Below are 113,855 nucleotides of genomic sequence, written 5' to 3'. Positions count from 1 at the left end.
ATCCGGGTCACCAGGAACACCTGATAGTCCATGGCGAGTCCGAACACGATGCCCACCAACATGATCGGCAGGAACGACACCAGCGGCTGCGGGTTGTCGACGATCCCCAGGGCGCCGTCGGTGAAGAGGGCGACGGTCACACCGAAGGTCGCGGCGACGCTGAGCAGGAAGCCGAGCGCCGCGGTCAGCGGCACGAGGATCGAGCGGAACACGATGATCAGCAGGATGAAGGCCAGACCCACCACGACCAGGAGGTAGGGGATCAGCGAACTCGACAGTCGGTCGGAGATGTCGAGTTCGATCGCGGTCTGCCCGGTCACCCCGTATGAGATACCCGTCGTGCCCTGCACCCGGGACTCCATCTCGCGGAGCGATTCCACGAGTGCGGGCGTCGCCTCGTCGGCCGGCGCGGTCGACGGGATGATGGTGATCTTCGCGGTGTCCTGGGCCTCGTTGAGCCCGCCGGCACCGATCTGCGCCACCTCGACGTTGTCGACGCGACCCAGGTCGTCGACGAGTGAGTCGAAGGCGCGCAGGCGCTCCCCGGTGTCCTGGATCTCGCGACCGTCCGCGACGACGACCAGCGGTCCGTTCACGCCGGGTCCGTACCCCTCGGCGACCATGTCGTAGGCCCGGCGCTGCGTCTCCGACGGCTCGGCGGTCCCGTCGTTGGGTAGCGCGAGCTTGAGCCCGGCCATCGGGATCGCGAGGACGACGAGGATGCCGACGATCGCGACCGTCACGGTGCGCGGCCGGGCCACGATGCGCTGGACCCAGCGCTGGCCGTTGTGCATCCGCTCCGCATCGTGCGGTCCGACATCCGGAGCGTTGAGGCGCGGTACGCGTCCGGCGAACGCCTTGCCGCCGAACAGGCCGAGGATGGCCGGCAGGAGGGTGAGCGCGACCAGCACGGCAGCCACCACGGTGCCCGCGGCGGCGATACCCATCGCGGTGAGGAACGGGATGTTCACGATGGCCAGTGCGGCCAGAGCGATGACGACGGTGCTGCCGGCGAAGACGACCGCCGAACCCGCGGTGCCGACCGCCCGGCCCGCCGCGTCGGCGCGGTTCGCCGACCGATGGATCTCGTGGCGGTAGCGGGACACGATGAACAGCGCGTAGTCGATGCCGACCGCGAGGCCGATCATCGTCGCGAGAATCGGTGTCTCGTTGCTGAGGTCGAAGAAGTGGGTGCCCATCTGCACGCCGAGCATGCCGATCGCGACGCCGACGATCGCGGTGATGATCGGCATGCCCCACGCGACCAGGGAGGCGAAGGTCAGGATGAGGATCAGCGCACCGACCCCGATGCCGATCAGCTCAGAGGTGATCCCGAGCTCGAATTGCTGTGTGGCCGAACCCTTCATCTCGACGGTGAGGCCGGCAGCCCGGGCGTCGTCGGCGATGGCGTCCATCTGTTCGCGCATGGTCTCGGTGACGTCCGAGGATGCCTCGACGTCGAAGGAGGCGCCGAGTTGCGCAACGGTGCCCGTCGCGTTGATCGGCGAAGTGGCCTGCGCGTCGGCGGCGGCCTCGTCCGCACTCTTGCCGAAGGTCTCCCGCTGGAAGGTCGCCGAGAGCTCACGAAGCTGACCGGGGGATTGCTCGGTGCCGTACGAGACGAACGGGTTGGCGATCGAATCGGGGCTTTTCACGTTCTCGACGGTCTTGAGGCCGGCCACCATCGAGTCGATGGCGCTCTGGAACCGGGGCTCGGTCAGCGTCGAACCCTCCGGTGCGCGGACGACATACGTGACACCGATGTCGGAACCGAACGTCGCTTCCCCGGGGAAGCGTTCGATCATCAGGTCCTGGGCGCGCTCCGACGGGATGCCCGGGACCGAGAACGACTCCGAGGTCGGTTTGGCCAGCAGGCTCGCGCCGATGCCCAGCCCGATCAGGACCAGAACCCAGATCGCGATGGTCTTGAGGCGGTTCTCGTACGCCCATCGCCCTAGTCGGTACAGGTGTGTTGCCACGTCAGTGCTCCTCGGGGGATGGTTCGGCGAGACCGTTCTCGGGTCCGTCGGCGTTCAGGGGTCGGATGGGATGTGCCAGTCCGGAGGCCAGCTGGTCGAAGGCGGACTCCAGCACGGTGGCCAGGTCGGCAGCGGTGCCCGGGGTGTCGTCGTGATGGGTCACCCAGAATTCGAGGGCGACGCGGATGGTGGTGATCGCGTTGTGCAGGACGAGGCGCGGATACAGGGTGTGTGCCGGCTGTCCGCGCTGCGCGCACAGTTCGGCGAGACGCGTTTCGACGGTGTCGCCCAGCTCCATGTCGCGGGACCTGGCCGTCAGCCCCGGATCCGTGTCGAGAAGGCGAAGGAGCGCGACGATCTCCGCGGGTTCACCGACGTCGGGCGAGGTGGCGGCCTCGATGAGAGCGGTCCGGACCGAGCAGAAGAAGCTCTCGTCCGTCGGCCGGGCCTCGATCCGTTCCACGATCGTGTCGAACAGCGACGACACGAAGTGCAGCAGCGCATCCTCTTTGCCGCTGAAGTAGTTGTGGAACGTGCGGACCGAGACGTTCGCCTCGGCCGCGACGGCGTCGATCGTCACGTGATCGATGCCGTCGCGGGTGGACAACCGCAGCACGGCGCGGGCGAGCGCCGAGCGGGTCGCTGCCTTCTTCGCCTCGCGGAGTCTGGGGGAGTTCACTTCACCCACGGTACGGAACTTGCAGAAGCCTGCAAACTTGCAGGACTACACAAGATTTAGGAGAGTCCTCACACCGTCTACCCGTCGATGGCGTGCGTCACACCATCAGCCCAGTGTCGACGCGCGGGCGACCAGCTCGGGCTGGAACACCAGGTTCGACGGGACGTGGCGTTCGGCGGGATCGTCGGCCGCGCTCATCAGCAGGTCGACGGCGGTGACTCCGATGCGGGAGGTCGGCTGACGGATCGACGACAACGGGACGACGGCCGAGCGGGCGAAATCGATGTCGTCGTAACCGATGAGCGCGATGTCGTCGGGAACGCGGACGTCGCCGCCGAGCATCGTCAACGCCTGCAGGACCCCGATCGCGAGGAGATCGTTGGCGCAGAACACCGCATCCGGTCGGTCGCGGGGGGCCCTGGTCAGCAGGGCCTTTCCCGCCTCACGTCCGGCGAGCACACTCAGGTTCGCCGTCTGCACGACGTCGAGCGTGGCGCCGTCGACGGCGTCGACCGCCTCCTGCGCGCCCCGCCGGCGGTCCGCGACCTGCCGCAGGCCGGGCGGTCCGCCCACGAAGACGATCCGGCGACGACCGGTCTCGCACAGATGCGACACCGCCAGCCGCCCGCCCGCGATGTCGTCGACCGCGACGGAATCGAAGGGCGAGCCGCCGGCGTCCCGGTCGACGAGGATCACCGGGGTGCCGCGACGGCGCAGCGAGTCGAACCGCCGCAGATCGTCGCCGATCGGCGAGACGAGCAGACCGAACACCCGCTGCTCGTCGAAGGTGTCGAGATAGGCCTGTTCGCGCGATTCGTCGTCGTCGGAGGTCCCGAGCAGCACCGTGAGGTCGTGGTCGCCTGCCCGTTGTTCGGCGGCGCGGGCGATGTCGGTGAAGAAGGGGTTGCCCACGTCGAGCACCACCATGCCGACGCAACGCGATCGGCCCGCACGGAGTTGGCGCGCGGCGTCGTTGCGCACGAAACCCAGCTGGTCGATCGCCGCCTGGACCCGCGCGACGGTCGCGGGCGAGACCTTTCCGGGCGAGTTGAGCACGTTCGAGACCGTGCCCACCGACACCGAGGCCGCCGCCGCGACGTCCCGCATGCTCACACCCATGTGTCCATCTCACCAGATGCGATGCCGGTACCCGCGTTTCGCGGACTCGGGAGGGTCGCCCATCTCGCGAGCTGATTGACTACGAACACCCGCGGTACCCCCTGTAGGAAAGGCGCTTCATGTCGACTCCGGCCAGCCCGTTCTCCGCGGACTACGAACCCGATCCGCGACGCTGGAAGGCGCTCGCGGTGTGCCTGGTGGTCGGTTTCATGACCCTTCTCGACGTCTCGATCGTCAACGTCGCGCTCCCGTCCATCGAATCCGGACTCGGCGCGGACTCGGCCGACCTGTCGTGGGTCGTGTCCGGCTACGCCCTCGCCTTCGGACTCGTCCTGGTCCCGGCCGGCCGGGTCGGGGACGCACGCGGCCGCAAGGTGACCTTCCTCATCGGGCTGTCCCTGTTCGTGCTGGCGTCGGCGGCATGTGGGTTCGCCCAGGGTCCGACGCAACTCGTCGTCTTCCGCCTGATCCAGGGCGTCGCGGGCGGCATTCTCGCGCCGCAGCTCTCCGGGCTCATCCAGCTGCTGTTCCGCGGGGCCGAGCGTGGCCGGGCCTTCGGCATGTTCGCCGCGACCATCGGTATCTCGACCGCGGTCGGGCCGCTGCTCGGTGGGGTCCTCATCCAGCTGGGCGGGTCCGCCGACGGGTGGCGCTGGATCTTTTTCGTGAACGTGCCGATCGGCATCGCGGCCTTCGTCGCCGCGATCCGGTTGATCCCGGCTCGGCCCGAGGAACTCAAACAACCGCTGCGGGGGAGCTTCGATCCCGTCGGCGTCGTGCTGCTGGGTACCGGGGTGTTCGCGCTGATGCTGCCGATGGTCCAGGAACAGGAATGGCCCGGGGGGCGGAAATGGCTGCTGCTCGTCGTCGCGGCCGTGCTGATCGGCGCGTTCGTCGTGTGGGAACGCCGGCAGGGCCGCATCGGCCGCCAGCAACTCGTCGACCTGTCGTTGTTCTCCATGCGGTCGTACACGCTCGGATGCATCATCGCGATGGTGTACTTCGCCGGGTTCACCACGGTGTTCTTCATCTACACGCTGTTCGTCCAGCAGGGCCTGGGCTATTCGGCACTGCAGGCCGGTCTGGCGGTGACCCCGTTCGCGCTCGGCTCGGCGGTGTCGGCCAGTGTCGGCGGCAACATCGTCAATCGGGTCGGGCGCTCGCTGGTGTTGCTGGGTCTGGGCCTGGTGGTCGTGGGGATGATCGCGACGATCGTCGCCGTCGCGCTCGTGTCTGGTCCCGGTGTCGGGTACGCCGCCGCGCTGCCGCTGCTGGTGGCGGGTATCGGTTCCGGTCTCGTGATCTCGCCCAACCTCACGCTCAGCCTCGACCAGGTGCCGGTGACCAAGGCGGGCATCGCCGGCGGCGTCCTGCAGACCGGTCAGCGCATCGGGGCCGCCGCGGGGATCGCGCTCGTCGGTGCGGTGTTCTTCGCCCAGGTGGCGAACACCGGAGGCGACTGGGCGCGGGCGTTCCAGATCGGGCTGGCGACCGCCGCGGTCCTGGTGCTGATCGCGCTGGTGGTGGGCCTCGTGGATCACTTCGCCCACCGCCGCGAGGACGCGGAGGTCGCGTAGGCGGCCGGTCTGATGCCCACGCGACCTCGGCAGTCGAGCCTCAGGAACGCGCCCGGGGCACCAGCCGCTCGAGCTGGGTCACGTGCGCGGGTGTCAGCTCGTCCAGCGAGGCGACACCGAGCAGCCGCATCGTACGTGCGATCTGCTCGCCGAGGATCTCGATCATCCGGTCCACCCCGGCCTCCCCGCCGGCCATCAGGCCGTACAGGTAGGCCCGGCCGACGAGCGTGAACCGCGCGCCGAGGGCGACCGACGCCACGATGTCGGCACCGCTCATGATGCCGGTGTCGAGCATGACATCGGTGTCCGCGCCGACCTCGCGGGCCACCTCGGGCAGGAGGTGGAACGGGATCGGTGCGCGGTCGAGTTGGCGCCCTCCGTGATTCGACAACACGATGCCGTCGGCGCCGAGGGCCGTGACGGCCTTGGCGTCGTCGACGGTCTGAATGCCCTTGACCACCAGCTTGCCCGGCCACTGCGACTTGATCCACGCCAGATCGTCGAAGGTGACGGTGGGGTCGAACATCGTGTCCAGCAGTTCGGCCACCGTTCCGGACCATCGATCGAGCGAGGCGAACGCCAGGGGCTCGGTGGTGAGGAAGTCGATCCACCACTGCGGGCGCGGGATGGCGTTGAGCACGGTCTTGGCGGTCAGCGCCGGCGGGATCGACATGCCGTTGCGCTTGTCGCGCAGACGAGCCCCGGCGACCGGCACGTCGACGGTCACCAGCAGGGTGTCGTATCCGGCCTTCGCCGCGCGGTCGACCAGGGCCATCGAGCGCTCCCGGTCCTTCCACATGTACAGCTGGAACCAGTTGCGGCCGTGCGGATTCGCATCCCGGACGTCCTCGATCGACGCCGTACCCATCGTCGACAGCGAGAAGGGGATCCCGGCCCGGCCGGCGGCGCGCGCACCAGCGTATTCGCCCTCGGTCTGCATCATCCGGGTGAACCCGGTGGGTGCGATGCCGAACGGCAGTTCCGAACGCCCGCCGAGGATCGTGCACGAGGTGTCGACCTTGGACACGTCACGCAGGATGGCCGGGTGGAACTCGATGTCGGCGAACGCCTGTCGCGCGCGTTCGATGGACAGCTCGGCCTCGGCCGATCCGTCGGTGTAGTCGAAGGCCGCCTTCGGGGTGCGGCGCTTGGCGATCGCGCGCAGGTCCTCGATGGTGAGGGCGGCGTCGAGACGGCGCTTCTTCGCGTCGAACTGGGGCTTCTTGAACTGCATCAGCGGCGCGAGGTCGCGCGGTTTGGGAACTCGACGCTTCATGGGAGAACTGCCTTGCATGGTCATGCCTTTCCTGTCCCCACCGCGGTCCGGGAGCGCGTGCCGCGGGAGTGTCGGGGTGCGTAGTGTTGCGGCGGGAACCTATCGGCGACGATAGACCTCATCGCCTCGAGGTCGCCATCGATCAGGCCGTGGGCGCGGGCGGTGATCAGCACGTTGCCCAGCGCGGTCGCTTCCACCGGACCGGCCTGCACCGGCAGACCCAGCCGGTCGGCGGTGAGTTGGCACAGCAGCCGGTTCTGCGAGCCGCCGCCGACGAGATGGACGGTCTCCACCGTCGTGCCGGACAGTTCGGCCGCTCGCGCCACCCCGTCGGCGAAGGCCGCCGCGAGGCTCTCGACGATCGCGCGCACCATCTCGGCGCGCGTCATCGGCGGACGCATGCCGCGCTCGTCGTACCAGTCGCGAATGCGTCCGGGCATGTCTCCCGGTGGGAGGAACCGGGCGTCGTCGGTGTCGAAGATCTCGACCGTCGCCGGCGCCTCGGCGGCCTGCGCGAGCAGTTCACCGAGATCGGCGCGATACCCTTCGCGCTGGTACTGGCGGACCGTCTCGCTGAGCAGCCACAGGCCCATCACGTTGTGCAGGTAGCGGATACGGCCGTCGGCGCCGACCTCGTTGGTGAAGTTGGCCTTCCACCCGTCGCGGGAGACGACCGGCTGCTCGAGTTCGACGCCGACCAGACCCCAGGTCCCGCACGAGATGTACGCCGACCGCGACGGGTCCATCGGGATGGCGGCGACCGCCGACGCGGTGTCGTGGGACGCGACCGCGGTGACGCGGGTCGACGTCGACAGTCCGAGGCGCTCGGCGACGTCGCCGAGCAACGGGCCCTGGTCGGTGCCGGTCTCCACGAGGTCGGGGAACAAGCCGACGGGCAATCCGAGACGCTCCATCATCGCGGTGTCCCACCGCCCGTTGATGCCGAGCAGTCCGGTGGTCGAGGCGTTGGTGCGTTCGGTGCCGCGCCGGCCCGTGAGCCAGTACGTGATGAGGTCGGGGATCAGCAGGGCGGTGTCGGCCTGATCGAGCAACCCGTCGGCCTTCTCGGTGGCCAATTGGTACACGGTGGTGAACGGCAGGAACTGTAAACCGTTGCGCACGTACAGGTCCGCGGGACCGAGTTCGGCGTGCACGGCGTCCACCCCAGCCGCGCTCCGGGTGTCCCGGTAGTGGTGCGGCAACCCGAGCATGCGGCCCTCCCGCAGGAGCGCGTAGTCCACCGCCCAGGAGTCCACCCCGATCCCGACCAGATCGTCGGACTGCCTGCCCGCCTCGGCGAGGCCGGCCGACGCGGCGCGGAACAGCGCCGGGACTTCCCAGTGCAGAGCGGACCTGCGCCCGTTCCAGATGTGGACCGGGTCGTTGGTGAACCGGGCGACCTGTTCGAGCTCGAGTCGTCCGCGCGAGACGTCGGCCAGCATGACCCGGCCGCTGGTCGCGCCCAGGTCGATCGCGGCGACCTGGGCGGACCGGGTGGATCGGCTCATCGCAGGAACGCGGCGGCGACGCCCGCGTCCACCGGCACGTGCAGGCCGGTGGTGTGCGAGAAGTCGGACGTGCAGAGTGCGAACGCGGCGTTGGCGATGTTCTCCGGCAGCACCTCGCGCTTGAGCAGGGTGCGCTGCGCGTAGAACTTGCCGAGATCCTTCTCCTCGACGCCGTAGACGGCAGCGCGCTTGGCGCCCCAGCCGCCGGCGAAGATCCCCGAACCACGCACCACGCCATCGGGATTGATGCCGTTGACCTTGACCCCGTGCTCGCCGAGCTCGGCGGCCAGGAGACGGACCTGATGGGCCTGGTCGGCCTTCGTCGCCGAGTAGGCGATGTTGTTCGGCCCGGCGAAGACCGAGTTCTTCGACGAGATGTACAGGATGTCGCCGCCGAGCTTCTGATCGATGAGGGCGCGTGCGGCGGCCTTGCTCACCAGGAACGAACCGCGGGCCATCACGTCGTGCTGGAGGTCCCAGTCGGCGGCGGTGGTGTCCAGCAACGACTTCGACAGCGACAGGCCGGCGTTGTTCACGACGAGGTCGATGCCGCCGAAGGCGAGCACCGTTGCGTCGATCGCGGACTGTACGGCCGCTTCGTCGGTGACGTCGGCGGCCACCCCGATGGCGACATCGGTCGAACCGATCTCCTCGGCGGCCGCCCGTGCCTTCTCGGCGTCGAGGTCGGCGATCACCACGCATGCACCTTCGGCGGCCAGACGCGTCGCGATGGCCTTGCCGATGCCGGATGCCGCCCCGGTGACCAGGGCGATGCGGGTCGCGAGCGGCTTGGGCTTCGGCATGCGGGCGAGCTTGGCCTCCTCGAGCAACCAGTACTCGATCCGGAACTTCTCCGACTCGTCGATCGGTGCGTAGGTCGAGATGGCCTCGGCGCCGCGCATCACGTTGATGGCGTTCAGGTAGAACTCGCCGGCGACACGTGCGGTCTGCTTGTCCTTGCCGAAGCTGAACATTCCGACGCCCGGGATCAGCACGATGGCCGGGTCGGCGCCGCGCATCGCGGGGCTGTCCGCGGTGGCGTGACGGTCGTAGTACGCGCGGTAGTCCTCGCGGTAGGCCTCGTGCAGTGCCGTGAGGCGCTCCTTGCACTCCTCGACGCTCGCGTCGGCCGGGAGGTCGAGGACCAGCGGCTTGACCTTGGTGCGCAGGAAGTGGTCCGGGCAACTGGTGCCGAGTGCGGCCAGGCGCGGATGCTCCTCTGCCGCCAGGAATTCGAGGACCGGGTCGACGTCGGTGAAGTGACCGACCTGCGGCTTGTCCATCGAGGCGAGGCCGCGGATGAACGCGGCGAGCGCCGCGGCCTTGGCCCGGCGTTCCTCGGCGGGCAATGCGCCGTAGCCGTCGATCGGGCCGCCGAAGGGTTGCGGCCGACCGTTGGCGGCGATGTACTCCTCGGCGGTGCGGATGATCTCCAGCGAATGTGCCTGCGCCTCATCGGAGGTGTCGCCCCAGGCGGTGATCCCGTGGCCGCCGAGGATGCAACCGATGGCCTGCGGGTTGTCCTTCTTGATCGCCGAGATGTCCAGCCCGAGCTGGAAACCCGGACGACGCCACGGCACCCACACGACGCGGTCACCGAAGATCTTGTGCGTCAAGACCTCGCCGTCGGCCGCGGTCGCGATGGCGATACCGGAGTCCGGGTGCAGGTGGTCGACGTGCGCGGCGTCGACGAGGCCGTGCATCGCGGTGTCGATCGACGGTGCGGCACCGCCCTTTCCGTGCAGGCAGTAATCGAAGGCGGCGACCATCTCGTCCTCACGGTCGAGGCCGGGATAGACGTCGACGAGCGCACGCATGCGATCGAGCCGGAGCACGGCCAGGCCCTTCTCGGTGAGGGTGCCGAGATCACCGCCGGAGCCCTTCACCCAGAGCAGTTCGACGTCTTCACCGGTGACCGGGTCGGTGTCGGAGCCCTTGGCGGAGGTGTTGCCGCCGGCGTAGTTGGTGTTCTTCGGATCCGATCCGAGTCGGTTGGACCGCTCGATGAGGGCGGCGACTGCGGGATTGGTCATTAGGGGTGATCTCCTCGGGAGTTCAGGGAACTGGGGCTGGGGGAGGGCTCAGGCGCCCCAGGACGACTGGGTACCGCCGACACGCTCGGCGACGATGCGCTCGTGGTATCCGGAGTCGACGTATGCGGCCATCGGGTCTGCGGGCAGGCCGCGACGGACACGACGCTCGGCGAGCATCGGACGGACGTCGGTGTAGAACGCGTCCATCACGATCGCGTTCGCGCCCAACACGTCTCCGGCGGCCTGTGCCTCGGTCAGCGCATCGGTGTCGACGAGTAGTGCGCGGGCCGTCATCTCCTCGACGTTCAGCACCGAACGGAGCTGGCCGGGGATCTTCTCCTCGACGTTGTGGCATTGATCGAGCATGAGAGCGACCGGCGACCCGGCGTCGAGCCCGCCGCCGCGGATCACCTCGAACAGGATCCGGAAGAGCTGGAACGGATCCGCGGCACCGACGATGAGGTCGTCATCGGCGTAGAAGCGCGAGTTGAAGTCGAAGGAACCCAGCTTTCCGAGGCGAAGCAGCTGCGCGACGATGAACTCGATGTTGGTTCCCGGCGCGTGATGGCCGGTGTCGAGGCAGACCATCGCCCGCTCGCCGAGCGCGGTCACATGGGCGTAGGAGGTGCCCCAGTCGGGGACGTCGGTGACATACGTCGCGGGCTCGAAGAACTTGTACTCCAACACGAGTCGCTGGTCGTCGCCGATGTGCTGGTAGATGGTCGCGAGCGACTCGGCGAGCCGGTCCTGGCGTCCGCGGATGTCGCCCTGTCCGGGGTAGTTGGTGCCGTCGGCCAGCCAGATCTTCAAATCGCGCGAACCGGTCGCGTTCATCACCTCGATGCAGGCGAGGTGATGGTCGATGGCCATCTGCCGCACCGTCTTGTCGGTGTGGGTCAGGCTGCCGAACTTGTAGGCGTCGTCCTGGAAGGTGTTGGAGTTGACGGTGCCCAGGCCGACGCCGAGATCCTTCGCGTAAGCGGCCAGGGCGGTGTAGTCGTCGACGGTGTCCCACGGGACGTGCAGGGCGACGGTGGGTGCCAGCCCGGTCAGCTCGTCGACCTTCGCGGCGTCGGCGATCTTCTCGTGGATGGTGCGGGGGGTGCCCGGGGTGCCGAACACCTTGAACCGGGTGCCGGAGTTGCCGAACGCCCAGGAGGGGAGCTCGATCTCGAGGTTGTCGAGGATCGTCTCGTCAAAGGTGGCCATGAAATTTCTTTCGGTTGGGATTCCCCGCCGCCGGCGTCGGGGTCAGCCGGCGGCGGGGAGGTCTGAGTGGAACATTCGAACTGGTGGAACGTTTCAATCGCGCACCGCGCGATCAGGCCGTGGTGTCAGGCCGGGGCCCGGTGTCCCGACTCCGCGGCCGGGTTGGTGCCCGGGGTCGGGTGCGCGGCGGATGCCGGTGTCTCGATGAGCTCGGGTGACAGCGGAGCGCCGTAGCGCTCGACCTCGATCTGCTGCAGCGTCTTGCCCTGGGTGTCCGGAGCCGCGATGGCGCCGATGATCAGCGCGACGGTGAGCAGTGCGACCAGCAGGATGCCGACCGTGGTGAGTCCGGTCGCCGCGAGCATGGTGGGGAAGAAGTAGCTCAACAGACCGGTTGCGGTGCGGACGGCGAAGAACATGACGCCCTGGGCGCTGGCCCGATAGGGCGTCGCGAACATCTCGCTGGCCCAGAGGCTGTAGAACGCTTGCGCGCCGATGCCCGAGGAGATGCCCCACAGGACCGCGAAGACGAGCATCGTGGCGACACCGCTGTCGGTGAAGGCGACCAGCACGATCCAGGCGACGATGCCCAATGCGGCGCCGAAGACGTACAGGGCGCGCTGGGAGACCCGGTCGGCATATCGCACGAAGCCGAAGTAGGTCGCGAGGACGGTGCATCCCCAGACCAGCACCTGCAGCAGGTTCTGCTGGACCGCGCTCTCGACGCCCGCGGTCTCGTAGACACGCGGCATGAAGATGCCGGCCTGTCCGGCCACGGTGTTCCAGAAGAGGTAGATGCCACCGAGCAGGAGTAGTGCGGTGATGTTGACCTTCTTGGAGAACAGGCCCTTGATTCCCCGGGCGCCGACGGAAGCGGTGAGCTCACGGGTCTCGTTGACCGCCTCGTCGGACCAGATCTTGGACTCCGCGAGCCCTTGGCGAATCCACCAGACGACCGCGGCGACGACGAAGAGGTGCAGGAAGATGATCCGCGAGCCGAGTAGGCCCATCGGGGCGAGCGCGGCCGCCAGTGCGAAGCCGATCAGGGGTCCGACCGACCAGGCGAGCTGGGCGGTGCCGACGTGTTTGGCGCGTTCGACCGATGGCGCCTCTTCGGCGATGTAGGTCCAGGACGCGGGTACGCCCGCGCCGACCGCGAGGCCGGTGATGATGAACGCCGCCAGCAGCATGGTGAAGTTGAGCGCGAAGGCGGCGAGCAACACGCCGGCCATGTAGACCAGCAGGTCGTAGGTGTAGATCGCCTTGCGGCCGTAGCGGTCGCACAGCGGTCCGCCGATGGCGGCGCCGACCGCCGCGCCGAACGCGTTGGCGCTCAGTGCGGCCAGCAGGCCGACGGCGAAGTTGCTGATGCCGAACTCGTCCTGCCAGAAGGTCAGGCTGGTGGCGATCGCGATGATCGAGCCGGCTTCGATGTAGTTCGACATGGCAACCGAGATGGTCGCCCGCCAGCCGGTGGTGGAGCGCGCTCCTACTTTCATGGGATTCCTAGCGTCGGAGATCAGTAGAGAGGGTCGGGATCGGAGGGGTCAAGCCGGGTTCGCTGATGTCGGTGTGCCCGTCAGTACGCGTCGTGTGTTCGATGTCGGTCAGTCGAGGTGGAAGTACTCGAGGAGTTCGGTACGGATGGTGTCGGGATTGGCGCCGTCGGCGTCTCCGCCGGTGGCCGGGAGGAAGTACTCGGACATGTGCGCCTGCCACCGGGCGTTGACGTCCGTTGCCTCCATGGCGGCGGCGGTCGTCGCGAAGTCGTCGGTCTCGAGGTAACCCACGACCATGCCGTCGTCCTTGCGGAGGAACAACGAGTAGTTGCGCCATCCGGTCTCGCGCAGGGCGTCGAGCATCTCCGGCCACACCTCCGTGTGGGCGTCGAGGTAGTCCTCGACGCGCTCCGGGCGGAGCTGGAGCACGAAGCAGACGCGCTGGGTATCGGGCATGGCTGCTCCTGACAAACGACGTGATGGGAAACGCAGACCGTCGAGAGAGGATCAACCCGGCGAATTAAAACGTTTCAATTTGTGATGGCAGCAACACTAAGAGCGGCCTGTGAGGATGTCAAGACCCGGTTCGCACAAAGCGCACCCCGCCGGAACGGGATCGGTCATGCTCTGTTCGTGCTGGAATTCGGGAAGACGCGCGGAGCAGATGTCGGGGGCAGGATCGCGATCGTGACCGGGGGCGGGTCCGGTATCGGGGCCGCGCTCACGCGCGCGCTGGTGACCCGGGGAGCCCACGTCACCTGCGCGGACATCGCCCTACCCGCGGCGCAGCGGGTGACGGACTCCTTGTCCGGTGGGCCGGGCACCGCACGGGCGGTGCAACTGGATGTGACGGATGCTGCCGCTGTGCAGCGGGTGGTCGACGAGGTCGTCGCCGAGTGGGGGCGCCTGGATCTGATGTTCAACAACGCAGGGATCACCTGGGGTGGTCCGACCGAGATGCTGACGCCGGAACAATGGGACGCGATCATCGACGTCAACATCCGGGGCGTCGTGCACGGGGTCGCGGCCGCGTACCCGGTGATGATCGAGCAGCGTTCCGGACACATCGTCAACACGGCGTCGATGGCCGGGCTCGTCGCCGCCGGACTGATCACGAGCTACGTGATGACCAAACATGCGGTCGTGGGGCTGTCGCTCGCACTACGGACCGAGGCTGCGGGCCGCGGGGTGAACGTGCTGGCGGTGTGTCCCTCGGCAGTGGAGACCCCGATCCTGGACAAGGGATCGGTCGGCGGATTCGTCGGTCGCTCTTATTATCTGGCGAGTCAGGGTTCGTCGACCGCGTACGACGCCGACCGCCTTGCCCGGGACACGCTCGCCGCCATCGAGCGGAATCAACCACTGCTGGTCGTCCCGCGTCGATCCCGGATCACCTGGCGCGTCCAGCGATTGGCGCCCGGCCTCACGAATCGGCTTGCCGCGCAATTCATCGATCGGCAACGCGCGGAGTTGCGGCCGGAGGGTTAACCGCCGGCGGTGCTGCTCAGGATGGCGATGATGACACCTGCCACGGTCAGTACACCGACGACCCAGGCCATCGTGATCGCGACCCGTCTGCGTCCGAACCGGGCCGCGTTGATTGCGATCCCGAGGCACACCAGGACCGCGATCGAGTACACCGAGATACCGAGGGTGAGCAGGGCGACGGAGGAGTCGGCGAGCAGGACAACCCGAGTGGACATGACACCGAGTACATCATCAGCGGGCTCGGGGGATGCACGCGGATCGAGACAGCCCAGTGGCGTGCCGGCTTTCCGTGACACTTCGTCTCGTGCTTTCGACGCAACGCGTTTGCAACGACGCAGGTAGCGGGATCAGGCGCAGAGGTCTGGCGGTGTTCTTGACGTGCTCCCGCGCAATTGGGATGTCGCCGTTGCGCACTGCGGAGTGAGTCGGGATGGGCGATCTGGCTATCGGTTCGGAACAAGCTCCCAACGACCTTGCTCCCAGGTGTAAGAATCCCTGATCCCTGAGTAATCGAAGGGCAGGGTGACAAAATCCTCGCCATTGTCGCGCCTCAGGTCATAGCGCACAGTTTTGCCGTTGACGATGAAGCGCAGCCGCAGGAACCACATGGTGGGTCGACTGGTGGTGTACGCGTGTACTCGGAAGACTTCGGTCGAACCTTGTGGTATTTCGAAGCGAAATGGCACGCGTGGGGCACTTGGGTCGTCACCGCGATGGCATACAAGTGTTTCGTCATCGAGTGACACGAGGAGATAGTTACCCTCTAATGGCCCGCCCGCGGGCGGAGGGAGAATCGCTATGCCATCGACACTGCCGAAGCCGGGCCGCAAGACGGGTTTACCGCCCGTCAGGGCAACGGTCGCATTTTGAGCTTGTACTTCGAACTCGAACACGGTGTGCCCCAGCTCGATTCCCCTGTTCTCATTGATCCAATCAAAGGGCTTACTGTAGCTGGTCCGAGAACCTAGATCCCGCAGCTCGGTCAACTCGTCCGGCGTCCCTACGGGGAAGAAGAAGCGTTTGACCCTCATGTCACCGAAGGTGTCATAGTCCTCGTCGACGCTAACTGTGACTCGGGATCGACGCAGATAGGCCTGCGCCGCTTGTCCTGCCAATGCCGCTCCTGCTACCGGGTCCATTCACATATCCTCTCACTCCCGGCGTTTCTGCCGAGCCAAAATGTTGGCGTCCGAGTTCGGGTTGCGCCGACACTCGGCGACTGCGGGCCAGGCGTAGGTGTCGTCCGCCGCACGATTTTCCCTGCGGTAGCGGGCGGCCGCGAAAGGCGAACGGCATCGCTAAGCCTGCGCCACACGTTCGCGGAGATGCAACTTATGGAGGGGAGCACTTCATGTGGTCAGCCGGTGGATGGGTCGCAGCACCTTCACCCCACACACTCGACGCCTACGGTGACTGGATTCCTGAGGAAGGCGGCGGCGCACTGAACGATTTGCCCGATCCCTCCCAGCTGATTCCGCATGAGGCCCCCGAGTCGTCGGATGACGTTCCTCTATTCGGACGGTGAAGGTAAATGGGCGTAGTTGCTCGCGTACGTCAAGACACGTGGCGCGAGTAAAATGTAGGGCGGAACCGGAACCTTCCGTGTGAACCCTAGACCGGACTGCAACGCGTAAAGACCCTCTTTTCCTTCGAAACGGTCGACAAGGTCTTTCACAGTCGCGACATCGTCAGCGATATCGGGATACAGAATCGCATCCAGTTGGTCTTGTAGTTCAGCAATCTGAGGTTGGGCGGCCTTGATCATGTCCAAGACGCTAGGATCGTAGTCGATGGCCTCGAGTTCGGTGATCTTGATCCATTTTTCTCGTGCAGCCCTGTTGGATTTGATCATGTAATCACGGTCCATAAACACGTTCGCGGTGCTCTCGCCTTCTAGGCGAGCATTGAGTTCAATCTTGAAAGCATTAATGTCGCCATGAAGCAGGGCGTCACGCATTTTGATTAACCATCGGTAATCAAACGATGACACGAGCAGATCATCAAACAGATCGAGAGCTTGTTTCTCCTCTACGGTCTTGCGGCCGAACTGCTCGCGAACTGCGCGGATGGACTGATCTCTATGACTGTGGAGCGCGCTAGTGAAAGATATGAGCGCTGAACGGATTCGCCTTCGGCGCTCGTCGAAAGCATCTTGATCGGACAGTGAAATTCGCCGACTAGTGACATCGGAAATTACTGCAATAAGCAAATCGCAGAATCTCTCATTTTCATCAGAAATGTGCCGGAGGAGTTCGCTGTCAATCATGCGGCGGAGGCGCTCGTGTGCCGTGCGATACTCTGCGTCTTCATCTGCAGTGAATGAGCAGAGCTTTTTGAAGATGATAGCAGCATCGATACCCGGATCGGAATATCCCAACATTGCTCCGTACGGGTCGGAGGCGGCAGCTGCGTCGTCGTCAGCGTCCTGTTTTATCTGTTGCTCTCCCTGTTCCTGTATCTTATTGAACACCGACAGAGAATTGGTGATTATTTCGCGAATCTCATCTTCTGTCGGGAGCTTTGTAGATAGCCAGTTGCGAGCGCGCTGAGCGACTTCTTGTAGTGCGGTGCGCATTGAGTTCTGGACGTCGTTTCTCGTCATTCGGTCGCGGGCGTCTGGTGTGTTCGCGTAGTCCATTGCCGCGGAGGCCAAGACCTCCGCTTGAGCCCGCATTGTCTCCAGCACAATGACCATGGCCGCGCTCTGAGGCGGTGGCGCGGTTTCCCTGGAGATTAGGTCCCGCCACGCGTCCATGAAGTGTTCGCAGAAGTCAAATGGGCTGTCGCCGTCGAATTCGTCTAACTTGGCGATCAGTCCGTCTAACTTTCGTATCCAGTCTTCCAAACTGGTCTTGGCTTCATCGTCTTCCGGTGGCACACTTCGACTCCTGTCATGCTCGAACTTCGCGGCCTCGTCGTGGACAGCCTGTAAGCATCGCACGTACGCAACTCATTGCGTCTGACATCTGATCCCGCGTGTCGCGCTGATGCGGCAGCTTAGGTAGCACGGGGGTGGCACTGTAATCGTTCGGATGACGCGAGGGAACGGCAATAGTCAATCTACCTGCGGCGATGCGGTGCCCCCAGTCGGACTCGAACCGACACTGTGCCGATTTTAAGTCGGCTGCCTCTGCCAATTGGGCTATGGGGGCGAAGGGTCCGCTCGACGACGGTCCCCACGGTGAGCATAGTCAGCCGCGGCAGCGTGTCCGAATTCGTCCGGCGTTGCCACCGACAGACGTCAACTCGACCGCCAGACCTCGATCGAGGTCTGGCAGTCGAGTCGACGTCTGGGAGTCAGCCGTCCTTGACCGGCCCAGTCGCCGGGGTGATCATGGGGCATGGACGCGGCAGCGGTGACCGGGGCACGCAATTGGGAGGCCGTCCGAGAACGGCATCCCGCCATCGTCGAGCGCCTCGAGGCGGGTCTGACGCAGGGTGATCCGCTCGCCGACACGGTGATCGTCGAGGCCAGAGAACGCGGAATCTCTTTCTCCACACTGGTCGCGCTCTTGGAAGAGCACACCTCCGCCGAGGAGGAGACCGATGTCGAACACCTCGAGATGCCCGCCTCGATGACGCATCTGTTGCAGGTCGCGAGCGCCCCACCTCCGTGGTTCGACCCGGCCTGGGCGGAGGCCGGCGCCCGCGCCTGGTGGCGGTTCGGCACGTTGCAGTCGTCGACGCTGTATCAGTCGCTGATCTACGGGTTCAAGGCGCAGGGATTCGTCCGTCCGCTGGTGGCCACCGGCCGGCTGGGATCGGGGACACGTGATCGAGTCGAGTCGACGGCCCGCTGGGTCGCCGAGGCGACCACGCCCGGATCGATGCTCCCGGGCCGTCCCGGTTGGGTTGCAACGCTTCGTATTCGGCTGCTACATGCCTACATCCGCGACGTCCTGCGGCACCCGCCCGGCGGCGATCCGACGGACGACGCCGGGGCCTGGGACGAAGGGGAGTGGGGCGCACCCATCAACCAGACGTATGCCGTGATGACCATCTCGTGCGGCTTCCTGGCTCTACCTCTCGTCGTCGCACGGGATTTCGGGATCCACTACAGCAGTGCGGAATGTGAGGCGATCACGCATCTGTGGCGCTGGATCGGCTGGGTCATCGGGGTCGACGACGACCTCCTGCCGCCGAGTTACGAGCGTCGAGCGAATTGTTCCGTATCGCAGGCGAATTCGAGCTGCAGCCCGACGATTCGTCGAAGGTGCTGATCAAGGCGCTGCTTCGCGAGGGGTACGACCTTCCGCGCGTCGTGCACGGGGCCGCGCCGATTCCGGTGCCGGGGTTGCTGGTCTCCGCGGTGGATGCGATCACCAGACCCCTGCTCATGTCGTCGTTCTCGGCCATCAGCACCAGATGGGTCGAGCGCCCGGTCGCCCGGCGGATGGGTCTGCGCCGGACGCCGTTGCACCATCTCGTCGACGTCGCACGGCCCGCCGTCAGGCTGCGCGAGATCGCGCGGGCGACCGGACTGCTCGGATCGGAGTCGACGGTGATCGAGCGCGAACTGCGAACGGTCCGACGCGGACTCGGCATGCCGCACGTCCCTGAATCGTCCTTGACCGCCTAAATTACTGCTGATAACTTAACGCCGTAAAGTCGACCGACGCGACAGGGGTCCGCATGCTGGTCAGATTGACACGGCTGGTCATATCCATGCCCAAACGAGTGCTGCTGGGTGCACTCATCCTGCTGGTGGTGTGCGGCGCGTACGGCGCCACCGCGGCCGAACATCTGCTGGCCGGAGGGTACAGCGATCCGAACTCGGGGTCGGCGCGGGCGGAGAGAACGCTCGACGAGACGTTCAACCGCGGCGGGGTCCAGGTCGTGCTCAAACTGGACGGTCCCGACGGAGTCGACGTCTCCCGCGACCCGACGGCCCGGGCGGTCGGTGAGGACATCGTCGCCGACCTGAATCGCAATCAGTACGTGCAGGACCAGATTTTGTCGGTGTGGGCCAATCCGGCGCTCGACTCCGCGCTCGTCAGTCGCGACCGGACGTCGACGCTGATCATCGCCTCGCTCGACGGTGGCGAGGATTCGGCGCCGGGGCACGCCGAGGAGATCGCCGCGGCCCTGGCCGGTGACCGCGACGGGATCACCGTGCAGGTCGGCGGTCAAGGAATGGTCTTCGCACAGGTCAACGATCAGACCGCGTCCGATCTCCTCGTCGCCGAGGCCATCGCGATCCCGATCACGTTCATCGTGTTGATCTTCATCTTCGGCGGATTGCTCGCCGCGGCCGTCCCGGTCGGCATCGGCATCGTCTCGATCATCCTCACCTTCGCGCTGCTCCGGGCGATCGGATCGGTCACCGACGTCTCGGTCTTCGCGCTCAACCTCACCACCGCACTGGGTCTCGCGCTCGCGATCGACTACACGCTGCTGATCCTGACGCGCTACCGGGAAGAGGTCGGACACGGTCTGAGCCGGCCCGACGCGATCGTCCGGACCCTGGCCACGGCCGGGCGGACGGTCGCCTTCTCCGCGGTGACCGTCGCCCTGTCGCTCAGCGCGCTCGTGCTGTTCCCGCAGTACTTCCTGCGCAGCTTCGCCTTCGCGGGTCTCGGCGTCGTGGTCGTGGCCGCGGTGTCGGCGCTCGTGCTCACGCCGGCCGTGCTCATGCTCCTCGGTGATCGCATCGACGCGTTCGATGCCCGGAAGCCACTCCGGCGCCTGCTTCGGCTGCCGCCGGCGCGGCCCGTCGAACCCGAGGACACCTGGTGGTACCGGCTCGTCCAGTGGGTGCTGCGCCACGCCTTGCCGGTCGCCGCGGTCGTCACGGTTTTCCTACTGGTACTCGGTGCGCCGTTCCTGTCGATGAAACTGGGGTTCCCCGACGACCGGGTGCTCCCCGAGTCGGCGAGCGCCCACGCGATCCAGCAGGAGATCCGAGACGACTACGAGGACGACCTGTCCGCAGCGGTCACCGTCGTCGTGCGGGGGCCGGTGGACGATGCGGCCCTGGCCGACTACACCCGCGCCCTGTCGACGGTCGGAGATGTCAACTCCGTAGGGTCGTCGGCCGGGACGTTCGTCCGGGGTGCGCCGGCCGCACCGGGCAGCCCGGACGACACCCGGGGCGACGTACACGTCCTGCAGGTGTCGACCGACCGCGACCCGATGAGCGAGTCGGGGATCGCCCAGCTCGACGAGCTGCGGGCGGTGCCGCCGCCGGCGGGAACGGAGACCCTGTTCAGCGGGCTCGCCGCCGCCACCGACGACACCGTCGGGTCGATCTACGCGCATCTGCCGTGGGTGCTCGGACTGATCGCGATCGCGACGTTCGTGCTGCTGTTCCTGTTCACCGGGAGCGTCGTGTTGCCGCTGAAGGCGCTCGTCCTCAACATCCTGTCGCTGTCGGCGACGTTTGGCGCGATGGTCTGGTTCTTCCAGGAAGGGCACCTCGGAGGTTTGGGGACCACCGCGACGGGCACCCTCAGCGCGACCATGCCGGTGCTGCTGTTCTGCGTGGCGTTCGGCCTGTCGATGGACTACGAGGTGTTCCTGTTGGGACGGATCCGCGAGGAGTGGTTGCGATCGGACCGGACGCGGGGGGCCACCGACCATGCCGTGGCCCTGGGCTTGGCCCGGACCGGCCGGGTCATCACGGCCGCGGCACTGCTGATGAGCATCGTCTTCGCCGCCATCGCGGCGTCGGAGGTCTCGTTCATGCGGATGTTCGGGGTCGGTCTCACCCTGGCGGTCCTGATGGACGCGACGATCATCCGCATGTTCCTCGTCCCCGCCTTCATGCGGCTGGCCGGGCGGGCGAACTGGTGGGCGCCGGGTCCGCTGCGACGGCTACATGATCGGATCGGGTTGTCCGAGGAGGCCCCGGAGGTCGGGCGTCCCGAGAAAGCGGCGCCGGACACCGCGCCGACGAGGGTCTGACACCGAATACGTCATGGCGACGGATGAACGGCGGCGGGACAGGTGCAGGAGTGCAGTGACGACACGTAGACGAGCGAGATCACCGCGCGGGTCCGGAGAGAACCTCGCGGAGGAGATCATCGAGGCGGCCGGCGAGCTGCTGGTGGAGAACGGTGACGACACCGCGATGTCGATCCGTGCGGTCGCCAACCGGGTCGGTGTCACACCGCCGTCGATCTACCTGCACTTCGCCGACAAGGAAGCCCTGCTCGACGCCGTGTGCGCGCGCTACTTCGAGCGTCTCGACGACGAGATGGCGGCCGCGTCGGAGGGCGTCGACGACGCCTTCCGGCGCGCACTCAACCAGGGGATGGCCTACGTACGCTTCGCCGTCGCCACCCCGGTGCTCTACCGGGTGGCGTTCGGCAAGCCCACCTCCGCGGGGCATCCGTCGAAGGTCGACGAGGTACTCGCCGCCAGTGCGTACTCGCGGTTCGCCGGAACCGTCACCGAGCTGGCCGACGAAGGGGTGTTCGATCACGCCGAGATCGCCGACATCGTTCTCGAGTTCTGGGCCGCCGCCCACGGGATCGCGTCGCTGATGCTCGCCAAACCGGGTCTCGCCTGGGGGGACGACTTCGCGCGTGCGGAAGCCATGCTCACCGCCATGTGCCTGGGCCGGGCCTCGCTCGCGACCGACGGCGGTATCGATCAGACCGCAGTGGGCCGCCGGTTGAGGTCGCTGCGCGACCGGGTGAACTGACCCGGTGGCGGGTGTCTGACGACAGAAGGGTCAAGAGTCGGTAAAGTCGACGTCGACTCGGTCGTTGCGAGCTCTCGTCAGGGAACTCTCAGAAACGGCCCGACGTTGAGACGGCAGACATCCGTACCGATGAAGGAGCGCTTCGTGCGAGAAAGCAGCAATCCGGTGATGCGCGGCGTGGTCCGCGACAATCAATCCGGATACGCGGGTTTCGGGGCCGGCATGGCCGGCGCCGGCGCCGCGGCCAACCAGTTCGGTCAGGCCACTGACCCCTACACCCAGCCGGCACCGCCGGCCACTCGTCAGCTCACGATCGACGACGTCGTCACCAAGACCGCGATCACGCTCGGAGTGCTGACGCTGGCCGCCGCTGCCACGTACTTCGCGATCAGCAGCCGCGCCACCGAGGCCGCCCAGGCGGCTCTCGCCACGCCGCTGATGCTGGTCGGCGCCATCGCCGGTCTCGTTCTCGTCCTCGTGGCGAGCTTCGGTCGCAAGCAGGACAACCCGGCCATCGTGCTGGCCTACGCCGCGTTCGAGGGCCTCTTCGTCGGTGCCATCTCGTTCGTGTTCGCGAACTGGGCGGTCGCCGGTGACACCTCGGCCGGTGCGCTGATCGGACAGGCAGTCCTCGGCACCTTCGGTGTGTTCTTCGGCATGCTGTTCGTGTACAAGGTCGGCGCCATCCGCGTGACGCCGCGATTCACCCGCATGCTGTTCGCTGGCATGATCGGTGTCCTGGTCCTGATGCTCGGCAACCTGGTCATCGGTCTGTTCACCGGTGAGGCCGGAGTCCTGCGCGACGGTGGCCCGATCGCCATCATCTTCTCGCTGGTCTGCATCGTCCTCGCCGCGTTCAGCTTCCTGCTGGACTTCGACGCCGCGGATCGCCTGATCCGCGCCGGCGCACCCGACCGGGCCGCCTGGGGCGTGGCACTCGGCCTGACCGTCACCCTGGTCTGGCTGTACGTCGAGATCCTGCGTCTGCTGACCTACTTCAACTCCGACTAGTCAGTCATGTGACAGTGGCCCCGCACCTCGGCAGGTGCGGGGCCACTGTCGCGTCAGGGTCGGTTGGCGACAAAGTGTGCCACCCGGTGCGTTTGCGGGAACAACCCAATCACCGCGGTTCTACCGTGCGGACATGGTGTTCTTTCTGATCCAGCTGGCGCTGATGATCATCGGCGCCGTCGTACACATACTGGTGGACCGATCGACGCGACGACGCACCGTCGGCCGCGCAGCCGAACTCGTGCTGCTCTGGATACTCGTCCCCGGCGGCGCATTCGGCATCCTCGCCGGGGTCGGCCACGTCGGCCCGAACGCCCCCGAGATCGCCGAGGGCATCGGGCCGGACTTCATCCCGTCCATGTTCCAGTGGGAGCTGGGGTGGAACGACATCGCCGTGGGCGTGCTCGGCGTGCTCTGCTACCGGGTGCGCAATCGTGGCGGATGGCTCGACGCCGCCGTGTGGGCACTGGCGATCAGCTACGGGGGAGACCTCGCCGGTCACATCTCGCAGTACTACATCCACGACAACACCGCGACGAACAACGTCTGGGCGATCCCCGCCGAGATCTACATCGTCGGTGCCGTCGTCATCGCCTGGTTCGTGTACCGGCGAACGACCCCCCGCAGCGTCGCGGTCCTGGGACCGAACGCGGCGAGGGATGTCGACGAGACGGAGACGGCCTCGCTCAGCTGAGGCGCTCCAGCACTGATCAGCTGAGGCGCTCGAGGACCATGGCCATGCCCTGACCGCCACCCACGCACATCGACTCGATGCCGAAGGTCTTGTCGCGGGTCTGCAGGTTGTTGAGCAGGGTGGTGGTGATGCGGGCGCCGGTCATCCCGAACGGGTGACCCAGGGCGATGGCGCCGCCGGACACGTTGAGCTTGTCGTGGTCGATGCCGAGATCACGGGCCGAACCGAGGACCTGCACGGCGAAGGCCTCGTTGATCTCGACGAGGTCGATGTCCGACAGCGACATCCCCGAGACCCGCAGCACCTTTCGGATCGCCTCGATCGGACCGAGCCCCATGATCTCCGGCGACAGGCCGGTGGCCGCGGTGGCGACAACGCGCGCCAGCGGGGTGAGGCCCAGTTCCTTCGCCTTGGTGTCGCTCATGATGACCAGCGCCGCGGCGCCGTCGTTGAGCGGGCATGCGTTACCCGCGGTGATCGTGCCGTCCGGGCGGAAGACCGGCTTGAGCTGCGAGATCTTCTCGTAGGTCGTGCCCGCGCGGGGGCCGTCGTCGGCGGTGACGAGCGTGCCGTCGGGCAGGGTGACCGGGTCGATCTCCCGCTCGAAGAAACCGGACTTGATGGCTTCCTCGGCGCGGTTCTGGCTCAGGACGCCCCACTTGTCCTGGTCCTCGCGCGAGATGCCGGTGAACGAGGCGACGTTCTCGGCGGTCTGGCCCATCGCGATGTACACGTCCGGGATGACCCCGTCCTTGCGCGGATCGTGCCAGATGCCCGCGTCACCGGCGGCCGCCTTCTCCGTGCGGGCCATCGCGTCGTCGAACAGCGGGTTCTTTGAATTCGGTGCGCCGTCGGCGCCGCCGGAGATGCCGAAGCTCGACACGCTCTCGACGCCACCGGAGATGAGGACGTCGGCCTCGCCGGCCTTGATGGCATGCAGCGCCATCCGGGTGGTCTGCAACGACGACGAGCAGTAGCGGTTCACCGTGACGCCCGGGATGTGGTCATGACCCAGCTCGACCGCGATGACCCGGGCGATGTTGTAACCGCCCTGTCCGCCGGGCTGGCCGATGCCCCAGTGGATGTCCTCGATCAGCGCCGGGTCGAGCTCCGGCACCTTGGCGAGCGCGGCTTCGACCATCTGACGGGACAGTTCGTCGGGTCGGATGTCTTTGAGGGATCCCTTGGCGGCGCGGCCGATCGGGGAACGGGCGTGGGCGACGATGACGGCTTCAGGCATACCTCGAAACTACCGCACCAAGCATCTGCTTGGTCGCGAGGCCGGTCAGCCCGGGTCGTGGCTGGTCACCGACGTGTCAGGCGTCTCCTGAGACGTGTGACGAACCGTGTTTCTTCGACGGCCTCGGACACCTTCGGCGGTTCGGGCAGCGGCGTCGGACCCCACTCGCCGATCGAGGCGAGCACCTCGGGCACCAGGATGTCGGCGGCGAGCTCATACCCCGCGGCCGACGGGTGGAATCGATCGGGCGACAGCATGTGCTCGGGGCGCGCGAGGAACTCCTCGGTCAGCAGGTCGGCCAATGGGACCGGCCGCCCCCCGGCGGCCCGGACCGCCGATCGCTGCGCCGCCGCCAGCGTGAGTCCCCAGCGTCGCAACACCATTCGCAGGGGCTGGGGGATCGCGGTCACCACGCCGAAATCCGGGCAGGTGCCGACGACGACCTTCGCGCCTTCGTCGACGAGTGCGTGGACGGCATCTCCGAGCCGGCGCGCCGACGGGAGCGGACTGTTGCGGGCGGTGACGTCGTTGGCGCCGACGAGGATGACGGCCACGTCGGGTCGCTCGTGATGGACGAACATCGCCTCGATCTGGGCCGCGAGCCCCTTCGACGTCGCGCCGACGATGGCCTTGTTGGCGTAGCGGACCACCCGATCGGTCTCCGCGGCCACGCGGCGGGCGATCTGGACTCCTGGCGTCTCGTCCGCGGTCTCGGCACCCAGTCCGGCCGCGGTCGAGTCCCCGAACACCACGAGATACAGGTCGTACACGGTGTCCCGGGTGAAACGTGCGCTGGTGCCGTCGGGGCGGTACACGCCGTCGCCGTCCGGGGCGTTGTCGGTACGGTGCGGGATCACCACGCGGGCCTCGGCGGCCTGACTGTTCAACAGGTTGTAGGCGGCCCAGCCGGCGCCGGCCGCGCCCGCGGTCGCAACCGCTGTCGCGCCGACGTCGCGCACGATCCTGGCGGGGACGATTCCTCGACGACTCGAACCGGACACGAGTGCCAGTTTAGGCGTTCAGCGGGATCTGCTGACTGGGGCAGCGGCCGGGTGTCGCTGTTCGCGGTGGCTCTGGGACCATGGACACATGCGCATCGCCAATCACGTCGTCGACCTGGTGGGCAACACCCCGCTGGTCAAGCTGAACTCGGTGACCTCACCCGGATCGGGCCTGGTCGCCGCCAAGGTCGAGTACCTCAATCCCGGTGGCAGCAGCAAGGACCGCATCGCCGTGCGGATGATCGACGCGGCGGAGGCCTCGGGTGAGCTGAAGCCGGGCGGGACCATCGTGGAACCGACGTCGGGAAACACCGGCGTCGGCCTGGCGCTCGTCGCCCAGCAGCGCGGCTACAAGTGCGTGTTCGTGTGCCCGGACAAGGTCGGTGAGGACAAGCGCAACGTCCTGCGCGCCTACGGTGCCGAGGTCGTCGTCTGCCCGACCGCGGTGGAGCCGTCCCACCCGGACAGCTACTACAGCGTCTCCGACCGCCTGGTCACCGAGATCGACGGTGCGTGGAAGCCCAACCAGTACGCGAACCCGGCCGGTCCGCAGAGTCACTACGAGACCACCGGTCCCGAGATCTGGGCCGACACCGACGGCAAGGTGACGCACTTCGTGGCCGGCGTCGGCACCGGCGGCACCATCACCGGCACCGGCCGGTACCTCAAGGAGGTGTCCGGCGGCTCGGTGAAGATCGTCGGCGTCGACCCTGAGGGGTCGGTGTACTCCGGCGGGACCGGGCGCCCCTACCTCGTCGAGGGTGTCGGGGAGGACTTCTGGCCGTCGGCCTACGACCCGGACATCCCCGACGAGATCATCGCGGTCTCCGACGCCGACTCGTTCGACATGACCCGGCGTCTCGCCCGCGAGGAAGGGCTGCTCGTCGGCGGCTCGTGCGGGATGGCGGTGGTCGCGGCCCTGCAGGTCGCCGAACGCGAGGGACCCGACGCCGTCGTCGTCGTACTGCTGCCCGACGGTGGCCGCGGCTACATGGCCAAGATCTTCAACGACCAGTGGATGAGCAGCTACGGCTTCCTGCGGACGCCGCTGGACGCCACCACCAAGGAATCCCTCGTCGGAGATGTGTTGCGCGGCAAGACCGGCGCCCTGCCCGACCTCGTGCACACCCACCCGCAGGAGACCCTGCGCGACGCGATCGAGATCCTGCGCGAGTACGGCGTCTCGCAGATGCCGGTCGTCGGCGCCGAGCCACCGGTGATGGCCGGCGAGGTCGCGGGTGCGGTCACCGAGCGCGACCTGCTCAGCGCGGTCTTCGAAGGTCGTGCCAGCCTCGCCGACCCGGTGTCGGCGCACATGGGAGAGCCGTTCCCGCTCATCGGTTCCGGCGAACCGGTGTCGGCGGCCACCAAGGCGCTCGGCGACTGCGACGCGCTGATGGTCGTCGAGGACGGCAAGCCCATCGGCGTGATCACGCGCCACGACCTGCTCGCCTTCGTGTCGAGCCACCCGATCGTCGGATAGGAGCATCACCGTGAGTGAACGACGCAGTGCCGCGGATTCGGTTCGCTGGCAAGGCTTCTCGACCCGCGCCATCCACGCCGGCTACGATCCGGATCCGCAGACCGGGGCGGTGAACGTCCCGATCTACGCCAGTTCGACCTTCGCCCAGGACGGCGTCGGCGGACTGCGCGACGGCTTCGAGTACGCGCGCACCGGCAACCCGACCCGACGCGCCCTCGAAGCCAATCTCGCTGCGCTCGAGAGCGGCACCTACGGACGGGCTTTCGCTTCCGGTATGGCCGCCACCGACTGCGTTCTGCGTTCGACGCTGCGGCCGGGCGATCATCTGGTGATCCCCAACGACGCCTACGGCGGCACCTTCCGGCTCATCGACAAGGTGTTCAGCCAGTGGGGCATCACCTACTCGGTGGCCCCGGTGTCCGACGTCGCCGCGGTGCGCGACGCCATCCGGCCGGAGACCAAGCTGGTCTGGACCGAGACGCCGACCAACCCGCTGCTCAACGTCGGCGACATCGAGACCCTCGCCGCCGTCGCGCACGAGGCCGGCGCGAAGCTCGTGGTCGACAACACCTTCGCCTCGCCGTACCTGCAGCAGCCGCTCGTCCTGGGCGCCGACGTGGTGCTCCACTCCACGACCAAATACCTGGGCGGGCACTCGGATGTCGTCGGCGGCGCACTGGTCACCGACAGCGAGGAGCTCGACGAGGCGTTCGCGTTCCTGCAGAACGGCGCCGGGGCGGTCCCCGGACCGTTCGACGGGTTCCTCACCCTGCGCGGCATCAAGACCCTCGGCGTCCGGATGGACCGGCACTGCGACAACGCGGAGAAGGTCGTCGACTATCTGAGCGGCCACGACAAGATCGACGCCGTCCTGTACCCGGGCTTGGAGAACCATCCGGGCCACGAGGTCGCGGGCAAACAGATGAAGCGCTACGGCGGCATGGTGTCGGTGCTGGTCAAGGGCGGGCTCGACGCCGCCAAGGAGTTCTGCGCCCGCACCGAGGTGTTCACGCTCGCCGAATCGCTCGGCGGCATCGAGTCGCTGATCGAACACCCCGGTGCGATGACGCACGCCTCGACGGCCGGATCGCTCCTCGAGGTCCCCGCCAACCTCGTCCGGCTCTCGGTCGGTATCGAGGACATCGACGACCTCCTCGGGGACCTGGAGAACGCGCTGCGCTGAGGAGTCGGGTGGGCGTCAGACCCGCGCCTCGAGGAGCAGGTTCGACGCAGTGGTCGCCGCGACACGCGCCGAGGTCAGACCGGCCGCCCGGAAGGTGTCGAGCAGTCGAGTGGGGCCGGCCTGGGCGCCCAGCGAGGTCGTGCCGTCGGCGATGCTGTGCGGTACGCAGAGGTATGAGCTACCCGAATAGAACAGCAGTGCAACGGGATTGGTCAGATTCTCGGCCAGTGTGTCGTGCGCCAGCGGTTCGACGGCGATCACCTGACCGCCGGGACGCAGTGACGACCGTGCGTGTGCGAGCGCACCCACCGGATCGCCGAAGTCGTGCAGGGCGTCGAAGATCATGATCGCGTCGTGGTCGCCGGCGTACGACTGGGCCGTGGCCACCTCGAAGCGGACCCGGTCGTCGACCCCGGCCGCATGGGCGGCTGCGGTGGCGCGCCGGACGGACTCCTCGTGGCTGTCTACGCCGACGAACGTGGAGTTCGGGAAGGCCTCGGCGAGCAGGATCGTGGGGACCCCGTACCCGCACCCGACGTCGAGAACGCGGATGCCGTCGGTGAGGCGCTGTCCGAGGCCGTCGATCGCCGGAACCCACTCGCTGAGCAACGACGCGCGGTAGATCGTGCCGTAGAACCGTTCGACGCCGGAGAACAGCCGGGAATCGTGGGCGTGCCAGGGCACGCCGTCGCCGGTCGCGTACGCATGCGCGAGCTGGTCGACCGAGGACCACACCGCGGCAGCGACCTCGAAGCCGGCCACGATCGCCGCCGGACTGTTGTCCTCGGCGAGCACCATCGCGTGCTCGGCGGGGAACACGAACACCTCTGGGCCATTCGCGGCGTCATCGCCGGCGTCGTGGAGCAGGACGTATCCGGCCGCGGCCTGCACGCACAACCATTCGTGCACATACCGTTCGGCGAGTCCCGAGCGTTCGGCGAGCTCGGCGCTCGTCGCCGAACCGAGTTGCGCCAGAGCCCGCCACAGTCCCAGGCGGTCGCCGAGGTAGGTGCTGATCGAGTGATAGGCATGGGTGAGATCGGCGCTCACCTGGCCGGCGAAGGCCTCGACCCGAGCGAAGTCGGTCGCGGTGCCGGAACCGGCGGCGTGTGTGGTGGTCATGGGATGAACCTCTCGTGTGCGATGTCGTAACCACGCCGGGCGGCGTGTGCACCGAGCGTGCGCCGGCGTCCTGTCGCGGCGCTGTCATGACCGGACCGTGACCCGCTGGGCGGTGAGCCGATGGTGACAGCCCCGTGACAGCGGGCTCGGAGACCGTCGACGCATGAGAACAACACAGATCAGCGACCTGGGCACCGTGATGTCCATCTGGGCTCACCCCGATGACGAGACCTACCTCGCCGGCGGCGTGATGGCCGCCGTCCGCGACGCGGGTGGGCGCGTGGTGTGCGTGACCGCGACCCGCGGCGAAGCGGCCGACGAGAATGCCACCGCCGCAGAGCGTTCGGAGCTCGCCCTGGTCCGGACCGGCGAGCTTGAGAAGGCTTTTATCGAGCTCGGCATCCAGGAGCACCACTGGTTGGACCTACCCGACGGTTCACTGGCGGCGATCGACGAGAGCGGCCCGGTCGGACGCATCACCGCCCTCCTCGACGACGTGTCACCCGACACCGTCCTGACCTTCGGTCCCGACGGCGTGACCGGGCACCCCGACCACCGCACCGTCAACCGGTGGGTCCGCCTCGCCGTCGACCGTTCGTCGACCTGCCCGCGAATCCTTCACCCGGTGGGCACCGGGCGGGGGATCGAGTTCGACCTCGCCCGTGAGTTCGACATGTGGGCGCTGGGCGGGCCGCGCCAGTGTCCGAAGGAGATGGTCGCGTTGCGAATCGATCTCGACGGGGCCGAACTGGACCGTAAGGTGCGAGCCCTGCTGGCTCAGCGCTCGCAGACCGCGGACCTGGCCGCGGCGATCGGCCTCGAGCGATATCGAACATGGGTGTCGGTGGAGACCTACGCTCATCCTGCATAGGCCGTCGGAGAACAGAGAGCGACGATCGGGATGGTGGTGCGCGAAACCGAAGACGGGCACGTGTCGCCCGCGGTCGAGGTCGGCCTGCTGGGTGCACTGAGGTTGCGGGTCGACGGTGCCGAGGTCGCGGTCCCCGGGGAACGACGACGCGCCCTGCTCGCGCTGTTGACCGTCGCCGGCCGGCACGGCATGGGTATCGGGCGGCTCGTCGACGCGCTGTGGGGCGACGATCTGCCGCGGGAACCGATTGCCGCACTGCACAATCTGGTGTCCCGGCTGCGACGCCATCTCGGCCGACACGCCGATCTGTTGGAACGACGCCCCGACGGCTACCGGCTCCGGGTGTCCGTCGTCGATGTGACGATCGTGCGCGACCTGCTCGCATCCGCCGCCGACACGCCCGATCCCGCCGAGCGTCTCCGTCTGACCGTCCGGGCCCGCGAACTCTGGCGCGGCGAGCCGCTCGGCGAGTTCGCCGGCATCCCGGACCTGGACACCGAACGCGTTGCGTTGGAGGACCTCCACAATCGGCTCGCCGACACCCACGTCGAAGCGCTGGTGGAGTGCCGCGACCCGAGCGCGACCGCGACAGCGAGGGCCGGTGTCGCGTCCGCGCCGCTCCGCGAGAGTTCGGCACGACTGCTCATCCGCGCACTCGCCGCCGACGGGCGTGTCGGCGACGCGATGGCGGTCGCGATGGAGTTCCGCGACCGGTTGCGCGAGCGGACGGGTCTCGATCCGAGCCCGGCCCTCGCGTCGCTCGAGCAGCGGGTGGCGGCGGGCTCCGAATACGGGCAGGCCGAGACGAATCCGGGGCCCGGCGTGACGTCGCGGCGTCGACCTGCTGCGCCGGCCGGGCCTCTGGTGGGGAGGGAGCGAGAACGCGCCGAGATCATCCGGCTGTTGTCGGCGCATCGGGTCGTGACCCTGACCGGTACGGGCGGCGTCGGCAAGACCAGTCTCGCGCTCGACGTCGCCGCCGACCCCGCGGTGTTCCCCGGGTACGGCGTTGCCGTCGTCAACCTCGCCGCGGTCGCGCGAGCCGACCGCGTCCTCCCGTCGGTGGTGTCCACCCTGGGTCTCGAGGTCGGGGTGGGTGCTTCCGTGGACGCGATCGCGCGCGCCGTCGACGGGTCGCTCCTGCTCGTCCTCGACAACTGCGAACATGTGTTGTCGTCCTGCCGCGAATTGGTCGCGGCGATCGTCGAACTGGCTCCTGCAGTGCGGATCCTGGCCACCTCCCGAGTCGTGCTCTCACTCTCCGCCGAGTACGTCCTGCGTCTGCAGCCCCTGACCTTTCCCACCCGCGTCGACGACGTCGACGCGGTCGTTCGGCAGCCTGCAGTGCGCGCGTTCGTCGAGCACGCGCTGCGACGCAATCCGACCTTCGCGGTGTCGAGTCGTGAGCTCACGGACCTCGTCGACGTCGTGCGCCGTGTCGACGGGCTCCCGCTCGGCATCGAGCTGGCGGCGCGTCAGGCCGCCGTGATGCCGATGTCGGCCGTGGCCCGAATGCTCGATGGTGCACTCGATCTCGCGACGGGAACCGGAGCCGACGACCAGCGGCGGCTGACGCTCCGCAGCAGCATCGACATGTCATTCCGACGGCTGAGCGTGGTCGATCAAGCCGTACTCGCCGCCCTCGCACCGTTTCCCGGCGGTGTGTCGCTGCGCACGTTCGAATCCGTCGCACTGAGCGTCGAAGCGGAGGTCGTCGGCGCAGCGGGCATCGGCACGCGAGGTGACGGCGGGCTCGACCCGGTGGAGACCCTGCACCGTCTGATCGACAGCTCGTTGCTCGTCGCCGACGCGTCGGGCGGCAGATACCGTCTCGTGCATCTCATCCGCACCCATCTGCTTGATCACCTCGACCGTGCGGGCGTGCTCGCCGCGGCCGAGGACCGGTTCCTCGACGAATGTGTCGCAACGGTGCGGGACATCGGCGACGAGTGGCTCGGCGTCGCGGAGTTCGAGGCGAATGAGCGTCTCCATGCCGAGATGGACAACCTGCGGTCGGCGCGGGACCTGGCACTGGCGCGCGGACGCGTCGACGTACTCGTGGCGATCACGACATCGCTGTCGCTGATCAGCACATGGCGCAACCTCAACGAATTGTGGACGTGGGCCGTCGAATCGGCGCGTTCGGCGTGGCTCGATGGTCATCCCGATCGCGCCGAGATGCTGTCCGCGGCGGCCGAGGCCGCGCGGCTCGTCGGCGAGTTCGACCTCGCCGTCGACTTCGCGACCTCCGCCCTACGTCCCGATGCCTCCGGGGCACCACCGGATCCGGATGCGCCCGCGTTGGTCGGCGCGCGGGCGGCCAGGGCGGCGGTCGCGCACTTCCGTGGCGACTTCGCGGTGGCGGTACGGGAATGGACCCGCTGCGGCACACACCCGTCCCTGGGGTCGGCGTTCCTCGCGTCTGCGGCGCTCGCCGCGTCGTACTCCGGTGACTCGAGCGGGGCTGCCCGGCTGTTGGCCGAGGCCCGGTCGACGCTGGACCCGTCGGCGGGGCCGTCGCAGCACGCCTTCCTCGACTACGTCCACGGCGAGCTGCTGTCCGCGCACGACCCGTCCAGCGCGCTCGCCCTCTACGAACGCGCCCACGAACGGGCCGCCGGCGTCGGGGCGACGTTCATCGTCGGGGTCGCTCGTGTCGGCGCGGCGGCGTGTCTCGTCCGCGTCGGCGATGTAGCGCGTGCCGCGGAGGCCTACGTCGTCCTGCTCGGGGCATGGCGCGACAGCGGTCAGCCGACGCAGCTGTGGACCACGGCGCGCGACGCCGCCGCACTGCTGCGCGTCCGGGGCCGGATCGACGTGGCCGACCTGCTCGTCGAGTGTGCCGATCTCGACCCCGCCGCGGCCTTCGACACACGCAGAGGTGCCGCGGACCGTGCTTTCGGGGACCTGGTGCACGCCGACAACACGGTCCACGCCGACACCGAAGTCGTGCTCGACCGGGCGATGCGCGAACTCCGAGAGATCAGGGAGTCGACGTCATCGGACGACCGCGGGAGCTCGGCGGCGCGATGACGTCTCCTCGGGTGGCTCCTGCAGGGCGGAGATGGCCGATACTGGTCGCATGCTGCTGACTGCCGACGACGTCGACCGCGCGACCGACGAGCTTGCGTCCGTGATCCGGCGGACCCCGACGATCGCGTCGCGGGTGGTGTCCGAGCGGAGCGGTGCGCAGGTGTGGCTCAAGTGCGAGAACCTGCAACGCACCGGATCTTTCAAGCCACGCGGCGCGTACCTGCGTATCTCGCGGTTGTCGGCGGGGGAACGTGCCCGTGGGGTCGTCGCGGCCAGTGCGGGCAATCATGCGCAGGGAGTCGCCTGGGCGGCATCGGAACTGGGGATCGCCTCACGGGTCTACATGCCGGTCGGAGCCGCGCTGCCGAAGATCGCCGCGACGAAAGCCTATGGCGCAGAGGTGGTGCTCGCCGGATCGACCGTCGACGAGGCGCTCGTCGAGGCGCAGCGTCATGCCGGTACGACGGGCGCGGCTCTGATCCACCCGTTCGATCATCTCGACATCGTTGCCGGACAGTCGACGGTCGGCGTCGAGATCCTGGAGCAGATCCCGGACGTGTCAACGATTCTCGTGCCACTCGGCGGCGGTGGGCTGCTCGCCGGCGTCGCCGCGGCGGCGCGTCTGCGACGACCGGAGGTCGAGGTGATCGGCGTGCAGGCGGCGCAGGCCGCGGCCTGGCCGACATCACTCGCCGAGGAGCGACCGACGCCGGTCGCGGCGATGAACACCATGGCCGACGGCATCGCCGTCGCGACACCCGGGAAGGTCCCGTTCGCGCACGTCTCCGAGTTCGTCGACCGGATCGTCACGGTCAGCGAGGAAGAGTTGAGCACCGCGCTGCTGCTCATGCTGGAGCGGGCGAAGCTGGTGGTCGAGCCTGCCGGGGCCGCGGCGGTGGCGGCGGCGGTGAGCGGTCGGCTCGCGCTGTCCGGGACCGTGTGCGTCGTGTTGTCCGGCGGCAACATCGACCCGCTGCTGCTGCGCCATGTGACGACCCACGGCCTGACCGCCGCCGGACGATTCCTGACCGTGACCGCGACCGTCTCCGACCGGCCCGGTGGACTGGTCGCACTGCTGGAACTGCTCCGCGACCTCGGCGCGAGTGTGCTCGACGTCGTCCATTCCCGCGTCGCCGACGATTTGTATCTCGGCGAGGTGCAGGTGACCGTCAGTGTCGAGACCCGCGGACACGACCACCAGCACGACGTCCGGCGGGCCCTCGCCGACGCGGGGTTCCTGCGGGACTGAGGGCGAACGTCGGCGCTAACCTGTCTGGGTGGCTGCCGACGGACCCGCCCTGATCGGTGTGCTGGGCCCGATCGCGGTCGGCGCGTGCCCGGTGGGCGCCGAGAGCCCCGATCGGCTCGTCGCGGTGCCGGGGCTGCGGGCCCGACGCCTGCTCGTGTCGCTCGCCCTCGCCGACGGGCGCGTGATCTCGGCGGACCGCCTCATCGACCACGTCTGGGCCGACGATCCGCCGCGTTCGCCGCACAGTGCGTTGCACACCCAGGTGTCCCGGCTGCGCAAGCTCCTGCCCGAGGGGGTTCTGGAGGGCACCGAGAACGGTTATCGACTGCGCAACAGCCGCACCGACCTCGACGTGGTCGACACGCTGCTCGCCGAAGGCGGCCGGGATGCCCACGACCGGGCCCGGCAGTGGTGGCGCGGCGTGCCCGGAGACGATCTCGGGGACGGGTCCCCGGTGACGGCGACACTGTCCGCACGCATTCGACGTACCCAGGACGCGCTCGACGGTGCGCAGCTGACGGCCGCGCTCGCCGAAGGTGACTTCGCGACCGCGCGATCCATCGCCGAACAGCGCTGCGCGCGAGACCCGTTCGACGAACCGGCACACACCGCCCTGATGCGGGCGCTCGGCGGAGAAGGCCGCGCCGCCGACGCGCTCGTGGTGTTCGACCGGCTCCGACGGCGACTGTCGACCGAGCTGGGGACGGACCCGGGTGGCCGGGGAGTGGTTGTCGTTGTCATGCCGACAACTGTGCGCCGTAGCCTGTCGTCGGGCTTGCGTCGGCTTACGTGGTGCTGTCGTTGAGGCGGAGTGTTCCGCAGAACGCTCCCGAGGAACGTCCACGGGCGACCGACGTGTATTCGACGCGGCTGACACGAGGAGTTCTGTGGATGAGCGTCTGTGCTGTGGATTCTCGGTGCGGCTGCGAGGGCAGGGCGGATTACGTTGCCTGCCATGGGACGACGCACACACTCCGCAGAGGCGGCCTGGACACCACGGATTGCTCACCGCGTCCGTCACGAGCTCATGGATGACGTTCACGAGCAACGACGGAAGGCCTACCGGCGGCTGGACGAACTCGAGGCCGAAGCGAGTCTGCTGGCCGAAGATCTCAATGATGCGGACGAGGGCTCGCTGCATCTCGATCCGGACGAGTACGCCGACCGGGAGGCCGTCCTCGAGAAGGCGGACGGACTCCTCAGCCTCATCAACTGGTGGTCTTCGTCGCTCGCGGTGACGGTGTTGAATCTCGCCGACGCGCCGGTGCACTGGGTCACTGCCCCGGCAGTCGAGCTGATCACAGGCGTGCGGAACGAGGAAGCCACCGCCGGGGGTGGCGGTGTGGACACCCGCGTCCTACCAACATTGGGTAGCGCCGGTCTCGCCTTGTTCGAGAGGTCCGCCGGACGCCATCGACCATCGAAGAGATGTCCGGGTCTCGACAATCGCGACGTCGGGATCGACGGCTTGTGCTGGTGGCGAACAACACTCGGTGGGGAGAATTCGCCGCCCGTCGTGGACATGATCAGGCTGCACGTGCTGACCCGCGACCGGAAGCTCTGCCGCTCCGCAGAGATCGACGGGCGACGCCCGGCGGTCGTCGACGTGGACGTGTTCACCGTGGCGATCGAGCCTGCGTGGACGGGGAGCACACAAGCGTCTCCATCGGTTCGCGTGCTGATGCGTCTCGCCGATGACCTGGGCCGGGGCACGCTGACTGCCTCGCCTGTGCCGACGACGGGTCGAACGTCGGCGGCGGTCGCGGTGGTGGCCTGACAACCGGCCGGCGGCTCACTTCGCAGGTTCGAGGTTCGCGAAATGCTTGAGGGTGTCGGCCTCGATGGTCTTGTAGACCGTCGACGACGCGGGACCGGAGAACGCGGTGACCACACGGGACGAGGTGGGCAACTCGAGCGCGAAGGTCCACCTGAGTCGGCAGCCCACGTCGGCGGGCAGGATCTCGGTCGCCTCACCGAAGCGTCGGATGCCGGGTACGTTCGCCCTCAGGACCCGGAAACCGTTGCGGTAGTGACCGTTCGCCGGGTCCTCGGTCCAGTCGAAGAAGTCCTCGTCGAGGGTCACGTAGCCGGGACCGAGGACCGCGCGGCGTTGCGTTCCCACACCGTACGGCGGCGGTGAGACGAACTCGATCTTCTTGATCGCGCGGCACCAGTCCAGCGTGTGCTGACGGGTGAACTCGGCCCACGCGCGCTCCGGCGTGACCGGCAGGCGCACGTCGATGACGTGCCGCACCGGCGCATCGTCGAAGAAGTCGAGATCGAAGGACTCCAGCTCATGGGAACGTGCCATGGGTCACATTGAAGCACGGTCTTCCGGGTCGAGCCTCGGGCGAGCGTGGTCGAAACAGGGTCGGCCTCCTGTTCAGGTCTACCGGTGCACTTCAACTCGACTCCTGGACTTCGATCGAAGTCCAGGAGTCGAGTCGAGGTTCGCCGGTCGTGGGGTGCACGACCCTCGCAAAATGGATCCGCCAGCGGCCCTGGTGCGTCCTAGTGTCATGACCTCTTTCCCCACCGACAGGTACGGGCTGATTCGCCGCACGGCAACGCTGCGACTCGGCATCAACGACGACGCTGTGACAGCCGCCGTACGGCGCGGCGAACTGATTCGTCTTGCCCCGGGGGTCTGCGCACTGGCGGCCGACGAGGCGTCCGCCGAGGACCCGGGTGACCGTCTGTACCGACTCAGATCGATCGCGGTCGCGACGTCTGTTCGAGACTGTGACGCGTCGATCCTGAGTCACGACTCGGCGGCAGCCGTTCACCAGCTGCCGCTGCTGCACCCGGAACGCGAGGTCGTGCATCTGACGAAGAAGTCGAAGGTGGGCGGGTTCGGGCACGGGTTACGGATCGTCCATGCCGGGCCGGTGGCGCCCGACGAGGTGGTCGACATCGGCGGAATCAGGGTCACGTCTCGTGAGCGAACCGCTGTAGATGTTGCGATGTCCGGTGACTTCGCCCAAGCGCTGGTCGTGTTCGATCGCGCGCTGGCGTCCGGCGCCGACATCGCCACGGTGACCCGTATCCTCGCGTCGCGGAACCGTTGGCGCGGTGCGGGGACCGCGCGTCGTGCCCTTGCGCATGCGGACGGTGCGTCGGAGAGTGTCGGGGAGTCGTGGAGCCGGGCGCAGATGATCGAGGCCGGGTTGCCGACTCCGCGACTGCAGCACACGTTTGAGACGGGCGCCGGAGACGCGCGGACCGACTTCGACTGGGACGGAACACTTGTCGGTGAGTTCGACGGACTACAGAAGTACGGCCGACTGTTGCGCCAGGTTGAGAGCCCGCGCGATGCACTCATCCGGGAGAAGCGTCGGGAGGATGCGCTGCGCGCACAGGGGATCATGGTGATCCGGTGGACGTGGGGAACGCTCCAACGCGGCGAGCTCGCCGATATGCTCCGGCCGTGGTTGGACAAGCTGACCGCGGCTTGACCGATGAACCCCAACTCGACTCCTGGACTTCGATCGAAGTCCAGGAGTCGAGTCGAGGTTCGCCGGTCGCGCGACCGGCGGTAGTTCACGGGCACCCTGAAAACACGAAACCCGGGACGGTCATGCCGTCCCGGGTTGTGTTCGTCGTCCGATCAGCCGTGGTAGGGCTCCGCGCTGACCAGGGTCACCTTGATGGTGGCACCGCTGGGCACGGAGTACTCGCGGGTCTCGCCGACCTTGGCGTCGATGAGGGCGGCACCGAGCGGGGAGCTCGGGGAGTAGGTCTCCAGGCCGCCCTGGCCGCTCTCCTCGCGGGTGGCGATGAGGAACGTCTCGGTGTCCTTCTCGTCACCGTCGTAGTAGACGGTCACGACGGAACCGGGCAGTGCGACGCCGGACTGGGTCGGCGCCTCGCCGACCTTCGCGTTGTTCAGCAGTTCCTGCAGCTGGCGGATACGCGCTTCCTGCTGGCCCTGCTCCTCGCGAGCGGCGTGGTAGCCACCGTTCTCCTTGAGGTCGCCTTCTTCGCGACGCTCGTTGATCTCGGCGGCGATGACCGGACGGTTGGCGATCAACGAATCGAGCTCGCTCTTGAGGCGGTCATGCGACTCTTGGGTCAGCCAGGTCACCTGGGTGTCGGTCATCGGTCACTCCTTTGTGTTGTCCGCGCCCCGGGCGACCGTTTACACCAGGGGCATATGGACTGCTGAAAATGCAGCAACACGACCCCTCGCGGAGCCGTGTATCCGTTCAGGGTACCAGGTGGTGAGACCTATGGCACATCGGTACTGCCGCGCGACAGCGCGCCGAGAGCGTCCTGATACGTCGGTTCCATCCGTTTCAGCCATCCCACAACGAAATACGTCACAGGCATGAGGATGACCTCAACAAGTGTTTTCCAGACGAATCCGACGATCGTGTAATTGACGAAATCTCCCCAGGTCGAGATACCCAGGGCGGTGGCGGCGATCGAACAGAAGACGATGGTGTCGGCCAACTGGCCGACAATCGTCGAACCCAGCAGGCGCGCCCAGAGACGATTTTCCCCGGCGCGTTCCTTCATTTTGACCAGGACGAAGGAATTGAGGAATTCGCCCACGACATAACCGGCCAATCCGGCTAGCAGGAATTGTGGGACGACTCCGGCAACCGTCTCGAAAGCCGCCTGGCCTTCATAGAATTCAGCGGCCGGGAGGTGAATGGTCAACCAGAAACACAACGACGCGAGAATCAGGACCGCGAACCCGGCGAGGATCGTCCGGCGCATGGCACGGAACCCGTAGACCTCGCTGATCACGTCGCCCAGCACGTACGCGAGCGGGAACAGGAAGAAGGCGCCGTCGGTCACCAGGCCGTCCATCTGGATCGGCCCGAGATCGACCTGCAGCCATTCGTCGAACAGGACGACGCCCTTGGTGCCGGTGACGTTGCTGATGAGCATGACGCCGACGAAGACGGCGACCAGAAGGGGGAAGTAGCGGCTGCCGATGGAGGCGAAGGCGGCGCGCGGCGACGGCAGCTCGCTGCCGGTGGACGCGGCGGTCACGAGGCCGACGGCTTCAGGTAGGCCGGCACGTCAAGGGTGCACCCGAAGACCTCGCCGATGACCGGTGGTTTCGACGTCGTGACCTCGGTGCGGACGCCGATCCGTTCTGCGGAGTCCGCGGGGATCAGGATCTCGCGACGCCCGGTCTCGCCGCCGTCGCGGGAGCGGCCGCGCACCACACAGGCAGCCGCCCGGCTCGGATCGGAACGCTCGACGGTGAACTGCACCGCGACGGTCGAGCCGTCGATGATCTCGTAGCCGGTGGCCTCACCGGTCACGTCCGCCGACGAGAACTTGCTGTAGCCGATGACGGCGAGGGTCACGCCGGCCGCGACGACCAGGATCGACAGGGCGATGAACCAGCGACGACGCCCAGAGGCGGTCTCCGAACGCTCCGGATAGGTGGCGCGCGGACCGCTGTGCGGTCGCAAGGTGTCGGGTGTCGCGCGCGGCGCGTCACCGGCGTCTGCGGCGCCCCCGTCCGAACTGTTCACGCGTCAATACCTACCATGGGAGGAGTAGCGATCCGAAGGTGAGGAACTGTGACCGAATCCCACGTCGGCGACCCCAAGTCGGGTGTGTTCCGGCTGATGGCGGTGCACGCGCACCCAGACGACGAGTCGAGCAAGGGTGCCGCCACGACCGCGAAGTATGCGGCCGAGGGCAACGAAGTGCTCGTCGTCACACTCACCGGCGGTGAGCGTGGCGACATCCTGAATCCGGCGATGGACCGCCCGGGCATCAAAGAGCGGATGACCGAGGTCCGTCGCGAGGAGATGGCCAAGGCCGCCGAGGCGCTCGGCGTCCGACAGACATGGCTCGGCTTCGTCGACTCGGGCCTCCCCGAGGGCGACCCGCTCCCGCCTGTTCCGGAGGGTTCCTTCGCCTCGGTGCCGCTCGACGAGGCCACCGAGGCCTTGGTGCGCGTGGTCCGCGAGTTCCGCCCGCACGTGATCGTCACCTACGACGAGCACGGCGGATATCCGCATCCCGATCACATCCGCTGCCATGAGGTGTCGGTCGCGGCGTACGAGCAGTCCGGCGATCCGGACGCGTTCCCGGACGCCGGCGAACCGTGGACGGTGTCGAAGCTCTACTACACCCACGGGTTCATCCGGGACCGGATGGTCCTGTTCTCCGACGAGTTCGCGCGGCACGGCCAGGAGAGTCCGTTCGCCGAGTGGCTCAGCAAGTGGGACCCGAGCCGTGGCGATCTGATGGGACGTGTGACGACCCAGGTCGAGTGCTCCAAGTACTTCCCGCAGCGTGACGACGCGCTGCGCGCCCACGCCACGCAGATCGATCCGAACGGGGTGTTCTTCGCGGTGCCGCTGGAGTGGCAACAACGCCTGTGGCCGACGGAGGAGTTCGAGCTCGCCCGGACCCGGGTCAAGACCGCGTTGCCGGAGACCGATCTCTTCGCCGGGATCGAGGCGTGATGGGCACCAGCACAGTCGTGAACGACACCCTGATGGTCCTGGCGCAGGAACCCCAGGGGCCGGAGTTCGGCAAGGCCTCACCGCTGGGCCTGCTCGTGATCCTGTTGCTGCTCGTCGGGACCGCGTTCCTCATCTGGTCGATGAACCGGCAGCTGAAGAAGCTGCCCGCGTCCTTCGACGCCGAACACCCGGAGGCCGACCAGGCCTTCGACGAGGGAACCGATTCGCCGGGCCCGGCCGGTTCGGACGCGGTCGCACCGAACCCGCCCGGGACCCCGGGTGCCACCAGTGCCGCGGGCACCGACGACCGGCGGCCCGCCGACACCTGAGTCGAGGCGTAGAAGTGGAGTCATGCGCATCTCCACTCTGATCGGGACGTCACTCGCGACCGCTGCGGCGGCAGCCATCGGCAGTGTGGTCACCAAGCCGGCGGTCGAGACCTGGTATCCGAAGCTGGCGAAACCGTCCTTCGTACCACCGAACTGGGCGTTCCCGCTCGCCTGGACCTCGCTCTACGCCGACCTCGCGGTGACCTCGGCAGTCACCCTCGACGACCTGGCCGACGACGGCGACCACGAACAACGTCAGCGGTATCTCGCGGCGCTCGGCGCCAACCTCGTGCTCAACGGCGGGTGGAGCTGGATCTACTTCGGCCGGGGCGCCCTCGGAACCGCGTCGGTCGCGGCGGCGGCGCTCACCGTGAGCAGCGCCGACCTCGCCCGGCGCACCGCACGGACGAACCGGACGGCAGGTGCCGCGCTCGCCGCCTACCCGGCGTGGTGCGCGTTCGCCACCGTGCTCTCGACGAGCGCCTGGTGGCTCAATCGTGGTCGGCGGTCACCGGCGCCTGCCTGAGCGTCGCGGCGAATCGGTCCATCGCCCAGTCGATCTCGGATTCCGTGACCACGAGCGGTGGTGCGAGTCGCAGCGTCGAGCCGTGGGTGTCCTTGGCGAGGACATTGCGTTCGGACAGCCGCAGACAGAAGTCCTTGCCGGTGCCGAGCGCGGGGTCGAGATCGATCCCTGCCCACAGGCCGAGGCCGCGCACCGCCACCACCCCGTTCCCGACGAAGTCGCGCAGTCGGGCGTGCAGATGATCGCCCAGTTCCGCCGCCCGTCGTTGCCAGGTCCCGTCGGCGAGCATGTCGACGACGGTGTGACCGACGGCTGCGGCGAGCGGGTTACCGCCGAAGGTCGATCCGTGCTGACCGGGATGCAGCACGCCGAGGACGTCGTGGTCGGCAACCACCGCCGACACCGGTAGGAGCCCGCCGCCGAGTGCCTTCCCCAGCAGGTAGACGTCGGGTTCGACGCCCCAGTGCTCTACTGCGAAGGTCCTACCGGTGCGGCCCAGACCGGACTGGATCTCGTCGGCGATGAACAGCACGCCGCGTTCGGAGCAGAGGGCCCGCGTGCCGGGCAGGTAATCGTCGGGAGGCACGACGACGCCGGCTTCGCCTTGGACGGGTTCGAGCAGGACGGCCACCGTGTTCTCGTCGATCGCGGCATCGAGGGCAGCCAGGTCGCCGAACGGGACACGAACGAATCCCGGTGTGTAGGGGCCGAATCCGGCGCGCGCCTCGGGGTCGTCGCTGAACGAGACGATCGTCGTCGTGCGGCCGTGGAAGTTCCCGGAGGCCACCACGATCGTGGCGCGGCCGTCGGGTACGCCTTTGACGTCGTCACCCCACTTGCGGGCGACCTTGATCCCGGATTCGACCGCCTCCGCACCTGTGTTCATCGGCAGGACCATGTCCTTGCCGCACAGGGAAGCCAGTGCGGCGCAGAACGGTTCGAGTCGATCGGACCGAAATGCGCGGCTGGTGAGGGTGACCCGCGCCAGCTGATCGAGTGCGGCGGCGACGATGCGTGGATGGCGGTGGCCGAAATTGACCGCGGAATAGGCCCCGAGACAGTCGAGGTGTCGACGGCCGTCGATGTCGGTGATCCAGGCCCCCTCGGCGGTGGCCGCGGTCACCGGGATCGGCGAATAGTTGTGCGCCACATGAGGTTCGACGACGCCGAGCGGTGCGCCCGCGCTGGTGTGGGTGCCGGTGCCGGGGCTCGTCATCGTCATGAATCGAGGGTATCGTCGAGGTCTGGTGCAAACAATCGACGTCGATTGCGTCTGAACGCAACGGATCGCCGGTATGGAAGCAAAGGGGAGCGGTCTGTTGCGGACACTGGACGACCTCGACGAGAGGGTGCTCGCGCACCTCACCCGGGACGCCCGGGCGACCTACCAGCAGATCGGGCAGCAGGTGGGGTTGTCGGCCCCCGCGGTGAAACGACGCGTCGACCGCCTGGTCGCCGACGGCGTCATCCGGGGTTTCACCGCGGTCGTCGACCCGCACGCGATGCAGTGGACCACCGAGGCATACGTGTTGGTGTACTGCCGGGGCAACATCTCGCCCGACGAGTTGAAGGCGGCGTGGGAGCCCATACCGGAGGTGGTGGGTGCGGCGACGGTCACAGGTCAGGCCGACGCCGTCCTGCGCGTGATGGCCCGCGACGTACGGCACCTCGAGCAGGCGCTCGAACGCATCCGGCGGGCCGGCCCGGTGGATCGATCAGAGTCGATCCTCGTGCTCAGCGAGCTGATCGACCGGGGGCACCCGTGAGAATCGGGGTGTCGAAACCGTTGTGCTAGTGTGGTCGCCGTGATCAGCACCGTGCGCGCGTATTGGCGCTTTATCGAGGCTCCGGGTGGGGCCACGATGATGCGTTGACCTGACGCGCGCACGACACACCCGGAGCCCGAGCAGCGACCCCACGGTCGCTGCTCTTGTCATTTGAGCGGGGCTCCGACCACACCCAGGGCATGCCTCGTCACCACAACGACACGGGCATGACCTCGAAAGGCACACAACGTGACCACCTTGCCGGACCTCCCGATCCGATCCGACGACAACGCCGAATCGACCTCCGACCGCCGCATCCGGGCGTTCCGTCCGATCCCGTCGCCCGACACCGTGCGCAGCGAATTGCCCCTCTCGGCACGACGAGCCGTCGCCGTCCAGCGCGACCGGGACGAGATCGCCGACATCCTCGCCGGCCGCGATGACCGGCTGCTCGTCATCGTCGGGCCCTGTTCGGTCCACGATCCGATCGCCGCCATCGACTACGCCCGGCGCCTCGCGCCGCTGGCCGATGCCTACTCCGAGCGACTCAAGATCGTGATGCGCGTCTACTTCGAGAAGCCGCGCACCACCGTGGGGTGGAAGGGCCTGATCAACGACCCCGGGATGGACAACACCTTCGATGTCGAGCGTGGCCTGCGCACCGCCCGGTCGTTGCTGCTCGACATCATCGACCTCGGTCTGCCCGTCGGATGTGAGTTCCTCGAACCGACCAGCCCGCAGTACATCGCCGACGCGGTCGCGTGGGGTGCCATCGGCGCCCGCACCACCGAGTCCCAGGTCCACCGGCAGCTGGCGTCGGGCCTGTCGATGCCGATCGGCTTCAAGAACGGCACCGACGGCAACGTCCAGGTCGCCATCGACGGCGTGAAAGCCGCTGCGGCCGAACACGTCTTCTTCGGAGTCGACGACTTCGGCAACGGTGCCGTGGTGGAGACCGCGGGCAACGAGGACTGCCACATCATCCTGCGCGGCGGCACGCGCGGCCCGAACTTCGACGCGGAGTCGGTGTCGGCGGCCGCCGAGGCGCTCGCCGCGGCCGGCCTGCCCGCCCGGGTCATGATCGACTGTTCGCACGCCAATTCGGGCAAGGATCATGTCCGTCAGGCGGAGGTCGCCACCGAGATCGCGACGCGACTCCGGGCGGCGCGCGAGGCCGGTGAGCCCTCGAACGTCAGCGGCGTGATGCTGGAGAGCTTCCTCGAGCCCGGCGCGCAGTCGACCGAGGCCACCCCGCTGGTGTACGGCAAGTCCGTCACCGACAAGTGCATGGGCTGGGAGGCCAGCGCCCAGGTCCTGGCGGCGCTCGCGCGGGGCTGACCCTTCCCTCGCCTCAGTATCTGCGGCTCGGCGGCCGTCGTGGACCATGAAAGAACACTCGTGAGCGTCCGAATCTCATGCTCCCTGAGGTGCGAGCGAAGCGAGCCACGAAGGGTGTAGCAACGTGTCTCACCAGGCCCTTCGTGGCTCGTCGCTTGCGCTCCTCGCACCTCAGGGATCAGTGGGTTGTGTGCTTCTTTCGGACCGGGGAACGATGGGAGACGCTTCGCTCGGGTCAGACGACGTCGACCTCAGACGTCGAGTCCGGGATCGTGATCAGTGCTCGACGACGCAGTGTTCCGCGGGGCGACCGTACCGACGGCGCCACGCGGAACTCGGCCTCCCACCGATCGGAGTGGATCCGGTTGAGCAGGTAGCCGCGTTGCGAGTTGCCGAACCGGACGTGGGGTGACGCTTCCTTGAGGCGGCGGTCGCCGTCGTCGCTGTCCTCCCCGTCCCCGCCGGAGGTGATCGACGTCGCGGCCAATTCGACGCCGCGCGTGAGCGATTCATCGGTGTAGGAGGTCCGGAGGTCGGCGACCACGCTGCGATGGATGTCGCCGGCGAGGGACACCAGATTGCGCACGCCCCGGTCGGCGGCGCCGCCGAGGATGCGGGAGCGCGAGGCCTCGTAGCCGCTCCACCCGTCCATGCTGACCGCCCGGGTCGAGCCGACGGTTCGGGCGAGGTCGGCCATCGGTACCTGCTGGGCGAGGACGTTCCACCGGTGCCGGGACGAGGCGAAACCGTCGAGCACCCATCGTTCCTGTTCGGCGCCGAGGATGGTGCGGGAGACGTCCGCGGTGCGCGCGTTCTGCCCGGTGTCGTTGTCCCCGTTGGCCTGATCGCTGCGGTGACTGCGGGTGTCGAGGAGGGTGAGGTCGACGAGATCGCCGAAACCGAGCCGCCGATGCGCGCGGATGACGGTTCCGTTCGGTCGGGCCGCCACCCGCACCGGCGTGTTCTCCCACCAGGCGCGCAGCGCGCGGGCGCGACGCAGCGCGAACGCGGTGAGTGGGGTGTGGTCCTCGGGAATCGCTGCGGCCCAGTTGTTGTCGACCTCATGATCGTCGAAGGTGATCACGAACGGTGCCATCGCGTGGGCGAGTTGGAGGTCGGGGTCGGACTTGTACAGCGCGTAGCGCTCGCGGTAGTCGTCGAGGTCGACTGCTTCCCGTGTTGCCGAGAGAGGAAGCACCGCATCGGGTCTCGCACCACCATGAACCGGGATCGGCTTCTCGTAGATGTAGTCACCGAGGTGGAGCACCACGTCGGGTGCATGCGCCGCCAGGTCGGCGTACGCATGGTAGTAGCCGTCGGACCAGTTCTGGCAGGACGCGACGGCGACCGTCATCTTCTCGACGCGTGCGAAAGGTGCTGGTGCCGTTCGGGTCCGGCCGACCGTCGAGACCTCGCCGAGTGCCCGGAACCGATAGAAGTAGTCGGCGGCGGGCGCGAGACCGCGGACATCGACGTGCACGCTGTGCCCCCATTCCGCGGTGGCGTGGACCGTACCCCGACGCACGATGCGGGTCATGGATTCGTTGGCGGCGATCTCCCAGTCGACTCGCACCGGGCGTGGTCCCATGCCGCCACCGGGCGCGAACGGGTTGCGCGACAATCGCGTCCACAGCACAACGCCGTCGGGGAGGGGGTCACCGGACGCCACCCCGAGTCCGAACACGCCGGCGGGGTGAGCCGGTGTGGGTAGGGCCGGCGAGGTGCCGCCGAGGAGGCCGGGCGTGAACGCGAGACCGGCGACGAGTGCCGACCAGGTGAGGAAGCGGCGTCGGGAAGTGCCGCCGCGGAGCGTGAGGTCGGGATGACAACGGATGGTCGACGGTGTGAGAAGGGCCGGTGATGCGTCGGCCGGGTTTCCCCGCATGGCCTCAGCCGACCAGGATCACCTGACCTGGGCTCCACCTGCAGACGGCGGGGACATGATGCGGAGGTGAAGTCTCCGACCTCCACGCGTACGTCCCCGCCGCCTGCCCGACGGGCTACCGCGAGTCGATCAACCCGCTCGACTCGCTCTCGGCGTCGGTCACGACGCCGACTCGCTTGCGACGGGCGCGGATTCCGAGTGCGGCGTCGACCACGAGGAACCCGAGCAGGCTGAGTCCGAGCAACGGCACGAACCAGCCCACCACCGCGGCCACCACCACGATCGCGACCGCGCCGGCCACCGGCACCCGACGCAGTGCACCCCGTGCCGGCGGGCGACCCACCGCGACCGCGCCGCCACGCTTCGGCCGCCGTTGCCACCACATCTGATAGCCGCGGACGATCAACACCACGAGCGCGATCGCCAGGAGCAGGAGAACCAGCTGGCTCACCCAGCCGAACAGGATGCCCATGTGCAGTGCGATGCCCCAGGTCGTGAGTTTCGCGGCGAGCGGCCAGTCGGCGAACCGCAGTTCGTCGACAACGGCACCGGTCGCGCCGTTCACGGTGACGGTGTCCTGGGCGAACTGCCAGGGCTGCCTGGTCTCGGCGATGGTGAAGGCGGTGTCCGCATCGGTCGGGATCGAGACCTCCACCTGGCCGTCCACACCGGCGGCCCGAGCGGTGCCCAGCACCCGGTCGAGCTGCGCGATCGTCTGCCCGGACGCTTCCGGAACGTGCTGCTCGTGACCCGCGCCGCCGTGATCGCCGTGCCCGCTGTGATCACCCAGCCCGTCCGATCCGGACGTCGATCCGGACAGCGAGGTGTCGACCGTCGGGGTCGTCCAGCTCAGCGCCGTGCGCACATCGGAGACGTGCTCACCGGCGTACTTCGACCAAGTCAGACCGGTGGCCGACAAGAACACCAACCCCACCGCGATCCAGACGCCGATCACGCCGTGCCGGTTGCGGGTGCGGTTGCGTCCGGTCGCCGATCGGTCGAAGGCGACCAGGTCGGCGGCGCGTCGTTTTCGGCGCGCGCGATACGCGGAGATCCACAGCGTGAGGCCGGCCACGGCGATGACCCACAGCCAGGAGGCGGCGAGCTCGCTGTAGATCCGGCCGGGCTCGCCGAGATGGAGGTGACGGTGCAGTTCGCTGATCCAGGTGCGCATCGGCAACGCCGCGCTGCTGCCGTAGGACACCAGCTCTCCGGTCGATTCCAGGGTCACCGGATCGATGAACACGGCCTGGCGCTTCGACGCCCCGAGGGAGGGATCGTCGAACAGGACGCGGGTCGTGTCGCCGGCCTCGGCGGCCGGGCGCACCGCGGACAGGGTGAGGTCCGGGCGGAGCCGGGCCGCCGCCTCGACCTGTTCGGAGATCGGACGTGCGTCGCCGGTGCTGTCGGTGGAGAGTTGATCGCGGTAGACGACCTGTTCCAGCGACGGGGAGATCGCGTAGAGCCCGCCACTGACCGCCGCAACGATCAGGAACGGCGCGATGAAGATGCCTGCGTAGAAGTGCAAGCGGCGCAGCAGAGGTTGCCAGCTGTTCGGGGTCACCCGCCGGTCTGGTGCGGCGGCTGGTGGAGTGGGGTTGTCGTCGGATGTTTTGGGACGGGGGTCGGGCGGCCCGGTGGGTTCACCGGGGCGGGACAGGTTCGACAGGGACACGGTGGGCCTCTCATGCGGAAGACGGCGCGCGGCATCGACCGCGGTCAGGCGGGATGGCAGACGCGCACCGACCGGCCCGTCGGGTGACGGGTCGGCGGAGTAGGGAATCAGCGCGTGAGGGCCGGGGGTCCGCGGGTGTCGAGAGCGGCGATGGCGCGCAGGCGGGGCCGCGCGTCGTCGTGGGTCGCCCGCGGGGCGCGCAGGATCGCGTCGTCAGCGGGCGGGTCGAGGACGGCCCGGATGAGAGCGACGACCGCGGTCAGGACGCTGAGCAGGGCGGGTTCGACGACGTGGATGGCGGCGGCGGTGAGCAGAGTCGCCACCGCGTGGACGAACAGCATGGTCCCGCTCGGCGCGTGTGCAAGCGCACTCACACCGGCGTGGTGCGCCGACGAGGCATCGAGCGCGGTGAGGGACACGTGTGCGAGCACCTGTCCGGCCGCGAGGAGCCCGATCGTGCCGAGCCACCCGGGACGACGACGGGCCGTCGCGCCGATCGTCCAGCCGAGTACGGTGCACGCCGCGATCATGAACACCAGAGATGAGGTGGCGGGGAGAGAACCGGCCGCGAGCCCGTGCGCGGCCACCGCGGTGCTCGCCGACAGCGCGCCGACGACCCCACCGCGAAGGCGGTGGAGGGCGCGCACGTCCGGGTTCACGGAAGGAGCATAGCGACGGCGGTCATGCCCGAACCGCGCGCGGTCAGCGAACGGGCAGGTCAGCCCAACACCAGGAGCCAGGCGGCGACGTAGTGCAGCAGGGCCGCGACTGCGGTGCATGCATGGAACACCTCGTGATGACCGAAGGTCTCCGGCCAGGGGTCGGGCCAGCGTGCCGCATAGAGGACGCCACCGACGCTGTAGAAGACACCGCCGAGCGCGAGCAGGATCAGAACGGGCAGACCGGTCTCGCCGACGAGCGCCGGGGCGACGGCCACGATCACCCAGCCCAGCACGATGTAGAGGGTGACCCCGAGCCAGCGGGGTGCGCCGGGCCACGCGATCTTGAGGGTCGCACCGGCGGCTGCGCCGGCCCAGACGATGCCGAGGACCCACCAACTGGTCGGCGAGGGAAGCCCGAGGGCGCAGAACGGCGTGTAGGTGACGGCGATGAACAGGAAGATCATCGCGTGGTCGGCACGTTTCATCCGGGTCCGCGCGCGGGCGGTCTTCCACGGAATCCGGTGGTAGCCGGCGCTGATCGCGAAGAGTCCGAGCACGGTGACCGCGTAGACGGCACACGGGACGACGGCGACGGGGTCGCCGACCGTGGCCGCGCCGATCACCAGGGCCAGCCCCGCGACCGCGGCCACATAGGCGGAGTAGTGGTGGATGACCCCGCGCAGTCGTGGGCGGACGTCAGCCGGCGGGTTCAGCAACGTGCTCACCGAACCTACGGTACCGTAACTTCGCGCGTCCACAGCGTCACCGGCAAGGCGCGATGCGACGCGTAAGGTGTCCTGCGTGACACGAGGCCGACACGACGCGGGAACGACGCGAGGATGAAGCTCCTGCCGGACCGGCTTCGACGACCCGTTCTCTCCGTCTACGAACGGCGGCTCATCCAGCTCCTCGACACCGAGCGCCTGCCGCGTCACGTGGCGATCATCTGCGACGGCAACCGGCGGTGGGCGCGTGAGGCTGGTTTCGAGGACGTCAGCCACGGACATCGCGTGGGTGCCCAGCGCATCGCGGACATGCTCGGCTGGTGCGCCGGCCTGGGCATCGAAGCCGTCACGATCTACCTGTTGTCGGCCGAGAACCTCAACCGGTCGTCGGACGAGCTCGACGCACTCCTCGAGATCGTGCCGGACATCGTCGACGAGATCTCCGCGTCCGAGGGCGAGTGGCGGATCCGCATCGTCGGCACCCTCGACGCACTGCCCGAGCCGGTGGCCGGACGTCTGCGGGCGGCCGCCGACCGCACCGCCGAACGGCAGGGGATGAACGTCAACGTCGCCGTCGGATACGGCGGGCGCCAGGAGATCGTGGACGCGGTTCGCGCACTCCTGGAGGAGAAGGTGACCGCCGGGGCGACTGCGGCCGAGATGGTGGATGCGGTCACCGTGGAGGCGATCGACGCCAATCTCTACACCAAGGGTCAGCCCGACCCGGATCTCGTGATCCGGACCTCCGGAGAGCAGCGGCTGTCGGGATTCCTGTTGTGGCAGAGCGCCTATTCGGAGATCTGGTTCACCGACGCCTACTGGCCGGAGTTCCGTCGGGTGGACTTCCTGCGCGCCTTGCGCGACTACTCCGCGCGGAGCCGGCGGTTCGGCAAGTGACTCCGCCGGTGTCGATCCGCGCCGGGTTCAGCGTGCGGCGGAGTCGGCCAGGAGCCCGGTCAATGCGGTGAGATCGGCGCCGAAGGTCGACGCCGCGGGAGTGCCGAAGCCGACGCCGATCCCGCCGGAGGGCAGCGGGTCGGCGTCGGGATGCCGGAACAGGGACTGTCCGGTCACCGCGATTCCGCGTTCGTAGGCCCGGTGGACGATGGTTCCCTCGTCGGCATGGTCGACGGGGATCAACGCGTGCAGTCCGGCGGCGATGCCGGGGAGTTCCAGTCCGATCCCGGCCAGGGCCGCCACCAACGCGTCGCGTCGGGTCCGGTAGGCCTGACGGCTGCGCCGGATGTGCCGGTCGTAGGCTCCGGAACCGATCAGCTCGGCCAGCGTGAGCTGGTCGACGATGCTCGCGTCGGCCTCACGGAACCCCTTGCCGCGCAACACCGGTTCGACCAGATGGGCGGGAGTGGCCAGCCAGCCCGCGCGTACCGCCGGCGACAGGCTCTTGCTCAACGAACCGGTGTGGACGACGACGTCGGGACCGAGCGCCTGCAACGCGCCGACCGGTTCGCGATCGTAGCGGAACTCGCCGTCGTAGTCGTCCTCCACGATGACCGCGCCGGTCCGCCGCGCCCAGTCGACGACCTGCATCCGGCGCGCCGGCGAAAGGGCGACACCCGTGGGGAACTGGTGGCTGGGGGTCAGCACGACCGAGGCCGCCCCGGTGCGTTCGAGCTCGTCGATGACCATGCCGTCGGCGTCGATGCGCACCGGTACGACCCGCGCGCCGCCGCGCTCGAGGGCATGCCGGTGGAAGGGCAGACCGTGGCTCTCGACCGCGACGACACCACCGATCACCGTGCGCGCCAACAACTCCAGTGCCGACAGCACCGACGTCCCGAGAACGATCAGGTCCGGTGCGGTGCGGACACCCCGCGTGCGGGCCAGGTAACCGGTGAGGGCGTTCCGCAGCTCGAGGCGCCCGCGGGGGTGCGCCGGTCCGAAGGCGTCGTCGGGGGTCTCGGTCAGGGCGCGTCGGGTGGCGCGTATCCAGTCGTTGCGCGGGAACATCCCGGCGCAGGGTCGTCCCAGCGAGAAGTCGTGACGCAGGGCCGGCAAGGCGGTGGACGCACCGGGATCGTCGATGGCCGGTGGCCGTGCCGCACCGTCGGCGACCCGGGTGGCCGAGCCCTGGCGCGCGGTCAGCCACCCTTCCGCGATCAGTTCGGAGTAGACCGCCGACACGGTGCCGCGAGCGAGACCGAGGTCCGCGGCGAGGGATCGGTACGGCGGCAATGCGGTGCCCGCGGGCAGCCGGTTGTCGAGGATGGCCGAGCGCAGCGCCTCGGTGAGGGCCCGGCGCAGGGTGGCACCGCGCCCGCGGGCACCCGCGCCCGGATCGGGCTGCAGATCGAGGAAAAGGTCCGCGCCCAGCCGCTCGGCCACTTCGGCCCAGGGATCCGCCGTCGAATTGACCCGCTTTTCTGCCATTGGATTGGACCACTTTCTTGAGCTAATTGCGGCATAGCCTAAACCCACAACACAGAGCTGTCCGTCCTTGAGGAGGAACGAGATGAAGATCGTGGTCGTGGGTGCCAGCGGTGCGCTGGGAAGTCGGGTCGCCGACCTGCTCGTCGAGCGGGGCCACGAGGTGGTGCGCGCCAGCCGGGCGACCGGCGTCGACGCCTACACCGGAACGGGTCTGGCGGCGGCGTTCGACGGTGCCGACGCCGTCGTCGACTGCCTCAGTCTCCAGACGCTGAAGGCGAAGGAGGCGATCGACTTCTTCGAGACCACGGCGACCAAGATCGGCCGCACCGCGACGACGGCGGGCGTCGCGCACGTCGTCGTGGTGTCGATCGTCAACGCCGGCGATCCGGCGGTCAACGCCAAATTCGGTTACTACCAGGGCAAAGCGGCACAGGAGGCCGCCTACGGCGAGGTCGTCGACCCCGCGGCACTCACCATCCTGGCGTCGGTGCAGTGGTTCGAGCTCGCCGAGCAGATGATGTCGTCGATGGGGTTCGGTCCGATCGCCGCGGTGCCCAGGATGCGGTGCGCCCCGGCCGCTGTCGCCGACGTGGCCGTGGCGGTCGCCGACGTGGTGACCGCGGGGCCGACCGAAAAGCGGACGATCGAGGTGAGCGGACCGGTGGAGATGGACCTGGTCGATGTGGCGAAAGCGGTTGCTGCGCAGACCGGCTCACCACGATGGATATTCGGCGTCCGGTTCGGGGGGCCGGCGATCCGCGGGGGCGGACTCGTGCCCGCCGATCCCGACGTCGTCACGTCGACGACGCTCGACGGGTGGCTGGCCGGTCGCGAGAGTACGAATGCCGGGGAACGGCGATGAGCGCCGCCGCCCGGCCCGCGACGAGAATGTGGATACCGCAGGACAATCCGTCCGTGTACAAGGCCCTCGTGGCGCTGCAGCGGGCATCGTCGGCCGGCGTTGACCCAGAACTCGCCGAACTGATCGTCATCCGGGCCTCGCAACTCAACGGGTGCGCCTACTGCCTGCACATGCACACCTCCGATGCCCTCGCCAAGGACATCGACCCTCACAAACTGATGCTGATCGCCGCGTGGCGGGAGGCCGGATCGGCGTTCACCCCGGCCGAACGGGCGGCGCTGGCTCTCACCGAGAGCGTCACGCTGATCGGCGAGAACGGTGTCCCCGACGACGTGTTCGATTCCGCACGAGCCCATTTCGACGCCGCCGCGATGGGTCAGCTGGTCGCGTCGATCGTGATGATCAACGCGTGGAACCGCATCGCGCTGGCCGGCGGGTACCCGGCCGGACTCGACGAACGCCGGGCCGCGTCGTCGGTCAGAGCTTCCGCAGGCGCACCCGGTTGATGGAGTGGTCGTAGTCCTTGCGCAGCACCAGTGACGCCCGCGGCCGGGTGGGCAGGATGTTCTCGATCAGATTCGGACGGTTGATCGAGGTCCACAGATCCCGGGCCGCGGCGGTCGCCTGATCGTCGGTCAGCGACGCGTACGCGTGGAAGTGCGAGTCCGGGTTGGCGAACGAGGTGGTCCGCATCTGCAGGAAGCGCGAGATGTACCAGGATTCGATGTCGTCGATCTTGGCGTCGACGTAGATGGAGAAGTCGAACAGGTCCGAGACCATCAGCGTCGCTCCGGTCTGGAGCACGTTGAGGCCCTCGAGGATGAGGATGTCGGGCTGGCGCACATAGTGATAGACGTCGGGCACGATGTCGTAGGCGAGGTGCGAGTAGACCGGCGCGGCGACCTCCCGCGCACCCGACTTCACCTCGGTGACGAAGCGCAGCAGTGCCCGGCGGTCGTACGACTCGGGAAATCCCTTGCGGTGCAGAATGCCCCGACGCTGCATCTCCGCGGTGCGCAGCAGAAAACCGTCGGTGGTGATCAGGTCCACCTTCGGGTGGGACTCCCAGCGGGCGAGCAGGGCGGCGAGCACGCGGGCCGTCGTCGACTTCCCGACCGCCACACTGCCCGCGATCCCGATGACGAAGGGCACCTGCCGATTGGTCTGCCGCTCACCGAGGAAGGTCGAGGTCGCGGCGAACAACCGTTGCCGCGCAGCGACTTGCAGGTGGATCAGACGAGACAGCGGCAGATAGACGTCGGCGACCTCGTCGAGGTCGATCTGCTCGCCGAGGCCGACGAGCTCGGCCAGTTCGTCCTCGTTGAGGACCAGGGGCATCGACTCGCGGAGTTCGCGCCACTGCCTCCGGTCGAGTTCCAGGTACAGACTGGGATCCCGATCGGTGGCGTTGCGGGCCATCAGGGCAGCTCCGCCGATGTCGGTTCCGCTGCTCCCGGAGTGATCATGCGTACAGCTTAGGGCGGCGTGTGACAGCGTCGATCGGTAGCCTGCCGGTATGCCGTCCCCGACCGTCGCCGACACCGACCACGCCTCGGACCCGTTGGTGGCCGAGTACCTCCGCCTCGGCCTCGCCTTCGATCGCCTCGAACGGGGCTTCGTCGATGCCTACACCGGCGATCCTGCGCTGAAGGCGGAGGTCGAGAACGCGCCCGCACCCGATCCCGCCCGGCTCGCAGACCGGGCTCGTGGCCTGCTCGCCGACCTGCCCGGCGCGCTCGACGCGCAGCGCGCCGAGTTCGTCGGCGCCCACCTGCGCGCGCTGGAGTGCTCGGCGCGCAAGTTCGCCGGCGACGACGTCGGATTCGTCGACGAGGTCCGCGCCTACTTCGACGTCGACATCGCGATGGCCGACCCCGACCGGTATCGGCAGGCGCACGCCGACCTGGCGGAGGCCCTCGGCGTCCCGGGCGCCACCGGCGACGAGCTCCGGGACATCTACGCCGCGCACCGGCGTGCCGACGAGATCCCGCCCGAGCGGGTCGACGAGTGTGTCCGCGCCTTCAGCAGCGCGCTCCGCGAACGAGTTCGGTCCGCATATCCGTTGCCGGACAACGAGATCGTGGAGTTCGAGGTCGTCACCGACAAGCCGTGGTCGGGATTCAACTACTACCTCGGCAACTATCGCTCACGCGTCGCCATCAATGCCGATCTCACGCAGTACACGTCCTCGTTGCCCGCGCTCATCGCGCACGAGGCCTACCCCGGACACCACACCGAGCACTGCCGAAAAGAGCAGGTGCTCGTCGGCGCCGGGCACGACGAGCAGTCGATCTTCCTGGTCAACACCCCGCAGTGCCTGATGGCCGAGGGCCTCGCCGACCACGCGCTGGCCGCGATCGTCGGTCCCGAGTGGGGAACGTGGGCACAGGAGATCTACGCCGACCTCGGACTCCGCTTCGATGCCGGGCGGGCGATGGGCGTCGGACGCGCCACAGCCGGGCTCCTCGGCGTTCGTCAGGACGCCGCGCTGCTGCTGCACGACCGCCATGCCGACGCCGACACCGTCGCCGAACATCTCCGGCGCTGGCTTCTCGCACCCGAGGAACGGGCCCGGCAGATGCTGCGATTCCTCACCTCGCCGCTCTGGCGCGCGTACATCAGCACCTACGTCGAGGGATACCGATTGCTCGAGGCGTGGCTCGACACGGCCGACGACCGCGCCGCCGCGTTCGGGCGTCTGCTCGACGAGCCGCTCATCCCGGCGAGTCTGCGGCGCGAACTGGCACACCCTTCGTGACGCCCCTCCGCAGGCTCCGGGACTCCTCAGGGAGCGGGCGGCGAGTCTGCGGCGCGAACTCGGTGCCTAGAATCGGGGCATGACCGCGAACCCGTCATCCCTGAACTCGATGTCCCTGGCCGAGCTCGACCCCGACGTCGCCGCCGCCATGAACGGTGAACTCAGCCGCCAGCGGGACACCCTCGAGATGATCGCCTCGGAGAACTTCGTGCCGCGTGCGGTGCTGCAGGCCCAGGGCAGCGTGCTGACCAACAAGTACGCCGAGGGTTACCCGGGACGTCGCTACTACGGCGGGTGCGAGTACGTCGACGTCGTCGAGGACATCGCCCGCAACCGGGCGAAGGAGCTGTTCGGTGCCGATTTCGCGAACGTGCAACCGCATTCGGGTGCCCAGGCCAACGCCGCGGTGCTGCAGGCCCTGATGGAGCCGGGGGAGACCATGCTCGGTCTCGACCTCGCGCACGGCGGTCATCTCACCCACGGCATGCGCCTGAACTTCTCCGGCAAGCTCTACGAGAACGCCTTCTACGGCGTGAGCAAAGAGGACTTCCGCATCGACATGGACGAGGTGCGCAAGATCGCCCTCGACGTCAAACCGAAGGTCATCGTCGCCGGGTGGTCGGCCTACCCGCGCACGCTCGACTTCGAGGCGTTCCGCTCCGTCGCCGACGAGGTCGGCGCACACCTCTGGGTCGACATGGCCCACTTCGCCGGTCTCGTCGCCGCCGGCCTACATCCGTCGCCGGTCCCGCATGCCGACGTCGTGTCCTCGACCGTGCACAAGACCCTCGGCGGCCCGCGTTCGGGGATCATCCTGGCCAAGCAGGAGTGGGCCAAGAAGCTGAACTCGGCGGTGTTCCCCGGTCAGCAGGGCGGGCCGCTCATGCACGCGATCGCCGGTAAGGCGGTGGCCCTGAAGATCGCCGCCACCGACGAATTCGCCGAGCGCCAGCGGCGCACCCTGTCCGGGGCGCGGCTTCTCGCCGAACGCCTCAACGGCTCGGATGTGGCCGCGGCCGGCGTCTCGGTCCTGACCGGCGGTACCGACGTCCACCTCGTGCTCGTCGATCTGCGGAACAGCGCCCTCGACGGCCAACAGGCCGAGGACCTGCTGCATCAGGTCGGCATCACCGTCAATCGCAATGCGGTGCCGTTCGATCCGCGACCGCCGATGGTCACCTCGGGTCTGCGCATCGGCACCCCGGCGCTGGCCACCCGCGGCTTCGGCGACGAACAGTTCACCGAGGTCGCCGACATCATCGCCACCGCGCTCGCGGCCGGCGACGCCGCCGACGTCTCGGCCTTGCGTGGTCGCGTGTCCAAGCTCGCGCTCGACTTCCCGCTCTACGACGGTCTCGAGGAGTGGGGCCTGATGAGCCGGATCTGACCTGGATTGCCTGTTCCGGCGGCGCGTCCGTATCCTTTCAGCGATGAACGCCCTCACTGAAGACGACCTGATCATCGCGCTCGAGAAGGCTCTTCCCGAGATCGCCGAAGACCACCAGTCGGCCGCGGCTCCGTGGAATCCGCACGACTGGGTGCCGTGGGACGACGGACGCAACTTCGGGTTCCTCGGCGGAGCGGATTTCGATCCGTCGGAGGCCTTCCTGTCCGATGAGGCACGTGCGGGACTGCTCGCCCTCCTGCTGACGAAGGACAACCTGCCGTCGTACCACCGGGTGCTGGCCAAACACTTCCCGGCCTTCTCCGACTGGCGGCAGCTCGTGGGCGTGTGGACCGCCGAGGACAACCGCCACGCGATCGTCCTGCGCGACTACCTCGTCGTCCGGCGCGCGATCGATCCGGTGGACGCCGAGGAGCGTCGTCGCATCCACGTCACGCAGGGGTATCGGCAGACGCCGGAGCAGGTCGAGCCACTCGGTCCGCTCGACGTGCTCGCGCTGATGGCGGTACACGAGAATCAGTGCGTCCACTTCATCAAGCGCCTGTCGGCGGTCGCCGGCGACGAGGCGCTCGTGGAGATCCTGACGAGGATCTCCAACGACGACCAGGGCCAGGCCACCACCTTCGGGGCGTTCCTCAACGCCGGCATTGTCGCCGACCAGGACGCCACCGTTCTCGCCATCGACCGGGCGCTGGCCCTCGACGAGCCGATCGGCCACGACATCGCCGACTTCGACGCCGAGCGCGCGCTCATCGCCGACTACGAGAACGCCGAGGTGAAGGCGGCCATCGCGGCGGCCCTGGCCGACGCGGTCAAGCTCGACACCGTCTCCGGTCTCGGCGAGGAGGCGGAGGCCGCGCGCACCCGCATCCTCGCTCGCACCGGCCGCTGACGACTCGCGCCCCAGTACGAACACGGCGCCACCGGGACGACGAAAGTCCTGGTGGCGCCGTGTTGCGTCTCCGGTGGAAACGATACGGCGGTTTACCCACAATTCACGCCGACACACCGGATTCCGGCGCGCCGCCACCGATTTCCGCGCGTACGTTGGCGAGTGACGGACCGCGGGGAAGCGGTTCGTTCGGGAGGTTCAATTCGTGGTTTGTGCGAGCAACGCGAGGGGACCGGCCCCGGTCCTCGTCCACCTCGGCTGACGCCGGGACAACGGACAACTGGACCGGCCGGTCGACCAACACTGGTTTGTGCGGGAGCCGCACGAACGTAGGAGCCCCACGTGACCACACGCACCTACGTCCTCGATACCTCCGTGCTGCTGTCCGATCCCTGGGCGGTCATGCGTTTCGCCGAACACCACGTCGTGCTGCCACTGGTGGTCATCAGCGAACTCGAGGGCAAACGTCACCACCACGAACTCGGCTGGTTCGCGCGTGAGGCGTTGCGCATGCTCGACGACATGCGACTCGAACACGGCCGGCTCGACCTGCCGCTCGAGATCGGCGACGAGGGAGGCACCCTCCAGGTGGAGCTCAACCACACCGACCCCGCAGTGCTGCCCGCCGGCTTCCGCACCGACTCGAACGACTCCCGCATCCTCGCCTGTGCGCTGAACCTGCGCGCCGAGGGCAAGGACGTGACCCTCGTGTCCAAGGACACGCCGCTGCGCGTGAAGGCCGGCGCGGTGGGCCTGGCCGCCGACGAATACCACGCGCAGGATGTCGTGGTCTCGGGGTGGTCGGGCATGACCGAACTCGATGTCGCCACCGCCACGGTCGACACGTTGTTCGCCGAGGGCGTCGTCGACCTCGACGAGGCACGCGAACTGCCGTGTCACACCGGTGTTCGGCTGCTCAGCGCCACGTCGAGTGCCCTGGGCCGGGTGAACGCGGACAAGCGGGTGCAACTGGTCCGCGGCGACCGCGAGGCCTTCGGACTGCACGGACGGTCGGCCGAGCAGCGGGTCGCCCTCGACCTGCTCCTCGACGAAAGCGTGGGGATCGTCTCGCTCGGCGGCAAGGCCGGTACCGGAAAATCGGCGCTCGCGCTCTGTGCGGGCCTGGAAGCGGTCCTGGAACGGCGTACCCAGCGGAAGGTCGTCGTGTTCCGGCCGCTGTACGCCGTCGGCGGACAACAGCTCGGCTATCTGCCCGGCAGCGAGTCCGACAAGATGGGTCCGTGGGCACAGGCGGTCTTCGACACGCTGGAGGGGCTCGCGTCGCCGGAGGTCATCGACGAGGTCTTGAGCCGCGGCATGCTGGAGGTGCTGCCACTGACGCACATCCGCGGGCGGTCGCTGCACGATTCGTTCGTCATCGTCGACGAGGCGCAGTCGCTGGAACGCAACGTGTTGCTCACCGTTCTCTCCCGCCTGGGGTCGGGATCTCGCGTGGTGCTGACCCACGACGTCGCGCAACGTGACAATCTTCGGGTGGGCCGCCACGACGGCGTCGCCGCGGTCATCGAAAAGCTGAAGGGACACCCGCTCTTCGCGCACATCACGCTCACCCGCAGCGAGCGGTCGCCGATCGCCGCACTCGTGACCGAGATGCTCGAGGAGTTCGCGCCGTAGGGCCGAGCGCCGACCTCTGGGTTCCAGTTGCTCGGTGGCCGTGGGGATTTCGCCGCCCGCTACACGAAGGCCGCGTCGACTCCGGAAAGGAGTCGACGCGGCCCTCGCGTGTCAGATCAGGCGGTCGGCGGTTCGATCGGGGTGAAGTCGCGGAGCGAATTCAAGAGGTCGACGATGGCGGTGAGCAGTTCGACGTTCTCCAAGGATGTCATTGTTCTCCCTTAATCGAATGGCTATCCGTTTCCGACGGCCGCCTCTATTCGACGCCGTCGTTCGCAACAGTAATGATCTGATAACAAACGCGCAAACAAAGTCCATGAGAATTCGACCTATTTCTCAGATGAAATTGCCGAATGTGTTTTTGTACTGCATCTCGAATCATGGCAATTCTGTGTTTTCGTATCGAGAAATCGACCTCGAGCGCGTGAATCCGGCTTCTGTCCATACGCCGACCGGCGCGTCGCCGACACCCGATCCGAACCGCACCGTGACCAGGACGTGACTCATCATCTCTTGCGCACTGTCAGACTGGCATGGTGCAGAAGTTACTGATGAGGCGAATGAGACTGTTGGGACTGCTGGTGATCGCGGTGCTCGCCGCGGTTGTCGGCGGCGCCGGGCAGTCGGTCGCCGCCCCAGAGACAACTACACCCGAGACATCCACGCCGGGGACGTCCACCACACCGAGTCCGGGAACGACGCCCGGGTCGGGCATGCCGCTGCTCGACGGCATTCTCGACCAGCTCGCCGGTGGGACCGGGTCGGACGACGGCACCGGCGGTGCCGGTGTACCCGGGGCGGGTGGGCCGACGAGCCAGATGATCGTGGTGACCGCGCCGAAGGCGTCCGACACCACCGCCGCCCTGACGGCCTTCGACCGGGGCGCCGACGGCAGTTGGAAACCCGTCATCGGCCCGACGAAGGCCTACCTCGGTTCGCTGGGCATGGGCGAGCCGAAGGACAACGTCCACCGGACCCCGCAGGGCACCTTCCCGCTCGACCAGGCTTTCGGCCGTGCGGAGAATCCCGGGACCAAGATGCCGTATCGCAAGGTCGACCAGCAGGACTGGTGGGACTCGAATATGACGTCGCCGACCTACAACACTCACGTGCGTCAGCCGCAGAGCCCCGGCGGGGACAGTGAGAACCTCTACAACTCCGGACCGGTCTACGACTACGCGGTCAACATCGCGCACAACCCGCAACGCACCCCGGGTCGGGCGTCGGCGATGTTCCTCCACGTGACGAACGGTGAACCGACGATGGGCTGCGTCGCGATCGAACGCGAGCTGATGAAACAGATCCTCGTGTGGCTCGATCCGGCCAAGAACCCGAAGATCACCATCGGTGTCAACCAGGGTGCACCCGCGGGCGACGCGCCCGGAGCAACCCCTCAAACCGCTCCGGGCACGACGCCGGGGACGACGCCTCCCACCACCTCGGGTGTTCCGGGTGCCGACGTCCTGACCGGTCTGCTCTCGCAGCTCGTCGGCGTGGTTCCGGCCCTCTTCGGGCTCGGCGGTCAGGCGGGCTGATCGGTCCGGCCGGGCCGGGCGCGAACGTCGGACAAACTCATCCGGGCACATCGGCAGCCGGGGCACCACGTGGCCTCGGTGCCGATGTGCCACCCGTTGACCCGGGCGAGATCGTCCAGGTCGGACTGGCGGAGCGGCGTACGGATCGCGAACGCGCGTCCGCAACTGCCGCAGTGCCGGTCGGAGGGGGAAGTTCCGGTTTCCACGAAAGCGGAAACAACTGTCATCTCGATGGATCTCTCTGTCACGGTTCGGGCGTCGGGCCGCACTCGTCCGAGAGCCCTCCCAGTCGGACGAGCGACCATTTCAGTGTCAGCTTATGTGATGTAGATCTCAAGAGTCGAATGACACATCGTTCGATCGACCCCTCCGCGTGGCCCCCCGCGCGGCGCTTCAGCGTCGTCGGTCGCGGTTCGCGGTCTTCGCCGCGTACACCGCCGCCTGGGTCCGGCGCTCCATGCCGAGCCTGCCGAGCAGTCGCGAGACATAGTTCTTGACGGTCTTCTCGGCGAGATGCATCCGCGCGGCGATCTGCCGGTTGGTCAGGCCCTCGCCGAGGAGGGCCAGCAGCGTCCGATCCTGCTCGCTGAGTCCGTCGTCTGTCGGTTCCGCGGCGTCCTGCCGGGCGCGTAGCCGATCCATCAACGCCGCCGCGGCGCGATTGTCGAGCAGAGACCGGCCGGCGCCCACCTCGGCGATCGCCCGCGCCAGTTCCATCCCGGTGATGTCCTTGATGACGTATCCGCTGGCCCCGGCCAGGATGGCGTCCATCATCGCCTCGTCGTCGGTCAGTGAGGTCAGCATGAGGCAACGCAGGCCGTCCACTCTGCTGAGAAGCTCACGGCACAATTCGATGCCGTTGCCGTCCGGAAGCCGGACGTCGAGCACGGCGACATCCGGAGACACCGCGGGAATGCGCGCGAGCGCCTGCGCGACGGTGGCGGCCTCGCCGACGACCTCCACCTCGGAAACGGAGTCGAGCAACTCGACGAGTCCCCGTCGGACGATTTCGTGGTCGTCCACCAGGAAAACCCTGATCATGCCGTCTCCCTCCGGATCGGACACCTGAATCGGATTGTAGGACGGGCCGGACGAATTCGACGAATGTGTGCAGGTCTAACCAAATGTCATCGCTCGTGTCCCAACCCGAGCGAAACCGCGTTCGAACCCGAAGCGCAGCACCCGGAAATGAACCTGACTATGATCCGGTACATGGTTTCCGAATTCTCGGAACTGGATCCGAGATCGCTCGAATTGCAGAAAGCGCTGTCGCAGATGCGTTTGCGCGAACTGCTCGACGAGGTCTCCGAACGGATCAGCCAGATCGCCGACGTACGCGATCAGACCGACGGGCTCCTGCAGGCGATGCTGGTCGTCAGTTCCGGACTCGATCTGGAAACCACTCTCGAATCGATCGTGGCGTCGGCGATCCGTCTCGTCGACGCCGAGTACGGGGCGCTGGGCGTGCTCGGGAGCGGGCATCACCTGTCCGCGTTCCTCTCCCAGGGCATCGACGCCGAGACCCGGGTACTCATCGGCGACCTGCCCACCGGTGGCGGCGTCCTCGGTCAGCTCATCGACCAGCCCGAGCTCCTGCGGTTGTCCGACCTGTCCAAGCACCCCGAATCAGTGGGTTTCCCCGCCAACCACCCGCCGATGACGAGTTTCCTGGGCACGCCGATCCGGGTCCGCGACGAGGTCTTCGGCAATCTCTATCTGACCGAGAAGAGGAACGGCGGCGTCTTCACCGAGGACGACGAGGTGGTCATCCAGGCACTGGCCTCGGCTGCCGGGATCGCGATCGACAACGCCCGGCTCTACGCGCAGGCGCAGAACCAGCTGGCCTGGATCGAGGCCAACCGCGACGTGATGACCGAGTTGCTGACCGGCGCCGATCATCAAGACGTCCTCGAGCAGATCGCGCGGAAGGTGCTGACCCTGGCCGATGCCGACCTGGTCTTCATCGCCGAGCCCCACGACACCGAAGAATCCGTGGAACTGATCGACGAACTGGTGATCACGGTCGCCGAGGGAGAAGACGGACACGTCTTCCGCGGCCAGAGCATCCCCATCGCCGGGTCGACGTCGGGGACGGCCTTCGTGCAGCGCCGGCCCGTGCTCCGAAATCACCTGGAGTACGAGGTCGGCGATTCGACGCGCTACGGGCCGGTCATGGCCGCCCCGCTGCGCACCGTCGAATCCACGAGGGGCGTGTTGATCGCCATGCGGGCCGACGGGCGGGAGCCGTTCGCCCGGGATCTCCTCGGACTGAGCGCCGACTTCGCCGACCAGGCCGCACTCGCGATGCAACTGGCCACCGCGACGTTGCAGGCCCACCACATGCGCGTGCTCGAAGACCGGGAGCGCATCGCGCGCGACCTCCACGATCACGTGATCCAGCGGATCTTCGCCGAGGGCCTCAGCCTGCAGGCGACGCTGCAGCGCACCCACTCACCCGATATCCGCTCGCGGCTCACCCGATCGATCAACAACCTCCAGGACATCGTCCAGGAGGTGCGCTCGACCATCTTCGACCTCCAGACCGAGGACATGACGGTCACGAGGTTGCGCCAGCGTGTGCAGGAGGTCATCGACCAGCAGATCGACGACCTGCCGATCCAGATGCACGTGCGGACCTCGGGTCCGCTGTCGGTGGTCGATCGCCCGTTGGCCGAGAATGTCGTCGCGGTGATACGCGAGGCGGTCAGCAACGTCGTGAAGCACGCCCGGGCCACGACGGTGACGGTGTCGATCACGGTCGCCGACGAGCTGGTCGTCGAGGTCATCGACAACGGCATCGGGCTGCCGGCGGACGTGACTCCGAGCGGTCTGGCCAACCTCGCGCTCCGGGCCGAGAAGGCCGGCGGGACGTTCACGACGACCCCGCCGCCGGGCGGCGGTCTCGCGCTGCGGTGGTCGGCGCAGCTCTAGTGACACACCACTAGGGGGCGTCCGCCTCGGCCGGTAGTCGCCATGCCGACATGCGTTCGGTCAGCCAGGCGACCGTTTGGAGTCCGGTGAGCACGCCGAAGAGCACGAGCAGCCACACGGACAATCCGATGATCGCGCAGACGGCGAATGCGGCGAGGAAAGCGACGAGAACGGCCGTGAGAGTGATGACGGTCCCCCTGGGAGAGCTTGCTCCGACTGTGTGCGGAGAAATTGACCCTCACACCATCCACCGACGGCGCGCCCGCCGGGAGGGGCCGAAGGTCACCGATCCGAGGGGCCAAGGAAACGTCGGGACGTCGCCGCTGCCGCCGCAGCCGCTGCTGATGCGCGGCGGGTCGTGCCGGCTCAGGCGGGCCGACCCCGTTTGAGCTCGAAGCCGGTCACATGACGGGCATCGCCGTCTCGCGGCGCGGTCGCCATCTCGATCTGCGCCCGCGCCTGGTCGAGGACCGGGGTGTCCGGATCGAGGACGGAGAGGTAGCGGTCGTGGGCGGCGAGTGCTCGAACGGCCGCGTCGAGTTGCTCCTCGACCTCGACGCCGTGTGTCGCCGCCGGACCGTTCTCGAACAACCACGACGGCGGGGCTTCCAGGGCGTCGTAGGCCTCGAGGACCGCCGCGGCGAACTCCATGTGGTCGCGCTGATTGGGCATGCCCGGCGCCCACTCGGGTCCACCGAAGAGCGAGACGATCACCTGCGGCCGCACGCGTTCGACGGTCTCGGTGATCTTGTCCCGCAACTCCGGCACGTTGCGGATGTCGCTGTCGGGGAACCCCCAGAACTCCACCTCGTCCACGCCGACGATCGACGCGGACGCGCGCTGCTCCGCTTCCCGCAGGGGGCCGCACTCGGCGGGCGGCAGACCTTCGATGCCCCGCTCGCCGCTGGAGGCCAGCGCGTAGACGACGCGGCGGCCCTCGCCGGTCCAGCGGGCGACGGCCGCCGCCATCCCGTACTCGGGGTCGTCGGGGTGGGCGACGAGCACGAGCGCGGTCTGCCAGTCGGTGGGGAAGGGGAGCAACTGCGCCGTCACGGTTCTCAGCGCTCCCGATCGAGATTGGCCATCTTCAGCACGTCGAGCCGGGCGTCCAGTTCGTCCTCGGTCAGCTTGTCGCCGACCAGGCCGCGGTCGAGGACGGTCTCGCGGATGGTCTTGCCCTCCCTCAGCGCCTGCTTGGCGACGGCCGCTGCCTCCTCGTAGCCGATGGCGCTGTTGAGGGGGGTGACGATCGACGGCGAACTCTCCGCGAGCGTGCGCAACCGCTCGGTGTTGGCCTGGAGACCGGAGATACAGCGGTCGGCGAACAGCCGCGAGACGTTCGCGAGCAGCTTGAGGGACTCGAGGACGTTGCGCGCCATCATCGGGATGTAGACGTTGAGTTCGAAGGCGCCGTTGCCGCCGCCCCAGGTGACTGCGGCGTCGTTGCCGATGACCTGCGCCGCCACCTGCGTGACAGCTTCGGGCAGAACGGGATTGACCTTGCCCGGCATGATGGAACTGCCCGGCTGCAGGTCGGGGAGCAGGATCTCGCCGAGCCCGGTGAGCGGACCCGAGCCCATCCAGCGGACGTCGTTGGCGATCTTGGTCAGCGACACCGCGATCGTCTTCAACTGGCCGGAGAGTTCGACGAGCCCGTCACGGGCCGCCTGCGCCTCGAAGTTGTCCTTCGCGAGGGTGAGTGACTCGACGCCGGTGAGCGACACGAGTTCGGCGACCACCTTGGTGCCGAAGCCATCTGGCGCATTGAGGCCGGTGCCGACCGCGGTACCGCCGATGGGCAGTTCGCCGACGCGCGGGAGGGCGGCGGTGATGCGCTCGATGCCGGCCTCGACCTGACGCGCGTAACCGCCGAACTCCTGTCCGAGCGTGACCGGTACCGCGTCCATCAGATGCGTGCGCCCGCTCTTCACGACCTCACGCCATTCGGTTGCCTTGTCCGCCAACGTCTTCTGCAGATGTTCGAGCGCCGGGATCAGGTCGGTGACGGCGGCCTCGGTGGCGGCGACGTGCGTCGCCGTCGGGAAGGTGTCGTTGGACGACTGGGACATGTTGACGTGGTCGTTCGGATGCACCTCGACGCCGTTGGACTTGGCGATCGACGCGATGACCTCGTTGGTGTTCATGTTCGAGCTGGTGCCCGAACCGGTCTGGAACACGTCGATCGGGAATTGGTGGTCGTGGCGTCCGTCCGCGATCTCGGTGGCCGCGGCGACGATCGCGTCGGCCTTCTCCTTGTCGAGGAGACCGAGGTCGGCGTTGACGGTGGCGCAGGCCGCCTTCAGCAGTCCCATCGACCGGATCTGCGTCCGTTCGAGGGGGCGTCCGCTGATCGGGAAGTTCTCCACGGCACGCTGCGTCTGTGCCCGCCACAGGGCGTCGACGGGTACCCGGACCTCGCCCATGGTGTCGTGCTCGATGCGGTACTGCTCGCCCTGCGCGTCGGTCTGTGTGTCCTCGGTCATCGGCGTGCCTACTCCTTCGATCGAATCCTTATGCCGCTCAGCGGGACGTTGACGGCCCCACTCGGGTCGGTGAAAAAGTCGTTGCCCTTGTCGTCAACGACGATGAAGGCGGGAAAATTCTCCACCTCGATCTTCCAGACGGCCTCCATGCCGAGTTCGGGATACTCGATGATCTCCTGGCTCTTGATGCAGTCGAGCGCGAGACGTGCCGCGGGCCCGCCGATGGAGCCGAGGTAGAAACCGCCGTGCGCGCCGCACGCCTCGGTGACCTGCTTGGATCGATTCCCCTTGGCCAGCATGACCATCGAGCCCCCGGCGGCCTGGAACTGTTCGACATAGCTGTCCATCCGGCCGGCCGTCGTCGGACCGAACGATCCGGAGGCCATGCCCTCGGGGGTCTTCGCCGGCCCCGCGTAGTAGACCGGATGATCGCGCAGGTAGTCGGGCATCGGCTCGCCGGCGTCGAGGCGTTCCTTGATCTTGGCGTGGGCGATGTCGCGCGCGACGACCAGCGGTCCGGTCAGCGACAGGCGCGTCTTGACCGGATACTGCGAGAGTTGTGCGAGGATCTCCGGCATGGGTCGGTTGAGGTCGACCTCGACCACCTCGCCACCCGAGATGTCCTCGGCCACACCGGCTGCGGGCATGTAGCGGGCCGGATCGGTCTCGAGCTGCTCGAGGAAGACGCCGTCGGCGGTGATCTTGCCGAGGGCCTGACGGTCGGCCGAGCAGGAGACCGCGATCGCCACCGGGCACGACGCACCGTGGCGGGGCAGCCGGACCACGCGCACGTCGTGGCAGAAGTACTTGCCGCCGAACTGCGCTCCGATGCCGAACGACTGGGTGAGCCGAAAGACCTCGTCCTCGAGCTCGAGATCGCGGAAACCGTGCGCCGACATCGATCCCTGCGTGGGCAGGTTGTCGAGGTAGTGCGCCGACGCGTACTTGGCGGTCTTGAGTGCGAATTCGGCTGAGGTGCCGCCGATCACGACGGCCAGGTGGTACGGCGGGCAGGCCGCGGTGCCCAGCGAGCGGATCTTCTCGTCGAGGAACTTCAGGATGCTCGTCGGGTTCAGGATCGCCTTGGTCTCCTGGAACAGGAACGACTTGTTGGCGCTGCCACCGCCCTTGGCCATGAACAGGAACTTGTACTCCGGACCCTTGGGCCCCTGCTCGGTGGCGTAGATCTCGATCTGGGCGGGCAGGTTCGAGCCGGTGTTCTTCTCCTCGTAGGTCGTCAGCGGGGCGAGCTGCGAGTAGCGCAGGTTGAGCTGCGTGTAGGCGTCGTAGACACCGCGGGAGATGGCCTCGGCGTCGTCGGTGCCGGTCAGGACCCCTTCGCTTTTCTTGCCCATCACGATGGCGGTGCCGGTGTCCTGACACATCGGCAGCACGCCACCGGCGGAGATGTTGACGTTCTTCAGCAGGTCGAGGGCGACGAACCGGTCGTTGCCCGAGGCCTCCGGGTCGTCGATGATCTTGCGCAACTGCGCGAGATGAGCCGGGCGCAGATAGTGGCTGATGTCGTGCATGGCCTCCGCGGTGAGCCTCCGGATGGCCTCCGGGTCGACCTTCAGGAAGGTCTGACCGTCGACGGAGATCGTGGACACACCCTCGGTCGTGATCAACCGGTACGGGGTCTCGTCGGCGCCGGTCGGGAGCAGATCGGAGTAGAGAAACTCGGGGGCTGAGGCTGGTTTACTCACGGACCGCATCGTATCGCCCACGACATCGGCCCCACGCCAGAGGTTGACTCGTGAAGTCACCGGTGTTGGTGTGGGGCCGATGTCGTGTCTCAGAGGTCGATGCGGGAATAGCCGCGGAGCTTGGCCGGCTTGTGGACGGCCTCGATGCGGCGGACGGTGCCGGACTTCGAGCGCATCACCAGCGACCGGGTCGTCGCGCCATTGGGCCGGTAGGTGACGCCGCGCAACATGTCGCCGTTGGTGACCCCGGTGGCGCAGAAGAAGGCGTTCTCGCCGCTGACCAGGATGTCGTTGGTCAGCACCCGGTCCAGGTCGTGGCCGGCATCGATGGCCTTCTGGCGCTCTTCGTCGTTGCGCGGCCACAGCTTGCCCTGGATCTCGCCGCCCATGCACTTCATCGCGACGGCGGTGATGATGCCCTCGGGAGTGCCACCGACGCCCATCAGCATGTCGACGGTGGAGTAGTCGTCGGCGGCGGCGACCGCACCGGCGACGTCGCCGTCGGAGATGAGGCGGATCTTGGCGCCGGCCTGCCGGATCTCACCGATGAGATCGGCATGACGAGGACGGTCGAGGACGATCACGGTCAGATCGGCGACGTCGATGCCCTTCGCCTTCGCGACCGAGTTGATGTTCCACTCGACGGACTCGTTGATGTTGATGGCGCCCTTGGCCTCGGGCCCGACGGCGATCTTGTCCATGTAGAAGACCGCCGACGGGTCGTACATCGTGCCGCGCTCGCTGACCGCGATCACCGAGATCGAGTTGGGGCGGCCCTCCGCCATCAGCGTGGTGCCGTCGATGGGATCCACGGCGACGTCACAGTCGGGGCCTTCGCCGTTGCCCACCTCTTCGCCGTTGTAGAGCATCGGCGCCTCGTCCTTCTCGCCCTCACCGATGACCACGACGCCGCGCATCGACACCGACGACAACAGTTCGCGCATCGCGTCGACCGCCGCGCCGTCGCCGCCGTTCTTGTCGCCACGACCGACCCAACGACCGGCCGCGAGTGCAGCCGACTCGGTCACGCGGACCAACTCCATCGCGAGGTTGCGGTCCGGGGCCTGATGGGTGCTGACGGTCATGGGCAATCGACTCCTCTGTTCGGCGCGGGTCGACTCCAGCGGCGCCGAGTGATGGTGGCGGTGGTCTCGAGCACCATCCTTGCATGTCACACCGGGCATTCGGTCAGTGACCCTGCTGGTGGGATACTCGGCGCCATGGCAGACAAACCCCGCATTCTGAACAACGGCAAGGACATGTTCTGGTCGTTGGTCCCGTTGCTCGCGTTGTGTGCGCTGGTGGCGATCGCGTCGGGGAACTGCTCGATCGGGGCCTCCAAGGACGTGGCCGACAGCAAGCTGCCGCCGTTCGACGTGGTCAGCGCATTGAACGCGGACGCCGCCCAGCTCCCGTTCCCGATCCGCCGTCCGCCGACGCCGGAGGGCTGGCGGCCCAACTCCGGTTCGTCGGACGCGATCGAGGGGCACCGGGTCAGCACGGTGGGATGGCTCAGCAGCGACGGCGCCTACGTCCAGCTCAGTCAGTCCGATGCGCCCGAGGACGTGTTCGTCCCCTACCTGGGCGGCGGCAGCGGGGGTGATTTCGCCGACATCACCGGTACCGGTACGCGCCAGGCGGGCGGGCGGCAGTGGGTGACCTACGAGACGTCGGAGGGCAAGCGGTTCTGGATCACCGACCTGGGCAAGGTACGCATCGCGGTCCTGTCACGCGGCAGCGACGCCGACATCGAGACGATCGCGTCGTCGGTCGTCGCCCAGCAGCCGCTGCAATTGGGGTAGCGCACTACTCGTGAGAACCCGGCCCGCGGTTCCTAGCGTCTTCGGCAGGAGGCGCTCATGGATGGGGGATCGGGGTTCGGCTTGCACCTCGTGTGGGCCAGGCTCGTGCTCGTCGCGGTCCTCGTGCTGCTCGTGGTGACCGTTCCGGTGCAACAGGCGGGCGCCATCGATGCGCCGACCGACCCGCGATCCGGGGCCGCGACTGCATCCGGTCTTCCGTACATCGTCGGGCCGCCTCCGGATTCCGCTGTGGGGCGGCCGCTTTCCTCCTCATCGAGGGGTGGGGAGGATCGTCGGCCGGTCCTCGCGCGGGCCGGTGCGCGACCGACCGCCGAGCACACGCGCATCAGTGTTCTCGACCGCGAGGCGCTCACCCGGTTCGACTGATCGGTCTCAGTCGTCCTCGGGGTCGTCGGGATCGGAGCCGGTGCTGATGACCGCCTCGATGCGCTCGCGGGCACCGCGCAGGTGCTCCTCGCAGCGGGTCGCGAGGGCCTCGCCACGCTCCCAGAGCGCCAGCGAGGCGTCGAGGTCGAGTCCGCCGTGCTCGAGGGCGGTGACGATCTCGGCGAGTTCGTCGCGTGCTTCCTCGTATCCGAGTTCCTCGATCGGAGTGGATGATTCGTCGGTGCTCACGCATTTCCTCCGTGTTCCGGCATGGTCGTGGGTTCGTCGACCCGGGCGGTTGCGGCGCCGTCGGCGACCCGGATGCGCAGGGGTGCACCCGGCGGCAGGTCCGCGAGCGTGCCGACCACATGGGGTGGGTCGGTGTCGGTGCGCTGTACCACCGCGTAGCCGCGGGCCAGGGTCTGCGCGGGACCGAGTGTTGACAGGCGCGCACCGAGATGGTCGGTACGTCGTTCCTCGGAGTCGATGTGGCGCAACACATCTCGGCGCAGGGCGCGGACCAGCTCAGCCACCTGCCCGGCTTCGGAGTCCACGAGCACCCCGGGACGGGCGAGCACCGGCCGCGCCCGCAACGCGGCGACGACGCCGGACTCGCGGCGCACCCAGTTGCGCAGGGCCTGCGCGCTGCGTCGCCGCAGATCCGCGATGCCCGCGAGTTCGGCCTCGACGTCGGGAACGACCCGCTTCGCCGCATCCGTCGGAGTGGCGGCGCGCAGATCCGCGACGAGATCGAGCAGTGGATTGTCCGGTTCGTGCCCGATCGCGCTGACGACCGGGGTCCGGCACCGCGACACCGCGCGCAGCAACGCCTCGTCGGAGAACGGGAGCAGGTCTTCGACGCTGCCCCCGCCGCGCGCGATGATGATGACCTCGACATCGGGGTGGGCATCGAGATCGGCGAGGTGGGTCAGGATGCGGGCGACCGCCGTCGGCCCCTGCACGGGGGCCTCGCGGATGTCGAAGCGCACGTTCGACCATCGAGCGGTCGCGACGCTCACGACGTCGTGCTGCGCTGCGCTCGCGCGGCCACTGATCAGGCCGACGGCGCGCGGCAGGAACGGCAGCGGCCGTTTGAGCCGTGAATCGAAGAGGCCCTCGGCGGCCATGAGCTGCCGCAGCCGTTCGATGCGCAGCAACAGCTCGCCGATGCCCACGGCCCGGATCTCGCTGACCCGCAGCGACACCGTGCCGCGCCCGGTGTAGTAACTCGGCCGGCCCAGGACCACCACGGAGCTGCCGTCCGTCAGCGGGACCTCGGTGCGTGCCAGCAGGTCGGGGCTGCACGTCACCGAGATCGAGATGTCGGCAGCGGGATCGCGCAGGGTGAGGAACGCGGTGCGGGTCCCCGGCCGCCGGCTGATCTGGGTGACCTGTCCCTCGACCCAGATCTGTCCGAGCCGATGGATCCAGTCGGCGATCTTGGTGTTCACCGTCCGGACCGGCCAGGGATGCTCGGCCGAGTTCGGTGACGAGGAACGTCGCGGTGTGTCGCTCGTGTCGGCCCCGGTCACGCTTCGGTGGAGCGCTTGTTCTGCGCGGCGATCCGGTTCTCGAGCATCGTCACGAACGGCGCGCGGTCGCGGCGGGATTTCTCATAGTCGACGAGTGCGATCAGGTCCTCGACGGCGACCGACCGCAGGCGGGCCCGGAGTTGCGCGAGGGTGAGGGTGTCGTAGTCGATGAGCTCGACGATCTCGGGCCCCGAGCCGTCGGCGGAACCCACCGCCTCGGTGCCCGGCACCTCGGCCGCGACGACCTCGTCGGGGGTCGAGCTGTACAGCGCGAACCGCCCGGCATCGGCGCGCGGCGGTGCGGCGAGATCGGCGTCGGCGGCCGCCTCCTCGATCTCCTCGTCGATGGTCGTGGGCGACGGGGTCGTCGCGGCGGCCTTCGGCTTCTCGTCCTGCACAGACGTGTCGGTGATCGCCGCGGGCGCGACCGGGTCGGGACCCGCTGCGTCGTCCTCGTCGAAACGTGCCCACTCGGGCTGTTCGTCGGGCCGGTCGAAGAGCATCTCCAGGGCGGCGTCGCCTTTGATGGCCAGTTCGGCGATGTTCTGTTGCGCTCGCATACCGGCCTGGAGGGTCTGGCTGATGGCGGTCATCGGCAACGTGATGAGCAGCGCCGGGAGTTTGCGTGTCTCCTCGAGGGCGGTGACGATCAGACCTGCGGCTATCCGGGCGGGGTACGGTGCGCGATCCATGCCAACACTCTGCCATCACGGGCAACGCCGCGTAACCCGTACCCTGGGAAGCATGTCTGAGACGAAGCGTGTCCTGCTCGCCGAACCCCGCGGCTACTGCGCTGGTGTCGACCGTGCGGTGGAGACGGTCGAGCGTGCCCTCGACAAGCACGGCGCTCCCGTCTACGTGCGCAAGGAGATCGTGCACAACCGGCACGTCGTGGAGACCCTGGCCGAGCGCGGGGCGATCTTCGTCGGCGAGACCGACGAGGTGCCCGAGGGTGCGTTGGTCGTGTTCTCCGCGCACGGGGTGTCCCCGCTGGTGCACCAGACCGCCGCCGAGCGCAACCTGCGCACCATCGACGCCACGTGTCCGCTGGTCACGAAGGTTCACCAGGAGGCGAAGCGGTTCGCGCGCGACGACTACGACATCCTCCTGATCGGCCATGAGGGCCACGAAGAGGTCGAGGGCACCGCCGGCGAGGCCCCACAGCACATCCAGCTCGTCGACGGTCCCGACAGCGTGGACGCGGTCGAGGTCCGTGACGAGTCGAAGCTGGTCTGGTTGTCGCAGACCACCCTGTCCGTCGACGAGACCATGGAGACGGTCCGTCGACTCCGCGAGAAGTTCCCGCTGCTCAACGACCCGCCCAGCGACGACATCTGCTACGCCACCCAGAACCGGCAGGTGGCGGTCAAGGCGATGGCTCCCGAATGCGACCTGGTGATCGTCGTCGGATCGCAGAACTCCTCGAACTCGGTGCGCCTCGTCGAGGTGGCCCTGCAGGCCGGCGCGAAGGCAGGCCACCTGGTCGATTACGCCCGTGAGATCGACGACTCGTGGCTCGACGGTGTGACGACGGTCGGGGTCACCTCTGGCGCGTCGGTGCCCGAGGTGCTGGTCCGCGGGGTTCTCGACTACCTGGCCGAACGCGGCTACGGCACGGTCGAGACGGTCAACACGGCCAACGAGACGCTGACCTTCGCGCTCCCGCGCGAGCTGCGCCCCGCACGTTCGTCCAGCTGACCTCGGGCCACGATCCGGCGTCGACAGATCAGAACTCGTCCGGGTCGAGCTTGCGCACCCGTCGGTGGGGTAGTGCGATCGCGAGGACGGCGGCGATGACGATCGCCGCGACGGCGCTGCCGATGATCGCGACGTTGCGCGCGGAATCGTCCGGTGGCTGCGCCACGGGAGGTGCGGCGATGGGCGCCGAGGCCCGGTCCTGCTGCTGATCGGCCGGCACTTCGGCGGTCAGGGCGGCGACCGGATCGATGACACCGTGTCCGATCCGCTGATCGCGCCCGGTTCCCGGGGAGTGGGCGGTGGCGATGATGCGGTCCATCACCTCGCGCGCGGTCAGATCCGGGAAGCGGGCCCGGATCAGCGCGGCGGTGCCCGCGACGTACGGCGCGGCGAAACTCGTGCCGATCAAGGGCACCGGCCCGCCGTCGCTCTGCTGGGCCGACGCCAGCCGGCTCGAACCGCGCTTGCTGTCCAGGCTCACGATGTCGGTGCCCGGCGCTGCGACGCTCACCCACGGGCCATGCAGGCTGAAATCGCTCGGTGAGCCGGTGTCGGCGTCCACCGAGCCGACCGTGAGGACGTACGGCGAGTACCAGGCGGGACTGGCGACGGTCGCGACCGACCGCCATCCGTCGGGGTCGTCGGCGGCGGGAGCCGGATTCTGGTTCTGGCAGGCGCCGTCGCGCGTCAGGTTGCCGGCTGCCACGACGACCACGACGTTCCGGTCGTAGGCGTGCCGGATGGCCGCACCGAGCGCCCGGTCGTCGACCGAATCCGCCGCCGACGCGCACGCCACCTCGGAGATGTTGATGACGGTGGCGCGTAGATCGACCGCGCGCACGATGGCGTGCGCCAGCGTCCGGACGGACCCGTAACCCGAGCCGACCACCGGTGCGGCGTCGTCCCGGGCGCGGTCGTTCTTCTTCTGGAAAGCGCTGCTGGACTGGCGGATCGCGATGATGGATGCCGCGGGCGCGACGCCGACGAACGCGTCGGCGGTGCTGGGCCGGGCGGCGATGATCCCGGCGACCAGGGTGCCGTGGGCGTCGCAGTCGTCGAGTCCGTTGCCGCCCGAGACGTAATCGCCACCGGCGACGACGCGACCGAGCCGAGGATGGGGCGTCACCCCGGTGTCGATGACGGCCACCCGCTGACCCTGTCCGCGACTGAAACGCCACGCCTCCGGGAGATTCATCATCGCCTGCGCCGCGGTCGGTTTCGTCACGGTGCGCGTCAGTTCCGGGATGTTGCACAGGTGCCGCTGCTCGGTCGGTTCGAGCGGGGCGACCGGGGCCGACCGGACGAGGGCGCCGGGATCGATCCGAGGCGGGGTCACCGCCGCAGCGGGCGTCGCCGAGGCCCCGACGAGTGCCGCGACGAGGGTCGTCGCGAATACTCCAGCACCACGGACACGCTTGTCGCGCATCAGATCTCGCGGACCATTCGGTACAGGTCGAGCAGCCACAACAGCAGGGGCACGATGAGGGCGACGAGGATGTACTCGCCGATTTCGGCCCACCGACGCATCACGTGTGAGAAGTCCTGGTTCGGTGCGACGACCCCGAAGACGAGGGCGCCGATCACCACGAGGATGCCGAGGGCGAAACCGATCACCGGCCACTGGTCGTCGCCGAACGCGAGACCGGTGATCAGGGTGATCACCACGAGCGATCCGCCGATGACGAGGATTCCCGCCTGGAACAGGTCGCTGTGAGAGCGGCCCCGCAGACACAGCACGACGCCGATGATCGCGGCGTAGACGGCGTTGCGCCATTCGAACCCGGCGAGCGGGGCGGCGGTGAGCACGGCCGCGATGGCGGTGACGATCGTGAGCCCGCCGACGATGCCGGTCAGGTACGCGTTGGCGAGGTAGGAACGACGTTCCAGCGCATCGGCTTTGGGAAGGGCGGTCGCGCCGATCGCCCCGATGCCCTCGATGGCCGGTCGCGGTTCGATGTCCTTGACGTCGATGGCGGCACCCGCGGTCGGCACCGGGGGCAGCGGCAGTTTCGCGAGCAGGATCGTCGTGCGGGGAGCCAGACCGATGCACAGCAGACCGACCGCGGCGATGACGGCGGCGACATCGGCCACCGGCGCATCGATGAGGAGTCGCGCCCCGCAACCGGTGGCGCCGAGCAGCGCCGCGCTGGTCACAGCGCTGTGTGCGGTCGCCCCGGCCGCGGTCATGCGATAACTGACGACCGCGGCGACGAGTGCGAACGCGAAGCCCAGGGTGAGGTGTGCGGCGCCGTATGACCCGGGCGTCACGATCATCCCGGTCACGAAGGCCATCGGTGCGGCACACAGGGACAGCACCGTCGAACTCTGCTCGTCGCGGTAGTAGCGGGACACGATCGTCGAGGCGGTGACGAATCCGACGACCGCCAGCCCGGACAACCCGGCGAACCACAGGGCGCCGGTGCCGGAGCGGACCGCGGCCAGGGACGCCGCCGCCGCGATCGCGGCGACGAGTGCCAGTGCGTAACCGACCTTCCGCGCGGACGCCGCGGTCCAGTCGACGAACTGTGATTCGTTCAATCGGGCGACAGCGTCGACCACGTCGTCGAACAGCACCGGGGACTCCCCGGTTCGCGTGGAGGTCAACAGCAGCAGGTCGCCGTCACGGATTCCCGACTCCGACAGCGACCGGTGCAGGGGCAGTGGGTCCTGTCCGACGAGCGCGAGCGTCCACTTGTTCTGCCGGTCGTGCGGTCGGCCGGGATTGCGGGCGTCGGCATCCGGGTCGTCGGGGTCCGACCTCGAGGGATTGCGCGATTCGATCTGGGCGACAAGGTCACCGATGAGTCCGGCGATGGGGATGCCGGCCGGCAGTCCGACGTCGAGCTGGGTGTTGCCGCCCAGCACGGACACCCGTACGAGTTGCGGCTCGACGGCCCCCTCACCCCGCCGGCGATCCCCGGTGTCCGCGTCGGCAGCGGTGGCCGGGTACCCCGGTGCGAATCCGTCCACAGACGACATCAGGTCAATCCTCCCCCTAGATTCAGCAGCTAACATAGCCAACCGCGGCGGGTTCGACCGCCCGGGGATACACAGCGCGACATGTCAGGGGGGACGTGTGGTCACGACGACGGAGGGCTTTGTGCGTCGCCCGCGCATCACGCCCCCACGCACGCCCGGAGGCGAGGTCAACATCCAGGCGCCGCCGGATGTGCCGCGGGTGGTGCCCGGCGGCCTCCTGATGAAACTGCTGCCGGTGGTGATGGTCGTCGCCGTCGTCGGCATGGTGGCACTGATGGTCGTCACCGGTGGGCGCAACATCCTGACCAACCCGCTGTTCATGATGTTCCCGCTGATGATGCTGATGTCGATGTTCGGCATGTTCGCCGCCGGCGGCCGTGGCGGGGGCAAACGCGCCGGAGAACTCAACGAGGAACGCAAGGACTACTTCCGCTATCTCGGCCAGCTGCGCGGCCAGGTCTTCGAGACCGTCGACAACCAGCGCGCAGCACGCACCTGGAGCCACCCGGACCCGCGTGCGCTGCTCGACGTGATCGGCAGCAGGCGCATGTGGGAACGCCGCCCCAGCGACGCCGACTTCGCCCATGTGCGCGTCGGGGTGGGTGTCCAGCGACTCGCCACGCGGCTCATGCCGCCGGAGACCGGGCCCCTCGAGGACATCGAGCCGGTGTCGATGGTGGCCCTGCGCCGGTTCGTGCGCACGCACTCCGCGGTGTACCGCCTGCCCACCTCGATCTCGCTGCGCGGCTTCCCCGCCATCAACATCGAGGGTGCGCGGCAGGAGACCCGCGAACTCATCCGGTCGATGGTCGTGGAGCTGTGTGCGTTCCACGGTCCCGATCATCTGCACATCGGCATCGTGACCGGTGATCCGGCGGGGGAGGCCTGGGACTGGGCGAAATGGCTTCCGCATGTGGGACATCCGACGCTGCGCGACGGCGTCGGGGCGATGCGGATGATCTATCCGACGCTGGCGGACCTCGAGAACTCGATGGCCGCGGACCTCCTCGAGCGCGGCCGGTTCAGCCGGTCGGCGCCGCCGAACGCCAACCGCGCACACCTCGTGGTGATCATCGACGACGGTTACGTCGCCGGCGACGAGCGGATCATCAACGACGCCGGCATGGAAGGCGTCACGATCCTCGACCTGACCGCGCCGCCGGACGGTCTCGCGGTGCGGCGCGGGCTGCAACTCGTCGTGCGCGGGGGCAAGGTCTCCGCGCGCAGTGCCGCCGGCGTCGAGGAGTTCGCCGACATGGACTCGCTGACGATTCCCGAGGCGGAGGCGATCGCCCGGCGCATGGCGCGCTACCGGCTGGCCACCGCTGCGACGCTGGCCCACCTCGAGTCCGAGGCGACCTCGGCCGACCCCGGCCTGCCCGCGCTGCTGGGCATCGACGACGCCGCACGCTTCGATCCGGCGACGGCCTGGCGCGGTCGTACCGGCCGGGAGCGCCTGCGCGTGCCGATCGGTTACACGCCGACCGGCGCGCCCGTGGAGATCGACATCAAGGAGAGCGCACACGGCGGCATGGGTCCGCACGGGCTGTGCATCGGCGCCACCGGATCGGGGAAGTCGGAGTTCCTGCGCACGCTGGTCCTGGCGATGCTGGCGACTCATTCGCCGTCGGAGCTGAATCTCGTGCTCGTGGACTTCAAGGGCGGCGCGACGTTCCTGGGCTTGGAATCCGCGCCGCACGTCGCCGCGATCATCACGAACCTCGAGCAGGAACTCTCGATGGTCGACCGGATGAAGGACGCGCTCTCGGGCGAGATGAACCGGCGCCAGGAGGTGTTGCGGGCGGCGGGCAACTACGCGAACGTCGCCGACTACGAGCGCGCCCGCGCCTCGGGGGTGCGCCTCGATCCGCTGCCGGCACTGTTCATCGTCGTCGACGAGTTCTCCGAACTGCTCTCGCAGAAGCCCGATTTCGCCGAACTGTTCGTCGCCATCGGTCGTCTGGGTCGCTCGCTGCACATCCATCTGCTGCTCGCCTCGCAGCGGCTGGAAGAAGGCAAACTCCGGGGCCTGGACTCGCACCTGTCGTATCGGATCGGCCTGAAGACGTTCTCCGCCAACGAGTCCCGCTCGGTTCTCGGTGTTCCCGACGCCTATCACCTGCCGAGCGTCCCGGGTTCGGCGTACCTCAAGTGCGATTCGGCGGACCCGATCAGGTTCAACACCTCCTACGTGTCGGGGGCCTACTACTCGCCGACGGTCACCGAGTCGGTCGATCCGACGACCACGGCGTCATCGCGTCGCGGAAACCTCAAGGTGTTCACCGCACTTCCGGTGCCGCTGGAGGAGGGCGCGTCGCGTTCGCTGCTCGATCAGGCCGAGAGCCTGCTCGACGAGGAACCGCCGGCACCCGAGGCGCCCACCGAGTTCGAGCCGGTCTCGGCGCAGGTGCCCACGCTCATGGAGACCATCGTCGAACGCATGGAGCACGCGGGCCCGCCGGCCCACCGCGTGTGGCTGCCGCCGCTGGACGACTCGCCCACCGTGGAACATCTTCTCGGCGAGCGGGACTGGTCCCACCCGGCGGTGCCGGGGCATCTCACGGTTCCGATCGGTGTCGTCGACCGGCCCTACGACCAGCGACGCGACCCGCTCGTCATCGACCTCGCGGGGGCCGCGGGCAACGTGGCGGTGGTCGGCGGTCCGCAGTCGGGCAAGTCGACGACGCTGCGCACGATCATCATGTCGGCCGCCGCGTCCCACACGCCCGAACAGGTGCAGTTCTACTGTCTGGACTTCGGCGGCGGCAGTCTGGCCGGTCTCGCCGGGCTCCCGCATGTCGGCTCGGTCGCCTCGCGCGGCGACATGGACGCGGTCCGCCGTACGGTCGCCGAGGTGGCGGCCGTGGTCCGCTCGCGCGAACTGCTGTTCACCCGGCTGGGCATCGAGTCGATGCGCGACTACAGGTCCCGCCGGGAAGCGTGGTTCCGGTCCGGCGTCACCTCGCCGGCGTCGGACCCGCTCGCGCAGGACCGGTTCGGCGACGTGTTCCTCGTTCTCGACGGCATGAACGTGCTGCGTACCGAACTGGAATCGCTCGAGGAACAGATCACCGCGATCGTGGCCCAGGGGTTGAGCTACGGCGTCCACGTCATGGTCACCGCGTCCCGATGGGCCGAGGTGCGCCCGGCGGTCCGCGATCTCATGGGTACCCGGATCGAGCTGCGGCTGGGCGACCCAATGGATTCCGACATGGGTCGTCGCGCCGCCGCGCTGGTCCCGCAGAACCGACCCGGCCGCGGCCTGACCGGGCAGGAGCTGCACATGCTGATCGCGCTGCCCCGGCTCGATTCGGTCAGCAGTGCCGAGTCGTTGCCCGCGGGCGTCGCCCAGTCGGTCGAGAAGCTCACCGCCGCCTATCCGGGCCGCTCGGCGATGGCCGTGCGCAAGCTGAGCACCGAGATCGGCTACGCATCGGTGCAGCGCGCGGTTGCCGCCGCCGGGCTGACGCTGGCACCCAATCAGGTGGCGATCGGTGTCGGTGAGCTCGAACTCGCCCCGGTGGTCCTCGATTTCACCGCCCAACCGCATTTCATGGCGTTCGCCGACGTCGAACACGGCAAGACCAACCTGCTGCGGACGATCGTCACCGGGCTGGTCGCGGGTGCCACACCCGAGCAGGTGCGCATCGTCTTCGTCGACTACCGCCGCACGATGCTGGGGATCATCGACGGCGATCATCTTGCCGGCTACGCGAGTTCGCCCGACCGCGCGGCGTCGATGATGACGGAGCTGGCGGCGTATCTGAAGAACCGGATGCCGCCCGAGGACGTGACGGTCCAGCAACTGCGGGACCGCACCTGGCTCGACGGCCAGCCCGAGGTGTACGTGGTGGTCGACGACTACGACATGGTCGTCACCTCGACCGGCAATCCGATGCTGCCGATCGTCGAACTGGCCTCCCATGCGCGCGACATCGGGCTGCACATCGTGCTCGCCCGACGTTCCGGCGGCCTCGGTCGGGCGATGTTCGATCCGCTGATCGCGCGCCTCAAGGACCTGTCGTCGGACATCCTGCTGATGAGCGGTGACCGGGACGAGGGATTCATCACCGGCCGGTCGAGGATGCAGACGCTGGTGCCCGGCCGCGGCGAACTGGTGTCGCGCGTCCGGCCGCAGGAGATGATCCAGGTCGCCCATCTCCCGATCGGCGACTAGGGGTGGGTCGGGCCGGATGACACAGCCGGGCGAGGTGCAACCGATCGGCGACGGGATCCGTCCGATGGTGGTCGATCTCGCGTTCGGGACGCCGCTGGTCCATGACCCGGAGCGCGGGCTGCGCCGGGTGGATCGCGATGTGCGGCCGCTGCTCGAGGCGGTGGACCAGATGAGTGTCGTGGTCGACGGTCGGCGCGAACACCTGCGGCAGGTGTGGCGGCGGGTCTTCGCCGGCCTCGACCTGCCCGCGGGTCGACCGCTCGTCGTCGGGCACCCGAGCACCTGGGGACCCCGTCGGGCATCGACCCTCGCCGACCTCGCCGACGGCCGCGCGCCGGTGGCTCTCCTACCGCGGGCGGTGCTCGTCGCGCGCAGTCACGCCGACCTCACCGTGCGACGGTGCGCCGTCGTCGAGACCACTCATCTCCCGCGGCCGCCCGCCGATCCCGGCCACCCGCGACCAGCGTGGTGGGACGTGCAGATCGTGGGGCGCGGTCCGGACGGCTGGGTGATCGAGCGCTCCGGGCTCATCCGTCCCGGTGCCGACCGTGCGCCGCGCTCCTCGCCGAATGCGGACGGGCTCGACATCATCGACGACTCGGTCGAGGCGGTGTTCGTCGACGGGGACCGCCCGGACGAGGTGTCCGCGGCGATCGGCGTCATCGCCGGGCACGCGGTCGCCGGACGCGTGGTCGCCGTCGACCGCGAGCTCGTGGTCCGGCTCGGCCACCGCACCGGCGGTGCGGACGAGGACACGATGGCCCCGGCCCCTGATCCCGGGCCCCCGGACCCGCTCCCGGTCGGCGCCACCCGGCGCCGGTCAGGGACGCTGCTCGCCGCGGCGGTGATGGCGATCCTGGTCGTGAGCGGTGCGATCGGGGTGGGACTCTGGCAGCGCGGCACCGCACCGGACGCGGCGTCGACGGAGGTCGGCCTCGGGCGTGCGACGCTGACGGTGCCCGGCGACTGGCGGCAGTCCGAACAGCGGACCCCGAGCGGTTCGGCCGATGACCCCTCGACCACTCGCGCGGTGTTCGTCGATCCCGACGACGGCCGGCGCATCATCGCCGTCCTCACCGAGGTGCGCGCCGGCTCGACCCGGGAATCGGTCGCGGGGAGCCTGCGCAACCGGATCGAGCAGCGCGGCGACGACGTCGTCACCGAGTTCTCCGCCGCCACCCGGTTCGGCGGGCGGGACGTCATCGGCTACCGCGAGTCACCGGCCTCGGGCGGCGCGATCCGCTGGTACGTCGTGGTCGACGATGGTCTGCAGGTCTCGATCGGTTGTCAGGCGGGTACCGCGGCCGAGTCCCCCGACGACGAATGCGCGGCGGCGGTGCGGTCGGTCCGGGTGTCGCCGTCGTCGTGAGGGCCGAGTCCGTTTTGACCCCGGCCGGAGGCTGAGTCCGTTTTGACCCTGACCAGCACGGTCGCGTAGCCTGGATCGCTGGTGCTCGGCGCCTGGCGCACAGCTGTGTGTCCAGGTCAGCGGAGGCCCGGGTCCCCACTGGTCGCCGGGAACAACCTCTGCCGTGCACCCGACCAGCATTCATTCGACAAGAGTTGAGGACAACTGTGCCTACCTACACCCCGAAGGCCGGTGACATCACGCGTACGTGGCATGTCATCGACGCCGAGAACGTGGTGCTCGGCCGGCTGGCCGTGCAGGTCGCGAACCTGCTTCGCGGCAAGCACAAGCCGACCTACGCCCCGCACATGGACGGCGGCGACTTCGTCGTCATCATCAACGCGGAAAAGGTCGCGCTGACCAGCAACAAGGCTGATCGCAAGCTGAACTACACCCACTCGGGGCACCCCGGTGGCCTGAAGTCCCGCACCACCACCGAGCTGCTCGCGACCTACCCCGAGCGGGTCATCGAGAAGGCCGTCAAGGGCATGCTGCCGTCGACCAAGCTCGGCCGCGCCATGGCCTCGAAGCTGAAGGTCTACGCCGGCCCGAACCATCCGCACGCGGCCCAGCGCCCCGTCCCCTTCGAGATCAAGCAGGTGGCCCAGTGAGCAACGAGAACATCAACGACGCCGTCGAGGCCGTCGACGAGGCTGCCGTCGAGGTCGTGGAGGCCGTCGAGGTCGCCGCTGACGACTACGACGCCGCTGTCGTCGAAGAGGTCCGCGAGCCGGTCGTCATCGACCGTCCGATCCAGACCGTCGGCCGCCGCAAGGAGGCCGTCGTCCGCGTTCGCCTGGCGCCGGGTTCCGGTGAGTTCACCCTCAACGGCCGTTCGCTGGAGGACTACTTCCCCAACAAGGTGCACCAGCAGCTGATCAAGGCCCCGCTGGTCACCGTCGAGCGCACCGAGTCGTTCGACATCTACGCCAAGCTCGTCGGCGGCGGCCCCTCGGGCCAGGCCGGCGCGCTGCGTCTCGCCATCGCGCGTGCGCTCATCGAGGTCACCCCGGAGGATCGTCCCGCCCTGAAGAAGGCCGGCTTCCTCACCCGTGACCCGCGTGCGGTCGAGCGCAAGAAGTACGGCCTCAAGAAGGCCCGCAAGGCGTCGCAGTACTCCAAGCGCTGATCTTGGCACGCCTTTTCGGAACCGACGGCGTCCGAGGCCTGGCCAACGACGAGCTCACCCCCGAGCTCGCGTTGCGCCTGGCCTCGGCCGCCGCGGTCGTTTTCGCAGAGAGTTCGGCGACCGATTCGCACCGGCGTCCGCGCGCGGTCGTCGGACGTGATCCGCGCGCATCCGGCGAGATGCTGGAAGCCGCGGTGTGTGCGGGGCTCGCCGCCACCGGAGTCGACGCCATCTGCGTCGGCACCGTGCCGACCCCGGCGGTCGCCTTCCTGACCGCGGACTACCACGCCGACTTCGGCGTGATGATCTCCGCGTCGCACAACCCCATGCCCGACAACGGGATCAAGTTCTTCTCCGGCGGCGGGCACAAGCTCGACGACGCTGTCGAGGACCGCATCGAAGCGACCATGGACGGCGAGTTCATCCGCCCGATCGGGGCTGCGGTGGGCCGGATCGTCGCTGCGCCGGACGCCGGCGACCGCTACCGGCGCCACCTCGCACAGGCCGTCGACACCCGCCTCGACGGATTGACCGTGGTCGTCGACTGCGCGCACGGCGCGGCGTCGGAGCTCGCTCCGCAGGTCTACGCCGACGCCGGGGCGACGGTCATCGCGATCCACGCCGAGCCGGACGGCCTCAACATCAACGCCGACTGCGGGTCCACGCACATGGACAAGTTGCAGGCGGCCGTGCTCGAGCACGGAGCCGACCTCGGACTCGCTCACGACGGTGACGCAGACCGCTGTCTCGCAGTCGATTCCACGGGTCAGATCGTCGACGGCGATGCCATCATGGCCGTGCTGGCGACGTCCCTGAAAGACCAGGGCAAGCTCCACGACGATGTGCTCGTCGCGACCGTCATGAGCAATCTCGGACTGCACATCGCCATGCGCGAGGCCGGGATCACCGTGCACACCACCGGGGTCGGGGACCGGTACGTCCTCGAGGAACTACGGCGGGGTGGTTATTCGATCGGCGGGGAACAGTCCGGTCACATCGTCGTCCCGGGTTCGGGCACGACGGGTGACGGCATCCTGACCGGGCTGATGCTGATGGCGCGGATGGCCGCCACGTCGACGCGGCTCGCCGACCTGGCCGGCATCGTGACGGTGCTGCCGCAGGAGCTCATCAACGTGCGCGTCGGCGACAAACACGCAGTGGCCCAATCGCAATCGGTGAAAGAAGCGGTCGTGGCCGCCGAAGCCGAACTGGGGGAGACCGGTCGCGTCTTGCTGCGTCCGTCGGGAACCGAGCAACTCGTCCGCGTGATGGTCGAAGCCGCGACCGCCGATCAGGCGCTGGCGGTGGCCGGCCGTCTGGCCGACGTCGTCCAGGGGGCCGGGGCATGACCGGTGGGGCACCGCGCGCGGTCCTGTTCGACTTCTCCGGCACCCTGTTCCGCTTCGAGGCGCGCGACGAGTGGTTCGCCGACCTGCGCGACGACTCCGGTGCCGAGTTCGACCGCGACCGTCAGGCGGACATCATCCGGCGCATGGTCGCACCCGTCGGTCTGCCCGACGGCGTCGTCGGTGCCGACCAGGATGCCTGGGAACGTCGTGATCTCGACCCGGCGCTGCATCGGACCGGTTACCTGGCGTTGCTGCGCACGGTCGGGATGAGCAATGCCGACCACGCGAACGCTCTCTACAACCGGGTGCTCGACCCGTCCTCGTGGGTTCCGTTCGCCGACACCGTCGCGGTGCTGCAGAAGCTCGGTGCGGCAGGGGTTCCGGTCGGCATCGTCAGCAACATCGCCTTCGACCTGCGCAAGGTCCTGGCCCTGCACGGCGTCGAGGACCTCGTCGCCGCGTTCGCGCTGTCGTACGAGGTCGGGGCGATCAAACCCGACCCCCGGATCTTCCGCGCCGCGCTCGACCCGCTCGGCGTGCCGGCCGATGAGGTGCTGATGGTCGGGGACAGCGAGACCGCCGACGGCGGGGCGCGCGCCCTCGGCTGCGCGTTCGCGCTGGTCCACGACGTCCCGGCCGCCGACCGGCCCACCGCTCTGCTCGACGCCGTGACCTCGAACGGCATCGAACTGCCCGACTGAGCGCTCGTCTGATGCCGCTCTGGCGCCTCGTGCCTCCGTACGCGACAATTCCCTGCGTGTCCGGAGAAGTCCCGGGAACCGACGGCCGCTGCCGTGCGTCCAAGAATGCAGGCCGCGCGGACGGGATCGCGGTGAACTGGTGGGCGCACGTCGGGGAGGGGTGACATGAACGGCAACGGTGCGGACGGTGTCGGGTCGCGCCCGATCTCGATGGACACCGCCGCGGTGTCCGCGGTGTCGGCGTACTACCGCAGGTCCTCGCTGGTGCTGTCGGCGGTCGCCGACGATCTGGCCGCACACGACTTCGGGACCTGGGCTCGGGAGTTGATCGCAGCAGACGGGAACCCGGTCGCCTTCGGGCCGTCGGCCGCGGCGTACGCCGAGATGAGCGCGACGCTGTCGCGCCGGTTACGGGTGCAGGCCACGGCCGCTGCGGCGCTCGCTGACACTCTCCGTAACAGTGCGCTGACCATGGCGGACGGGGATCGGCGCGTGGCGGGCGAGATCTCGCGAGCGCTGCCGCCTTCGGAGGTGGACGTCCGGTGAGGCGCGGCGCGGACTCGCTGTCGGTGCTGAGGTCCGACGCCCGGGGTGGCGTCGAGACGTTGATCGAACTCGTGGCGGCCGGGCGTCTGATGGGGGTCGCCGCCCCCGACGATGTCACCCTCCGCAACGGACTCCGCGTGGTCGACGGATTCGACATCGCGGCCTTGTCCGCGGACAGCCGCGCCCTGGTGTCGGCGCACCGGGCCGTGTCCGAACAACTCCACCATCTCCCCGAACAGCAGGTCCGCCTCGACGACGGCTGGAACAGCGAGTCCGCGGCCGTCGCCCTCACGACGGTCATCGACCATCAGCGTCGCGCCGAATCGGATCTGCACATCCTGCGCACGCTCACCGACGCCACCTCGGCCGCGGCGTCGGGCATCGACCGCCTGCTGCGCACCTTCTATCTGGCCGTCGCCCGGTTGTCGGCACCGACCGCGGCCGGGGTGCTGCCGGCGGAACTGCCGCAGGCGGTGCTCACCGGTCGCGTGCCGATCGGGGTGGCGGTCGAGGACATCTCGTCCCGGCTGGCCCTGTTCAGCACCTCGCTCGAGACGACGACCCGCGGGATCGTCGGAATCCTCGACCTCCTGAACCGGTCCGTCGACGGCATCGACGACGAGGCTTATCCGGTCGACGCCGGGCCCCCGGGCGCCGTCCCGGTCGTGTCGCCGGGATCACCGTCCGCGGCGGCACCGGCGCAGACCGTCGCCGCGCCCGCACCGGGACCCCAGACCTGGATGGCCGAATCGACCACCGATGCCCGACCGGCGGAAACCGGGGCGGCGACCGCCGCGGCACGATCAGAGCCCCCGGTGTCGATGTCAGGTGTCGCCGCGTCCGAGCCCCCGGCGTCCGTACGGTCGTCGGAGCCCGACGAGTCGGCGCGCGCATCCCGCGACGACGGCGTCGACGTCCCGTTCCGGCTGGGCGGCGCCGAGGGACACGACGCGCCCGTCGCGTCGGGGCCGACGGCATCGGCCACCGTCGAGGCGGCAACCGGGGCGGTCGCCGAAACCGAAGCCGCGGAACCGAATCGGTCGGAACAGAATCGGTCGGGGCCGGAACCGGAGGCATCGCCGGACCGATCGTCGGGTGATCTGGCGTTGGCGGGTGACCAGTGAACCTCGCCGACCAGATCGAGGCCCTCGCCCGCACCGCGACCGCCGGCGTCGCGGAGGCGTCACACGTGTTCTCCGCTCGACAGCGGGACCTCGAACTCGCCATGGACGAGCATCGCCGCAACGCGGTGCGGTCGGAGACGCAGCAGCTCCGGGACGAGCTCGAGAACGCCGCCGACGCCGCGGACGCCACCCCGGGCATCATGTTGCCGGCCGACGTGGCCGACGCCAGTCCCCATCTGCCGCCGCGCAACACATAGGCTGTCTGCTGTGCCAGGCAAGAAGCAGCAGAAGCCGACGCAGTCGCCCGCGAAGCTGATGAAGGCGCTCGCCCGACGCGGCCCCCATCGCGTGTTGCGCGGCAACCTCGGGATCGTCGGGACCCCGGGTGTCGTGTTCACTCCCGCCGAGGGCGAACGACTCCCCGCCATCGCGTTCGGGCACGGGTGGATGACGTCGGTCGAGCGCTACCGCGACCTGTGCCACCACCTCGCGTCCTGGGGCATCGTCGTCGCCGTCCCGGCGGGTCAGCGAGGCGTGCTCGCGTCCGACGACACGATGGCCGCCCAGCTCCGTTCAGCGCTGTCGATCGTGACCCGGGTCCCGCTCGGCTTCGGCGAGATCACCGTCGACCCGCGCAAGATCGGGTTCGCCGGCCACGGCTTCGGTGCCGCCGCAGCGGTATTGGCCGCGTCGGAGGGCGTGCTGCACGGTCAGCCGCAACCGCCGGCCCGGGGGGTGGTCGCACTGTTCCCGGCGCCGACGACTGCGCAACTCCTGCCCGCGGCCCGCCGGGTGAGTGCTCCGGGACTCATCGTGTCGGCGATCGGCGAACTCGACACCATCGACGGCAACGCCCTGCCGCTGGCACAGGCGTACGGGTCGGAGTCGGCCGCCGATCCCCGTCCCGGTGTGGTGCTGCGTACCCCGCCGGCCGCGACGTCCCGCGGGCTGATCGAGCACCGGTCGATCAAATCACTCCTCGGCGGCAACGGCGCCGACAAGAAGACGCACACCGCCGCACGCGCCCTGACCACGGGATTCCTGCTGCACACCCTCGACGACGACAGCCGGTACAAGGCCTTCGCCGACGCCGACACCGAGCTCGGCAAGGTGCCCGCGGTGGACCTCGACGATCCGCCGGAGATCCAGGACAAGATCGCCAAGTTGCTCGGCGCGAAAGAACGCAAACGCCGCCGCGCGGCGAGCCCGGTGCCGTCCCGGGCCCCGAACGCGGTGGTGCCCGACACCATTGAGTGACGTCCGTGCCGCGGCACCCGACGGCGGCCTGCTGTGACCCCCGCTCGGCACCCGACGCGCCGCGCTGCCGCCCGCGCGTCCGCAGGTACCCTGACTAGCTATGTGTGGAATCGTGGGATACGTGGGGCGGCGCGATGCCCTGGACATCGTCGTCGACGCGTTGCGGCGGATGGAATACCGCGGGTACGACTCGGCGGGCGTCGCGATCCTCGACGGTGAGGGAAGCACTGCGATCCAGAAGAAGGCACTCCGGCTGGAGAACCTCGAGAAGCAGATCGCCACGGTCGGGCGCGAGTCGCTGTCGGGCACGACCGGGATCGGACACACGCGGTGGGCCACGCACGGCAAGCCGACCGATCGGAACGCGCATCCGCACGCCAGTGACGACGGCAAGCTCGCCGTCGTCCACAACGGCATCATCGAGAACTACGCCGAGCTACGCGCCGAACTCGAGGACGACGGCATCGAGTTCGTGTCCGAGACCGACACCGAGACCGCCGTGCACCTCGTGTCGAAGTACTACGCGTTCGGGCCGACCGCCGGCGACTTCGTGGCGAGCGCGTATGCGGCGCTGCGTCGCCTCGAAGGTGCGTTCACGCTCGTGTTCACCCATGCCGACCACGCGGACACCATCGTCGCCGCGCGGCGGTCGACCCCGCTCGTGGTGGGTGTCGGGCAGGGCGAGATGTTCCTCGCGTCGGACGTCACGGCCTTCATCGAACACACCCGGGACGCGGTCGAGCTCGGCCAGGACGAAGTCGTGGTGATCACCGCCGACTCGTACACGGTCACCGACTTCGACGAGAACGCCCGGGACGGCAAGCCGTTCCACATCGACTGGGATCTCGCGGCCGCGGAGAAGGGCGGCTACGACTTCTTCATGCTCAAGGAGATCGCCGAGCAGCCGCGCGCGATCGCCGACACCCTCCTCGGGCACCTGCAGAACGGTCGCATCGTGCTCGACGAGCAACGCCTGACCGACGACGATCTGCGCGACGTCGACAAGGTGTTCGTGGTGGCCTGCGGCACCGCCTACCACGCCGGGCTGCTCGCCAAGTACGCGATCGAGCACTGGACGCGCCTCCCGGTCGAGATCGAACTCGCCAGTGAGTTCCGCTACCGCGACCCGGTTCTCGACCGGTCGACCCTGGTGGTGGCCATCTCGCAGTCCGGTGAGACCGCCGACACGCTCGAGGCGGTCCGGCACGCGAAGGACCAGAAGGCACGCGTCCTCGCGATCTGCAACACCAACGGGGCACAGATCCCCCGGGAATCCGACGCGGTTCTCTACACCCACGCGGGCCCCGAGATCGGCGTCGCGTCGACGAAGTGCTTCCTCGCGCAGATCGTCGCCGCCTATCTCGTGGGGCTCGCGCTTGCGCAGGCACGCGGCACGAAGTACGCCGACGAGGTCGCCCGCGAGTTCGCGGCCATCGAGGCGATGACCGACTCGGTCGCGCAGGTGCTGGACACGATGGAGCCGGTCCGGGAGCTGGCGCGTTCGCTGGCGCACCACAACACGGTGCTGTTCATCGGCCGGCATGTCGGGTATCCGGTGGCGCTCGAGGGCGCTCTCAAACTCAAGGAACTCGCGTACATGCACGCCGAGGGGTTCGCGGCCGGCGAGCTCAAGCACGGGCCGATCGCGCTGATCGAGGACGGGCTCCCGGTGATCACGGTCATGCCCTCGCCGGACGGCCGCGCCGTGCTGCACTCGAAGATGGTCAGCAACATCCGCGAGATCCAGGCCCGCGGAGCCCGCACGATCGTCATCGCCGAGCCCGACGACGCGGCCGCCCGTGCCGTCGCCGACGAGTTCATCCCCATCCCGAAGACGCCGACGCTCCTGCAACCGCTGGTCTCGACCGTGCCGCTGCAGGTGTTCGCGGCGAGCGTCGCCCAGGCCCGTGGCTACGACGTCGACAAACCGCGGAACCTGGCCAAGTCGGTGACCGTCGAATAGCGGTTCCGCATGCCGATCCGGTACCTGACGGCCGATGAGGTCCGCGCCGCCGAGCGGGCGACGGGGAACCTGCTCACCGACGGCGTCCTGATGCGCCGGGCGTCGCACGGCGTCGCCCGGGTGATCGCGGCAGAGCTGAGCCGGACCGGCGGATGTTATGGACGGCCGGTCGGGCTGGTCGTCGGTGCGGGGGACAACGGCGGCGACGCGCTGTTCGCCGGTGCCGAGCTGTGCCGCCGCGGCGTGCGGGTCGACGCGGTCCTGCTCGCCCCGGACCGCGCCCACGCCGCCGGGCTGCGGGCATTCCGCGCCGCCGGCGGACGGATCGGCGAGCGGCTACCCGACGGCCTCGAGGTGATCGTCGACGGCGTGGTCGGACTCGGTGGCCAGGGGCCGCTGCGGGCGAACGCCGCCGAGGTCTTCGCGGCGGTCGGTCCGGAAACCACCGTCATCGCGGTCGACCTGCCGTCGGGCGTCGACGCCGACACCGGTGAGGTCCACGACCCGGCGGTCCGTGCCGACATCACCGTCACCTTCGGGGTCCTACGCCGCGCCCACCTGCTCGCCGCCCCACAGTGCGGGCGGGTCGTCCTCGTCGACATCGGCCTCGATGACGCCGGCCTCGGTGACCCCGCCGATTCGGCGCTCGCCACCTTGACCGACGACGAGATCGATTGGCCGACACCGGGTCCCGGGGACGACAAGTACACGCAGGGGGTGGTCGGGGTGATCGCCGGGTCGCATCGGTACCCCGGTGCGGCCGTCCTCGCCACCGGCGCGGCGGTGACCGCGACCTCCGGAATGACCCGGTTCGTCGGCTCCGCCCACGCCGAGGTGGTGGCGCAGTGGCCGGAGGTCGTCGCCACGCCCGACCTCGCCGGTGCCGGACGCGTGCAGGCGTGGGTCCTCGGCCCCGGCATGGGTACCGACGATGCGGCGGCGACGAGCCTGCGCACCGTCCTGGACACGGATCTGCCGGTCCTGGCCGACGCCGACGCGCTCACCCTGATAGCCCGCGACCCGGGCCTTGTCGACGGACGGACGGCACCGACGCTGCTGACCCCGCACGCCGGCGAATTCGCCCGCTTGACCGGTACCGAACTGGGCGCCGACCGTCTGACCGCCGTCTCCGGTCTCGCCGCGCGGTGGGGCGTCACGGTGCTGCTCAAGGGACGTATCACGCTGGTCGCCGACCCGACGGGTCACGTCCTGGGCAACGACGCGGTGTCGTCGTGGGCGGCGACCGCCGGGGCCGGCGACGTCCTGTCGGGGATCGCCGGGGCCCTGCTCGCCGCCGGGAGGTCGCCGCTGGTCGCCGGTGCGTCCGCGGCGCGCGTCCACGCCCGGGCGGCGCAGCTCGCGAGTGGCGGCGCGCCGATCGGGGCGTCGACGCTGCTGGCGGCGCTGCGGCCGGCGATCCGTGAGTTCACCACGCCGCCAGCGCGAACGCGAGCGGGTACAGCGCCGTCAGCACGCTGAACGCGGTGACCGACGACAGCACGATCGCGTCGGCGATGACGCCCGGGCGCCGAAAGGCGCCGTGCCAGACCCGCTGGACGAACGACACGACGAGACCCGCGCAGGCGACGATCGTCGCGAGTACTCCCACGCCGAAGGCGACGAGAGCCGCGACCCCGTACCCGTCGGCGGGTTCGCCCGCCATGGCGTGCCCGAGGGCGAGAAGGAAGAGCACCGCGGCCGTGGCGAACGCCACCCACCCGATGGTGTTGGCGGCCCACGACGTCAGCGATGCGCGCAGGCCCGGCCGACCGGGAGGCGCGGGCGGGACGACCGGGTCGACGGGCACGAAGCCGGCGGGCGTGAAGCCGGCGAGGTCGTGGGCTGGGCGCACGAGGCCGACCGGGGTGAGAACGGCGGGGTCCTGCGGATTCGAGTTCGTGTACATGGTGACTTCCGGTGGATGCGGCGGTTCGGGATCAGCGTCGGGGTCCACTCAACCGTCCTGCCCGACGCCGCACATCGGTGTGACTACTCAGACCATCTCCGCAGAACGACGCGCACCTCACGCCGGAGGCAGCCGGGACGAACCGCACCCGGCGATCTGGGACAATGGTCGACGATGACTTCCCCTGCTCTGACCGCGACCGTGGATCTCGGCGCGATCGCCCACAACGTCGGCGTGCTGCGCGCCGCTTCGGGCGCTGACGTGATGGCGGTCGTGAAGGCCGACGCCTACGGCCATGGCGCCCTGCCGGTGGCCCGCGCCGTGCTCGCCGCCGGCGCCGCCGAACTCGGGGTCGCGCACCTCACCGAGGCGGCCGCGCTCCGCGCAGCCGGCATCGACGCCCCGATCACCGCGTGGCTGCACACGCCGGGAGCCGACTTCGCCGGAGCGATCGCCGACGGCATCGACATCGCCCTCTCGTCGATCTCGCAACTCGACGCGGTGATCGCGGCGGCACACCGCACCGGCCGGTCCGCGGTCGTCACCGCGAAGGTGGACACCGGCCTCAATCGGAGCGGCGTCGCGGTGGACGAATGGGCGGATTTCGCCGAGCGGGTGGCGAAGGCGCACGTCGATGGCTCGGTGGCCCTGCGTGCGGCGATGTGCCACCTCGCGCGTGGCGACGAACCCGATCACCCGCTGAACGACGCACAGGCGCAGCGGCTCGACGCCGCGGTCGCCGACCTGACCCGACTCGGCGCTGCACCGCAGGTGGTGCACATCGCCAATTCGCCTGCCGCGCTGACCCGTCCGGATCTCGCCCGCGACCTGGTACGGCCGGGGATCGCCGTCTACGGCCGGACCCCGGTACCGGCACGCGGCGACTTCGGGCTGATCCCGGCGATGACCCTGACCGCGACCATCGCGCTCGTGAAGAGGGTCGCCGCGGGGCAGGGTGTGTCCTACAGCGAGACGTGGATCGCGCCGCGCGACACGGTGGTGGCCGTGGTCGCCGCGGGGTACGCCGACGGCGTGCCGCGACTGCTGTCGGGCCGGATCCGGGTCCGGATCGGCGAGCGGATGTTCGACGGGGTGGGCCGGATCTGCATGGATCAGCTGGTCGTCGACCTCGGACCCGACGGCGCGGGTGTCCGCGAGGGCGACCAGGCCGAACTGTTCGGCACCGGCGCCTCGGGCGGCCCCACCGCGAAGGACTGGGCGGACGCGATCGGCACCATCGACTACGAGATCGTCTCCCAGGTCGGGACGCGCGTGGTCCGTCGTTACCTCGGCGAGAGGCAGGTCGGGCTCGCCGCCGAGACAACGGAGACCGGACAGTGAGCGAGGCAGCAGTGGTGGAATCCGACCGGGTCGGACTGCTGGCCGGGGTGGCGGGGATCGCCGCCCTGGGCGGCATGGCAGCCGTCGGGGCAGCGCGCAACATCGCCCGCAAGAGCGTGGTGGGCCGTCCGGATCCGCACGCCGATGTCGATCTCACCGCGCTCTACCGCGAGCGGGGGACCACGGTCACCGCCGACGACGGGCTGGATCTCGCGGTGCGGATCGTCGACCTCGGGACGGTGTCGGAAGGCTCCGTGCCCGACCTCACGATCGTGTTCGTGCACGGCTTCAGCCTCCGGTTGTCGAGCTGGCATTTCCAGCGCGAGCAACTCGCCGCCGAGTGGCACGATCGCAACTACCGGCTGGTGTTCTTCGATCACCGGGGGCACGGGGAGAGCGACCCGGCCCCGACCGAGACCTGCACGATCGCGCAGCTGGCCGACGACGCGGCAGCGGTGATCCGTGCCACCGTACCTGTGGGACCCGTTGTCCTCGTGGGTCATTCGATGGGCGGGATGACGCTGATGGGGCTCGCGCGCCGGCACCCGGCATTGTTCTCGTCGCACGGTCCGGTCGCCGGGGTGGCGCTGGTGGCGACGGCGTCGCGCGGTGTCACCGACGCCGGACTCGGTGAGGGACTGCGCAATCCGGTGGTGGATGCCTTCCGGATGAGTGTGCGCCGCGCGCCGCGCCTGGTCCAGGCGGGCCGCGGACTGACCCGCGCCGCCCTCGAACCGGTGCTGGTCGCGGCGAGTTTCGGGCCGACGTTCTACAGTCCGGCCCTCGGCGCCGCGGTGGACACGATGATCCAGAGCACGCCGATCGAGACCATCGTGAACTTCTTGCACGCCTTGGAGATCCACGACGAGTCGACCGCCCTGCCGGTGGTCGCCCAGGTGCCGACCACGGTCGTGTGCGGAGACCGGGACCGGCTCACACCATTACGCAACTCGGTCCGGATGTACTCCCAGCTGGGCGCCGATTCCCGCCTGGTCGTCTCCAAGGGCGCCGGCCACATGGTCCAGATGGAGGAGCCCCGGCTCGTCAGCGACGCGATCGCCGAACTGGTGGATCGCGCGCGGATCGCTCTGCCGGCCCCCCGTCGGCGCTGGTGGAAGCGAGGCCGCCGATGAGCGGCGTGGGTCCCCGCGGTACGCGCGACCTCCCCGAGGTCGACGACACCGAGGCCTTCGGCGCCGAGCTGGCGTCGACCCTCGCAGCAGGTGACGTGGTCATCCTCGACGGTCCGTTGGGCGCGGGAAAGACGGCGCTGGCCCGCGGGATCGGTGCCGGTCTCGGCGTCGAGGGGCGGGTGACCTCGCCGACGTTCATCATCGCCCGCGAGCACCGGCCGGGCCGGCCCGACCGCCCGGGGATGGTCCACGTCGACGCCTATCGGCTCGGCGGTACGGGAAGCGGGTCCGGGATGCTCGACGAACTCGATGCCCTGGACCTGGACTCCGACCTGGACGAGGCGGTCGTCGTCGTCGAGTGGGGCGAAGGTGTGGCCGAGCGGCTCGCCGACCGGCATCTGGTCGTGCGGCTGCGACGGGACACCGAAACCGATGTGCGACACGCCGAGTGGGAGTGGGTGAGCGCGGAATGAGTCAGGGTCTGGTGCTGGCGGTCGACACCGCCACCGATTCGGTGGTGGCCGGAGTGGCCGAACTGCGCGACGGTGAGGTGCGCGTGCTGGCCGAACGGGTGGTCGCCGACCACCGACGGCACGCGGAACTGCTCACCACCCTGGTCGCCGAGTGTCTTGCCGAATCCGGCACGGCCCGAACCGAACTGACCGCGGTTGTCGTCGGCTGCGGGCCCGGGCCGTTCACCGGACTCCGGGTGGGGATGGCGACCGGCGCCGCCTTCGCCGACGCGCTGGGGATACCGGCGTATGGCGTGTGCTCCCTCGATGCGCTTGCCGTCGACGCCGGTCCGGACGACGCAGGATCGCGGGCTCTGGTGGTGACCGACGCGCGCCGGCGCGAGGTCTACTGGGCGCTCTACGAGGGTGGCCGCCGTGTGCGCGGCCCCGAGGTGACCGCGCCCGCGGTGGTCGCCGAGGAGCTCGCCCCCGATGTCGCCGGGGGGCGGATCGGTGCGGTGGCGGGTTCTGCGGCCCACCTCGAACTCGCCGGCTGGACCGGTGATCCACCCGCGACCGGCGTGCCGACCGTACGCGGGGTGGTCATGGCGGCTGCCGCCGACATCGTCGCGGGCGCCGAACCCGAACCCCTTGTGCCGCTGTATCTACGACGCCCCGACGCGGTCGAGCAGAAGGCCCGTCGGGCGGGTGCGGCGCGATGACCACACCGGAGCTGGTCATCGACGCGCTCACCTTCGGTGACATCCCGCGCTGCGCCGCGCTGGAACGGCGGATGTTCGCCGACGACTCACCCTGGCCCGCCGCGGCTTTCCGCGCCGAACTCAACGCCCCGTACAACACCTATTTCGCGGCTCGGGAGCGCCTCGGCGCCGACGTCATCGGTTACGCCGGGATCTCCACGCTCGGGCAACCCGACGCCTGGGAGTGCGAGATCCACACCATCGCCGTCGATCCGGACCATCGGGGACGGGGAGTGGGCCGGGCGCTGCTCGAGGCCATGCTCGCCGTCGCGGACGAGAACGACGCCGCGGTGTTCCTGGAGGTACGCACCGACAACGAGGTGGCTATCGGGCTGTACTCACATCACGGGTTCAGCACCGCGGGTCTTCGCCGCAACTACTATCAGCCGTCCGGCGCGGATGCCTACACGATGTTGCGGCTCCCGGTGTCGGGCCGGCCGCTCGAACCGGAGGAGGGCCCGGCGTGATCGTTCTCGGCATCGAAAGCTCCTGCGACGAAACGGGTGTCGGCATCGTCCGGTGGACGCCGGGCGACGGCGACACACCCGGATTCGCGACGATGCTGGCCGACGAGGTCGCGTCGAGCGTGGACGAACACGCCCGGTTCGGCGGCGTGGTCCCCGAGATCGCCTCCCGAGCGCACCTGGAGGCGATCGTCCCCACGATGCGTCGGGCGCGGGAGGCGGCCGGGATCGACCGCCCCGACGCCATCGCGGTCACCATCGGGCCGGGACTCGCCGGCGCGTTGCTCGTCGGGGTGGCCGCGGCGAAGGCCTACGCACTCGCCTGGGACGTGCCGCTGTACGCGATGAACCATCTCGGCGGGCACGTCGCGGTGGACACCCTCGAGCACGGACCGATGCCGGAGTGCGTCGCACTGCTGGTCTCCGGTGGACATACGCACCTGCTGCACGTCACCGATCTCGCCGAGCCCATCGTCGAACTGGGCACCACGGTCGACGACGCGGCCGGGGAGGCCTTCGACAAGGTCGCCCGCCTGCTCGATCTCGGTTTTCCCGGGGGGCCGGCGCTGGACCGCGTCGCCCGTGAGGGTGACCCGGGTGCGATCGCCTTCCCACGCGGTATGACCGGTCCCCGCGACTCGCGGCACGACTTCTCCTTCAGCGGACTCAAGACCGCGGTCGCACGGTATGTCGAGAAATGCGTGCGCGACGGTGTGGAGGTACCGGTGGCGGACGTCGCGGCCTCGTTCCAGGAGGCGGTGGCGGACGTGCTGACGATGAAGGCAGTCCGGGCCTGCGGTGACCTCGGGGTGGACACCCTGGTCCTCGGCGGCGGTGCCACCGCCAATTCGCGCATCCGATCGCTGGCGGAGGAACGCTGCGCGGCGGCCGGGATCGACCTGCGGGTTCCGAAGCCGCGCCTGTGCACCGACAACGGCGTCATGATCGCGACGCTCGGCGCTCATGTGATCGGCGGGGGCGCGGCGCCCTCGCCGCTGACCGTGGCGTCGGACCCGGCGATGTCGGTGCGTGTCAGTCAGCTGTAGCGGACGGAGCCCGGCCGTCTTCGCGGGGAGCGAACACGGCCGGGTTTTTGCAGCCTCCACCCTTGAGTGCTGGCACTCGCATGTATAGAGTGCTAGATGGCGCTGACCGAAGCCTCGGACACCCGCGACGACGGGGTTTTGCAGGGCCGTGAACGTGCAGATTCTTTCTCAGTACGAAAGTTGAGGACTCACATCGTGGCGAGCGTGAACATCAAGCCGCTTGAGGACAAGATCCTGGTGCAGGCCGTCGAGGCCGAGACGACCACCGCGTCGGGCCTGGTCATCCCGGACTCCGCCAAGGAGAAGCCGCAGGAAGGCACCGTCATCGCTGTCGGCGAGGGTCGGGTCACCGAGCAGGGCAACCGCGTCCCCGTGGACGTCAAGGAAGGTGACACCGTCATCTACAGCAAGTACGGCGGCACCGAGATCAAGTACGCCGGCGAGGAGTACCTGATCCTCTCGGCGCGCGACGTCCTCGCCGTCATCGGCAAGTAGGACCGGCACCGAACTCCGGCCGAGTTAGACCCCGCGAGCCTTCATCGCGTCTCACATCGCCCCGGCGCCCCGTGCAGGGGTACCGGGGCGATGTGCGTTACGCCGACAGGCTCCCGTTGCAGAAAGTGATTCATGGCCAAGCAGATTGAATTCAACGAAACCGCGCGCCGGGCGCTCGAGCGAGGCATCGACCAGCTCGCCGACACCGTGAAGGTCACCCTCGGCCCGCGCGGACGGCACGTGGTCCTCGCCAAGGCGTTCGGCGGACCGAGTGTCACCAACGACGGCGTCACCATCGCGCGCGACATCGAGCTCGACGATCCGTTCGAGAACCTCGGCGCGCAATTGGTGAAGTCCGTCGCCACCAAGACCAACGACGTGGCGGGCGACGGCACCACCACCGCGACCGTGCTGGCACAGGCGATGGTCAAGGCCGGCCTGCGCAACGTCGCCGCCGGGTCCAACCCGATCGCTCTCGGGCAGGGCATCAGCAAGGCTGCCGATGCGCTGAGCGAGGCCCTGCTCGCCGCTGCGACCCCCGTCGCCGGTGAACAGGCCATCGCCCAGATCGCCACCGTGTCCTCCCGCGACGAGGAGATCGGCGAGATGGTCGGCAAGGCGATGACCGCGGTCGGCGCCGATGGTGTCGTGACCGTCGAGGAGAGCTCGGGGCTGAGCACCGACCTCGAGATCACCGAGGGCGTCCAGTTCGACAAGGGCTTCCTCTCGCCCTACTTCGTCACCGATCTCGACAGCCAGGAAGCGGTTCTCGAGGACGCGCTGGTCCTGCTCTACCGCGACAAGATCAGCTCCCTGCCGGACTTCCTGCCGCTGCTGGAGAAGGTCGTCGAAGCAGGCAAGTCGCTGCTGATCATCGCCGAGGATGTCGAGGGCGAGCCGCTGTCGACCCTCGTCGTGAACTCGATCCGCAAGACGATCCGCGCCGTCGCCGTCAAGGCGCCGTTCTTCGGCGACCGCCGCAAGGCCTTCCTCGAAGACCTCGCGATCGTCACCGGCGGAACCGTCGTCTCCTCCGACATCGGCCTGAGCCTGCCGACGGTCGGTCTCGACGTGCTCGGCTCGGTCCGTCGCGTCGTCGTCACCAAGGACGCCACCACCCTCGTCGAGGGTGCCGGCACCAAGGACGCGATCGCGGACCGTTCGGCGCAGCTGCGACGGGAGATCGAGCAGTCCGACTCCGACTGGGACAAGGAGAAGCTCGCCGAGCGTCTGGCGAAGCTCTCCGGTGGTGTCGCGGTGATCCGCGTGGGTGCGGCCACCGAGACCGCGCTCAAGGAGCGCAAGCACCGCGTCGAGGACGCCGTCGCGGCGGCCAAGGCCGCCGTCGAGGAGGGGATCATCCCCGGTGGTGGCTCGGCCATCGTGCAGGCGTCGAAGAAGCTCGACGCCCTCGCCGAGTCCCTGACCGGTGACGAGGCCCTGGGTGTGCGGGTCGTCCGCGACTCCGCGCGGGCGCCGCTCTACTGGATCGCCGCGAACGCTGGACTCGACGGTGCGGTCGTGGTCGACAAGGTCGCCGGTGGGGCCGAGGGCTCGGGGTTCAACGCCGCGAGCCTGTCCTACGGCGACCTGGTCGCCGAAGGCATCATCGACCCGGTGAAGGTCACCCGGTCGGCGGTCGTCAACGCCGCGTCGGTGGCCCGCATGGTGCTGACGACCGAGACGGCGATCACCGATCAGCCGGCCGACGAACCGGCCGGTCACGCGGGACACGGGCACGCGCACTGACGTAACTCCGCGCAGTTCGACGAACACGAGAGCCGGGCATCCTCGCAGGGATGCCCGGCTCTCGCGGTCGTGGTCTGGTCGGGTTCGACGCCCCTGGCCTCAGCTGGCCATCCGGCGGCCGACGCCCCGCTTCATCAAGATGCTGCGCTCGGATTCGGACAGTCCGCCCCAGATGCCGTACGGCTCCGCCACCGCGAGTGCGTGCTCCCGGCATTGCGCGATGACCGGGCACTGGTGGCACATCTCTTTGGCGCGTCGCTCACGCTGCGCTCGGGCGCGGCCGCGTTCGCCGTCCGGATGGAAGAACATCGACGAGTCGACGCCGCGGCAGAGTCCTGACATCTGCCAGTCCCAGATGTCAGCGTTGGGGCCGGGGAGATGATTGGGCTGAGGCATGACAGCTACTCCTTGTCGTGGGCCGCACCGGGGTGCTTCGGTGGGAAACGTCGATTTCCTGCAACGCTGAACTCACATTAAGCGGGCCTGAGAAATTGCGTCAATAGCCCTGAAATGGGACCGGATTGCTGCGAAAGTCTCAGAAATGTTAACGGCGGGTTAGGTGATCGCGGTTGGATAGCACAGCGCGGATGCGTCGTTGCGGTGCCCCCTGATCCGGGGTGACCGACCCGGTGTGACCTGCAATGATGACTGCCGGGTCCAGGTGTCTGTCCAGTGCGTCGGACGTAGGGGTGTGGTGACGTCGATCGAACCGATTTACACGGCGGAAATCTTCCGATGATGCACCCGTGATCTGTCCAGAGAATTAACGTTGGGAATCGTTCGTTAAATTCATGCAAACCGAAAAAGATCGAGTGACCAAGAACACCTCCTCGACGCTCGACAAAGCCGTTGAGCTGCGTCGACACCCCTCGATGCGACCTTCGGTGGTCCCGCTGCTGCATGCGTGGGCCGCGGCGGTCTCCGCCGGCGGGGACGGGAACTACGCCCGCGCGCTCACCGAGCTCGCGTCCCTCGAACGGGTCGCCGGTGTGCGAGCGCGGGGATTCGCGCCCACCGACCCCCACCTCGCCGTGCTGTCTCTGTGTCAGAGCACGCGGGCCTCGCTGATCCGCCAGGCCGGGCGACACCACATCTCGCATGGGGTCGACGGTCGAGCCCTCCTCACCGTCGGCATCTCCGGCGCCCGGGCCGAGCCGGGTGCACCGGGCCCCGGGCCACGCGAGGTCTCGCTCATCCGAGCGGCGGTCGCGGACGGACTCGTCGGGCTCGCGGCCGACAATCTGGGTCTGCTGCGGTTCGATGCGTCCCGTCGGCTGCTCGACCGGGCGCGAACGGTCCTCGATCCCACGGACGAGCGGCCGGTCGGGGCGAACCCCGAACAGTGGTCCTGGCGGCCGGCGGACGCGGACTGGATGACGGCCACGCGCTGCCGCCTGCGCTGGGAATGGGTGAGCGCCGAACTCGGTCTGTACCGCGGTGACGTGGCGTCCGGGCTCGAACACGCCCGAGCGGGGGCACTGCTGGTGCGGGAGATGCACGACGCGGCGACTCCGGTCCCGGCCCGCCATCGAGTGAAGACCGCGTTGATCGCCGCGGCTGCCGCCGCGGGCGCGGGGGATCGGGGTGGCACCGCGAACGCGGCGCGGGACGTCGTCGCCGACGCTCGCGACGAGGCCCTCCTGCCCCTGGAGTGGGCGGCGATGAGCCTGCTGCTGGGCACCGGAGCCGCGTCCGGCGACGAGGCCGTTCACCACCGCCGGCTCCGCGCCACGCTGATCGGCAAGGGCATGGCGCTGATGCCGGACGGTTGATCGCTAAGGTGTGTTGGGGTCTGCCACGTCGTCGCCGCCGGAGACGTCGCCGGAACGCGCTCTCCAGCCGCGTGCCACGACGATCGCCACCGGCGGCGTCACCGTGCCGGGGCCCGGACCAGGACCGGCAATTAGACCGGTTGGCCGACTTGTAACACGGGGATTCCTACGCGCGATGAAGTTGACAGGTGGTGAGTTGAACGACGCCGTTCGGGCCGCGGGCCAAGGCGATCGGGCAGCTCTCACGTCAGTTCTCGAAAGCGTGCAGGAACCGATCCTGCGCTACTGCCGAGGACGCATCGGGGTAGGGGAACGGCATCTGTTCTCCGCCGACGACATCGCGCAGGAGGCATTGATGGCGGTGATGACCGCGTTACCACGGTACCGTGACCAGGGCAAACCGTTCATGGCCTTCGTCTACGGCATCGCCTCGCACAAGGTCGCCGACGCCATGCGGGTGGCGGCACGGGTGAAGTCGGACCCGGTCGAGGAGATCCCCGAGGTCTCACACGTCACCGGTGGCCCCGAGCAGTTCGCGATCGATGCCGACGGCAGCAGGCGGATGAGAGCCCTGCTGGGCATCCTCCCCGAGAAACAACGCGAGGTACTGGTCCTGCGGTTGATCGTCGGGATGTCGGCGGAGGAGACCGCGCAGGCGATCGGCAGCACCGCGGGAGCAGTACGAGTCGCCCAGCATCGAGCGCTGGCGAAATTGAAAGACGAGTTGAGACGGACAGGAGGTCACGATGAGCGGACAGTCTGATTGGCGTAGACGCCGTGTCGCCGGTGGTGACCAGCCGAATCGACCCGGTCAGCCGCCGGCGCACCGTCGCGCGCCCGGTTCGAGCGGCCCGGCGCCCGCCGGGCCCGGACCCCGCCCGGTTGACCCGTTCTCCTCGGACGCGGAGTCCGGACTCGACGCGTTCGATCTCTCCGCTTCCGATGACGCGCTCGATCTCTCCGAACTGAACTTCGACGAGAACTTCCTCGACGCGCTGACCCGCGATGTGCCGGTGCCGACCCGCGACGCGGCCGAGTATCAGCTGGCCGAGATGCTGTCGGGCTGGCGGTCGGAGATCGTGTCCACCCCCGAGCCCGAGCTGCTGTCCGTCGACGACGTCGAGCGGGCAATCGGGACCAGCGAGCGCGCGAGTCGCGGCCGCCGCATGGTCCGTCACCTGCGCGTCGTGTCGGGTGCCGCCGCGATCGTCATCGTTGCGGCTGCCGGCCTGACCGTGCTCTCCGAGGGCTCGCAACCCGGCGACCCGCTGTGGGGCATCAAACAGGTCGTGTTCGCCGAGGCCGCGTCGCAGACGCAGGCGGCCCACGACGTCCGGAACAACCTCGAGCGTGCCGAGGCCGCGATCGCCGCCGGTGATCCGGGTGCGGCGGCCAGCCTGCTGGCCGAGGCGCAGGAGCGCATGGGTCCGATGGACAACGAGATGCGTGACGAGATGACGGACTGGATGAACCGCATCCGCGCGGGTGCGGGTCTGCCGACCGAGACCACCGATCCCGCACCGTCGACCGGTGCGGAACAGCCCGGGACGATCGACCCGACCCGGCCCGATCTCCGGAACTCCGAGGACCAGCCCTCACCCGACGCGTCGACGCCTCCGGGCGGCGGGACGGATGAACCGACCACGCCGTCCGAGCAGACGAGCGACCCGCAGGAGCCGTCGTCGGTCCCGCCCTCGAGCGAGCCGGCAGAACCGTCGACGCCGTCGTCGAGCACGAAGGTCACCCGTTTCCCGGCCGAGTTCCCCGAGATCCCGTGGACGCCGCCGCCCGGCGTGGACGCCGGTCGGCCGATCGGCTGACGCGACCGCACCATCGCCGGCCCCAACGGTCGTTGGAGATCATGAGCGAGGCCCCGCACCGGATCGATCGGTGCGGGGCCTCGCTCATTGGTGGTGCCGGAGAGTCGGCGACAGTTACCGCCGCGTCCGTGGAGGATCAGCGCTCGTCGTCGAGATGACTACGGGCGTCGGCGTAACCGCGGCAGTAATCCCACGTGACGTAGGCGTCCGGACGGGGATCCACCGCGGGCTCGTGCGGCCGGACGGTGCCGTCGATGAGAAGCTGGATCAGGTTGGCGCGCAACATGTCCCAGTCGTGGTAGTGGTCCTCGCGGCAGTCCTCACACACGACGACCAGGCCGCGTACACCGCGATTGGCCAGTAGGGCCTCGTAGAGTGCGAGATCGGCGAGGTCTTCTTCGACCGCGAGCCGCTCGTTCTCGTCCAACGGGATACCCGGCTCCACGCTGTCCAATGCGGATGCGGGATCGCTGGGATCGTCGGCGAACGGATCCGGCGGGAGGCCGGGTGGCAGGTGGTCACGCACCACACCACCGTAGCCGATCCGCGGGTGCGCGCGCCGCAGGCGTTCACCGGTCGAGCGCACCTGTTGAGAGTGGGTCGGGCGACCTCATCGGCGCGAAGACTCCTGTGTGACGATCGCCGCAACAAGGGACTCGATACCATGGTCCGATGACTGCTGTTCGTACCGGTGGAGACGATCCCGGCAAGGTCGCGATGCTCGGCCTGACCTTCGACGACGTCCTGTTGCTGCCCTCGGCGTCGGACGTGATACCCAGCGAGGTCGACACCTCGTCGCGGGTGACCAAGAACGTGACGCTGCGTGTCCCGCTGGTGAGTTCGGCGATGGACACCGTGACCGAGTCCCGGATGGCGATCGCGATGGCGCGCGCCGGGGGTATGGGTGTCCTCCACCGCAATCTGTCGATCGAGGAGCAGGCCGGCCAGGTCGAGACCGTCAAGCGGTCCGAGGCGGGCATGGTCACCGATCCGGTGACGTGCACCCCCACGCACACGCTCGCCGAGGTGGACGCCATGTGCGCGCGCTACCGCATCTCCGGTCTGCCCGTTGTCGACGACAAGGGTGAGCTCGTCGGCATCATCACCAACCGCGACATGCGGTTCGAGGTCGACCAGAGCCGTCCGGTCGCCGAGGTGATGACCAAGGCCCCGCTCATCACCGCCCAGGAGGGCGTCTCCGCAGAGGCCGCACTGGGACTGCTCCGCCGGCACAAGATCGAGAAGCTGCCGATCGTCGACGGCAACGGTCGCCTGACCGGACTCATCACCGTCAAGGACTTCGTCAAGACCGAACAGCATCCGCTGGCGACCAAGGACTCCGACGGACGGTTGCTCGTCGGGGCGGCCGTCGGCACCGGTGACCCGCAGTGGGACCGGGCGATGGCGTTGGCCGACGCCGGGGCCGACGTGATCATCGTCGACACCGCCCACGCGCACAACCGGCTCGTGCTCGACATGGTGGCCAAGTTGAAGGCCGAGGTCGGCGATCGGGTGGACGTGGTCGGCGGCAACGTCGCGACCCGCGAGGCCGCGCAGGCCCTCGTCGACGCCGGCGCCGATGCGGTGAAGGTCGGCGTCGGACCGGGCTCGATCTGCACCACCCGCGTCGTGGCGGGTGTCGGTGCCCCGCAGATCACCGCCATCCTCGAAGCCGTGGCGGTCTGTCAGAAGGCGGGAGTGCCCGTGATCGCCGACGGTGGTCTGCAGTACTCCGGCGACATCGCCAAGGCCCTCGCGGCGGGGGCGTCGACCGCGATGCTCGGTTCGCTCCTCGCCGGCACCGCCGAGGCCCCCGGCGAGCTGGTCCTGGTCAACGGCAAGCAGTTCAAGAGCTACCGCGGCATGGGTTCGCTGGGTGCGATGCAGGGTCGCGGACAGGCGAAGTCGTACTCCAAGGACCGCTACTTCCAGGACGACGTCCTCAAAGAGGAGAAGCTGGTTCCCGAGGGCATCGAGGGACGGGTGCCGTTCCGCGGTCCGCTGTCGCAGGTGATACATCAGCTCGTCGGCGGCCTTCGTGCCGCGATGGGCTACACCGGCGCGTCGACGATCCCGGATCTGCAGACCGCGCGGTTCGTCCAGATCACCGCGGCCGGCCTGAAGGAATCCCACCCGCACGACATCACGCTGACCGCAGAGGCACCCAACTACTATTCCCGCTGAACTCCCCGAGGTCGTTCCCGCCGGACTCGTCCGGGGGGCCAGGCCGTAGGGTCGTTGTGCAGCTGAACTCCGCAGAAAGGCGCAGTGGTGCGTGACCTCGTCGAAATCGGCATGGGCCGGACAGCCCGACGGACCTACGAGCTGGGGGACATCAGCATCGTCCCGTCCCGTCGGACCCGTTCGTCCAAGGACGTCTCCACCGCATGGCAGATCGATGCCTACCGGTTCTCCTCGCCGATCCTGAGCCACCCGACGGATGCCCTGGTGTCGCCGTCGGTCGCGATCGAACTGGGCAAGCTCGGCGCGCTCGGCGTCCTGAACGGTGAGGGGCTGTGGGCCCGTCACCGCGACGTCGAGGCGAAGATCGCCGAACTCGTCGCCATCGCGGCGGAGGACCCGGATCCCTATGCGGCGGTTCGACACCTGCAGCAACTCCACTCGGCCCCGCTCGACAGCGGGTTGCTCGGCGAGGCCGTGGCCCAGGTCCGCGACGCGGGGGTCACCACGGCCGTCCGCGTCAGCCCGCAGCACGCACCCGAGCTGACCCCGGCGCTGCTGGCCGCCGGGGTGGAGATCCTGGTGGTGCACGGCACGATCATCTCGGCGGAGCACGTGGCGCAGGTCGATGCCGACGGCACGCAGCGGGAACCGCTGAACCTGAAGACCTTCATCGCCGATCTCGACGTACCGGTCATCGCGGGCGGCGTGCACGACCACCGCACCGCGCTGCACCTGATGCGGACGGGTGCCGCGGGCGTGATCGTCGGCTACGGTTCCGCCGCGGGAGCCACCACGACGGGCGAGGTGCTCGGCATCGGTGTGCCGATGGCCACCGCCATCGCCGACGCCGCCGCCGCGCGTCGCGACTACCTGGACGAGACCGGCGGTCGCTACGTCCACGTCATCGCCGACGGCGACATCCACAGCTCGGGCGACATCGTCAAGGCGATCGCCTGTGGAGCCGACGCCGCGGTCCTCGGAACCTCGCTCGCCGCAACGAGTTCCGCGCCCGGCAACGGATGGTACTGGCCGTCGGCCGCTGCTCACCCCGACACCCCGCGCGGCGCCCTCCTGCAGGTCGCCGCGGGTGAAGACCGACCGAGTCTCGAGCGGGTTCTCTACGGCCCCTCCGACGACCCGTACGGCGAACTGAATGTCGTCGGCGCACTGCGTCGGGCCATGGCGAAGGCCGGTTACTGCGACCTCAAGGAATTCCAGCGCGTGGGGTTGTCCGTCCGCGGCTGATAGTTAGGGTGACCTGGGTCTCTTTATGTGACAATGCGCGTTAGTATGTTCGGCATGGGATTCGACAAGTCGACCGAACACGCCACCGACTTCGACGTTCTGATCGTCGGCTCCGGGTTCGGCGGCAGCGTGAGTGCGTTGCGGCTGGTGGAGAAGGGGTACCGCGTCGGCGTGGTCGAGGCCGGGCGCCGGTTCGAGGACGAGGACTTCGCCAAGACCAGCTGGCGCCTCAACCGGTGGTTGTGGGCACCGAAGCTGGGCCTGTACGGCATCCAGCGCATCCACGCCCTGAAAGACGTGATGATCCTCGCCGGGGCGGGCGTCGGCGGCGGCTCGCTCAACTACGCCAACACGCTCTACAAGCCCCCGACGCCGTTCTTCACCGATCCCCAGTGGAATCACATCACCGACTGGGAGGACGAGCTCAGCCCGTACTACGACCAGGCCCGGCGGATGCTCGGCGTGGTCACCAACCCGACGGTCACCGCGTCCGACCGCGTGGTCGCCGAAGTCGCCGCCGAGATGGGTGTCGGGGACACGGTGACCCCGACGCCGGTCGGTGTGTTCTTCGGTGCGAAGACGGGTCTGTCCGGGGCGCCCGGCGAGACCGTCGCCGACCCGTACTTCGGCGGTGCGGGTCCGGACCGGACCGCCTGCACCGAGTGCGGCGCGTGCATGACCGGGTGCCGGGTGGGTGCCAAGAACACCCTGCTGAAGAACTATCTCGGCCTCGCGGAACGCCACGGCGCCACCATCATCGACCGGACCACGGTGGACTCGCTCCGGCAGCGCGCCGACGATGTCTGGGAGGTGGGCACGCATCACTCGTCGTCGTGGGGTCCGCTCGGACGCCGTCGACGCACGATCACGGCGGGTCAGGTCATCCTGGCGGCCGGCACGTTCAACACCCAACGACTGCTGCACCACGCGAAACTCGGTACGCTGCCGCAGATCTCGGACGCGATGGGTCGGCTCACGCGCACCAACTCGGAGTCGATACTGGGTGCGATGGGGTCGCGGATCGATCCGGAGAACGACTACTCGCGCGGCGTCGCGATCACTTCGTCGTTCTATCCCGAGCCGAACACGCACATCGAACCGGTGCGATACGGCAAGGGCTCCAACGCGATCGCGTACCTGCAGACCCTGCTCACCGACGGCGGGTCCCGGCGCAATCGGTTCGGGCAGTTCCTGCGTCAGGTCGCCCGCAACCCGTTCCTGCTGGTGCGGTTGCTCGTGGTGCGACAGTGGAGCGAGCGGACCGTGATCGCCCTGGTCATGCAGAACAACAACAACTCGCTGACCACCTTCGTCCGCAAGCGCGGACCGGTGCGGTACGTCACCAGCAAGCAGGGCCACGGCGAGCCGAACCCGACGTGGATTCCGAAGGGCAACGAGGCAACTCGCCGGATCGCGGCGAAACTCGACGGCGGCGTCGCCGGCGGGACCTGGGGCGACATCGTCAACATGCCGCTGACCGCGCACTATCTCGGCGGCTGCGCGATCTCCGACGACCCGGACAACGGCGTCATCGATCCCTACCAGCGCGTGTGGAACTACCCGACGTTGCACATCGCCGACGGCGCGTCGGTGTCGGCGAACCTCGGCGTCAATCCGTCGCTGACGATCTGCGCGCAGGCGGAACGCGCGGCGGCACTGTGGCCGAACAAGGGCGAACAGGACCGGCGTCCTGCGCAGGGCGACCCGTACCGCCGCATCGAGCCGACGACGCCGGCGTCCCCGGTGGTGCCGGCCGACGCACCCGGCGCCCTGCGGCTGCCGATCACCCCGGTCGTCCCCGCCACTCCACTCACGGCACAACGCATCTCGTAGCGCCGGTGCGCCGTCACGCGCACTGTGACCACGAAATCCCGGTCGGAGGCGTCGGCGGGTAGTGTCGTCGTCCAGTGCCGAACGGGGGGAGACGCATGTCGGGTACAGAGCCGCTGACCGTGGTGTTGGCGGGCGGAAGTGGCTCGCTGGGAACGCATCTGGCGACCGATCTCGCCGAGCGTGGATACCATCCGGTCATCCTGACGCGGCGGGTCGATCCGTCGTCGCCGTTCGAGCAGGTGGTCTGGGACGGCAGGACCCAGGGCGACTGGGTCGAGACGCTGGCCGCAGATCGTCCGACGGCGGTGGTCAACCTCGCGGGCAAACTCGTGGATTGCCGCCCCACGGACGCCAACATCGCCGCACTGCGGAACAGTCGGGTCGACGCGACGCGAGCACTCGTCACCGCATCGCGCGAACGCACGACGCCGATCTCGTACTGGCTGCAGTCCAGCACGACCGCGATCTGGAGCGACGCGGGTGAACTGTGGTGCACCGAATCGACGCCGATCCCGGTGGGCCTCCCGCAGATGACCGGTGTGGCGCAGCCCTGGGAGGAGGCGGTGGACGGCGCGAACACCGACCATCTGACCGTGCTGCGCACCTCGATCGTGCTCGATGCGGATTCGCCGGCCATCCGACGCCTCGTGGGCCTGACCAGGTTCGGACTCGGCGGGCGGGTCGGCGACGGCCGGCAATGGTTCAGCTGGATTCACATCGACGACTGGCTCGCGATCGCCCGCGCGGCGCTGCGGGTCGACGGCGCGGTGTCGCTGCCCGACGGTGTCGTCGTGGCGGCCAGTCCGAATCCGGTGCGCAACTCCGAACTCATGGCGATGCTGCGCGCGGAGATCGGACGGCCGCCCGCGCCGCCGACGCCCGCGTGGTTGCTGAAGCTCGGTGCGGTGGTGCTGCGCACGGACCCGGCCCTCGGACTCACGGGGCGCCGCGCGCGGTCTGATGTACTGGCCGACGCCGGTTTCGAATTCCGCTTCCCACGGCTCGAGGACGCACTCTCCGATCTGCTCTGAGAGGTCGCCTCAGTCCAGTCCGCGCGCGGTGAGGGTGTCGGCGAAACCGTCGGCGGTGCGCAGGGCGGCGAGGACGACCGGCGCGACGAGGATGCGTGGACCGGGCCGGAGCCCGCGAGCCTTGCGTGCCTCGTCGACCTCCCGCACCACCTCGACCATCAGCGGGATCGCCCGAATGGTCAGCGCCAGCGCGAGGGCGATGAGGTCCACGCGCACCCCGAGCCGTCTCAGGGGGCCGAGCGCACGGACGATCGTGTCGAGCATGTCCGTCGTGCGGGTGGTCAGCGAGACGGCCGCGGCGAGTGCGACCGACAGCGCGAGGACGCCGCAGACGATTACCGCCCGCCGCCAGTCGGTGAAGACGACCTGGAACGCGAAGATGAACAGCAGCAACCACATCAGTGGCCGCAGCTGCCGCCACGCCTCGCGCGGCCCGATCCCCGCCAGCGCGTAGACGACCGCGACCCCGGCCGTCGCGATGCCGAGGGCGGTGAGCGACCGGACCGTCAGCGACAGCACCAGGATCACCACGCCCATCGCGACGAACTTGACGCCTGCGGGCAGTCGGTGCAGCAGCGTGTTGCCGGGACGGTAGACGCCGAGGACGTTCACGACATCATCCCGCGGTAGGCGGCCAGCGCAGGCCGAGGTTCGTCGTCGACGACGACCCGCCCCTCGTCGATGACGATGACGCGGTCGAAGTCGGCCAGGATGTCGAGATCGTGGCTGACGACGACGAGTTGCTCGTCGAGGGTCGCGAACACGTCGGTGAGCATGCGGGTGTTGCGCAGGTCGAGCAGGGTGGTGGGTTCGTCGGCGACGATGATCGCGGGGTCGGTCACGAACACCGACGCCAGGGCGAGGAGCTGCTTCTGCCCGCCGGAGAGCCGCTGGGCCGGATGGTCCGCGTGGTCGGCGAGGCCGAATCGGGCGAGCACCTCGCCGGCACGCTCGGCGCGCGCGGACTTGTCGAGATCGGTTCGACGAAGCGACAGTTCGATGTCCTCGCGGACCGTCGGCATGATGATTTGACGGTCGGGGTCGGAGAAGATGAAGCCCACCCGGCGTCGGACCTCACGCTTGTTCTTCGCGACCGATAGCCCGTCGACGATGACGGTCCCGGAGTCGGGCACGACGAGCGCGTTGATCATCCGCGCCAGCGTCGACTTGCCGCTGCCGTTGGCGCCGACGATCCCGATCCGGTTCTCCGACAACGTCAGTGAGACCTCGCGCAGGACGACCCGGTCGCCGTAGGCGTGGGTGACATCGGTGAATTCGATCATCGCCGCTGGGGTGGGGCGGCTTCTCAGCCGGCCACGGTGCCGGATCGGCGCGCGCGCAACGGTTCGATGAGGCCCGGCCGGCCGCGGTGGACCTGGGCCGCGACCAGGGCCGCGATGACGCACTTGGCGATGTCGCCGGGGATGAACGAACCGTTGGTCGCGATGGCCGCCCACAGTGTCAGGTCGGTCCGCACCAGCAGGCCGAGCACCCCGCAGGCGTAGAGGACGACGATGCCGCCGAGCGCGTTGATGCCGATGCCCCACAGCACGCGATATTTCCCGGAGCCCGTCTTCCCGCCGGTCGAGACCATGAGTGCGGTCAGCACCCCGATGACGATGACCGCCGGGAGGAACCCGATGAAGTATCCGGCCGTCGGGGAGGACAGCGCGGTGAGGCCGTTGCGTCCGCCCGAGAGGATCGGGAGTCCGGCGATCGCCAGCACCATGAAGATGACCACGGCCAGCGTGCCCTTCCGCGGGCCGAGGACCGCCCCGGCGAGGATGACCCCGAGCGACTGGAACGTGATCGGCACACCGCTGGTGCCGATGTTGATGGTCCCGGGCAGGCCGAGCGCGGCGATCAGCGCGGCGAACACGGCGGCCTGGGTGAGGTCGCCGATGCTCAGCGACCAGCGGTTGGGGGATTTCGGCGATGCAGTCATGTCGATTCCGGAGTATTTCACGCGGCGGCGGCGCAGCCGCACCCACCGGGCGGGGTGACCAGGTATCGACGCCGGTCCGCCCACTAGACTCGGCCCGGTGACAGACACTTCTTCTGCGAACTCGTCCTCTCCCGAGGATTTCCTCGAGGGCCCGCGGCCGGTGCTCGTCGTCGACTTCGGCGCGCAGTACGCGCAGCTGATCGCGCGTCGGGTGCGGGAAGCGCGGATCTACTCGGAGGTGATCTCGCACGAGGCGCCGATCGCGGAGATCCAGGAGAAGGATCCGGTCGCGATCATCCTGTCGGGCGGACCGTCGTCGGTGTACGCGGAGGACGCGCCGGACCTCGATCCCGCCCTCTTCGACCTCGACGTCCCGGTCTTCGGCATCTGCTACGGCTTCCAGGCGATGGCGGACAAGCTGGGCGGCGAGGTGGCCAACACCGGCGGGCGCGAGTTCGGCCGGACGACGTTCACGACCAACGGCGAAGGCGTTCTCCACCAAGGTCTCTCGGACACCCAGCCGGTCTGGATGAGCCACAACGACGCCGTCCAGTCCCCGCCGGAGGGGTTCACCGTCACCGGGTCGACGCCCGGCGCGCCGGTCGCATCCTTCGAGAACCTGAAGCGCCGGATGGCCGGTGTGCAGTACCACCCCGAGGTGCTGCACACACCGCACGGCCAGCAGATCCTCACCCGTTTCCTGTACGAGATCGCCGGTCTCGAGGCCACCTGGACGGCGGCCAACATCGCCGACGCGCTGATCGACGCGGTCGCCGACCAGATCGGTGACGGGCGGGCCATCTGCGGGCTCTCCGGCGGCGTGGATTCCGCGGTGGCCGCCGCGCTGGTGCAGCGCGCCATCGGCGATCGTCTGACCTGTGTCTTCGTCGACCACGGTCTTCTGCGCGCCGGAGAACGCGAACAGGTACAGCACGATTTCGTCGGGGCGACCGGGGCGAAGCTGGTGACGGTCGACGCCGCCGACACCTTCTTGCGTGAGCTGTCCGGCGTCAGCGACCCCGAGACCAAGCGCAAGATCATCGGCCGCGAGTTCATCCGGTCGTTCGAGGGTGCGGTCAGCGAGGTCCTCGGCGAGGAGGCCGAGGCGGGGGAGAAGGTCGACTTCCTCGTCCAGGGCACGTTGTACCCCGACGTCGTCGAGTCCGGCGGCGGCAGCGGCACCGCGAACATCAAAAGTCATCACAACGTCGGCGGTCTGCCCGACGACCTCGAGTTCAGTCTCGTGGAACCGCTGCGTCTGCTGTTCAAGGACGAGGTGCGTGCGGTCGGCCGCGAACTGGGGCTGCCCGAGGAGATCGTCGCCCGCCAGCCGTTCCCCGGGCCCGGCCTGGCGATCCGCATCGTCGGCGAGGTGACCGGCGACCGACTGGAGACGCTGCGCAAGGCCGACCTGATCGCGCGCGAGGAACTGACCGCCGCCGGCCTCGACTCGCAGATCTGGCAGTGTCCGGTCGTGTTGCTGGCCGACGTGCGCAGTGTGGGCGTGCAGGGAGACGGCCGCACCTACGGCCACCCGATCGTGCTGCGCCCGGTGTCGAGCGAGGACGCGATGACCGCGGACTGGACGCGTGTGCCCTACGAGGTCCTCGAGATCATCTCCACCCGCATCACCAACGAGGTCGCCGAGGTCAACCGGGTGGTGCTCGACGTGACGAGCAAGCCGCCGGGCACCATCGAGTGGGAGTAGTCCCCGCGGTCACGTCCGTTTGAGCGTGCGCACCGGCGCTCCGGGCTTCCAGACCTGCACGACGAGGTACTCCTCGTC

Annotated in this window: 104 protein-coding genes and 1 tRNA gene (1 of these 105 running past the window's edge); 61 read left to right on the top strand and 44 right to left on the bottom strand. The window is 68.8% G+C overall.

What is annotated here, in order from left to right; genetic code table 11:
• From ACFUEJ_RS09275 to ACFUEJ_RS09265, 3 genes are all read right to left on the bottom strand, one after another.
• Positions 1 to 1,979 carry the 5' portion of an MMPL family transporter gene (locus ACFUEJ_RS09275; RefSeq protein WP_388028810.1) on the bottom strand. It extends 385 nt beyond the left edge of the window, so 1,979 of the gene's 2,364 nt are visible here — the first part of the coding sequence; its start codon is at positions 1,977 to 1,979; its stop codon lies off the left edge, out of view.
• Between the two features lies 1 nt (position 1,980).
• The gene (locus ACFUEJ_RS09270) at positions 1,981 to 2,658 is read right to left on the bottom strand and encodes a TetR family transcriptional regulator (protein WP_307814692.1); all 678 of its coding nucleotides are present in this window, start codon (positions 2,656 to 2,658) and stop codon (positions 1,981 to 1,983) included.
• 105 nt (positions 2,659 to 2,763) lie between these two features.
• On the bottom strand, positions 2,764 to 3,777 hold the full coding sequence (locus ACFUEJ_RS09265; protein ID WP_078112102.1) for a LacI family DNA-binding transcriptional regulator: 1,014 nt from the start codon (positions 3,775 to 3,777) through the stop codon (positions 2,764 to 2,766).
• A gap of 119 nt (positions 3,778 to 3,896) precedes the next feature.
• On the opposite strand from ACFUEJ_RS09265, the gene ACFUEJ_RS09260 reads away from it, so the two are divergent.
• Positions 3,897 to 5,354 carry an MFS transporter gene (locus tag ACFUEJ_RS09260; RefSeq protein WP_388028805.1) on the top strand — a complete coding sequence of 486 codons (1,458 nt, stop codon included), beginning with the start codon at positions 3,897 to 3,899 and terminating at the stop codon, positions 5,352 to 5,354.
• A gap of 40 nt (positions 5,355 to 5,394) precedes the next feature.
• Here ACFUEJ_RS09260 and ACFUEJ_RS09255 read toward each other — a convergent pair whose 3' ends face one another.
• The 6 genes from ACFUEJ_RS09255 to ACFUEJ_RS09230 form a co-directional block, all read right to left on the bottom strand.
• Entirely contained in the window at positions 5,395 to 6,630 is a 1,236-nt protein-coding gene (locus ACFUEJ_RS09255) for an alpha-hydroxy acid oxidase (RefSeq protein ID WP_058250776.1), read from the bottom strand.
• Positions 6,631 to 6,650: 20 nt separating this feature from the next.
• Positions 6,651 to 8,138 carry a rhamnulokinase family protein gene (locus ACFUEJ_RS09250; protein ID WP_058250775.1) on the bottom strand — a complete coding sequence of 496 codons (1,488 nt, stop codon included), beginning with the start codon at positions 8,136 to 8,138 and terminating at the stop codon, positions 6,651 to 6,653.
• Positions 8,135 to 10,171: a bifunctional rhamnulose-1-phosphate aldolase/short-chain dehydrogenase gene (locus tag ACFUEJ_RS09245; RefSeq protein WP_058250774.1), complete on the bottom strand. Its 2,037-nt coding sequence runs from the start codon at positions 10,169 to 10,171 to the stop codon at positions 8,135 to 8,137. Before ACFUEJ_RS09245 ends, ACFUEJ_RS09250 begins: the two co-directional genes overlap by 4 nt.
• Positions 10,172 to 10,219: 48 nt before the next feature.
• Positions 10,220 to 11,380 carry an L-rhamnose isomerase gene (gene rhaI, locus ACFUEJ_RS09240; RefSeq protein ID WP_058250773.1) on the bottom strand — a complete coding sequence of 387 codons (1,161 nt, stop codon included), beginning with the start codon at positions 11,378 to 11,380 and terminating at the stop codon, positions 10,220 to 10,222.
• 125 nt (positions 11,381 to 11,505) lie between these two features.
• Complete coding sequence (locus ACFUEJ_RS09235) at positions 11,506 to 12,879, bottom strand: MFS transporter (RefSeq protein ID WP_388028801.1); 1,374 nt, start codon at positions 12,877 to 12,879, stop codon at positions 11,506 to 11,508.
• A gap of 108 nt (positions 12,880 to 12,987) precedes the next feature.
• On the bottom strand, positions 12,988 to 13,335 hold the full coding sequence (locus ACFUEJ_RS09230; protein ID WP_065631970.1) for an L-rhamnose mutarotase: 348 nt from the start codon (positions 13,333 to 13,335) through the stop codon (positions 12,988 to 12,990).
• Positions 13,336 to 13,512: 177 nt separating this feature from the next.
• On the opposite strand from ACFUEJ_RS09230, the gene ACFUEJ_RS09225 reads away from it, so the two are divergent.
• Positions 13,513 to 14,367, top strand: coding sequence for an SDR family oxidoreductase (locus ACFUEJ_RS09225; RefSeq protein ID WP_058250770.1), 855 nt, complete (start codon positions 13,513 to 13,515; stop codon positions 14,365 to 14,367).
• Here the strand turns inward: ACFUEJ_RS09225 and ACFUEJ_RS09220 are convergent.
• The 4 genes from ACFUEJ_RS09220 to ACFUEJ_RS09205 all read right to left on the bottom strand — a co-directional run bounded on the left by ACFUEJ_RS09220 (position 14,364) and on the right by ACFUEJ_RS09205 (position 17,519).
• Complete coding sequence (locus ACFUEJ_RS09220) at positions 14,364 to 14,582, bottom strand: hypothetical protein (RefSeq protein WP_004020299.1); 219 nt, start codon at positions 14,580 to 14,582, stop codon at positions 14,364 to 14,366. The genes ACFUEJ_RS09225 and ACFUEJ_RS09220 overlap by 4 nt on opposite strands.
• Positions 14,583 to 14,810: 228 nt before the next feature.
• Positions 14,811 to 15,506, bottom strand: a complete 696-nt coding sequence (locus tag ACFUEJ_RS09215; protein WP_139114196.1) for a hypothetical protein — start codon at positions 15,504 to 15,506, stop codon at positions 14,811 to 14,813.
• A gap of 371 nt (positions 15,507 to 15,877) precedes the next feature.
• On the bottom strand, positions 15,878 to 17,245 hold the full coding sequence (locus tag ACFUEJ_RS09210) for a hypothetical protein (RefSeq protein ID WP_388028797.1): 1,368 nt from the start codon (positions 17,243 to 17,245) through the stop codon (positions 15,878 to 15,880).
• 200 nt (positions 17,246 to 17,445) lie between these two features.
• Positions 17,446 to 17,519 (bottom strand) — tRNA-Leu (locus tag ACFUEJ_RS09205).
• Between the two features lie 189 nt (positions 17,520 to 17,708).
• Here ACFUEJ_RS09205 and ACFUEJ_RS09200 point away from each other — a divergent pair.
• The 6 genes from ACFUEJ_RS09200 (at position 17,709) to ACFUEJ_RS09175 (ending at position 23,717) form a co-directional block, all read left to right on the top strand.
• On the top strand, positions 17,709 to 18,587 hold the full coding sequence (locus ACFUEJ_RS09200; protein ID WP_307848009.1) for an oxygenase MpaB family protein: 879 nt from the start codon (positions 17,709 to 17,711) through the stop codon (positions 18,585 to 18,587).
• Positions 18,581 to 18,946, top strand: a complete 366-nt coding sequence (locus ACFUEJ_RS09195) for a hypothetical protein (protein ID WP_336286640.1) — start codon at positions 18,581 to 18,583, stop codon at positions 18,944 to 18,946. Before ACFUEJ_RS09200 ends, ACFUEJ_RS09195 begins: the two co-directional genes overlap by 7 nt.
• Positions 18,947 to 18,999: 53 nt before the next feature.
• On the top strand, positions 19,000 to 21,270 hold the full coding sequence (locus ACFUEJ_RS09190) for an MMPL family transporter (RefSeq protein WP_211538191.1): 2,271 nt from the start codon (positions 19,000 to 19,002) through the stop codon (positions 21,268 to 21,270).
• 55 nt (positions 21,271 to 21,325) lie between these two features.
• The gene (locus tag ACFUEJ_RS09185) at positions 21,326 to 22,012 is read left to right on the top strand and encodes a TetR/AcrR family transcriptional regulator (protein ID WP_058250756.1); all 687 of its coding nucleotides are present in this window, start codon (positions 21,326 to 21,328) and stop codon (positions 22,010 to 22,012) included.
• A gap of 144 nt (positions 22,013 to 22,156) precedes the next feature.
• On the top strand, positions 22,157 to 23,023 hold the full coding sequence (locus ACFUEJ_RS09180) for a Bax inhibitor-1/YccA family protein (protein WP_388028792.1): 867 nt from the start codon (positions 22,157 to 22,159) through the stop codon (positions 23,021 to 23,023).
• A 133-nt stretch (positions 23,024 to 23,156) separates the two neighbouring features.
• Positions 23,157 to 23,717 (top strand): DUF6790 family protein, encoded by a 561-nt coding sequence (locus ACFUEJ_RS09175; protein ID WP_211538190.1) that lies wholly within the window; start codon positions 23,157 to 23,159, stop codon positions 23,715 to 23,717.
• Between the two features lie 16 nt (positions 23,718 to 23,733).
• Here ACFUEJ_RS09175 and ACFUEJ_RS09170 read toward each other — a convergent pair whose 3' ends face one another.
• Positions 23,734 to 24,957, bottom strand: a complete 1,224-nt coding sequence (locus ACFUEJ_RS09170) for an acetyl-CoA C-acetyltransferase (protein WP_211538189.1) — start codon at positions 24,955 to 24,957, stop codon at positions 23,734 to 23,736.
• Positions 24,958 to 25,022: 65 nt separating this feature from the next.
• Positions 25,023 to 25,958 carry an SGNH/GDSL hydrolase family protein gene (locus tag ACFUEJ_RS09165; protein ID WP_374193861.1) on the bottom strand — a complete coding sequence of 312 codons (936 nt, stop codon included), beginning with the start codon at positions 25,956 to 25,958 and terminating at the stop codon, positions 25,023 to 25,025.
• 88 nt (positions 25,959 to 26,046) lie between these two features.
• Between ACFUEJ_RS09165 and ACFUEJ_RS09160 the strand changes: the two genes are divergently transcribed.
• Positions 26,047 to 27,441: a cystathionine beta-synthase gene (locus tag ACFUEJ_RS09160; RefSeq protein WP_078112090.1), complete on the top strand. Its 1,395-nt coding sequence runs from the start codon at positions 26,047 to 26,049 to the stop codon at positions 27,439 to 27,441.
• A 10-nt stretch (positions 27,442 to 27,451) separates the two neighbouring features.
• Positions 27,452 to 28,624: a cystathionine gamma-synthase gene (locus ACFUEJ_RS09155; RefSeq protein WP_058250752.1), complete on the top strand. Its 1,173-nt coding sequence runs from the start codon at positions 27,452 to 27,454 to the stop codon at positions 28,622 to 28,624.
• A gap of 15 nt (positions 28,625 to 28,639) precedes the next feature.
• Here ACFUEJ_RS09155 and ACFUEJ_RS09150 read toward each other — a convergent pair whose 3' ends face one another.
• Positions 28,640 to 29,746 carry a class I SAM-dependent methyltransferase gene (locus tag ACFUEJ_RS09150; protein WP_058250751.1) on the bottom strand — a complete coding sequence of 369 codons (1,107 nt, stop codon included), beginning with the start codon at positions 29,744 to 29,746 and terminating at the stop codon, positions 28,640 to 28,642.
• 163 nt (positions 29,747 to 29,909) lie between these two features.
• On the opposite strand from ACFUEJ_RS09150, the gene ACFUEJ_RS09145 reads away from it, so the two are divergent.
• The 5 genes from ACFUEJ_RS09145 to ACFUEJ_RS09125 all read left to right on the top strand — a co-directional run bounded on the left by ACFUEJ_RS09145 (position 29,910) and on the right by ACFUEJ_RS09125 (position 36,676).
• Entirely contained in the window at positions 29,910 to 30,617 is a 708-nt protein-coding gene (locus ACFUEJ_RS09145) for a PIG-L deacetylase family protein (protein WP_058250750.1), read from the top strand.
• Positions 30,618 to 30,647: 30 nt separating this feature from the next.
• Entirely contained in the window at positions 30,648 to 33,650 is a 3,003-nt protein-coding gene (locus ACFUEJ_RS09140; RefSeq protein ID WP_058250749.1) for a BTAD domain-containing putative transcriptional regulator, read from the top strand.
• Positions 33,651 to 33,699: 49 nt separating this feature from the next.
• Complete coding sequence (ilvA, locus tag ACFUEJ_RS09135) at positions 33,700 to 34,899, top strand: threonine ammonia-lyase (protein ID WP_058250748.1); 1,200 nt, start codon at positions 33,700 to 33,702, stop codon at positions 34,897 to 34,899.
• 28 nt (positions 34,900 to 34,927) lie between these two features.
• Positions 34,928 to 35,704 (top strand): BTAD domain-containing putative transcriptional regulator, encoded by a 777-nt coding sequence (locus tag ACFUEJ_RS09130; RefSeq protein ID WP_388028785.1) that lies wholly within the window; start codon positions 34,928 to 34,930, stop codon positions 35,702 to 35,704.
• Positions 35,705 to 35,926: 222 nt separating this feature from the next.
• Positions 35,927 to 36,676, top strand: coding sequence for a hypothetical protein (locus ACFUEJ_RS09125; RefSeq protein ID WP_065629944.1), 750 nt, complete (start codon positions 35,927 to 35,929; stop codon positions 36,674 to 36,676).
• A gap of 15 nt (positions 36,677 to 36,691) precedes the next feature.
• On the opposite strand, the gene ACFUEJ_RS09120 is transcribed toward ACFUEJ_RS09125, so the two are convergent.
• Positions 36,692 to 37,210: an SRPBCC family protein gene (locus ACFUEJ_RS09120; protein WP_388028781.1), complete on the bottom strand. Its 519-nt coding sequence runs from the start codon at positions 37,208 to 37,210 to the stop codon at positions 36,692 to 36,694.
• A 208-nt stretch (positions 37,211 to 37,418) separates the two neighbouring features.
• Here ACFUEJ_RS09120 and ACFUEJ_RS09115 point away from each other — a divergent pair, with 208 nt between their 5' ends.
• Positions 37,419 to 38,354, top strand: a complete 936-nt coding sequence (locus tag ACFUEJ_RS09115; protein ID WP_078112087.1) for a hypothetical protein — start codon at positions 37,419 to 37,421, stop codon at positions 38,352 to 38,354.
• 152 nt (positions 38,355 to 38,506) lie between these two features.
• Here the strand turns inward: ACFUEJ_RS09115 and greA are convergent, their stop codons facing one another.
• The 3 genes from greA to ACFUEJ_RS09100 all read right to left on the bottom strand — a co-directional run bounded on the left by greA (position 38,507) and on the right by ACFUEJ_RS09100 (position 40,394).
• Positions 38,507 to 38,998 carry a transcription elongation factor GreA gene (gene greA / locus ACFUEJ_RS09110; protein ID WP_004020945.1) on the bottom strand — a complete coding sequence of 164 codons (492 nt, stop codon included), beginning with the start codon at positions 38,996 to 38,998 and terminating at the stop codon, positions 38,507 to 38,509.
• A gap of 128 nt (positions 38,999 to 39,126) precedes the next feature.
• On the bottom strand, positions 39,127 to 39,900 hold the full coding sequence (locus ACFUEJ_RS09105; RefSeq protein WP_058250740.1) for a queuosine precursor transporter: 774 nt from the start codon (positions 39,898 to 39,900) through the stop codon (positions 39,127 to 39,129).
• On the bottom strand, positions 39,897 to 40,394 hold the full coding sequence (locus tag ACFUEJ_RS09100; RefSeq protein ID WP_055474887.1) for a DUF4307 domain-containing protein: 498 nt from the start codon (positions 40,392 to 40,394) through the stop codon (positions 39,897 to 39,899). The genes ACFUEJ_RS09105 and ACFUEJ_RS09100 overlap by 4 nt, the downstream gene beginning before the upstream one ends.
• A 48-nt stretch (positions 40,395 to 40,442) precedes the next feature.
• On the opposite strand from ACFUEJ_RS09100, the gene mca reads away from it, so the two are divergent.
• Genes mca through ACFUEJ_RS09085 form a run of 3 tightly spaced genes read left to right on the top strand, consistent with a single transcriptional unit; the run spans position 40,443 to position 42,194 of the window.
• Complete coding sequence (gene mca / locus ACFUEJ_RS09095) at positions 40,443 to 41,339, top strand: mycothiol conjugate amidase Mca (RefSeq protein WP_055474886.1); 897 nt, start codon at positions 40,443 to 40,445, stop codon at positions 41,337 to 41,339.
• Positions 41,339 to 41,668 carry a hypothetical protein gene (locus tag ACFUEJ_RS09090; RefSeq protein ID WP_058250739.1) on the top strand — a complete coding sequence of 110 codons (330 nt, stop codon included), beginning with the start codon at positions 41,339 to 41,341 and terminating at the stop codon, positions 41,666 to 41,668. Before mca ends, ACFUEJ_RS09090 begins: the two co-directional genes overlap by 1 nt.
• A gap of 22 nt (positions 41,669 to 41,690) precedes the next feature.
• On the top strand, positions 41,691 to 42,194 hold the full coding sequence (locus ACFUEJ_RS09085; protein ID WP_058250738.1) for a TspO/MBR family protein: 504 nt from the start codon (positions 41,691 to 41,693) through the stop codon (positions 42,192 to 42,194).
• On the opposite strand, the gene rocD is transcribed toward ACFUEJ_RS09085, so the two are convergent.
• On the bottom strand, positions 42,160 to 43,416 hold the full coding sequence (gene rocD, locus ACFUEJ_RS09080) for an ornithine--oxo-acid transaminase (RefSeq protein WP_388028777.1): 1,257 nt from the start codon (positions 43,414 to 43,416) through the stop codon (positions 42,160 to 42,162). The genes ACFUEJ_RS09085 and rocD overlap by 35 nt on opposite strands.
• A 97-nt stretch (positions 43,417 to 43,513) precedes the next feature.
• Between rocD and ACFUEJ_RS09075 the strand changes: the two genes are divergently transcribed.
• Together ACFUEJ_RS09075 and ACFUEJ_RS09070 are read left to right on the top strand one after the other, a co-directional pair.
• Positions 43,514 to 43,960 carry an Lrp/AsnC family transcriptional regulator gene (locus ACFUEJ_RS09075; protein ID WP_058250893.1) on the top strand — a complete coding sequence of 149 codons (447 nt, stop codon included), beginning with the start codon at positions 43,514 to 43,516 and terminating at the stop codon, positions 43,958 to 43,960.
• 249 nt (positions 43,961 to 44,209) lie between these two features.
• Positions 44,210 to 45,298: a 3-deoxy-7-phosphoheptulonate synthase gene (locus ACFUEJ_RS09070; protein ID WP_058250736.1), complete on the top strand. Its 1,089-nt coding sequence runs from the start codon at positions 44,210 to 44,212 to the stop codon at positions 45,296 to 45,298.
• Between the two features lie 235 nt (positions 45,299 to 45,533).
• Here the strand turns inward: ACFUEJ_RS09070 and ACFUEJ_RS09065 are convergent, their stop codons facing one another.
• From ACFUEJ_RS09065 to ACFUEJ_RS09050, 4 genes are all read right to left on the bottom strand, one after another.
• Positions 45,534 to 47,183 carry an alkaline phosphatase gene (locus tag ACFUEJ_RS09065; RefSeq protein WP_058250735.1) on the bottom strand — a complete coding sequence of 550 codons (1,650 nt, stop codon included), beginning with the start codon at positions 47,181 to 47,183 and terminating at the stop codon, positions 45,534 to 45,536.
• A gap of 115 nt (positions 47,184 to 47,298) precedes the next feature.
• A complete protein-coding gene (locus tag ACFUEJ_RS09060) occupies positions 47,299 to 48,858 on the bottom strand; it encodes a PepSY domain-containing protein (protein ID WP_374193859.1) in 1,560 nt (519 codons plus the stop codon).
• 107 nt (positions 48,859 to 48,965) lie between these two features.
• Positions 48,966 to 49,517 carry a hypothetical protein gene (locus ACFUEJ_RS09055; protein ID WP_231742312.1) on the bottom strand — a complete coding sequence of 184 codons (552 nt, stop codon included), beginning with the start codon at positions 49,515 to 49,517 and terminating at the stop codon, positions 48,966 to 48,968.
• A gap of 59 nt (positions 49,518 to 49,576) precedes the next feature.
• Positions 49,577 to 50,245 carry a hemolysin III family protein gene (locus tag ACFUEJ_RS09050; RefSeq protein WP_058250734.1) on the bottom strand — a complete coding sequence of 223 codons (669 nt, stop codon included), beginning with the start codon at positions 50,243 to 50,245 and terminating at the stop codon, positions 49,577 to 49,579.
• Positions 50,246 to 50,359: 114 nt separating this feature from the next.
• Here ACFUEJ_RS09050 and ACFUEJ_RS09045 point away from each other — a divergent pair, with 114 nt between their 5' ends.
• Positions 50,360 to 51,142, top strand: a complete 783-nt coding sequence (locus tag ACFUEJ_RS09045) for an isoprenyl transferase (protein WP_058250733.1) — start codon at positions 50,360 to 50,362, stop codon at positions 51,140 to 51,142.
• A gap of 27 nt (positions 51,143 to 51,169) precedes the next feature.
• Here the strand turns inward: ACFUEJ_RS09045 and ACFUEJ_RS09040 are convergent, their stop codons facing one another.
• A complete protein-coding gene (locus tag ACFUEJ_RS09040) occupies positions 51,170 to 52,633 on the bottom strand; it encodes a PLP-dependent aminotransferase family protein (RefSeq protein ID WP_388028771.1) in 1,464 nt (487 codons plus the stop codon).
• Between the two features lie 82 nt (positions 52,634 to 52,715).
• Here ACFUEJ_RS09040 and ACFUEJ_RS09035 point away from each other — a divergent pair, with 82 nt between their 5' ends.
• Together ACFUEJ_RS09035 and ACFUEJ_RS09030 are read left to right on the top strand one after the other, a co-directional pair.
• The gene (locus ACFUEJ_RS09035) at positions 52,716 to 53,495 is read left to right on the top strand and encodes an SDR family oxidoreductase (RefSeq protein WP_388028768.1); all 780 of its coding nucleotides are present in this window, start codon (positions 52,716 to 52,718) and stop codon (positions 53,493 to 53,495) included.
• Entirely contained in the window at positions 53,492 to 54,001 is a 510-nt protein-coding gene (locus tag ACFUEJ_RS09030; RefSeq protein WP_238995047.1) for a carboxymuconolactone decarboxylase family protein, read from the top strand. The genes ACFUEJ_RS09035 and ACFUEJ_RS09030 overlap by 4 nt, the downstream gene beginning before the upstream one ends.
• On the opposite strand, the gene coaA is transcribed toward ACFUEJ_RS09030, so the two are convergent.
• On the bottom strand, positions 53,973 to 54,914 hold the full coding sequence (gene coaA, locus ACFUEJ_RS09025; RefSeq protein ID WP_058250729.1) for a type I pantothenate kinase: 942 nt from the start codon (positions 54,912 to 54,914) through the stop codon (positions 53,973 to 53,975). The two genes, ACFUEJ_RS09030 and coaA, sit on opposite strands and share 29 nt — an antisense overlap.
• A 97-nt stretch (positions 54,915 to 55,011) precedes the next feature.
• Between coaA and ACFUEJ_RS09020 the strand changes: the two genes are divergently transcribed.
• The 5 genes from ACFUEJ_RS09020 to ACFUEJ_RS09000 all read left to right on the top strand — a co-directional run bounded on the left by ACFUEJ_RS09020 (position 55,012) and on the right by ACFUEJ_RS09000 (position 61,720).
• Positions 55,012 to 56,253 carry a DUF885 domain-containing protein gene (locus ACFUEJ_RS09020; protein ID WP_388028764.1) on the top strand — a complete coding sequence of 414 codons (1,242 nt, stop codon included), beginning with the start codon at positions 55,012 to 55,014 and terminating at the stop codon, positions 56,251 to 56,253.
• A gap of 79 nt (positions 56,254 to 56,332) precedes the next feature.
• Positions 56,333 to 57,640, top strand: coding sequence for a serine hydroxymethyltransferase (gene glyA / locus ACFUEJ_RS09015; protein WP_388028761.1), 1,308 nt, complete (start codon positions 56,333 to 56,335; stop codon positions 57,638 to 57,640).
• Between the two features lie 43 nt (positions 57,641 to 57,683).
• Positions 57,684 to 58,550 (top strand): acyl-ACP desaturase, encoded by an 867-nt coding sequence (locus ACFUEJ_RS09010; protein WP_388028758.1) that lies wholly within the window; start codon positions 57,684 to 57,686, stop codon positions 58,548 to 58,550.
• Between the two features lie 342 nt (positions 58,551 to 58,892).
• Complete coding sequence (locus ACFUEJ_RS09005; protein ID WP_058250725.1) at positions 58,893 to 60,185, top strand: PhoH family protein; 1,293 nt, start codon at positions 58,893 to 58,895, stop codon at positions 60,183 to 60,185.
• 560 nt (positions 60,186 to 60,745) lie between these two features.
• Positions 60,746 to 61,720 (top strand): L,D-transpeptidase, encoded by a 975-nt coding sequence (locus ACFUEJ_RS09000; protein ID WP_388028755.1) that lies wholly within the window; start codon positions 60,746 to 60,748, stop codon positions 61,718 to 61,720.
• Here ACFUEJ_RS09000 and ACFUEJ_RS08995 read toward each other — a convergent pair.
• Both ACFUEJ_RS08995 and ACFUEJ_RS08990 read right to left on the bottom strand, forming a co-directional pair.
• Positions 61,708 to 61,926 carry a hypothetical protein gene (locus ACFUEJ_RS08995; protein ID WP_388028752.1) on the bottom strand — a complete coding sequence of 73 codons (219 nt, stop codon included), beginning with the start codon at positions 61,924 to 61,926 and terminating at the stop codon, positions 61,708 to 61,710. The two genes, ACFUEJ_RS09000 and ACFUEJ_RS08995, sit on opposite strands and share 13 nt — an antisense overlap.
• A 187-nt stretch (positions 61,927 to 62,113) precedes the next feature.
• Complete coding sequence (locus ACFUEJ_RS08990; RefSeq protein ID WP_388028750.1) at positions 62,114 to 62,761, bottom strand: response regulator; 648 nt, start codon at positions 62,759 to 62,761, stop codon at positions 62,114 to 62,116.
• Positions 62,762 to 62,932: 171 nt separating this feature from the next.
• Here ACFUEJ_RS08990 and ACFUEJ_RS08985 point away from each other — a divergent pair, with 171 nt between their 5' ends.
• On the top strand, positions 62,933 to 64,651 hold the full coding sequence (locus tag ACFUEJ_RS08985) for a GAF domain-containing sensor histidine kinase (protein ID WP_388028748.1): 1,719 nt from the start codon (positions 62,933 to 62,935) through the stop codon (positions 64,649 to 64,651).
• 366 nt (positions 64,652 to 65,017) lie between these two features.
• Here the strand turns inward: ACFUEJ_RS08985 and ACFUEJ_RS08980 are convergent, their stop codons facing one another.
• From ACFUEJ_RS08980 to glpX, 4 genes are all read right to left on the bottom strand, one after another.
• Positions 65,018 to 65,704, bottom strand: a complete 687-nt coding sequence (locus ACFUEJ_RS08980; RefSeq protein ID WP_388028745.1) for a PIG-L deacetylase family protein — start codon at positions 65,702 to 65,704, stop codon at positions 65,018 to 65,020.
• A gap of 5 nt (positions 65,705 to 65,709) precedes the next feature.
• Positions 65,710 to 67,134 (bottom strand): class II fumarate hydratase, encoded by a 1,425-nt coding sequence (locus ACFUEJ_RS08975; protein ID WP_388028742.1) that lies wholly within the window; start codon positions 67,132 to 67,134, stop codon positions 65,710 to 65,712.
• An 8-nt stretch (positions 67,135 to 67,142) separates the two neighbouring features.
• On the bottom strand, positions 67,143 to 68,840 hold the full coding sequence (locus ACFUEJ_RS08970) for a fumarate hydratase (protein ID WP_065629959.1): 1,698 nt from the start codon (positions 68,838 to 68,840) through the stop codon (positions 67,143 to 67,145).
• An 89-nt stretch (positions 68,841 to 68,929) separates the two neighbouring features.
• Positions 68,930 to 69,925 (bottom strand): class II fructose-bisphosphatase, encoded by a 996-nt coding sequence (gene glpX / locus ACFUEJ_RS08965; RefSeq protein WP_065629922.1) that lies wholly within the window; start codon positions 69,923 to 69,925, stop codon positions 68,930 to 68,932.
• 135 nt (positions 69,926 to 70,060) lie between these two features.
• Here glpX and ACFUEJ_RS08960 point away from each other — a divergent pair, with 135 nt between their 5' ends.
• Positions 70,061 to 70,642, top strand: a complete 582-nt coding sequence (locus ACFUEJ_RS08960) for a DUF4245 domain-containing protein (RefSeq protein ID WP_388028738.1) — start codon at positions 70,061 to 70,063, stop codon at positions 70,640 to 70,642.
• A 57-nt stretch (positions 70,643 to 70,699) separates the two neighbouring features.
• Positions 70,700 to 71,029 carry a hypothetical protein gene (locus ACFUEJ_RS08955; protein WP_058250719.1) on the top strand — a complete coding sequence of 110 codons (330 nt, stop codon included), beginning with the start codon at positions 70,700 to 70,702 and terminating at the stop codon, positions 71,027 to 71,029.
• A gap of 6 nt (positions 71,030 to 71,035) precedes the next feature.
• On the opposite strand, the gene ACFUEJ_RS08950 is transcribed toward ACFUEJ_RS08955, so the two are convergent.
• From ACFUEJ_RS08950 to ACFUEJ_RS08940, 3 genes are read right to left on the bottom strand one after another with little or no spacing between them, the layout of a single operon-like run.
• The gene (locus ACFUEJ_RS08950; protein WP_058250718.1) at positions 71,036 to 71,278 is read right to left on the bottom strand and encodes an exodeoxyribonuclease VII small subunit; all 243 of its coding nucleotides are present in this window, start codon (positions 71,276 to 71,278) and stop codon (positions 71,036 to 71,038) included.
• Positions 71,275 to 72,561 (bottom strand): exodeoxyribonuclease VII large subunit, encoded by a 1,287-nt coding sequence (xseA, locus tag ACFUEJ_RS08945; RefSeq protein WP_058250717.1) that lies wholly within the window; start codon positions 72,559 to 72,561, stop codon positions 71,275 to 71,277. Before xseA ends, ACFUEJ_RS08950 begins: the two co-directional genes overlap by 4 nt.
• The gene (locus ACFUEJ_RS08940) at positions 72,558 to 73,253 is read right to left on the bottom strand and encodes a lipid droplet-associated protein (protein WP_058250716.1); all 696 of its coding nucleotides are present in this window, start codon (positions 73,251 to 73,253) and stop codon (positions 72,558 to 72,560) included. Before ACFUEJ_RS08940 ends, xseA begins: the two co-directional genes overlap by 4 nt.
• A gap of 52 nt (positions 73,254 to 73,305) precedes the next feature.
• On the opposite strand from ACFUEJ_RS08940, the gene ACFUEJ_RS08935 reads away from it, so the two are divergent.
• Positions 73,306 to 74,259, top strand: a complete 954-nt coding sequence (locus ACFUEJ_RS08935; protein WP_058250715.1) for a 4-hydroxy-3-methylbut-2-enyl diphosphate reductase — start codon at positions 73,306 to 73,308, stop codon at positions 74,257 to 74,259.
• A 28-nt stretch (positions 74,260 to 74,287) separates the two neighbouring features.
• Here ACFUEJ_RS08935 and mycP read toward each other — a convergent pair whose 3' ends face one another.
• Both mycP and eccD read right to left on the bottom strand, forming a co-directional pair.
• A complete protein-coding gene (mycP, locus tag ACFUEJ_RS08930; RefSeq protein ID WP_388028734.1) occupies positions 74,288 to 75,685 on the bottom strand; it encodes a type VII secretion-associated serine protease mycosin in 1,398 nt (465 codons plus the stop codon).
• The gene (eccD, locus tag ACFUEJ_RS08925; protein WP_388028732.1) at positions 75,685 to 77,238 is read right to left on the bottom strand and encodes a type VII secretion integral membrane protein EccD; all 1,554 of its coding nucleotides are present in this window, start codon (positions 77,236 to 77,238) and stop codon (positions 75,685 to 75,687) included. The genes mycP and eccD overlap by 1 nt, the downstream gene beginning before the upstream one ends.
• 97 nt (positions 77,239 to 77,335) lie before the next feature.
• Between eccD and eccCa the strand changes: the two genes are divergently transcribed.
• The 12 genes from eccCa to ACFUEJ_RS08865 all read left to right on the top strand — a co-directional run bounded on the left by eccCa (position 77,336) and on the right by ACFUEJ_RS08865 (position 92,371).
• Complete coding sequence (gene eccCa / locus ACFUEJ_RS08920; RefSeq protein ID WP_247451832.1) at positions 77,336 to 81,415, top strand: type VII secretion protein EccCa; 4,080 nt, start codon at positions 77,336 to 77,338, stop codon at positions 81,413 to 81,415.
• A gap of 16 nt (positions 81,416 to 81,431) precedes the next feature.
• The gene (locus tag ACFUEJ_RS08915) at positions 81,432 to 82,784 is read left to right on the top strand and encodes a type VII secretion-associated protein (RefSeq protein WP_247451833.1); all 1,353 of its coding nucleotides are present in this window, start codon (positions 81,432 to 81,434) and stop codon (positions 82,782 to 82,784) included.
• Positions 82,785 to 82,990: 206 nt separating this feature from the next.
• A complete protein-coding gene (rplM, locus tag ACFUEJ_RS08910) occupies positions 82,991 to 83,434 on the top strand; it encodes a 50S ribosomal protein L13 (RefSeq protein WP_058250710.1) in 444 nt (147 codons plus the stop codon).
• Positions 83,431 to 83,952 (top strand): 30S ribosomal protein S9, encoded by a 522-nt coding sequence (gene rpsI, locus ACFUEJ_RS08905; RefSeq protein WP_065629913.1) that lies wholly within the window; start codon positions 83,431 to 83,433, stop codon positions 83,950 to 83,952. The genes rplM and rpsI overlap by 4 nt, the downstream gene beginning before the upstream one ends.
• Positions 83,953 to 83,954: 2 nt before the next feature.
• Entirely contained in the window at positions 83,955 to 85,301 is a 1,347-nt protein-coding gene (gene glmM / locus ACFUEJ_RS08900) for a phosphoglucosamine mutase (protein ID WP_068970164.1), read from the top strand.
• Positions 85,298 to 86,002: an HAD family hydrolase gene (locus ACFUEJ_RS08895; protein ID WP_068970165.1), complete on the top strand. Its 705-nt coding sequence runs from the start codon at positions 85,298 to 85,300 to the stop codon at positions 86,000 to 86,002. Before glmM ends, ACFUEJ_RS08895 begins: the two co-directional genes overlap by 4 nt.
• 165 nt (positions 86,003 to 86,167) lie before the next feature.
• The gene (locus ACFUEJ_RS08890; RefSeq protein WP_388028728.1) at positions 86,168 to 86,548 is read left to right on the top strand and encodes a hypothetical protein; all 381 of its coding nucleotides are present in this window, start codon (positions 86,168 to 86,170) and stop codon (positions 86,546 to 86,548) included.
• Positions 86,545 to 87,672: a hypothetical protein gene (locus ACFUEJ_RS08885; RefSeq protein ID WP_068970167.1), complete on the top strand. Its 1,128-nt coding sequence runs from the start codon at positions 86,545 to 86,547 to the stop codon at positions 87,670 to 87,672. The genes ACFUEJ_RS08890 and ACFUEJ_RS08885 overlap by 4 nt, the downstream gene beginning before the upstream one ends.
• Positions 87,669 to 87,929, top strand: coding sequence for a hypothetical protein (locus ACFUEJ_RS08880; RefSeq protein ID WP_058250705.1), 261 nt, complete (start codon positions 87,669 to 87,671; stop codon positions 87,927 to 87,929). Before ACFUEJ_RS08885 ends, ACFUEJ_RS08880 begins: the two co-directional genes overlap by 4 nt.
• 10 nt (positions 87,930 to 87,939) lie before the next feature.
• On the top strand, positions 87,940 to 88,929 hold the full coding sequence (locus ACFUEJ_RS08875; RefSeq protein ID WP_068970168.1) for an alpha/beta hydrolase: 990 nt from the start codon (positions 87,940 to 87,942) through the stop codon (positions 88,927 to 88,929).
• A 100-nt stretch (positions 88,930 to 89,029) separates the two neighbouring features.
• Entirely contained in the window at positions 89,030 to 90,892 is a 1,863-nt protein-coding gene (gene glmS, locus ACFUEJ_RS08870; RefSeq protein ID WP_058250703.1) for a glutamine--fructose-6-phosphate transaminase (isomerizing), read from the top strand.
• A gap of 9 nt (positions 90,893 to 90,901) precedes the next feature.
• Positions 90,902 to 92,371: an NAD(P)H-hydrate dehydratase gene (locus ACFUEJ_RS08865; protein ID WP_068970169.1), complete on the top strand. Its 1,470-nt coding sequence runs from the start codon at positions 90,902 to 90,904 to the stop codon at positions 92,369 to 92,371.
• On the opposite strand, the gene ACFUEJ_RS08860 is transcribed toward ACFUEJ_RS08865, so the two are convergent.
• On the bottom strand, positions 92,319 to 92,846 hold the full coding sequence (locus ACFUEJ_RS08860; protein WP_242696987.1) for a hypothetical protein: 528 nt from the start codon (positions 92,844 to 92,846) through the stop codon (positions 92,319 to 92,321). The genes ACFUEJ_RS08865 and ACFUEJ_RS08860 overlap by 53 nt on opposite strands.
• Before the next feature lie 126 nt (positions 92,847 to 92,972).
• On the opposite strand from ACFUEJ_RS08860, the gene alr reads away from it, so the two are divergent.
• The 8 genes from alr to groL all read left to right on the top strand — a co-directional run bounded on the left by alr (position 92,973) and on the right by groL (position 100,239).
• A complete protein-coding gene (gene alr, locus ACFUEJ_RS08855) occupies positions 92,973 to 94,139 on the top strand; it encodes an alanine racemase (protein ID WP_068970171.1) in 1,167 nt (388 codons plus the stop codon).
• Positions 94,136 to 95,272: an alpha/beta fold hydrolase gene (locus ACFUEJ_RS08850; RefSeq protein WP_068970172.1), complete on the top strand. Its 1,137-nt coding sequence runs from the start codon at positions 94,136 to 94,138 to the stop codon at positions 95,270 to 95,272. Before alr ends, ACFUEJ_RS08850 begins: the two co-directional genes overlap by 4 nt.
• On the top strand, positions 95,269 to 95,745 hold the full coding sequence (gene tsaE, locus ACFUEJ_RS08845; RefSeq protein WP_068970173.1) for a tRNA (adenosine(37)-N6)-threonylcarbamoyltransferase complex ATPase subunit type 1 TsaE: 477 nt from the start codon (positions 95,269 to 95,271) through the stop codon (positions 95,743 to 95,745). Before ACFUEJ_RS08850 ends, tsaE begins: the two co-directional genes overlap by 4 nt.
• Positions 95,742 to 96,446, top strand: coding sequence for a tRNA (adenosine(37)-N6)-threonylcarbamoyltransferase complex dimerization subunit type 1 TsaB (gene tsaB / locus ACFUEJ_RS08840; protein WP_137809234.1), 705 nt, complete (start codon positions 95,742 to 95,744; stop codon positions 96,444 to 96,446). Before tsaE ends, tsaB begins: the two co-directional genes overlap by 4 nt.
• Entirely contained in the window at positions 96,443 to 96,952 is a 510-nt protein-coding gene (gene rimI / locus ACFUEJ_RS08835) for a ribosomal protein S18-alanine N-acetyltransferase (protein ID WP_065629901.1), read from the top strand. Before tsaB ends, rimI begins: the two co-directional genes overlap by 4 nt.
• Positions 96,949 to 97,995 (top strand): tRNA (adenosine(37)-N6)-threonylcarbamoyltransferase complex transferase subunit TsaD, encoded by a 1,047-nt coding sequence (tsaD, locus tag ACFUEJ_RS08830; RefSeq protein ID WP_068970174.1) that lies wholly within the window; start codon positions 96,949 to 96,951, stop codon positions 97,993 to 97,995. Before rimI ends, tsaD begins: the two co-directional genes overlap by 4 nt.
• A gap of 195 nt (positions 97,996 to 98,190) precedes the next feature.
• Positions 98,191 to 98,490: a co-chaperone GroES gene (gene groES, locus ACFUEJ_RS08825; RefSeq protein WP_004019185.1), complete on the top strand. Its 300-nt coding sequence runs from the start codon at positions 98,191 to 98,193 to the stop codon at positions 98,488 to 98,490.
• A 132-nt stretch (positions 98,491 to 98,622) separates the two neighbouring features.
• A complete protein-coding gene (gene groL / locus ACFUEJ_RS08820; RefSeq protein ID WP_058250696.1) occupies positions 98,623 to 100,239 on the top strand; it encodes a chaperonin GroEL in 1,617 nt (538 codons plus the stop codon).
• Positions 100,240 to 100,338: 99 nt separating this feature from the next.
• Here groL and ACFUEJ_RS08815 read toward each other — a convergent pair whose 3' ends face one another.
• Complete coding sequence (locus ACFUEJ_RS08815) at positions 100,339 to 100,635, bottom strand: WhiB family transcriptional regulator (RefSeq protein WP_010841865.1); 297 nt, start codon at positions 100,633 to 100,635, stop codon at positions 100,339 to 100,341.
• A 416-nt stretch (positions 100,636 to 101,051) separates the two neighbouring features.
• Here ACFUEJ_RS08815 and ACFUEJ_RS08810 point away from each other — a divergent pair, with 416 nt between their 5' ends.
• From ACFUEJ_RS08810 to ACFUEJ_RS08800, 3 genes are all read left to right on the top strand, one after another.
• A complete protein-coding gene (locus ACFUEJ_RS08810; RefSeq protein WP_058250695.1) occupies positions 101,052 to 102,011 on the top strand; it encodes a hypothetical protein in 960 nt (319 codons plus the stop codon).
• Positions 102,012 to 102,186: 175 nt separating this feature from the next.
• Positions 102,187 to 102,774: a sigma-70 family RNA polymerase sigma factor gene (locus ACFUEJ_RS08805; protein ID WP_010841867.1), complete on the top strand. Its 588-nt coding sequence runs from the start codon at positions 102,187 to 102,189 to the stop codon at positions 102,772 to 102,774.
• Entirely contained in the window at positions 102,758 to 103,831 is a 1,074-nt protein-coding gene (locus ACFUEJ_RS08800; protein ID WP_068971738.1) for an anti-sigma-D factor RsdA, read from the top strand. Before ACFUEJ_RS08805 ends, ACFUEJ_RS08800 begins: the two co-directional genes overlap by 17 nt.
• Before the next feature lie 136 nt (positions 103,832 to 103,967).
• Here ACFUEJ_RS08800 and ACFUEJ_RS08795 read toward each other — a convergent pair whose 3' ends face one another.
• Complete coding sequence (locus ACFUEJ_RS08795) at positions 103,968 to 104,357, bottom strand: DUF5319 domain-containing protein (RefSeq protein WP_058250883.1); 390 nt, start codon at positions 104,355 to 104,357, stop codon at positions 103,968 to 103,970.
• 146 nt (positions 104,358 to 104,503) lie between these two features.
• Here ACFUEJ_RS08795 and guaB point away from each other — a divergent pair, with 146 nt between their 5' ends.
• From guaB to ACFUEJ_RS08775, 4 genes are all read left to right on the top strand, one after another.
• The gene (gene guaB / locus ACFUEJ_RS08790) at positions 104,504 to 106,015 is read left to right on the top strand and encodes an IMP dehydrogenase (protein ID WP_058250693.1); all 1,512 of its coding nucleotides are present in this window, start codon (positions 104,504 to 104,506) and stop codon (positions 106,013 to 106,015) included.
• 87 nt (positions 106,016 to 106,102) lie between these two features.
• A complete protein-coding gene (locus ACFUEJ_RS08785) occupies positions 106,103 to 107,260 on the top strand; it encodes a GuaB3 family IMP dehydrogenase-related protein (protein ID WP_058250882.1) in 1,158 nt (385 codons plus the stop codon).
• Between the two features lie 45 nt (positions 107,261 to 107,305).
• Positions 107,306 to 109,093 (top strand): GMC family oxidoreductase, encoded by a 1,788-nt coding sequence (locus ACFUEJ_RS08780; RefSeq protein WP_083229439.1) that lies wholly within the window; start codon positions 107,306 to 107,308, stop codon positions 109,091 to 109,093.
• A 95-nt stretch (positions 109,094 to 109,188) separates the two neighbouring features.
• A complete protein-coding gene (locus ACFUEJ_RS08775; RefSeq protein ID WP_058250691.1) occupies positions 109,189 to 110,124 on the top strand; it encodes an epimerase in 936 nt (311 codons plus the stop codon).
• 9 nt (positions 110,125 to 110,133) lie between these two features.
• Here ACFUEJ_RS08775 and ACFUEJ_RS08770 read toward each other — a convergent pair whose 3' ends face one another.
• From ACFUEJ_RS08770 to ACFUEJ_RS08760, 3 genes are read right to left on the bottom strand one after another with little or no spacing between them, the layout of a single operon-like run.
• The gene (locus ACFUEJ_RS08770) at positions 110,134 to 110,736 is read right to left on the bottom strand and encodes an energy-coupling factor transporter transmembrane protein EcfT (RefSeq protein WP_058250690.1); all 603 of its coding nucleotides are present in this window, start codon (positions 110,734 to 110,736) and stop codon (positions 110,134 to 110,136) included.
• Positions 110,733 to 111,407, bottom strand: coding sequence for an energy-coupling factor ABC transporter ATP-binding protein (locus tag ACFUEJ_RS08765; RefSeq protein WP_058250689.1), 675 nt, complete (start codon positions 111,405 to 111,407; stop codon positions 110,733 to 110,735). Before ACFUEJ_RS08765 ends, ACFUEJ_RS08770 begins: the two co-directional genes overlap by 4 nt.
• 23 nt (positions 111,408 to 111,430) lie before the next feature.
• Entirely contained in the window at positions 111,431 to 112,069 is a 639-nt protein-coding gene (locus tag ACFUEJ_RS08760) for a biotin transporter BioY (RefSeq protein WP_058250881.1), read from the bottom strand.
• 160 nt (positions 112,070 to 112,229) lie between these two features.
• On the opposite strand from ACFUEJ_RS08760, the gene guaA reads away from it, so the two are divergent.
• On the top strand, positions 112,230 to 113,777 hold the full coding sequence (guaA, locus tag ACFUEJ_RS08755; RefSeq protein ID WP_058250688.1) for a glutamine-hydrolyzing GMP synthase: 1,548 nt from the start codon (positions 112,230 to 112,232) through the stop codon (positions 113,775 to 113,777).
• Positions 113,778 to 113,855 lie beyond the last annotated feature (78 nt).

The organism is Gordonia sp. NPDC057258, from assembly GCF_042668985.1.
Taxonomy (GTDB): domain Bacteria; phylum Actinomycetota; class Actinomycetes; order Mycobacteriales; family Mycobacteriaceae; genus Gordonia; species Gordonia hongkongensis.
Note: the sequence above shows the minus strand (reverse complement) of the source record. Positions and strands in the feature narration are given on the sequence as shown.

Bases quoted from the DNA above. Each gene is read 5' to 3' on its own strand.
- ACFUEJ_RS09265 (WP_078112102.1), bottom strand. From the start codon at position 3,777: ATGGGTGTGAGCATGCGGGACGTCGCGGCGGCGGCCTCGGTGTCGGTG.
- ACFUEJ_RS09260 (WP_388028805.1), top strand. From the start codon at position 3,897: ATGTCGACTCCGGCCAGCCCGTTCTCCGCGGACTACGAACCCGATCCG.
- ACFUEJ_RS09255 (WP_058250776.1), bottom strand. From the start codon at position 6,630: ATGAAGCGTCGAGTTCCCAAACCGCGCGACCTCGCGCCGCTGATGCAG.
- ACFUEJ_RS09250 (WP_058250775.1), bottom strand. From the start codon at position 8,138: ATGAGCCGATCCACCCGGTCCGCCCAGGTCGCCGCGATCGACCTGGGC.
- ACFUEJ_RS09245 (WP_058250774.1), bottom strand. From the start codon at position 10,171: ATGACCAATCCCGCAGTCGCCGCCCTCATCGAGCGGTCCAACCGACTC.
- rhaI (WP_058250773.1), bottom strand. From the start codon at position 11,380: ATGGCCACCTTTGACGAGACGATCCTCGACAACCTCGAGATCGAGCTC.
- ACFUEJ_RS09235 (WP_388028801.1), bottom strand. From the start codon at position 12,879: ATGAAAGTAGGAGCGCGCTCCACCACCGGCTGGCGGGCGACCATCTCG.
- ACFUEJ_RS09230 (WP_065631970.1), bottom strand. From the start codon at position 13,335: ATGCCCGATACCCAGCGCGTCTGCTTCGTGCTCCAGCTCCGCCCGGAG.
- ACFUEJ_RS09220 (WP_004020299.1), bottom strand. From the start codon at position 14,582: ATGTCCACTCGGGTTGTCCTGCTCGCCGACTCCTCCGTCGCCCTGCTC.
- ACFUEJ_RS09215 (WP_139114196.1), bottom strand. From the start codon at position 15,506: ATGGACCCGGTAGCAGGAGCGGCATTGGCAGGACAAGCGGCGCAGGCC.
- ACFUEJ_RS09200 (WP_307848009.1), top strand. From the start codon at position 17,709: ATGGACGCGGCAGCGGTGACCGGGGCACGCAATTGGGAGGCCGTCCGA.
- ACFUEJ_RS09190 (WP_211538191.1), top strand. From the start codon at position 19,000: ATGCTGGTCAGATTGACACGGCTGGTCATATCCATGCCCAAACGAGTG.
- ACFUEJ_RS09175 (WP_211538190.1), top strand. From the start codon at position 23,157: ATGGTGTTCTTTCTGATCCAGCTGGCGCTGATGATCATCGGCGCCGTC.
- ACFUEJ_RS09170 (WP_211538189.1), bottom strand. From the start codon at position 24,957: ATGCCTGAAGCCGTCATCGTCGCCCACGCCCGTTCCCCGATCGGCCGC.
- ACFUEJ_RS09160 (WP_078112090.1), top strand. From the start codon at position 26,047: ATGCGCATCGCCAATCACGTCGTCGACCTGGTGGGCAACACCCCGCTG.
- ACFUEJ_RS09150 (WP_058250751.1), bottom strand. From the start codon at position 29,746: ATGACCACCACACACGCCGCCGGTTCCGGCACCGCGACCGACTTCGCT.
- ACFUEJ_RS09145 (WP_058250750.1), top strand. From the start codon at position 29,910: ATGAGAACAACACAGATCAGCGACCTGGGCACCGTGATGTCCATCTGG.
- ACFUEJ_RS09140 (WP_058250749.1), top strand. From the start codon at position 30,648: ATGGTGGTGCGCGAAACCGAAGACGGGCACGTGTCGCCCGCGGTCGAG.
- ilvA (WP_058250748.1), top strand. From the start codon at position 33,700: ATGCTGCTGACTGCCGACGACGTCGACCGCGCGACCGACGAGCTTGCG.
- ACFUEJ_RS09125 (WP_065629944.1), top strand. From the start codon at position 35,927: ATGGATGACGTTCACGAGCAACGACGGAAGGCCTACCGGCGGCTGGAC.
- ACFUEJ_RS09120 (WP_388028781.1), bottom strand. From the start codon at position 37,210: ATGGCACGTTCCCATGAGCTGGAGTCCTTCGATCTCGACTTCTTCGAC.
- ACFUEJ_RS09115 (WP_078112087.1), top strand. From the start codon at position 37,419: ATGACCTCTTTCCCCACCGACAGGTACGGGCTGATTCGCCGCACGGCA.
- greA (WP_004020945.1), bottom strand. From the start codon at position 38,998: ATGACCGACACCCAGGTGACCTGGCTGACCCAAGAGTCGCATGACCGC.
- ACFUEJ_RS09090 (WP_058250739.1), top strand. From the start codon at position 41,339: ATGGGCACCAGCACAGTCGTGAACGACACCCTGATGGTCCTGGCGCAG.
- ACFUEJ_RS09085 (WP_058250738.1), top strand. From the start codon at position 41,691: ATGCGCATCTCCACTCTGATCGGGACGTCACTCGCGACCGCTGCGGCG.
- rocD (WP_388028777.1), bottom strand. From the start codon at position 43,416: ATGACGATGACGAGCCCCGGCACCGGCACCCACACCAGCGCGGGCGCA.
- ACFUEJ_RS09065 (WP_058250735.1), bottom strand. From the start codon at position 47,183: ATGCGGGGAAACCCGGCCGACGCATCACCGGCCCTTCTCACACCGTCG.
- ACFUEJ_RS09045 (WP_058250733.1), top strand. From the start codon at position 50,360: ATGAAGCTCCTGCCGGACCGGCTTCGACGACCCGTTCTCTCCGTCTAC.
- ACFUEJ_RS09040 (WP_388028771.1), bottom strand. From the start codon at position 52,633: ATGGCAGAAAAGCGGGTCAATTCGACGGCGGATCCCTGGGCCGAAGTG.
- ACFUEJ_RS09035 (WP_388028768.1), top strand. From the start codon at position 52,716: ATGAAGATCGTGGTCGTGGGTGCCAGCGGTGCGCTGGGAAGTCGGGTC.
- ACFUEJ_RS09030 (WP_238995047.1), top strand. From the start codon at position 53,492: ATGAGCGCCGCCGCCCGGCCCGCGACGAGAATGTGGATACCGCAGGAC.
- coaA (WP_058250729.1), bottom strand. From the start codon at position 54,914: ATGGCCCGCAACGCCACCGATCGGGATCCCAGTCTGTACCTGGAACTC.
- ACFUEJ_RS09020 (WP_388028764.1), top strand. From the start codon at position 55,012: ATGCCGTCCCCGACCGTCGCCGACACCGACCACGCCTCGGACCCGTTG.
- glyA (WP_388028761.1), top strand. From the start codon at position 56,333: ATGACCGCGAACCCGTCATCCCTGAACTCGATGTCCCTGGCCGAGCTC.
- ACFUEJ_RS09010 (WP_388028758.1), top strand. From the start codon at position 57,684: ATGAACGCCCTCACTGAAGACGACCTGATCATCGCGCTCGAGAAGGCT.
- ACFUEJ_RS09000 (WP_388028755.1), top strand. From the start codon at position 60,746: ATGAGACTGTTGGGACTGCTGGTGATCGCGGTGCTCGCCGCGGTTGTC.
- ACFUEJ_RS08990 (WP_388028750.1), bottom strand. From the start codon at position 62,761: ATGATCAGGGTTTTCCTGGTGGACGACCACGAAATCGTCCGACGGGGA.
- ACFUEJ_RS08985 (WP_388028748.1), top strand. From the start codon at position 62,933: ATGGTTTCCGAATTCTCGGAACTGGATCCGAGATCGCTCGAATTGCAG.
- ACFUEJ_RS08975 (WP_388028742.1), bottom strand. From the start codon at position 67,134: ATGACCGAGGACACACAGACCGACGCGCAGGGCGAGCAGTACCGCATC.
- glpX (WP_065629922.1), bottom strand. From the start codon at position 69,925: ATGACCGTCAGCACCCATCAGGCCCCGGACCGCAACCTCGCGATGGAG.
- ACFUEJ_RS08960 (WP_388028738.1), top strand. From the start codon at position 70,061: ATGGCAGACAAACCCCGCATTCTGAACAACGGCAAGGACATGTTCTGG.
- ACFUEJ_RS08955 (WP_058250719.1), top strand. From the start codon at position 70,700: ATGGATGGGGGATCGGGGTTCGGCTTGCACCTCGTGTGGGCCAGGCTC.
- ACFUEJ_RS08940 (WP_058250716.1), bottom strand. From the start codon at position 73,253: ATGGATCGCGCACCGTACCCCGCCCGGATAGCCGCAGGTCTGATCGTC.
- ACFUEJ_RS08935 (WP_058250715.1), top strand. From the start codon at position 73,306: ATGTCTGAGACGAAGCGTGTCCTGCTCGCCGAACCCCGCGGCTACTGC.
- mycP (WP_388028734.1), bottom strand. From the start codon at position 75,685: ATGCGCGACAAGCGTGTCCGTGGTGCTGGAGTATTCGCGACGACCCTC.
- eccD (WP_388028732.1), bottom strand. From the start codon at position 77,238: ATGTCGTCTGTGGACGGATTCGCACCGGGGTACCCGGCCACCGCTGCC.
- ACFUEJ_RS08915 (WP_247451833.1), top strand. From the start codon at position 81,432: ATGACACAGCCGGGCGAGGTGCAACCGATCGGCGACGGGATCCGTCCG.
- ACFUEJ_RS08895 (WP_068970165.1), top strand. From the start codon at position 85,298: ATGACCGGTGGGGCACCGCGCGCGGTCCTGTTCGACTTCTCCGGCACC.
- ACFUEJ_RS08890 (WP_388028728.1), top strand. From the start codon at position 86,168: ATGAACGGCAACGGTGCGGACGGTGTCGGGTCGCGCCCGATCTCGATG.
- glmS (WP_058250703.1), top strand. From the start codon at position 89,030: ATGTGTGGAATCGTGGGATACGTGGGGCGGCGCGATGCCCTGGACATC.
- ACFUEJ_RS08865 (WP_068970169.1), top strand. From the start codon at position 90,902: ATGCCGATCCGGTACCTGACGGCCGATGAGGTCCGCGCCGCCGAGCGG.
- alr (WP_068970171.1), top strand. From the start codon at position 92,973: ATGACTTCCCCTGCTCTGACCGCGACCGTGGATCTCGGCGCGATCGCC.
- tsaE (WP_068970173.1), top strand. From the start codon at position 95,269: ATGAGCGGCGTGGGTCCCCGCGGTACGCGCGACCTCCCCGAGGTCGAC.
- tsaB (WP_137809234.1), top strand. From the start codon at position 95,742: ATGAGTCAGGGTCTGGTGCTGGCGGTCGACACCGCCACCGATTCGGTG.
- rimI (WP_065629901.1), top strand. From the start codon at position 96,443: ATGACCACACCGGAGCTGGTCATCGACGCGCTCACCTTCGGTGACATC.
- groL (WP_058250696.1), top strand. From the start codon at position 98,623: ATGGCCAAGCAGATTGAATTCAACGAAACCGCGCGCCGGGCGCTCGAG.
- ACFUEJ_RS08815 (WP_010841865.1), bottom strand. From the start codon at position 100,635: ATGCCTCAGCCCAATCATCTCCCCGGCCCCAACGCTGACATCTGGGAC.
- ACFUEJ_RS08805 (WP_010841867.1), top strand. From the start codon at position 102,187: ATGAAGTTGACAGGTGGTGAGTTGAACGACGCCGTTCGGGCCGCGGGC.
- ACFUEJ_RS08800 (WP_068971738.1), top strand. From the start codon at position 102,758: ATGAGCGGACAGTCTGATTGGCGTAGACGCCGTGTCGCCGGTGGTGAC.
- guaB (WP_058250693.1), top strand. From the start codon at position 104,504: ATGACTGCTGTTCGTACCGGTGGAGACGATCCCGGCAAGGTCGCGATG.
- ACFUEJ_RS08780 (WP_083229439.1), top strand. From the start codon at position 107,306: ATGTTCGGCATGGGATTCGACAAGTCGACCGAACACGCCACCGACTTC.
- ACFUEJ_RS08775 (WP_058250691.1), top strand. From the start codon at position 109,189: ATGTCGGGTACAGAGCCGCTGACCGTGGTGTTGGCGGGCGGAAGTGGC.
- ACFUEJ_RS08765 (WP_058250689.1), bottom strand. From the start codon at position 111,407: ATGATCGAATTCACCGATGTCACCCACGCCTACGGCGACCGGGTCGTC.
- ACFUEJ_RS08760 (WP_058250881.1), bottom strand. From the start codon at position 112,069: ATGACTGCATCGCCGAAATCCCCCAACCGCTGGTCGCTGAGCATCGGC.